Source organism: Qipengyuania sp. NPDC077563 (assembly GCF_044901345.1).
Classification (GTDB): domain Bacteria; phylum Pseudomonadota; class Alphaproteobacteria; order Sphingomonadales; family Sphingomonadaceae; genus Qipengyuania; species Qipengyuania aestuarii.
In genome coordinates, this window is record NZ_JBJDPC010000004.1 from 57101 (window position 1) to 160686 (window position 103586).

Annotated in this window: 129 protein-coding genes, 1 tRNA gene, 1 pseudogene and 1 riboswitch (2 of these 132 running past the window's edge); of the genes and pseudogenes, 71 read left to right on the forward strand and 60 right to left on the reverse strand. The window is 62.2% G+C overall.

What is annotated here, in order from left to right; translation table 11 throughout:
- Both ftsH and ACI2I1_RS14600 read left to right on the forward strand, forming a co-directional pair.
- Window positions 1–94, forward strand: partial view of an ATP-dependent zinc metalloprotease FtsH gene (gene ftsH / locus ACI2I1_RS14595; RefSeq protein ID WP_221543422.1) — the 3' portion only. Its footprint begins 1877 nt before the window's first position; 94 of the gene's 1971 nt are visible here — the last part of the coding sequence; its start codon lies off the left edge, out of view; it ends in the stop codon at window positions 92–94.
- A 111-nt stretch (window positions 95–205) separates the two neighbouring features.
- Window positions 206–505 carry a hypothetical protein gene (locus ACI2I1_RS14600; RefSeq protein WP_224812385.1) on the forward strand — a complete coding sequence of 100 codons (300 nt, stop codon included), beginning with the start codon at window positions 206–208 and terminating at the stop codon, window positions 503–505.
- Window position 506: 1 nt separating this feature from the next.
- Here the strand turns inward: ACI2I1_RS14600 and ACI2I1_RS14605 are convergent, their stop codons facing one another.
- Window positions 507–1655 (reverse strand): DUF3667 domain-containing protein, encoded by a 1149-nt coding sequence (locus ACI2I1_RS14605; protein WP_404679714.1) that lies wholly within the window; start codon window positions 1653–1655, stop codon window positions 507–509.
- A 105-nt stretch (window positions 1656–1760) separates the two neighbouring features.
- Between ACI2I1_RS14605 and ACI2I1_RS14610 the strand changes: the two genes are divergently transcribed.
- Entirely contained in the window at window positions 1761–2552 is a 792-nt protein-coding gene (locus ACI2I1_RS14610; protein ID WP_404679715.1) for a sterol desaturase family protein, read from the forward strand.
- A 68-nt stretch (window positions 2553–2620) separates the two neighbouring features.
- A complete protein-coding gene (locus ACI2I1_RS14615) occupies window positions 2621–2854 on the forward strand; it encodes a DUF3072 domain-containing protein (RefSeq protein ID WP_404679716.1) in 234 nt (77 codons plus the stop codon).
- A 67-nt stretch (window positions 2855–2921) separates the two neighbouring features.
- Here the strand turns inward: ACI2I1_RS14615 and rpoZ are convergent, their stop codons facing one another.
- Entirely contained in the window at window positions 2922–3266 is a 345-nt protein-coding gene (gene rpoZ, locus ACI2I1_RS14620; protein WP_221543418.1) for a DNA-directed RNA polymerase subunit omega, read from the reverse strand.
- Window positions 3267–3380: 114 nt separating this feature from the next.
- Here rpoZ and ACI2I1_RS14625 point away from each other — a divergent pair, with 114 nt between their 5' ends.
- Complete coding sequence (locus tag ACI2I1_RS14625) at window positions 3381–4568, forward strand: phosphatidylserine/phosphatidylglycerophosphate/cardiolipin synthase family protein (protein WP_404679717.1); 1188 nt, start codon at window positions 3381–3383, stop codon at window positions 4566–4568.
- Between the two features lie 56 nt (window positions 4569–4624).
- Entirely contained in the window at window positions 4625–5158 is a 534-nt protein-coding gene (locus ACI2I1_RS14630) for a hypothetical protein (RefSeq protein ID WP_404679718.1), read from the forward strand.
- 1 nt (window position 5159) lies between these two features.
- Here ACI2I1_RS14630 and ACI2I1_RS14635 read toward each other — a convergent pair whose 3' ends face one another.
- A complete protein-coding gene (locus ACI2I1_RS14635) occupies window positions 5160–6686 on the reverse strand; it encodes a replicative DNA helicase (protein WP_404679719.1) in 1527 nt (508 codons plus the stop codon).
- 133 nt (window positions 6687–6819) lie between these two features.
- Between ACI2I1_RS14635 and ACI2I1_RS14640 the strand changes: the two genes are divergently transcribed.
- From ACI2I1_RS14640 to ACI2I1_RS14660, 5 genes are all read left to right on the forward strand, one after another.
- Window positions 6820–7323 carry a UPF0262 family protein gene (locus ACI2I1_RS14640; protein WP_221543414.1) on the forward strand — a complete coding sequence of 168 codons (504 nt, stop codon included), beginning with the start codon at window positions 6820–6822 and terminating at the stop codon, window positions 7321–7323.
- A 6-nt stretch (window positions 7324–7329) separates the two neighbouring features.
- Window positions 7330–8034: a glycoside hydrolase family 25 protein gene (locus ACI2I1_RS14645; RefSeq protein WP_404679720.1), complete on the forward strand. Its 705-nt coding sequence runs from the start codon at window positions 7330–7332 to the stop codon at window positions 8032–8034.
- Window positions 8035–8043: 9 nt separating this feature from the next.
- The gene (locus ACI2I1_RS14650) at window positions 8044–8460 is read left to right on the forward strand and encodes a cytidine deaminase (protein ID WP_404679721.1); all 417 of its coding nucleotides are present in this window, start codon (window positions 8044–8046) and stop codon (window positions 8458–8460) included.
- A 61-nt stretch (window positions 8461–8521) separates the two neighbouring features.
- Entirely contained in the window at window positions 8522–8704 is a 183-nt protein-coding gene (locus tag ACI2I1_RS14655) for a hypothetical protein (RefSeq protein WP_221543411.1), read from the forward strand.
- A gap of 80 nt (window positions 8705–8784) precedes the next feature.
- A complete protein-coding gene (locus ACI2I1_RS14660) occupies window positions 8785–9789 on the forward strand; it encodes an LD-carboxypeptidase (protein WP_404679722.1) in 1005 nt (334 codons plus the stop codon).
- Window positions 9790–9793: 4 nt separating this feature from the next.
- Here the strand turns inward: ACI2I1_RS14660 and ACI2I1_RS14665 are convergent, their stop codons facing one another.
- Both ACI2I1_RS14665 and ACI2I1_RS14670 read right to left on the reverse strand, forming a co-directional pair.
- On the reverse strand, window positions 9794–10933 hold the full coding sequence (locus ACI2I1_RS14665; RefSeq protein WP_404679723.1) for a M14-type cytosolic carboxypeptidase: 1140 nt from the start codon (window positions 10931–10933) through the stop codon (window positions 9794–9796).
- The gene (locus tag ACI2I1_RS14670) at window positions 10930–11535 is read right to left on the reverse strand and encodes a DUF4136 domain-containing protein (protein WP_404679724.1); all 606 of its coding nucleotides are present in this window, start codon (window positions 11533–11535) and stop codon (window positions 10930–10932) included. Before ACI2I1_RS14670 ends, ACI2I1_RS14665 begins: the two co-directional genes overlap by 4 nt.
- A 137-nt stretch (window positions 11536–11672) precedes the next feature.
- Here ACI2I1_RS14670 and galE point away from each other — a divergent pair, with 137 nt between their 5' ends.
- From galE to ACI2I1_RS14685, 3 genes are all read left to right on the forward strand, one after another.
- Window positions 11673–12686 (forward strand): UDP-glucose 4-epimerase GalE, encoded by a 1014-nt coding sequence (gene galE, locus ACI2I1_RS14675; RefSeq protein WP_404679725.1) that lies wholly within the window; start codon window positions 11673–11675, stop codon window positions 12684–12686.
- 90 nt (window positions 12687–12776) lie between these two features.
- Window positions 12777–12902, forward strand: a complete 126-nt coding sequence (gene ykgO / locus ACI2I1_RS14680; RefSeq protein ID WP_006833921.1) for a type B 50S ribosomal protein L36 — start codon at window positions 12777–12779, stop codon at window positions 12900–12902.
- A gap of 95 nt (window positions 12903–12997) precedes the next feature.
- Window positions 12998–13612, forward strand: coding sequence for an HAD family hydrolase (locus tag ACI2I1_RS14685; protein WP_404679726.1), 615 nt, complete (start codon window positions 12998–13000; stop codon window positions 13610–13612).
- Between the two features lie 81 nt (window positions 13613–13693).
- Here ACI2I1_RS14685 and ACI2I1_RS14690 read toward each other — a convergent pair whose 3' ends face one another.
- Window positions 13694–14026, reverse strand: coding sequence for a CC_3452 family protein (locus ACI2I1_RS14690; protein WP_404679727.1), 333 nt, complete (start codon window positions 14024–14026; stop codon window positions 13694–13696).
- Between the two features lie 184 nt (window positions 14027–14210).
- On the opposite strand from ACI2I1_RS14690, the gene ACI2I1_RS14695 reads away from it, so the two are divergent.
- From ACI2I1_RS14695 to ACI2I1_RS14705, 3 genes are all read left to right on the forward strand, one after another.
- Window positions 14211–14765, forward strand: coding sequence for a helix-turn-helix domain-containing protein (locus tag ACI2I1_RS14695; RefSeq protein ID WP_221543404.1), 555 nt, complete (start codon window positions 14211–14213; stop codon window positions 14763–14765).
- A gap of 18 nt (window positions 14766–14783) precedes the next feature.
- Complete coding sequence (locus ACI2I1_RS14700; protein ID WP_404679728.1) at window positions 14784–15128, forward strand: hypothetical protein; 345 nt, start codon at window positions 14784–14786, stop codon at window positions 15126–15128.
- 142 nt (window positions 15129–15270) lie between these two features.
- The gene (locus tag ACI2I1_RS14705; RefSeq protein WP_224812369.1) at window positions 15271–15621 is read left to right on the forward strand and encodes a hypothetical protein; all 351 of its coding nucleotides are present in this window, start codon (window positions 15271–15273) and stop codon (window positions 15619–15621) included.
- A gap of 70 nt (window positions 15622–15691) precedes the next feature.
- On the opposite strand, the gene ACI2I1_RS14710 is transcribed toward ACI2I1_RS14705, so the two are convergent.
- Window positions 15692–16120 (reverse strand): MarR family winged helix-turn-helix transcriptional regulator, encoded by a 429-nt coding sequence (locus ACI2I1_RS14710; protein ID WP_404679729.1) that lies wholly within the window; start codon window positions 16118–16120, stop codon window positions 15692–15694.
- 116 nt (window positions 16121–16236) lie between these two features.
- Between ACI2I1_RS14710 and ACI2I1_RS14715 the strand changes: the two genes are divergently transcribed.
- Window positions 16237–16695, forward strand: a complete 459-nt coding sequence (locus tag ACI2I1_RS14715; protein WP_404679730.1) for a hypothetical protein — start codon at window positions 16237–16239, stop codon at window positions 16693–16695.
- 64 nt (window positions 16696–16759) lie between these two features.
- On the opposite strand, the gene ACI2I1_RS14720 is transcribed toward ACI2I1_RS14715, so the two are convergent.
- From ACI2I1_RS14720 to ACI2I1_RS14730, 3 genes are all read right to left on the reverse strand, one after another.
- Window positions 16760–17014, reverse strand: coding sequence for a hypothetical protein (locus ACI2I1_RS14720; protein WP_404679731.1), 255 nt, complete (start codon window positions 17012–17014; stop codon window positions 16760–16762).
- A 79-nt stretch (window positions 17015–17093) separates the two neighbouring features.
- Window positions 17094–17393: a hypothetical protein gene (locus tag ACI2I1_RS14725; protein WP_404679732.1), complete on the reverse strand. Its 300-nt coding sequence runs from the start codon at window positions 17391–17393 to the stop codon at window positions 17094–17096.
- 232 nt (window positions 17394–17625) lie between these two features.
- Window positions 17626–19134: a YifB family Mg chelatase-like AAA ATPase gene (locus tag ACI2I1_RS14730; RefSeq protein ID WP_404679733.1), complete on the reverse strand. Its 1509-nt coding sequence runs from the start codon at window positions 19132–19134 to the stop codon at window positions 17626–17628.
- A gap of 216 nt (window positions 19135–19350) precedes the next feature.
- On the opposite strand from ACI2I1_RS14730, the gene rpmH reads away from it, so the two are divergent.
- The 5 genes from rpmH to yihA all read left to right on the forward strand — a co-directional run bounded on the left by rpmH (window position 19351) and on the right by yihA (window position 22696).
- Window positions 19351–19485: a 50S ribosomal protein L34 gene (rpmH, locus tag ACI2I1_RS14735; protein WP_067468613.1), complete on the forward strand. Its 135-nt coding sequence runs from the start codon at window positions 19351–19353 to the stop codon at window positions 19483–19485.
- 91 nt (window positions 19486–19576) lie between these two features.
- Window positions 19577–19960, forward strand: a complete 384-nt coding sequence (gene rnpA / locus ACI2I1_RS14740; protein ID WP_404679734.1) for a ribonuclease P protein component — start codon at window positions 19577–19579, stop codon at window positions 19958–19960.
- Window positions 19957–20166 (forward strand): membrane protein insertion efficiency factor YidD, encoded by a 210-nt coding sequence (gene yidD / locus ACI2I1_RS14745; protein WP_221543345.1) that lies wholly within the window; start codon window positions 19957–19959, stop codon window positions 20164–20166. Before rnpA ends, yidD begins: the two co-directional genes overlap by 4 nt.
- A gap of 80 nt (window positions 20167–20246) precedes the next feature.
- The gene (gene yidC / locus ACI2I1_RS14750) at window positions 20247–22001 is read left to right on the forward strand and encodes a membrane protein insertase YidC (RefSeq protein ID WP_404679735.1); all 1755 of its coding nucleotides are present in this window, start codon (window positions 20247–20249) and stop codon (window positions 21999–22001) included.
- Window positions 22001–22696, forward strand: coding sequence for a ribosome biogenesis GTP-binding protein YihA/YsxC (yihA, locus tag ACI2I1_RS14755; RefSeq protein ID WP_404679736.1), 696 nt, complete (start codon window positions 22001–22003; stop codon window positions 22694–22696). Before yidC ends, yihA begins: the two co-directional genes overlap by 1 nt.
- A gap of 10 nt (window positions 22697–22706) precedes the next feature.
- On the opposite strand, the gene ACI2I1_RS14760 is transcribed toward yihA, so the two are convergent.
- Window positions 22707–23348: a hypothetical protein gene (locus ACI2I1_RS14760; RefSeq protein WP_404679737.1), complete on the reverse strand. Its 642-nt coding sequence runs from the start codon at window positions 23346–23348 to the stop codon at window positions 22707–22709.
- Window positions 23349–23458: 110 nt separating this feature from the next.
- Complete coding sequence (aroC, locus tag ACI2I1_RS14765) at window positions 23459–24541, reverse strand: chorismate synthase (protein ID WP_404679850.1); 1083 nt, start codon at window positions 24539–24541, stop codon at window positions 23459–23461.
- Between the two features lie 476 nt (window positions 24542–25017).
- Here aroC and ruvA point away from each other — a divergent pair, with 476 nt between their 5' ends.
- Complete coding sequence (ruvA, locus tag ACI2I1_RS14770; protein ID WP_224812361.1) at window positions 25018–25626, forward strand: Holliday junction branch migration protein RuvA; 609 nt, start codon at window positions 25018–25020, stop codon at window positions 25624–25626.
- 97 nt (window positions 25627–25723) lie between these two features.
- Here ruvA and ACI2I1_RS14775 read toward each other — a convergent pair whose 3' ends face one another.
- A complete protein-coding gene (locus tag ACI2I1_RS14775; RefSeq protein ID WP_404679851.1) occupies window positions 25724–26104 on the reverse strand; it encodes a GIY-YIG nuclease family protein in 381 nt (126 codons plus the stop codon).
- Between the two features lie 125 nt (window positions 26105–26229).
- On the opposite strand from ACI2I1_RS14775, the gene ACI2I1_RS14780 reads away from it, so the two are divergent.
- Both ACI2I1_RS14780 and ruvB read left to right on the forward strand, forming a co-directional pair.
- Window positions 26230–26781, forward strand: a complete 552-nt coding sequence (locus ACI2I1_RS14780; protein ID WP_404679738.1) for a DsrE family protein — start codon at window positions 26230–26232, stop codon at window positions 26779–26781.
- Window positions 26781–27809 carry a Holliday junction branch migration DNA helicase RuvB gene (gene ruvB / locus ACI2I1_RS14785; RefSeq protein WP_404679739.1) on the forward strand — a complete coding sequence of 343 codons (1029 nt, stop codon included), beginning with the start codon at window positions 26781–26783 and terminating at the stop codon, window positions 27807–27809. Before ACI2I1_RS14780 ends, ruvB begins: the two co-directional genes overlap by 1 nt.
- 63 nt (window positions 27810–27872) lie before the next feature.
- Here the strand turns inward: ruvB and acnA are convergent, their stop codons facing one another.
- Window positions 27873–30548, reverse strand: a complete 2676-nt coding sequence (gene acnA, locus ACI2I1_RS14790; protein WP_404679740.1) for an aconitate hydratase AcnA — start codon at window positions 30546–30548, stop codon at window positions 27873–27875.
- Between the two features lie 228 nt (window positions 30549–30776).
- Between acnA and ACI2I1_RS14795 the strand changes: the two genes are divergently transcribed.
- A complete protein-coding gene (locus ACI2I1_RS14795; RefSeq protein ID WP_404679741.1) occupies window positions 30777–30935 on the forward strand; it encodes a hypothetical protein in 159 nt (52 codons plus the stop codon).
- Window positions 30936–30942: 7 nt separating this feature from the next.
- Here ACI2I1_RS14795 and ACI2I1_RS14800 read toward each other — a convergent pair whose 3' ends face one another.
- A complete protein-coding gene (locus ACI2I1_RS14800) occupies window positions 30943–31830 on the reverse strand; it encodes a DMT family transporter (RefSeq protein WP_404679742.1) in 888 nt (295 codons plus the stop codon).
- A gap of 145 nt (window positions 31831–31975) precedes the next feature.
- On the opposite strand from ACI2I1_RS14800, the gene ACI2I1_RS14805 reads away from it, so the two are divergent.
- Window positions 31976–33394 carry a L,D-transpeptidase family protein gene (locus tag ACI2I1_RS14805; protein ID WP_404679743.1) on the forward strand — a complete coding sequence of 473 codons (1419 nt, stop codon included), beginning with the start codon at window positions 31976–31978 and terminating at the stop codon, window positions 33392–33394.
- Window positions 33395–33414: 20 nt separating this feature from the next.
- On the opposite strand, the gene ACI2I1_RS14810 is transcribed toward ACI2I1_RS14805, so the two are convergent.
- The 5 genes and pseudogenes from ACI2I1_RS14810 to ACI2I1_RS14830 all read right to left on the reverse strand — a co-directional run bounded on the left by ACI2I1_RS14810 (window position 33415) and on the right by ACI2I1_RS14830 (window position 38200).
- Complete coding sequence (locus ACI2I1_RS14810; protein WP_404679744.1) at window positions 33415–34122, reverse strand: murein L,D-transpeptidase catalytic domain-containing protein; 708 nt, start codon at window positions 34120–34122, stop codon at window positions 33415–33417.
- 4 nt (window positions 34123–34126) lie between these two features.
- Window positions 34127–35037, reverse strand: a pseudogene (locus tag ACI2I1_RS14815) (histone deacetylase).
- A gap of 37 nt (window positions 35038–35074) precedes the next feature.
- Window positions 35075–35620, reverse strand: a complete 546-nt coding sequence (locus ACI2I1_RS14820) for an inorganic diphosphatase (RefSeq protein WP_404679745.1) — start codon at window positions 35618–35620, stop codon at window positions 35075–35077.
- Between the two features lie 58 nt (window positions 35621–35678).
- Window positions 35679–36830, reverse strand: coding sequence for a flavodoxin-dependent (E)-4-hydroxy-3-methylbut-2-enyl-diphosphate synthase (gene ispG, locus ACI2I1_RS14825; protein ID WP_404679746.1), 1152 nt, complete (start codon window positions 36828–36830; stop codon window positions 35679–35681).
- Window positions 36831–36892: 62 nt separating this feature from the next.
- Window positions 36893–38200 (reverse strand): OmpP1/FadL family transporter, encoded by a 1308-nt coding sequence (locus ACI2I1_RS14830; RefSeq protein WP_404679747.1) that lies wholly within the window; start codon window positions 38198–38200, stop codon window positions 36893–36895.
- A gap of 164 nt (window positions 38201–38364) precedes the next feature.
- Between ACI2I1_RS14830 and ACI2I1_RS14835 the strand changes: the two genes are divergently transcribed.
- Window positions 38365–39366, forward strand: a complete 1002-nt coding sequence (locus ACI2I1_RS14835) for a zinc transporter ZntB (RefSeq protein ID WP_404679748.1) — start codon at window positions 38365–38367, stop codon at window positions 39364–39366.
- Between the two features lie 3 nt (window positions 39367–39369).
- Here the strand turns inward: ACI2I1_RS14835 and ACI2I1_RS14840 are convergent, their stop codons facing one another.
- The 3 genes from ACI2I1_RS14840 to ACI2I1_RS14850 form a co-directional block, all read right to left on the reverse strand.
- Window positions 39370–41151 carry a DUF885 domain-containing protein gene (locus ACI2I1_RS14840; protein ID WP_404679749.1) on the reverse strand — a complete coding sequence of 594 codons (1782 nt, stop codon included), beginning with the start codon at window positions 41149–41151 and terminating at the stop codon, window positions 39370–39372.
- Window positions 41152–41296: 145 nt separating this feature from the next.
- On the reverse strand, window positions 41297–42259 hold the full coding sequence (locus tag ACI2I1_RS14845) for an SDR family NAD(P)-dependent oxidoreductase (RefSeq protein ID WP_404679750.1): 963 nt from the start codon (window positions 42257–42259) through the stop codon (window positions 41297–41299).
- 110 nt (window positions 42260–42369) lie between these two features.
- Entirely contained in the window at window positions 42370–43620 is a 1251-nt protein-coding gene (locus ACI2I1_RS14850) for a mechanosensitive ion channel (protein ID WP_404679751.1), read from the reverse strand.
- A gap of 146 nt (window positions 43621–43766) precedes the next feature.
- Here ACI2I1_RS14850 and ACI2I1_RS14855 point away from each other — a divergent pair, with 146 nt between their 5' ends.
- On the forward strand, window positions 43767–44738 hold the full coding sequence (locus ACI2I1_RS14855) for an isoaspartyl peptidase/L-asparaginase family protein (protein ID WP_404679852.1): 972 nt from the start codon (window positions 43767–43769) through the stop codon (window positions 44736–44738).
- Window positions 44739–44902: 164 nt separating this feature from the next.
- On the opposite strand, the gene ACI2I1_RS14860 is transcribed toward ACI2I1_RS14855, so the two are convergent.
- Together ACI2I1_RS14860 and ACI2I1_RS14865 are read right to left on the reverse strand one after the other, a co-directional pair.
- Window positions 44903–46003, reverse strand: coding sequence for an OmpA family protein (locus tag ACI2I1_RS14860; RefSeq protein ID WP_404679853.1), 1101 nt, complete (start codon window positions 46001–46003; stop codon window positions 44903–44905).
- A gap of 106 nt (window positions 46004–46109) precedes the next feature.
- Window positions 46110–47003, reverse strand: a complete 894-nt coding sequence (locus ACI2I1_RS14865) for a prephenate dehydratase (RefSeq protein WP_404679752.1) — start codon at window positions 47001–47003, stop codon at window positions 46110–46112.
- Window positions 47004–47135: 132 nt separating this feature from the next.
- Between ACI2I1_RS14865 and ACI2I1_RS14870 the strand changes: the two genes are divergently transcribed.
- Entirely contained in the window at window positions 47136–47843 is a 708-nt protein-coding gene (locus tag ACI2I1_RS14870) for a c-type cytochrome (RefSeq protein ID WP_404679753.1), read from the forward strand.
- 69 nt (window positions 47844–47912) lie between these two features.
- Here the strand turns inward: ACI2I1_RS14870 and ACI2I1_RS14875 are convergent, their stop codons facing one another.
- The gene (locus tag ACI2I1_RS14875; RefSeq protein WP_221543323.1) at window positions 47913–48575 is read right to left on the reverse strand and encodes an RlmE family RNA methyltransferase; all 663 of its coding nucleotides are present in this window, start codon (window positions 48573–48575) and stop codon (window positions 47913–47915) included.
- A complete protein-coding gene (locus tag ACI2I1_RS14880) occupies window positions 48568–49827 on the reverse strand; it encodes a Ppx/GppA phosphatase family protein (RefSeq protein WP_404679854.1) in 1260 nt (419 codons plus the stop codon). The genes ACI2I1_RS14875 and ACI2I1_RS14880 overlap by 8 nt, the downstream gene beginning before the upstream one ends.
- Window positions 49828–50018: 191 nt before the next feature.
- Here ACI2I1_RS14880 and ACI2I1_RS14885 point away from each other — a divergent pair.
- Window positions 50019–50092: transfer RNA gene (locus ACI2I1_RS14885), tRNA-Gln, on the forward strand.
- 83 nt (window positions 50093–50175) lie between these two features.
- Here the strand turns inward: ACI2I1_RS14885 and ACI2I1_RS14890 are convergent.
- Window positions 50176–50667 (reverse strand): TetR/AcrR family transcriptional regulator, encoded by a 492-nt coding sequence (locus tag ACI2I1_RS14890; protein WP_404679754.1) that lies wholly within the window; start codon window positions 50665–50667, stop codon window positions 50176–50178.
- Window positions 50668–50864: 197 nt separating this feature from the next.
- On the opposite strand from ACI2I1_RS14890, the gene ACI2I1_RS14895 reads away from it, so the two are divergent.
- From ACI2I1_RS14895 to ACI2I1_RS14910, 4 genes are all read left to right on the forward strand, one after another.
- Entirely contained in the window at window positions 50865–51227 is a 363-nt protein-coding gene (locus tag ACI2I1_RS14895; protein WP_404679755.1) for a darcynin family protein, read from the forward strand.
- A gap of 306 nt (window positions 51228–51533) precedes the next feature.
- The gene (locus tag ACI2I1_RS14900) at window positions 51534–51719 is read left to right on the forward strand and encodes a DUF1328 domain-containing protein (protein WP_404679756.1); all 186 of its coding nucleotides are present in this window, start codon (window positions 51534–51536) and stop codon (window positions 51717–51719) included.
- Window positions 51720–51761: 42 nt separating this feature from the next.
- A riboswitch (TPP riboswitch) is annotated at window positions 51762–51870 on the forward strand.
- 34 nt (window positions 51871–51904) lie between these two features.
- The gene (gene thiC / locus ACI2I1_RS14905; RefSeq protein ID WP_404679757.1) at window positions 51905–53821 is read left to right on the forward strand and encodes a phosphomethylpyrimidine synthase ThiC; all 1917 of its coding nucleotides are present in this window, start codon (window positions 51905–51907) and stop codon (window positions 53819–53821) included.
- Between the two features lie 38 nt (window positions 53822–53859).
- Window positions 53860–54213: a hypothetical protein gene (locus ACI2I1_RS14910; protein ID WP_404679758.1), complete on the forward strand. Its 354-nt coding sequence runs from the start codon at window positions 53860–53862 to the stop codon at window positions 54211–54213.
- Between the two features lie 27 nt (window positions 54214–54240).
- On the opposite strand, the gene ACI2I1_RS14915 is transcribed toward ACI2I1_RS14910, so the two are convergent.
- Window positions 54241–56130 (reverse strand): CshA/CshB family fibrillar adhesin-related protein, encoded by a 1890-nt coding sequence (locus ACI2I1_RS14915; protein ID WP_404679759.1) that lies wholly within the window; start codon window positions 56128–56130, stop codon window positions 54241–54243.
- 169 nt (window positions 56131–56299) lie between these two features.
- Between ACI2I1_RS14915 and ACI2I1_RS14920 the strand changes: the two genes are divergently transcribed.
- On the forward strand, window positions 56300–56506 hold the full coding sequence (locus ACI2I1_RS14920) for a hypothetical protein (protein ID WP_404679760.1): 207 nt from the start codon (window positions 56300–56302) through the stop codon (window positions 56504–56506).
- A gap of 26 nt (window positions 56507–56532) precedes the next feature.
- Here the strand turns inward: ACI2I1_RS14920 and ACI2I1_RS14925 are convergent, their stop codons facing one another.
- Window positions 56533–56868 carry an Mpo1-like protein gene (locus ACI2I1_RS14925; protein ID WP_404679761.1) on the reverse strand — a complete coding sequence of 112 codons (336 nt, stop codon included), beginning with the start codon at window positions 56866–56868 and terminating at the stop codon, window positions 56533–56535.
- Window positions 56869–56949: 81 nt separating this feature from the next.
- Here ACI2I1_RS14925 and ACI2I1_RS14930 point away from each other — a divergent pair, with 81 nt between their 5' ends.
- Window positions 56950–57111 carry a hypothetical protein gene (locus ACI2I1_RS14930; protein ID WP_404679762.1) on the forward strand — a complete coding sequence of 54 codons (162 nt, stop codon included), beginning with the start codon at window positions 56950–56952 and terminating at the stop codon, window positions 57109–57111.
- 9 nt (window positions 57112–57120) lie between these two features.
- On the opposite strand, the gene ACI2I1_RS14935 is transcribed toward ACI2I1_RS14930, so the two are convergent.
- From ACI2I1_RS14935 to ACI2I1_RS14950, 4 genes are all read right to left on the reverse strand, one after another.
- The gene (locus ACI2I1_RS14935) at window positions 57121–57363 is read right to left on the reverse strand and encodes a DUF2061 domain-containing protein (protein ID WP_404679855.1); all 243 of its coding nucleotides are present in this window, start codon (window positions 57361–57363) and stop codon (window positions 57121–57123) included.
- Between the two features lie 98 nt (window positions 57364–57461).
- A complete protein-coding gene (locus ACI2I1_RS14940) occupies window positions 57462–57959 on the reverse strand; it encodes a YaiI/YqxD family protein (protein WP_404679763.1) in 498 nt (165 codons plus the stop codon).
- A 50-nt stretch (window positions 57960–58009) separates the two neighbouring features.
- Window positions 58010–58141 (reverse strand): hypothetical protein, encoded by a 132-nt coding sequence (locus ACI2I1_RS14945; RefSeq protein WP_263621188.1) that lies wholly within the window; start codon window positions 58139–58141, stop codon window positions 58010–58012.
- A 299-nt stretch (window positions 58142–58440) separates the two neighbouring features.
- On the reverse strand, window positions 58441–58890 hold the full coding sequence (locus ACI2I1_RS14950) for a pyridoxamine 5'-phosphate oxidase family protein (protein ID WP_404679764.1): 450 nt from the start codon (window positions 58888–58890) through the stop codon (window positions 58441–58443).
- Between the two features lie 631 nt (window positions 58891–59521).
- On the opposite strand from ACI2I1_RS14950, the gene ACI2I1_RS14955 reads away from it, so the two are divergent.
- From ACI2I1_RS14955 to ACI2I1_RS14965, 3 genes are all read left to right on the forward strand, one after another.
- The gene (locus ACI2I1_RS14955; RefSeq protein ID WP_404679765.1) at window positions 59522–59893 is read left to right on the forward strand and encodes a hypothetical protein; all 372 of its coding nucleotides are present in this window, start codon (window positions 59522–59524) and stop codon (window positions 59891–59893) included.
- 403 nt (window positions 59894–60296) lie between these two features.
- Complete coding sequence (locus ACI2I1_RS14960) at window positions 60297–60737, forward strand: YbaY family lipoprotein (RefSeq protein WP_404679766.1); 441 nt, start codon at window positions 60297–60299, stop codon at window positions 60735–60737.
- A 124-nt stretch (window positions 60738–60861) separates the two neighbouring features.
- Complete coding sequence (locus ACI2I1_RS14965) at window positions 60862–61152, forward strand: hypothetical protein (protein WP_221543310.1); 291 nt, start codon at window positions 60862–60864, stop codon at window positions 61150–61152.
- 23 nt (window positions 61153–61175) lie between these two features.
- On the opposite strand, the gene ACI2I1_RS14970 is transcribed toward ACI2I1_RS14965, so the two are convergent.
- The 3 genes from ACI2I1_RS14970 to ACI2I1_RS14980 are packed head-to-tail and all read right to left on the reverse strand — an operon-like array spanning window position 61176 to window position 62524.
- A complete protein-coding gene (locus ACI2I1_RS14970; protein ID WP_404679767.1) occupies window positions 61176–61610 on the reverse strand; it encodes a hypothetical protein in 435 nt (144 codons plus the stop codon).
- Between the two features lie 6 nt (window positions 61611–61616).
- Entirely contained in the window at window positions 61617–61961 is a 345-nt protein-coding gene (locus tag ACI2I1_RS14975; RefSeq protein WP_404679768.1) for a hypothetical protein, read from the reverse strand.
- A gap of 50 nt (window positions 61962–62011) precedes the next feature.
- Window positions 62012–62524, reverse strand: a complete 513-nt coding sequence (locus ACI2I1_RS14980) for a LuxR C-terminal-related transcriptional regulator (RefSeq protein ID WP_404679769.1) — start codon at window positions 62522–62524, stop codon at window positions 62012–62014.
- Between the two features lie 289 nt (window positions 62525–62813).
- On the opposite strand from ACI2I1_RS14980, the gene ACI2I1_RS14985 reads away from it, so the two are divergent.
- Together ACI2I1_RS14985 and ACI2I1_RS14990 are read left to right on the forward strand one after the other, a co-directional pair.
- The gene (locus ACI2I1_RS14985) at window positions 62814–63395 is read left to right on the forward strand and encodes a fasciclin domain-containing protein (RefSeq protein ID WP_221543306.1); all 582 of its coding nucleotides are present in this window, start codon (window positions 62814–62816) and stop codon (window positions 63393–63395) included.
- Between the two features lie 224 nt (window positions 63396–63619).
- Window positions 63620–63964, forward strand: a complete 345-nt coding sequence (locus tag ACI2I1_RS14990) for an HPF/RaiA family ribosome-associated protein (protein ID WP_404679770.1) — start codon at window positions 63620–63622, stop codon at window positions 63962–63964.
- 304 nt (window positions 63965–64268) lie between these two features.
- Here the strand turns inward: ACI2I1_RS14990 and ACI2I1_RS14995 are convergent, their stop codons facing one another.
- Complete coding sequence (locus ACI2I1_RS14995) at window positions 64269–64832, reverse strand: hypothetical protein (RefSeq protein ID WP_404679771.1); 564 nt, start codon at window positions 64830–64832, stop codon at window positions 64269–64271.
- Window positions 64833–64983: 151 nt separating this feature from the next.
- Between ACI2I1_RS14995 and ACI2I1_RS15000 the strand changes: the two genes are divergently transcribed.
- The 3 genes from ACI2I1_RS15000 to ACI2I1_RS15010 all read left to right on the forward strand — a co-directional run bounded on the left by ACI2I1_RS15000 (window position 64984) and on the right by ACI2I1_RS15010 (window position 66991).
- Window positions 64984–65886: a hypothetical protein gene (locus ACI2I1_RS15000; protein WP_404679772.1), complete on the forward strand. Its 903-nt coding sequence runs from the start codon at window positions 64984–64986 to the stop codon at window positions 65884–65886.
- A 193-nt stretch (window positions 65887–66079) separates the two neighbouring features.
- On the forward strand, window positions 66080–66505 hold the full coding sequence (locus tag ACI2I1_RS15005) for a COG3650 family protein (protein ID WP_404679773.1): 426 nt from the start codon (window positions 66080–66082) through the stop codon (window positions 66503–66505).
- Window positions 66506–66538: 33 nt separating this feature from the next.
- The gene (locus ACI2I1_RS15010; protein WP_404679774.1) at window positions 66539–66991 is read left to right on the forward strand and encodes a DUF3429 domain-containing protein; all 453 of its coding nucleotides are present in this window, start codon (window positions 66539–66541) and stop codon (window positions 66989–66991) included.
- A gap of 79 nt (window positions 66992–67070) precedes the next feature.
- Here the strand turns inward: ACI2I1_RS15010 and ACI2I1_RS15015 are convergent, their stop codons facing one another.
- Entirely contained in the window at window positions 67071–68516 is a 1446-nt protein-coding gene (locus ACI2I1_RS15015) for a S41 family peptidase (RefSeq protein WP_404679775.1), read from the reverse strand.
- A gap of 263 nt (window positions 68517–68779) precedes the next feature.
- On the opposite strand from ACI2I1_RS15015, the gene ACI2I1_RS15020 reads away from it, so the two are divergent.
- The gene (locus ACI2I1_RS15020; RefSeq protein ID WP_224812260.1) at window positions 68780–69361 is read left to right on the forward strand and encodes a YbhB/YbcL family Raf kinase inhibitor-like protein; all 582 of its coding nucleotides are present in this window, start codon (window positions 68780–68782) and stop codon (window positions 69359–69361) included.
- 33 nt (window positions 69362–69394) lie between these two features.
- On the forward strand, window positions 69395–69646 hold the full coding sequence (locus ACI2I1_RS15025) for an SWIB/MDM2 domain-containing protein (protein ID WP_221543299.1): 252 nt from the start codon (window positions 69395–69397) through the stop codon (window positions 69644–69646).
- Here the strand turns inward: ACI2I1_RS15025 and ACI2I1_RS15030 are convergent, their stop codons facing one another.
- Window positions 69647–70051 (reverse strand): DoxX family protein, encoded by a 405-nt coding sequence (locus ACI2I1_RS15030; RefSeq protein WP_404679776.1) that lies wholly within the window; start codon window positions 70049–70051, stop codon window positions 69647–69649.
- On the reverse strand, window positions 70048–70338 hold the full coding sequence (locus ACI2I1_RS15035; RefSeq protein WP_224812258.1) for a DUF427 domain-containing protein: 291 nt from the start codon (window positions 70336–70338) through the stop codon (window positions 70048–70050). The genes ACI2I1_RS15030 and ACI2I1_RS15035 overlap by 4 nt, the downstream gene beginning before the upstream one ends.
- A 138-nt stretch (window positions 70339–70476) precedes the next feature.
- On the opposite strand from ACI2I1_RS15035, the gene ACI2I1_RS15040 reads away from it, so the two are divergent.
- Window positions 70477–71694, forward strand: coding sequence for a dipeptidase (locus ACI2I1_RS15040; RefSeq protein ID WP_404679856.1), 1218 nt, complete (start codon window positions 70477–70479; stop codon window positions 71692–71694).
- 88 nt (window positions 71695–71782) lie between these two features.
- Here ACI2I1_RS15040 and ACI2I1_RS15045 read toward each other — a convergent pair whose 3' ends face one another.
- The 10 genes from ACI2I1_RS15045 to ACI2I1_RS15090 all read right to left on the reverse strand — a co-directional run bounded on the left by ACI2I1_RS15045 (window position 71783) and on the right by ACI2I1_RS15090 (window position 79698).
- A complete protein-coding gene (locus ACI2I1_RS15045; RefSeq protein ID WP_404679777.1) occupies window positions 71783–72214 on the reverse strand; it encodes a DUF1810 domain-containing protein in 432 nt (143 codons plus the stop codon).
- The gene (locus ACI2I1_RS15050; RefSeq protein WP_404679778.1) at window positions 72214–72543 is read right to left on the reverse strand and encodes a DUF3140 domain-containing protein; all 330 of its coding nucleotides are present in this window, start codon (window positions 72541–72543) and stop codon (window positions 72214–72216) included. The genes ACI2I1_RS15045 and ACI2I1_RS15050 overlap by 1 nt, the downstream gene beginning before the upstream one ends.
- Complete coding sequence (locus ACI2I1_RS15055) at window positions 72543–72734, reverse strand: DUF3008 family protein (protein WP_221543294.1); 192 nt, start codon at window positions 72732–72734, stop codon at window positions 72543–72545. Before ACI2I1_RS15055 ends, ACI2I1_RS15050 begins: the two co-directional genes overlap by 1 nt.
- Window positions 72734–72961 (reverse strand): DUF2945 domain-containing protein, encoded by a 228-nt coding sequence (locus tag ACI2I1_RS15060; RefSeq protein ID WP_221543293.1) that lies wholly within the window; start codon window positions 72959–72961, stop codon window positions 72734–72736. The genes ACI2I1_RS15055 and ACI2I1_RS15060 overlap by 1 nt, the downstream gene beginning before the upstream one ends.
- Before the next feature lie 23 nt (window positions 72962–72984).
- Complete coding sequence (locus ACI2I1_RS15065) at window positions 72985–73311, reverse strand: hypothetical protein (RefSeq protein WP_404679779.1); 327 nt, start codon at window positions 73309–73311, stop codon at window positions 72985–72987.
- Between the two features lie 75 nt (window positions 73312–73386).
- Window positions 73387–74211 (reverse strand): 2,3,4,5-tetrahydropyridine-2,6-dicarboxylate N-succinyltransferase, encoded by an 825-nt coding sequence (gene dapD, locus ACI2I1_RS15070; RefSeq protein ID WP_404679780.1) that lies wholly within the window; start codon window positions 74209–74211, stop codon window positions 73387–73389.
- A 48-nt stretch (window positions 74212–74259) separates the two neighbouring features.
- Complete coding sequence (locus tag ACI2I1_RS15075; protein ID WP_404679781.1) at window positions 74260–75330, reverse strand: phosphotransferase family protein; 1071 nt, start codon at window positions 75328–75330, stop codon at window positions 74260–74262.
- A gap of 223 nt (window positions 75331–75553) precedes the next feature.
- Window positions 75554–76642, reverse strand: coding sequence for a Zn-dependent alcohol dehydrogenase (locus ACI2I1_RS15080; RefSeq protein WP_404679782.1), 1089 nt, complete (start codon window positions 76640–76642; stop codon window positions 75554–75556).
- Between the two features lie 131 nt (window positions 76643–76773).
- Window positions 76774–78120 (reverse strand): acyl-CoA dehydrogenase family protein, encoded by a 1347-nt coding sequence (locus ACI2I1_RS15085; protein ID WP_221543289.1) that lies wholly within the window; start codon window positions 78118–78120, stop codon window positions 76774–76776.
- 87 nt (window positions 78121–78207) lie between these two features.
- Window positions 78208–79698 (reverse strand): MFS transporter, encoded by a 1491-nt coding sequence (locus tag ACI2I1_RS15090; RefSeq protein WP_404679783.1) that lies wholly within the window; start codon window positions 79696–79698, stop codon window positions 78208–78210.
- Between the two features lie 164 nt (window positions 79699–79862).
- Here ACI2I1_RS15090 and ACI2I1_RS15095 point away from each other — a divergent pair, with 164 nt between their 5' ends.
- Genes ACI2I1_RS15095 through ACI2I1_RS15105 form a run of 3 tightly spaced genes read left to right on the forward strand, consistent with a single transcriptional unit; the run spans window position 79863 to window position 83005 of the window.
- On the forward strand, window positions 79863–81044 hold the full coding sequence (locus tag ACI2I1_RS15095) for an acyl-CoA dehydrogenase family protein (protein ID WP_224812250.1): 1182 nt from the start codon (window positions 79863–79865) through the stop codon (window positions 81042–81044).
- A gap of 3 nt (window positions 81045–81047) precedes the next feature.
- Window positions 81048–82187, forward strand: a complete 1140-nt coding sequence (locus ACI2I1_RS15100) for an acyl-CoA dehydrogenase family protein (RefSeq protein ID WP_404679784.1) — start codon at window positions 81048–81050, stop codon at window positions 82185–82187.
- A gap of 14 nt (window positions 82188–82201) precedes the next feature.
- Entirely contained in the window at window positions 82202–83005 is an 804-nt protein-coding gene (locus ACI2I1_RS15105) for an SDR family NAD(P)-dependent oxidoreductase (RefSeq protein WP_404679785.1), read from the forward strand.
- 227 nt (window positions 83006–83232) lie between these two features.
- On the opposite strand, the gene ACI2I1_RS15110 is transcribed toward ACI2I1_RS15105, so the two are convergent.
- Genes ACI2I1_RS15110 through ACI2I1_RS15125 form a run of 4 tightly spaced genes read right to left on the reverse strand, consistent with a single transcriptional unit; the run spans window position 83233 to window position 85718 of the window.
- Entirely contained in the window at window positions 83233–84033 is an 801-nt protein-coding gene (locus ACI2I1_RS15110) for a DUF4019 domain-containing protein (RefSeq protein ID WP_404679786.1), read from the reverse strand.
- A 3-nt stretch (window positions 84034–84036) separates the two neighbouring features.
- Window positions 84037–84687, reverse strand: a complete 651-nt coding sequence (gene gmk, locus ACI2I1_RS15115) for a guanylate kinase (protein WP_221543283.1) — start codon at window positions 84685–84687, stop codon at window positions 84037–84039.
- A 52-nt stretch (window positions 84688–84739) separates the two neighbouring features.
- Window positions 84740–85177, reverse strand: coding sequence for a hypothetical protein (locus tag ACI2I1_RS15120; RefSeq protein WP_224812245.1), 438 nt, complete (start codon window positions 85175–85177; stop codon window positions 84740–84742).
- A 40-nt stretch (window positions 85178–85217) separates the two neighbouring features.
- Window positions 85218–85718 (reverse strand): SspB family protein, encoded by a 501-nt coding sequence (locus ACI2I1_RS15125; protein ID WP_221543281.1) that lies wholly within the window; start codon window positions 85716–85718, stop codon window positions 85218–85220.
- Between the two features lie 113 nt (window positions 85719–85831).
- On the opposite strand from ACI2I1_RS15125, the gene hisB reads away from it, so the two are divergent.
- The 16 genes from hisB to ACI2I1_RS15205 all read left to right on the forward strand — a co-directional run bounded on the left by hisB (window position 85832) and on the right by ACI2I1_RS15205 (window position 96348).
- On the forward strand, window positions 85832–86425 hold the full coding sequence (hisB, locus tag ACI2I1_RS15130; protein WP_404679787.1) for an imidazoleglycerol-phosphate dehydratase HisB: 594 nt from the start codon (window positions 85832–85834) through the stop codon (window positions 86423–86425).
- A 5-nt stretch (window positions 86426–86430) separates the two neighbouring features.
- Complete coding sequence (locus tag ACI2I1_RS15135; protein WP_404679788.1) at window positions 86431–86718, forward strand: YciI family protein; 288 nt, start codon at window positions 86431–86433, stop codon at window positions 86716–86718.
- Window positions 86718–87344, forward strand: coding sequence for an imidazole glycerol phosphate synthase subunit HisH (hisH, locus tag ACI2I1_RS15140; RefSeq protein ID WP_221543279.1), 627 nt, complete (start codon window positions 86718–86720; stop codon window positions 87342–87344). Before ACI2I1_RS15135 ends, hisH begins: the two co-directional genes overlap by 1 nt.
- A gap of 37 nt (window positions 87345–87381) precedes the next feature.
- Window positions 87382–88110, forward strand: a complete 729-nt coding sequence (gene hisA, locus ACI2I1_RS15145) for a 1-(5-phosphoribosyl)-5-[(5-phosphoribosylamino)methylideneamino]imidazole-4-carboxamide isomerase (RefSeq protein ID WP_404679789.1) — start codon at window positions 87382–87384, stop codon at window positions 88108–88110.
- A 10-nt stretch (window positions 88111–88120) separates the two neighbouring features.
- Complete coding sequence (gene hisF / locus ACI2I1_RS15150; RefSeq protein WP_221543277.1) at window positions 88121–88894, forward strand: imidazole glycerol phosphate synthase subunit HisF; 774 nt, start codon at window positions 88121–88123, stop codon at window positions 88892–88894.
- 19 nt (window positions 88895–88913) lie between these two features.
- Complete coding sequence (locus ACI2I1_RS15155) at window positions 88914–89228, forward strand: phosphoribosyl-ATP diphosphatase (protein WP_404679790.1); 315 nt, start codon at window positions 88914–88916, stop codon at window positions 89226–89228.
- Window positions 89228–89608, forward strand: a complete 381-nt coding sequence (locus ACI2I1_RS15160; protein WP_221543275.1) for a histidine triad nucleotide-binding protein — start codon at window positions 89228–89230, stop codon at window positions 89606–89608. The genes ACI2I1_RS15155 and ACI2I1_RS15160 overlap by 1 nt, the downstream gene beginning before the upstream one ends.
- Before the next feature lie 58 nt (window positions 89609–89666).
- Window positions 89667–90134 (forward strand): YbgC/FadM family acyl-CoA thioesterase, encoded by a 468-nt coding sequence (locus ACI2I1_RS15165; protein ID WP_404679791.1) that lies wholly within the window; start codon window positions 89667–89669, stop codon window positions 90132–90134.
- Window positions 90134–90832, forward strand: a complete 699-nt coding sequence (gene tolQ / locus ACI2I1_RS15170; RefSeq protein WP_404679792.1) for a protein TolQ — start codon at window positions 90134–90136, stop codon at window positions 90830–90832. Before ACI2I1_RS15165 ends, tolQ begins: the two co-directional genes overlap by 1 nt.
- Window position 90833: 1 nt before the next feature.
- A complete protein-coding gene (locus ACI2I1_RS15175) occupies window positions 90834–91313 on the forward strand; it encodes an ExbD/TolR family protein (protein ID WP_404679793.1) in 480 nt (159 codons plus the stop codon).
- Between the two features lie 9 nt (window positions 91314–91322).
- Window positions 91323–92132, forward strand: a complete 810-nt coding sequence (locus tag ACI2I1_RS15180; protein WP_404679794.1) for an energy transducer TonB — start codon at window positions 91323–91325, stop codon at window positions 92130–92132.
- Window positions 92129–93511: a Tol-Pal system beta propeller repeat protein TolB gene (tolB, locus tag ACI2I1_RS15185; RefSeq protein WP_404679795.1), complete on the forward strand. Its 1383-nt coding sequence runs from the start codon at window positions 92129–92131 to the stop codon at window positions 93509–93511. The genes ACI2I1_RS15180 and tolB overlap by 4 nt, the downstream gene beginning before the upstream one ends.
- 79 nt (window positions 93512–93590) lie before the next feature.
- On the forward strand, window positions 93591–94103 hold the full coding sequence (gene pal, locus ACI2I1_RS15190) for a peptidoglycan-associated lipoprotein Pal (RefSeq protein ID WP_221543269.1): 513 nt from the start codon (window positions 93591–93593) through the stop codon (window positions 94101–94103).
- 159 nt (window positions 94104–94262) lie between these two features.
- Window positions 94263–94796, forward strand: a complete 534-nt coding sequence (locus tag ACI2I1_RS15195) for a J domain-containing protein (RefSeq protein WP_224812231.1) — start codon at window positions 94263–94265, stop codon at window positions 94794–94796.
- Between the two features lie 90 nt (window positions 94797–94886).
- The gene (locus ACI2I1_RS15200; RefSeq protein ID WP_404679796.1) at window positions 94887–95162 is read left to right on the forward strand and encodes a PilZ domain-containing protein; all 276 of its coding nucleotides are present in this window, start codon (window positions 94887–94889) and stop codon (window positions 95160–95162) included.
- Between the two features lie 196 nt (window positions 95163–95358).
- Window positions 95359–96348, forward strand: coding sequence for an energy transducer TonB (locus tag ACI2I1_RS15205; protein WP_404679797.1), 990 nt, complete (start codon window positions 95359–95361; stop codon window positions 96346–96348).
- A gap of 6 nt (window positions 96349–96354) precedes the next feature.
- On the opposite strand, the gene ACI2I1_RS15210 is transcribed toward ACI2I1_RS15205, so the two are convergent.
- The 5 genes from ACI2I1_RS15210 to pdeM all read right to left on the reverse strand — a co-directional run bounded on the left by ACI2I1_RS15210 (window position 96355) and on the right by pdeM (window position 100835).
- Entirely contained in the window at window positions 96355–97152 is a 798-nt protein-coding gene (locus ACI2I1_RS15210; RefSeq protein ID WP_404679798.1) for a RimK family alpha-L-glutamate ligase, read from the reverse strand.
- Between the two features lie 92 nt (window positions 97153–97244).
- Window positions 97245–98552, reverse strand: coding sequence for a cystathionine gamma-synthase family protein (locus ACI2I1_RS15215; protein WP_221543265.1), 1308 nt, complete (start codon window positions 98550–98552; stop codon window positions 97245–97247).
- A gap of 244 nt (window positions 98553–98796) precedes the next feature.
- The gene (locus ACI2I1_RS15220) at window positions 98797–99432 is read right to left on the reverse strand and encodes a hypothetical protein (RefSeq protein ID WP_404679799.1); all 636 of its coding nucleotides are present in this window, start codon (window positions 99430–99432) and stop codon (window positions 98797–98799) included.
- A gap of 29 nt (window positions 99433–99461) precedes the next feature.
- Entirely contained in the window at window positions 99462–99980 is a 519-nt protein-coding gene (infC, locus tag ACI2I1_RS15225) for a translation initiation factor IF-3 (protein WP_221543263.1), read from the reverse strand.
- A 150-nt stretch (window positions 99981–100130) separates the two neighbouring features.
- Window positions 100131–100835 carry a ligase-associated DNA damage response endonuclease PdeM gene (gene pdeM / locus ACI2I1_RS15230; protein WP_404679800.1) on the reverse strand — a complete coding sequence of 235 codons (705 nt, stop codon included), beginning with the start codon at window positions 100833–100835 and terminating at the stop codon, window positions 100131–100133.
- 45 nt (window positions 100836–100880) lie between these two features.
- Between pdeM and hemF the strand changes: the two genes are divergently transcribed.
- The 3 genes in view from hemF to ACI2I1_RS15245 are tightly spaced (at most 41 nt apart) and all read left to right on the forward strand, a layout consistent with a single transcriptional unit that may run on beyond the window.
- Window positions 100881–101738: an oxygen-dependent coproporphyrinogen oxidase gene (hemF, locus tag ACI2I1_RS15235; protein ID WP_404679801.1), complete on the forward strand. Its 858-nt coding sequence runs from the start codon at window positions 100881–100883 to the stop codon at window positions 101736–101738.
- A 41-nt stretch (window positions 101739–101779) separates the two neighbouring features.
- Complete coding sequence (locus ACI2I1_RS15240; RefSeq protein WP_221543260.1) at window positions 101780–103108, forward strand: TrkH family potassium uptake protein; 1329 nt, start codon at window positions 101780–101782, stop codon at window positions 103106–103108.
- Window positions 103098–103586, forward strand: the 5' portion of a protein-coding gene (locus ACI2I1_RS15245; protein ID WP_404679802.1) for a potassium channel family protein. Its footprint extends 207 nt past the window's final position; 489 of the gene's 696 nt are visible here — the first part of the coding sequence; it begins with the start codon at window positions 103098–103100; the stop codon falls past the right edge of the window. The genes ACI2I1_RS15240 and ACI2I1_RS15245 overlap by 11 nt, the downstream gene beginning before the upstream one ends.

The following is a 103586-nucleotide window of genomic DNA, read 5'->3' on the forward strand; positions in this document are numbered from 1 at the left end:
GCCGGTATCGGTTTCCCAGCCTGGCGGAAGCACGGTTCCCAAGGCCGGAAAGAAGTTCGGCGGCACAGGCGAAGGGGCTCCCGCAGGAGCCTGAACGCCAGCGCTGAAGAAATCAGGGCGCCGCACGGGAAACCGTCGGCGCCCTTTTTGCGTTGTCCACCCATACCCAGAGGCGCCGAACGCGCCACTTCATGAGGATACGACTATGAAACGCCTGATTGCCACTGCACTTGCCGCTGCCACGCTGACCGGCCTTGCTGCCTGTTCCGAACAGACTCAGGCCGATGCGTCCAAGACGGCGGAACTTGCCGGTGACGATATCGAGGCCAATGCTGCCGTAGTCGGAGAGGTGATCGAAGACGGCACGAAAAAGGCTGCCGGCGCAGTCAGCGAGGGGGCCGCCAATCTCGAGCGCAATATCGAGGAAGGCGACAAGGAAACCCCCGGCCCGGCACCCATTTTGGGCGACGAGCTGAACCGTGATCAGGCAGACGCTGAGAATTAAATCAGAACGCGCCGATTACCAGCAACAGGTTCAGGAACAGGATGGCCACGATGTTGATGAAGATCAGCAAAACGGCAAGCCGCCAGAATGCGGAGAAACGCGAAAGCGAATAAGCGCCGCGTAACTGCTTGTAGATGTGAATAGGCGGAACGAAGGTAAACAGGGTCGCCCGGATCCATCCGGGCGCACCTGCCTTTATCAGCAACGACAGCACGATGAAGAACAGCGACATGAAGGCGATCGAATAGGTCACGAAGATCGCGTGGTCGTAGGCGCGATAGCCCGGCTTCCATAGAAACAGCAACCACACGAACGGTATCGAGATAGGGATCAGCAACCAGCTGAATTTGTAGCCGTTGGCCTGCAGCTTGTAGAGCATCAGGCCGGGATTACTGTTCCATTTCTCGATCACCTTGTCGATGAAGGCGATGTCTGTCTTGATGTCGGTGACGCTGGTGTTCACTTTCACGATGTCGCGTTCACGCAGATCGTGAAATTCGGCGAGGTTGCGCTCGGTCGTGGCGAGTTCATCTTCGAGTTCGGCCCGCTCTTCCTCGGCGGAAGCTATGTCATCCTCCAATCCGGCAAGTTCCGCCTCGCTGGCCGTCGACCTTTCCTCGGTAAGTTCTGCCAGTTCCGCAGATGTCTCCGACAACCTGATCCGAATGTCGTCGCGATCGCTCGCCATCCTCTCCTCGATCTCACCAAAGGTGTTGGCGATGCTCGCATCTGTCATAATATTCGTCGGGGCCGTAAGTCCTACCACTTGGAACACCGCGAACATGAGGAAGACCGTGAAGAGGAACAGCGCCATGGGCGATACGAACCGCGCCCGTTCGCCTTCGATATAGCGCCGCGTAAGCTCCCCGGGTTTGAGCGCGAGCTTGGGTAGCGTCTTCCAAGTCTTGCCTTCGAAATGCAGCGCGCCATGGAGGAGATCGTGCATGAATGCGCCGATCGTGCGGTGGAGATGCGCTTTCTGGCCGCAGCTGTGGCAGTGCGAACCGATCAGCTCGGTACCGCAATTGAGACAGGCTCCTTCGGCGAAATGTCCGTCTTCAAGATGTTCGTCGCGTGTCCGGTCGTCGATCGCCTTGGCGAAAAGTCCGCCTTCCACTGCCGTGCCCAACGCATCACCAAAATCGCTCATCGAGACCCCCTTGCGACTTGAATGCCCTTAATGGAACTGCCGCTCAAGACCAATTGTTCTGCTTATCTCTTGCAGTTCCATTCGCGGCTTGCGAATAATAAGGTGATGGATACCATCGGTCCTTCCGCAGAATTTGTCGGCTTTGGCGTTGTTGCCGCAGTCTTCGGCCTTTTCGCGCTGATCGAATTCGTGTCGCCGAAGCGCACGCCGTTGCGGGGACGGCGCTGGGTAACCAATCTTCTGCTGTTCGGGATCGATACGCTGTTGGTCCGCCTGGCGGTGCCACTGTTGATGGTGGGCACGGCCGCACTGGCGGCAGAAAGGGGATGGGGTCTTTTCAACTGGGTAACTCTTCCGCCCTGGGCCGGTGTCATCGCCGCGATCGTCGCACTCGATCTGGCGCTCTATCTTCAGCACTGGGCAACCCACCGGGTGCCGCTCCTCTGGCGCCTGCACAAGGTCCATCATGCGGACCCGTCGTTCGACATCACCACCGCAGCCCGCTTTCACCCGCTGGAAATCGGGTTCAGCATGCTGTTCAAGATGGCGGTCGTCGCAGCGCTCGGCCTACCGGTGTTCGGGGTGTTCCTGTTCGAAGTGGTGTTCAACATCGCGACGCTCTTCACCCACGCCAATTTCTCGCTCCCCAGGGGCGTGGAGCGCCCTTTCCGAGCATTGCTCGTCACGCCCGACATGCACAGGATCCACCACTCGTCCTTCCGCCGCGAGACCGACAGCAATTACGGGACGCTACTGTCAGGCTGGGACAGGGTCTTCGGCACCTATGTCGGCGATGCTGCCAAAGGGCAGGACGGGATCGAGATCGGGCTGAAGGCCTATCAGGACGAACGCCCCCATCGTCTGGGCTGGAGCCTGCTGCTGCCGTTCAGGGATTAGGACGCCTCGGCCTGATCGAGGAACATAAATAGAACACGAACGTTGGTTTGGCAAAGGAGACATGCATCATGACTGCTACCATGCCGAACGAATACCCCAAGTCCGATCCCGTATCGAATGCCGAAAAAGATCCCGAGAACTGGGCTACCGGGGATGAGCGTATGACCGGCGCGCAGGCCAGCTACCTCAAGACCCTGTCGGAAGAGGCCGGCGATCCCGAAGCCTATGACCCCGAACTGACCAAGGCCGAAGCGTCCCAGCGTATCGACCAGCTACAGGCGAAGACCGGCCGGGGCCAGTGAAGCACCCGCAACGAAAAAGGCCGCCCCATCGGGAGCGGCCTTTTTCTTGACTGCAATGCTGTAGAGATCAGCCCTCGTAATCGGACCCGATCGAGGTCGAGCGGGCCGGCGCGGATGCCGTGATCCGCAGAGCTTCGGCCGACTGGCTGAGCGAGCCGACTTCATCCATCTCGTCATCGTCATCCGGCAGGATTTTCTGCAGATTGGTGACGGCTGCTTCCTGCAGGTCCTTCGGCTTCACCGTCTGCTCGGCGATCTCGCGCAAGGCAACGACCGGATTCTTGTCACGGTCGCGTTCGAGAGTGATCTCCGCACCGCCGGAAATCTCGCGTGCCCGCTGGGCAGCCAGCAGGACGAGATCGAAACGGTTGGGGACCTTGTCTACACAATCTTCGACGGTAACGCGCGCCATGGGCACTCCGATGCAATTAAATTCGAGAATCTCGGAAAGCGCGTCAGATACGGATCGAGGGCGATCAAGTCAAGGATTTGCGCCATGTGCCGGGCACGCTAAGGCTTGCAGTACATGGCAGATACAGCAACCGCAGCCCAGACCACGCACTTTCGCGACCCGCCGCCGTTCGAGGTGCGCGCGCAGGGGCAGTCCCTCACTTTCTATCCTGCGGGAAAAGATCGCCGTCAGGCGCTGATGGATCTGGTCCGCTCGGCCAGGACGACGCTCGACGTCTGCTTCTACATCTTTGCCGAAGACAGTGTCTCCGTGGAGTTGAGAGACGCCCTTTGCGACGCAGCGAAACGGGGCGTGAAAGTGACGCTGATCATCGACCGCTTCGGCGCATCGGCCAGCGATGAATTCCTCCAGCCTTTCGTCGAAAGCGGCGGTACATATCTGTGCTTCAGCCCGCGCTGGTCGATGCGCTACCTCATCCGCAATCATCAGAAGATGGTCATCGCGGACAATGAACGCGCCATGTTCGGCGGCTTCAACATCGAAGACGATTATTTCGCGCCGCCGGAGAGAAACGGCTGGAACGACATCGGCATCCGCATCGAAGGCGACGCGGTCCAGGGCCTGAGCGACTGGTTCGGCCGTCTGCACGACTGGACGGACGATGACGACGCCCATTTCAGGGAGATCAAGAAGACCGTCAGCGACTGGGAATGGACATCGCAGGATGGCCATGCCCGCTGGCTGGTCGGCGGGCCGACCCGGGGCCTATCTACCTGGGCGCGGTGCGTGACGCAGGATTTGAAGGAGGGCGAGAAGCTCGACATCTTCATGGCCTACTTCTCACCCCCCTATACGCTGCTCAAACGGATCGCGCGCGTGGCGAAGAAGGGACAGACACGGTTGCTGATGGCCGCCAAGAGCGACAATGGCGCGACGATCGGCGCGACCCGTTCGCTCTATTCTTATTTGCTCAAGCGCGGCGCGAAGATCTGGGAATTCTCTCCGTGCAAGCTCCACACCAAGCTACTCGTCCTCGATGACGCGGTTTACGTGGGCAGTGCCAATTTCGACATGCGCAGTCTCTATCTCAATCTGGAGATCATGCTGCGGATCGAGGATAGGGCACTTGCCGAACGGATGCGCGACTTTGTGACCCGGCATATCGAGGCTTCGGAGCATATTACGCCTGAACTGCATAAGAAGCGTGCAACCATCTGGAACAGGATCCGCTGGTGGGCCGGCTGGGTGCTCGTCTCGGTGATCGATTATACTGTCGCGCGGCGAACCAATCTGGGCTTCTGATACCGACAAGGAACATTCGCCCCATCAAAGGCGTAGGCTGCGAAAAGGAGATTTCGATGAGGACCGCCATTCTTGTTGCTGCACTCCTGGGCGTGAGCGCCTGTGCAGAGCCGATCGAAGACCGCGAACCAGCGGATACCGAACCGTTGGCTCCGGCTACAAATGTTCCGGCGATAACGCCAAGGGTCGCGCTGGTGCCCGGCGTGATTGACGATAATCTGCGACGCGAACGCAATCTCATGGGCGAACTGGGCTGTGTCTTCCGCCGCGGTCAGGAAACCCTGTTCGCGGCCGTCGCCAATTCGGCAAATATCGAAAGCGCAGAAGGGCTTGTCGTCATTGATGGGCAGCCCATCGAAGTCGAGATGGACGGGTCCGGCGGATACAACTCGCTCCAGTCCGCCGCCAGCTTCACCGGGGACAATGGCATCGAAGTCGAGATTGCCGTTTCCGAAGAAGCCGAAATCCGCGAAACGCCCGCCCCGGCAACCGGGCCCGCGCCGATGGAGGCGACTATGACGTTATCGCGCGATGGGCAACAGGTCTCCGTGGAAGGCCGCTACGAATGCGGACCGCAGGCGGACGCCTGATTTACTCGTAATCATCCTCGTATCCGCCGCGCATTTCGGGCGAGGTGAACTTGGTGAACTCGCTCTGGAACAGCAGCGGGACATTGCCGGTCGAGCCATGACGCTGCTTGGCCACGATCAGGGTCGCGCGGTTGACCAGCTCGAGATGGCGGGCCTCCCAATCCGCATATTTCATGCGGACTTCCTCGCTGCTGGTTTCGTCCGGCGTGTCGGGTTTCAGGGCGTTGTGATAATATTCGCCGCGGAAGATGAACCAGACCATGTCGGCGTCCTGCTCGATCGAGCCGGATTCGCGCAGGTCGGAAAGCTGCGGGCGCTTGTCCTCGCGCTGTTCCACGGCACGGCTTAGCTGTGACAGCGCGATGACCGGAACATGGAGTTCCTTGGCCAGGGTCTTGAGACCGCGGCTGATTTCCGAGATTTCGTTGACGCGGTTGTCGTTTGCGCGGCCCGAGCCCTGTAGCAGTTGAAGATAGTCGACGATGACCAGCCCGATGTCATGGCGGCGCTTCAACCGCCGCGCACGGGTGCGCAGTGCGCCGATGGTGAGGCCGGGCGTGTCGTCGATATAGAGTGGTAGTTCGTTCAATTCCTGGCTGGCGAAAGAAAGCCGCTGGAACTCCTCCTTGCTCAAGCGGCCCGAACGCAGCTTTTCCGAGGAAATTTCCGCCGTTTCGGCCAAGATACGCGTGGCCAGCTGGTCCGCGCTCATTTCCAGGCTGAAGAAGGCAGTCGCCGCGCCAGGGCTCTCGCCGGTTTCGATGCCGAGCTTGTGATCGTCCATTAGCCGGCGCGCCGCGTTGAAGGCGATGTTGGTCGCCAGCGAGGTCTTGCCCATGCCGGGACGCCCGGCGAGGATGATGAGGTCGGAATTGTGGAGGCCGCTGGTCTTGTCGTTGACCGTTTCGAGGCCCGTCGTCTTGCCTGAAAACTTGCCGCCGGAATTGATCGCGGCTTCGACCATCTTCAGCGCGCCCAGCGCGGCCGTGCGGAAGTCCTGCGCCTCGCTGCCGGTCGTCGCCCCTTCGGCGACCTTGTAGAGATCGGCTTCGGCCTTGCTGATCTGGTCCATCGGCGCGACTTCTTCCGATGTGTCGAGCGCGCTTTCGACCAGATTGCGGCCCACGGTGACTAGTTCGCGCAGCAGTGCGAGATCGTAGATCTGTTCGGCCAGCTTGCCCGTCGCGAGCAAGCCCTGCCCATCGGCGGTCAGCTGGGCGAGATAGGTCACGCCGCCCAGTTGCTTCAGCGCTTCGTCGCTTTCGAAATACGGCTTCAGCGTAACCGGCGTGGCGACCGAATTGCGGTCGATCAGCTTGTGGACCCGGTCGTAGATGCGCTGGTGGACCGGTTCGTAGAAATGATGCGGCTGCAGCGGCGTATTGAGTTCCTGCACCACCTGATTGTCGATCAGCACTGCGCCCAGAAAGGCGGCTTCGGCCTCCACATTGCTGGGCAGGGTCTGGCCCTGTTTCTGATTTTCTGAAGTCGAATCAGTCGCTGGGAAGAGAAGGTCAATGTCGGCCATGGCGGGGTTATGGAGCAAATTGGCTGGCGATTGAACCGCCGCCGAAAGGCCCGATGCGGACAGCCCTGTGGAAGGATCAGCCAAAGTTCGACCTTGCCCCGCTTGACCGCAGTTGCGAAAGCAGGCTGGCATCATGAGCGATTCAACCACCCCTGCCGGCGACCAGCGTATCGCGAAGATCGACCTCGACGAGGAAACGATCATCTGGCGCAATGCCGATATCGAGCAGGAGCGGCGCATCGCCATCTTCGATCTTATCGAGGAAAACAGCTTCAAGCCCGTGCGCGCTGCCGAGCGGGGGGCGACCGGGCCTTATCACCTGACACTGGCGGTGCGCGATGGGCGTCTGCTTATGACGATCGCCGATGCGGACGACCAGCTGGTGGAAGAACTCCTCCTGGGCCTGGCCCGGTTTCGCCGTCCGATCCGCGAATATTTCGCCATCTGCGACAGCTATTATCAGGCGATCCGCAAGGCCACGGCGGGAGAGATCGAGACGATCGACATGGCGCGGCGCGGCGTCCACAACCGAGCGGCCGAACTTCTGCTGGAGCGGCTGGAAGGGAAGGTCGAGACCGATTTCGCCACGGCTCGCCGCCTGTTTACGCTTATCTGCGTTCTGCACATCAAGGGCTGACCGGACATGGCGAAGCGCAAGACGGGCCGGATCGGCCTCCTGTTCAAGCTGCTCCTCGTCCTCGCGCTGATCGGCGCTGGCGCGTGGTTGTATCTGCAGCACGAGCGCAGCGGCTGGCGCCCCACCGACGAGGAATATCCCGACCAGGGCGCCTTGGTCGGCGAGGATGACGGCGCAGTCGATTTCAAAGTGCTGAAAGGGCTCGGCGCCAGCTTCGTCTATCTCGAAGCCAGTCGCGGGGCGCGCGGCAAGGATGCCAATTTCTCCCGTAATCTGGGCGCAGCGCGCGAAGCGGGGCTGCAGGTGGGCGCGGTCCATCTGTTCGATCCTTGCGAAACCGCCGACGGGCAATCCGCCAATTACGTGACCATCGTCCCGCGCGATGCGGACCTTTTGCCGCCCACGATCCGTCTGTCGCGGCTGGCCGACGATTGCCCCGAACGGGTTTCGGATGCTGCGGTGCAGAGCGAATTGCTGACTCTCGTCAACCAGATCGAAGCGCATACCGAAGCACCCGTAGTGCTGTCTCCGAGCGAGCGCTTCGAGGATCGCTATCGGCCCGCCCGGAGGCTGGAGCGGTCGCTGTGGCTGGACGGGGATGGGGAAGAGCCGGTCTATGCCGGCAGGCCGTGGACGGTCTGGACCGCAAATTCCGTCTATGCGAGCCCTGCGGCCGAGAAGCCCTTGCGCTGGCTGGTCGTGCGCCCATAGAGGCGGTCCATGACTGAAGACGATCTGATCGCAGCCGCCCGCGAGGCCGCCGAAAATTCCTATTCGCCCTATTCGGATTTCGCCGTGGGCAGCGCGCTGCTTTTTGCGGATGGCCGCGTGGTGACCGGCACCAATATCGAGAATGCGAGCTATGGCCTCGCGCTGTGTGCCGAAACGGTGGCGATCTCGAAGGCCATGGCCGATGGCGTGCGCGGCGGGCTGGAAGCGGTGGCCGTGACCGGACCGCTGGACAAGGGGGGCGGTGCGCCGATCACGCCATGTGGCCGTTGCCGGCAGGTACTGAATGAACTGGCGCAGCTTGGCGGGACCGATCCGCTCATCCTGTGCGTCGGTGCGGAGGAAACGCGGCGGGTGAAGCTCAGCGAATTGCTCCCCCACGCGTTCGGCCCGGCGAGCCTGGACTAACGGCTCTTTTACCATCCACGTTTAGGATGGCGGCAGCGCATCGGGCGCCGGGAGATACACCATGAAATTCGTCCATCTTGAATCGCGCGGCGGCAATTACATGGTTGTCGCCAGCAACGTCGCCTGGCTCCGGATCGGGGAGAACGGGCAGACGTTGGTCGGGATCGTCGGCGGCCAGCCCTTGCTGGTGACCGGAACTCCCGAAAGCGTGGCGGCCAAGCTCATGGCGGACACCGGCGCCTAGGATTTCGCCTTTCCTTCTCAGCGCTCCAGTACAGCTCATCGCGCTGGCTCTTATAGCCTTGCCTCGCTAGGGACCTGCGTATGATCGACAGGCGAACCGCCCTAGGGACCTTGGCAGGCGTGCCGCTGGCTTTGGGCTTTCCGGCGCAAGCAGCCGCGCGGGACCGGAAACGGGCGCGCCGGATTAGACTGGGCGATACGGTGGGTCTCGTCGCCCCGGCCAGCGCGGTTTCGCCGGACGCGATTGCCGCCAGCCAGCACATGATCCGCGGCATGGGCCTCACTCCCAAGCTGGGCGCAAATGCGGCGCGCACCGACGGCTATCTCGCCGGCACCGATGCGCAGCGCGCTGCCGATCTCAACGCCATGTTCGCCGATGACCGGGTCGCGGCCATCTTCGCCATTCGCGGGGGCTGGGGCGCGGCGCGGCTGCTGGAAATGCTCGATTGGGATATGATCCGCCGCAATCCGAAGCTGGTCATCGGCTATAGCGACATCACTTCGCTTCACCTTGCTATCGCCGCGCGGACCGGTTTCCCCACTATCCACGCGCCCAATGCGAGCAATTCCTGGCCGAAAGCCAGCTGGGAAAGCCTGTGGCGGCTGGCCTTTACCGGTGAAACGCCGGTGCTTGGTATGGGTGAGGGGGGACCATCAGGCCGCACTATCACACCGGGGCGGGCGAGAGGCCGGCTCTTGGGCGGCAATCTGACGGTACTGTCCACGCTGATGGGAACGCCGTGGGTGCCGGATTTCGGCGGCGCCATCCTGTTCCTGGAAGACGTCAACGAAGCGGAATACCGCATCGACCGGATGCTCCAGCAGCTGGAGCTGGCAGGGATTTTGGGAAAACTATCAGGAGTGGTCTTCGGGCGGTGCCGCGCCTGCGCCACTGCTGAACCCGACTATGCCGGCCTGACCTTGGACGAGGTCCTTGACCGGCATCTGAAACCGCTCGGTATTCCCGCATTCGCGGGGGCCAATATCGGCCACCACCGGGGGCAGTTGAGCCTGCCCCACGGCGGTGAAGTGGAAATCGATGCTCAGGAGCGCACGATCACGCTCCTGAAACCGATCGTGGGCTGACGGCTCAGACGCCTTCGTTTTCCAGCCATTCGACCAGCGATGCCAGACAGTCGCGCGCCAGCATCTTGCAGCGCTCGGGGCTCCAGCCCTGTTCCGGCTCGGGATCGGCCTTGTTGTCCTTATAGGGCATTTCGAGCGTCATCGAGGTCGCGCCGAACCGCTCTGCCACCTGATTGGTGCTCATCGACAGATTGGCCTTGCCCGGGGAAGACTTCACATAGCCTAGTTCGGTCTGGAAATCGGTGGTCCGGCGATTGAGGATGCGTTCGAAGCTGTAATAGCGTTCACCCTGCTCGTCGGTCCAAGACGGGATGCCTTCGAAACCAGCCAGGAAGCTCACGGGAATGGCCTCATCGGCATGGACGTCCATCGCGAAGTCGACGCCGGTCTTGTCCATGTGGTTGCGGATCGCCAGCACTTCGGGGCTGCGTTCGGCGCTGGGGTTTTCCCATTCGCGGTTGAGATTGGCGCCCGCCGCGTTCACGCGCAGATTGCCGCGCTTTGAACCGTCGGGATTGCAGTTCGGCACGATGTGCAGACGACATTTCTGGCGCAGGCGGCGCCCGACGCTGTCGGCGGGATCGGTCAGCACTTCGAGCGCGCCTTCCATCCACCATTCGGCTTGCGTTTCACCGGGATGCTGACGGGCATAGAGCCACACGTTGAAGCTGCCGTCGCCCATTTCGAGGCAGTCGAGCGGCTGCCCGTCGAGCGTGGTGCCGAGATGCACGTGGTCCACGCCTTCCGAGGCTGCCGCTTCGGCGACGAGATCGAAATGCCGTTCCATCGAATAGGGCGCGAAATAGGCGAAATAGGCGATGTCGCTGGCGGGCGTATAGCGGATGGTCAGCGTGCCGCCTTCTTCGTCCTTGTCATAGGAGGATGCGGCGCGGCCCCAGTAATCGCGATCTTCCGACACGCAGGCATCGTAATCGGGCCAGCCGTCGGGATAGGCGCTGTCGGAAAGCTGGGTGATCTTGAGCACCAGTTCGCGCCCCTTCGCGCCGGAGACGCGGAAGTTGAACCACTGCTTGAATTCGCTGTTCGTATCCAGCGGAATGGCCAGCCGCGCGGTTGCGCCGTCCACCGAAAGGACGTCGATATTACCACTGTCAAACGCGGAATCGATCCGGATATCGCTCACTCGGAAACCTCTACTTTAATTGTCTCGCCATTATTGCCGGGAAATTCTCTGAACAGCGCGGCGGCGAGTGTCTGTGCGTTGGCCTTGCTTTGCGCAAGGGGTGAATTGTCCGCCACACGGAATTCGGCGCGGCCCTCCCACAGGGCCTCGCCGCTTGCCGCATCGCGGATAGTGACTGCCACTTCGGTGCCGACCTTGTCGCGCGCCCCGCCACCCAGATTGATGCCGAGGCCGAGCCCCACGCCCGAGCCGTAGGAGCCGGTGCTTCCGCCAACTCCGACACTGACCGGGGAACGGCGCCCTTCGGCGGTCATCACATAACGATCGACCGAAACCGAGGCCACCTGTCCGGCGCTGGCACGCGCGCTTTCGGAATAGCCGAGCGATCGCAATTCAGCGGCGATCGCCGATTTATACGGCATTAGTGCAAGGCTGTCGGCATCCTGGCCGGGAGCGCTTTCGATGAAGATGGTTCCCTGGCCCAGCGCCGCAGCGCGTTCGGGCGCAACGAAACGGGTTACTTCGACCGGGCCGGGCGCAGTGGCGCAGGCGGAAAGCGATAGGGCGGCGAAACCGGCAAGCAGGAGGGCTGTGTTCTTCATGATACGACCTTTCAGGCGGGGCAGAACGGGGGGGGTGTCAGGGAGGTAACGCCCCAGCAGCCCCGATGCTCCTGCCTCCATCCGCACAGCCCCTTAGTCGATTGCCCTTACCAAATGGTATGCTAGTCCAGCGCCCCATGAGCGATGCGAGAAAAGTGCCGGTGCTGGTCACCGGAGGGGCAGGGTATATCGGCAGCCATGCGGTGCTGGCGCTGAAAGACGCAGGCTGGGAGGTGGCCGTTATCGACAATCTGTCGACCGGGTTCGAATTTGCCATTCCCGACGGCGTACCGCTTTACCGCGGCGATATCGCTGATGCCGAATTGCTGGCGCGCATATTCGCCGAGCAGGGCACGAAAGCGATCATGCATTTTGCCGGATCGATCATCGTGCCCGAATCGGTGGAGCAGCCGCTCCGCTATTACGAGAACAATACGGTGAAGAGCCGTGCGCTGATCGAGGCTGCTGTCGCGGGCGGTGTCGATCATTTCATCTTCTCTTCCACGGCAGCAACCTACGGCGTGCCCGAAACTTCGCCGGTGGCCGAGGATTCGCCCAAGAGCCCGATCAATCCCTACGGATGGTCTAAGCTGATGACCGAGCAGATGCTGGCCGATGCCGCAGCAGCGCACGGCTTCAACTTCTGCGCCTTGCGTTATTTCAACGTTGCCGGCGCCGACCCCGAAGCGCGCAGCGGGCAATCGACCGCCGGGGCCACCCACCTGATCAAGGTCGCCTGCGAGGCGGCAACCGGCAAGCGCGACAGCGTGGCCGTCTTCGGCACCGATTACGACACGCCCGACGGGACCGGTGTGCGCGACTATATCCACGTCAGCGATCTGGCGAATGCGCATGTGCTGGCGCTGGAAGCGCTGATCGAGCAGCCGCAGCGTTCGCTCACCATGAACTGCGGCTATGGCAGGGGCTTCTCTGTCCTCGAAGTACTCAACGCGGTGGACCGCGTGACCAATGCCACGATCGAGCGGCGGATGGAGCCGCGCCGGGCGGGCGACCCGGCCGAACTGGTTTCCGATCCGGGCCGCATCCGCGCCACCCTGCCGTGGCGGCCGCAGCATGACGATCTTGGCACGATCATCGAACATGCCCTGCAATGGGAGCGCCGGCTGTCCGAAATTCGGGGAAGTGCTTGACCAGAATCACCCGCGTGGCTATCGGGCGCGCTTGAATTCGGCGCACCGGACCCTACTTCCGGTGCGTATTTATTTGATCAGAGAGAACCGATGAAGATCCGCAACAGCCTCAAGTCGCTCAAGAGCCGTCACCGTGATTGCCGCGTGATCCGTCGTCGCGGCCGCACCTATGTCATTAACAAGACCAACCGTCGCTTCAAGGCTCGCCAGGGCTAAGCTTCGGCTTCGCGGGACCTGTCCCGCAATTGTCTAACGATCGGCCCGGCTCCCGATGGGAGTGCGGGCCGAACGCATTTGGGAAGGATAAAGGCATGCGGCACGATCCGGTCGATGCGGTGGTCTTCGATGTAGGGCGGGTGCTCTATCACTGGGACATGCGCCATCTCTACGAAAAGATGACGAGCGATTCCGAGCGGCTTGAAACCATTCTGGGCGAAGTCGTGACCGAGGAATGGCATTTTCTTCATGATGCCGGCCGGCCGCTGTCCGAAATGGTGCTGGAGCGGATCGCGCTCTTCCCCGATTACACGGCCGAAATCCGCGCCTATGCCACGCGCTTCAACGAAACCATTCCGGGGCCCGTAGAAGGCAGCCACGAATTGGTGGATCGGCTGCATGCGCGTAATGTACCGCTGTTCGCGATTACCAATTTCGCCGCGGAATTCTGGGCCGGCTTCCGCCCTCGGCACAGGATTTTCGACCGGTTCGGGGAAATCGTGGTCTCGGGCGTCGAGCGGATCGCCAAGCCGGACCCGGCGATTTTCGCGCTATCGGCAGAGCGCTTCGGCCATGCACCCGAGCGCATGCTCTTCATCGACGACAATGCGGCCAATATCGAATCGGCCGCGAATTGCGGATGGCAGGTGCACCACTTCACCGGTGCCGACGAACTGGAGGCAGATCTCGTCGACCGGGGCCTGGTCTAGCGCCGACGCAAAAAAGGCCCCGGTCCGGAAACCGGGGCCGGTGCCTCCCCCGATGGAGTGGGAGGCGGGATTTCGGGAAAATCAGCGGTTGCAGCGGCTCAGCTTGTCCGCATCCAGAGCCTCGCCTTCGGTGGTGAAGGCAACGATTTCGCCCAGGTCGCGCTTCAGCTCGCGGCACATGCGTGCGGGGCGCGAAGTGCCCTTGGCTGCCACGCAGCTCGTGCCCTTGCAGGTCCAGGCCACGCCGCCCGCTATGACCGTTTCCTTTTCTGCGGGCGCGGCCAGCTGCACCTGATAATAGGCACCGTCGCGGGCCTGGGCGGGGGCTGCAGTGCCGATCGCACCCAGCGCGCCTGCTGCGCACAGGGCAGCGGCCATGAAGGCGCCGGGTTGGATGGAGCGGGAAATAATCATGATGCAGAAGCCTTTCGCTTGGTCGAATATGCGCAGCGTCGAGCGACGCTGGAATAAAGGTTGCTAATCGCAACGGGTGGCAACGCGCCCTATTTCGATCAGTTGTGATTCGCAACTAACTTCGCAAAGCATTTGGCAACACGCCGTTTTCGGGTAGATAGGTTTCTCAAGAAGGACTTAATTTATGCCCGACATCCGCGAACCCTTGCGCGAGCTGACCGAATGCGGTTTGCCGCAGGCGCTCGAAGTCATGGGCGAACGCTGGAGCTTCATGATCCTGCGCGCCAGCTTCAACGGCCTCCACCATTTCGAGGAATTCCTCAGCGAGCTGGGGATCGCCCGCAATATCCTGTCCAACCGGCTCGCCAAGCTGGTCGAGCATGGCATCCTGAAACGGGATCCGTGCCCCGACGATCGCCGCAAGATCGAATATCGGCTGACTGAAAAGGGGCTGGACCTCCTCCCCGCGATGATCGCGCTGCGGCAATGGGGTCAGAAATACGGTGAGCAGGTGGTAGAAAATCCCGTGCTGGTCGACGAGCGCGACCGGCTGCCGATCGGTCCGACCTCGATCCTCAGCCACGATGGCCGCATTCTCGGCCCGCAGGACCTCCATCTGGTGGAGCGGGCCAACCTCGGCCTTCGTGCCGATGGCACTACCTCGACGCCCGGGCCGGGGCTGGACCGCGGCGCAGTGGTCGACATCGAGACGCTTCGCAAAAGGCGTGATGCGGCCTGAGCGGCCCCTGATCTGCCCGTGACCGGCACGCCGGAAACCACCCCCGACGGCCGTTACATCATCGTGCGCGGACGGCTGTGGCGCACCAGCAATCCGGCGCTTTCCGAAGGCCAGCGCGAATCGCTCGTGAAGCGGCTCATGGATGCGCGCCGCGCCGTCGCGGCGGCGAGGCGCGTAAACGACCCTGCGGCGGAGAAGCTGGCGCGCGGCAAGGTGCATGCGGCCAAGGTGGAACTGGGCGAAAGGGGGCCCGTCTGGTGGTCCGACGGCGCGCCCGATTACAATCGCCATCTGCTAAAGAATACGCCCTATGCCGATGCGGCGCAGGCCGCGGGCCCGGCAGACGGCGATTCCCGTCCTTAAGGCCGATGGTTAACGCATTCTTGAAAAAGTGACGTCAAATCCGGCTCTGACGGTGTGACGTCATCGTTAAAAACATCGAAACACCTTGCTGCCATACCCTGTCGAGAATCGGGGCACATGCCTGCTTGAGCCGGATAAAAACGTGATCGAAATCGAAGTTCAGAACGAAACGCACCAGACGCAATTCCGTATCAAGTCGCTGACCGTGCCACGCATCGGCGAAGGTCTTCGCCTGAAGGAACCCGACGGCACCTGGGCGAGCTACGACGTGCTCGACGTCTGGTACCAGCAGGCCGATTACGGCGAAGTCTGGGTCCCCTATCTCCATGTGAAGACGACGCCTGCAGACGGCGGAGTGTCCATGGCACCGGCACCGACCACCCAGGAAATGCCCAACCAGGCGATGCCCATCGCCGATTTCCTAGCCAAGTTCGAAGGCGACCACGAGCACGAGACGGTGAAGCTCAACCTGGATTTGGGTGAAGAGGGCTGAGGCCAACACGAATTATCCGCTGACACCCCAGTCGGCCAGGCTTCGAATATGACTGGGGCGTAAAACAGCGTCAGTCTGCCGCCGAAGTTTCGAGTTTCGTCCGTAGCGCGGTCAGCACACGTCGTGTCGCCTGAAGGTCCTCGACAGCGAAATCCTGCGCCAATGCTTCCAAGCGCGGACCATAGAGACCGATTGCGGCATCGTATGTCTCCTGTCCCTTGGACGTCAGAACAACGAGTTGAGCCCGCTTGTGATGCGGGTTTGGCTCGAACGAAACCAGTCCGTCCTTCTCCAAGTCGTTCACGATCCGCTGAACATTCTGGCGGTTCGCCCCCAGATCCCGGGCCAGCCATGCCACGGGCTGCGCCCGATCGGCCTGTACGATCGCCCCGAGAATCTGCCACCGCGCACTGGTCAGGCCGAGCGGCGAAACGATCCGGTCGCCCCAGGCGAGCGTCGCGTTGTTGGCCCGAAACATGGCAAGGATAACGTCAGTCAACGTTTCTGCTTTCGATCGCGGATATTCAGTGGGCATATGACACCTTCCATTTATATTGACATCATCATGTCAAATATGCTTCATAGCGACACTACCGCAATGAAGGACATGTGGACATGAAAAAGCTGGTTCATCCCATTGCGGGCGCAATCGCGCTGCTGACGATCGCAAGCTTCTGGCTCTCGACACTCATCAGCGAACTGTCCGGCTCGACGGAGGCGGTGGTGGCCGTCAAAACAGCAATTCCGTGGGGTTTCCTGCTATTGATACCCGCTCTTGCAGCTGTAGGCGGAACCGGGTTTTCACTGACCGGAGGGCGGGCCAAAGGGCTGGCCGCTCCCAAGCTGAAGCGCATGCCTGTGATCGCAGGCAACGGATTACTCATTCTGGTCCCCTCAGCCTTGTTCCTCGCATGGAAGGCTGGTGCCGGGGAATTCGATGCTGCGTTCTACGGGGTGCAGGCGATCGAGCTGGTAGCGGGCGCGGCAAACCTGGTGCTTCTTGGCCTCAACATGCGAGACGGGCTGAGAATGACTGGCAGGCTGAGGGTTCGTCCTCGAAGCGCGCAACGGTGAGGGCGGCCCGCGCCACAGGAGGTGCTACCCCGGGCGGTGTTCTGCACTGGTCAACGGCGGACCGTTATTCCGCTGCCCGTTTGCGCACTGCCAAACCGTTTTGCCGCGGCTGCATCGTCAAGTAGCTCGGCGCGCAGGAAGGCGATGAGAAGGTCCACCGCCTCATCGTAATGGGGCTGTCCGCCATAGACGAATTATGCGACGCGCCGTCGACGACGAGAAGCGTCCGCTCGCCCGCCGGCAGACACTCGAAATAGGTGACGTGGCTTTGCGGGTCGAGGGCGAACGGTTCCACCGTATCCGCGGTACCCGTAATCATCAGCGTGGAACCGCCACCGTCTCCTGCGCCCGAAAAAAATGGGGCGGAAAGGTCCGCCCCACCTCAAAAAACCGCTCAATCAGTCGCTCGAAGGAACACAAGCTGTGGGATGAAGATTACAAATGTCTGGGAAGTCAATGCCTCCACCGCCGGCGCCACCGCCACCGGCTCCATTCCCGCCATGGGGTATGCCCTCACAATAACGCTCGACGAAGAGGCCAAATGCATCAGAATACGCAACAGATCCGAGCGGACCAAAAAGTTTCGCATATTCGCGCGCACTCGCTTGGCATTGTGCGTATTCCGCGTTGGTAGCTGAAGACGGGGCAGAAAGCGCGAAAGCAAAGCCAGCAGCTATAAAGAAAAAAGACTTTTTCATTAAGCATTCTCCTCAAACTAGATGATTCTAGGAATGAAAAGTCACACAAATATCGTTATAGCGCAAATAGATTTATAAAAGCTGCATTTCACCCAGGAAAAGGAATTAATGATCCGAAGCAAAATATCTATTCACTACTAGATTCGAACTAAAGGAAAATACTTACAATCAGGCTTCGAAAAATTTACGCAAATTTTTGTGTCGTCTTGCTGTCGATGCATTTCTATCTGCCTCACGCCCGCGGCGGTTGCCTGCGATAACTCAGCGCTTCGGCTACATGGATGCGGCTCACCGTTTCCGCGCCTGCCAGATCGGCGATCGTGCGGGCCACTCTCAGCATGCGGGTATAGCCGCGCGCCGATAGTCGCATGGCGGTGGCAGCCTGCATGAGCAGTTCGCGGCCCTTGTCGTCAGGGCCAGCGAATTCCTCCAGCGCGTCGCCCTGCAATTCGGCATTGGTGCGCGCGCCGCTGGTCTGGGCGCGGGCGGTCTGGACCGCGCGGGCGCGGGAGACGCGGGCGGCGACTTCGGCGCTGCCTTCGGCGGGCGGGGGCAGGGCCAGATCTGCAGCGCTTACCGCATCGACATCGACGTGGAGGTCGATCCGGTCGAGCAGAGGACCGGATACCTTGCTCTGATAATCGGCAGCGCATCGGGGCGCGCGGCTGCAGGCCAGCGCGGGATCGCTCAGATGGCCGCAGCGGCACGGGTTCATCGCCGCGACGAGCTGGACATTGGCGGGGAAGGTCACATGCGCGTTGGCCCGCGCGACATCGACCGTGTTCGTCTCCAGCGGCTGGCGTAGCGAATCGAGTACGGCGCGCTGGAATTCGGGCAGTTCGTCGAGGAACAGGACGCCCAGGTGCGCCAGGCTGACCTCGCCCGGCTTCACTTTCAGCCCGCCGCCGGTCAACGCCGCCATGCTGGCCGAATGATGCGGCGCGCGAAACGGGCGGGCGCGGCTGATCCGCCCGTCTTCGAGCAGGCCAGCGACCGATTGCACCATGCTCACCTCCAGCGCCTCGGGCGGGTACAGCGGCGGCAGGATGCCGGGCAGGCAGCTGGCGAGCAGCGACTTGCCCGAGCCCGGCGGGCCGATCATCAGCAAATTGTGACCGCCGGCCGCCGCGATTTCCAGCGCGCGCTTGGCGGTTTCCTGCCCCTTCACCTGTTTCAGGTCGGGCGCCTTGCCGGGCTCCTCGACCAGGCCCTGCTCGGGTTGGGGCAGCTGGGCGGTGCCATTGAGATGGTTGAGCAGGCTGGCCAGATCGGGCGCGGCGAGGACGGGCACGTCGCTCGCCCATTTCGCCTCGGACCCTTGGGCGGCGGGGCAGATCAGGCCCTTTTCCGCCTCGCTCGCATGGAGCGCTGCGAGCAGGACCCCGGGCGAGGGTTGGACCCGCGCATCCAATGCCAGTTCGCCCACCACGATCCAGTCGGCCAGCTGCTCGCCATCGGTAATGCCCATCGCGGCCAGCACGGCCAGCGCGATGGGGAGATCGTAATGTGATCCTTCCTTGGGCAGATCGGCCGGCGAGAGGTTGATGGTGATTCGCTTGGGCGGCAGCGCCAGCCCCATGGAAGACAGCGCGGCGCGCACGCGTTCCTTGCTTTCGCCCACGGCCTTGTCGGCCAGGCCGACGATGTTGAAATTGGGCAGGCCGGGCGCCAGGGAGCATTGCACCTCGACGGCGCGCGCTTCCAGCCCCAGATAGGCCACCGTCCGGACCAGTGCGACCACGTGTCTGATACCCCCTCGTATGGTGCGTGTCTGGCAAGCGGCAGGCAGCTTGTCGAGTGGCGAGCGCATCCGATGCGGCGTAAAGCGGCAAGAGGCTTGACCTTCGGCCCCCATTTCCTTAAGCGCCCCTCCACAAGAGCGGTCGCCCTTGCGGCGGCCCTTTTTCTGTCGGAGCGATTCGCCCGGCGTCTATGTGATTTAACGAAGGATCATCCGATGAAGCGGACTTTCCAGCCCTCGAACCTCGTGCGCGCCCGTCGCCACGGTTTCTTCGCCCGCAAGGCTACTCCGGGCGGCCGCAAGGTTCTCCGTGCCCGCCGTTCGCGCGGCCGCAAGAACCTCTGCGCCTAAGTGACTGACCGGCCGCGCCTCGTGCGTGGCCTGCCAGGCTGAGCGAACCTGCGGGCTCCCTTCGGGGGGCCCGTTCGCGTATCTGACATCCATGCACCCGAGTCTGTCCGTCATCCGCAAGCGGAGCGATTTCCTCGCCGCCAATCGCGGCCTGAGGAATGCCCGGCCCGGATTCGTCCTGCTTACCCGCCCGAACGACGGGCAGGGCAGGCGCTACGGGATCACCGTGACCAAGAAGATCGGCAATGCGGTGGTGCGCAACCGGATGAAGCGCCGCTTTCGCGAATTGCTGTGGGCCGCGCTGCCCGGCGGCGGGCTGCCCGATCACGATCACGTGCTGATCGGCCGCGAAGGCGGGGTGGAGCGCGATTTCGCCCGGTTGGCGGAGGAGCTGGACGCCGCCCTCTCGCGCGCTGCCGAGGGCAAGGGCGACCGGGGGCGGGGCCCGCGCCAAAAGCGATCGCGGCGGGCGTGAAGTATCCGCTGATCTGGATCGCCCGCGCGTGGCAATTGGGGCCGAGCAAGATTTTGCCGCCCACCTGCCGCTTTTCCCCCTCGTGCAGCCAGTACGCAATCGAGGCGCTGCAGAAATACGGGGCAATCAGGGGTGGATGGCTGGCCTTCAAGCGGCTATTGCGCTGCCAACCCTGGGGGGGCTGCGGCCACGATCCGGTGCCCTGAAGTACAAAGCCGGGGCCGCTGTCTTGACGTAGCAATACACCCTGCCCATCTGACGAATACAACTGCCAACGGGATCGACCTTGGAAAATTCACGCAATTTCGTGCTTGTGCTCACTCTCTCGCTGGCCGTGCTGATCGGCTGGCAGTGGGCGATGGATCACTTCTACCCCCAGCCGGACGAAGTTCCGGTGACGGCGGAGAAGGTCGATACTCCGGCAGAGCAGGCGGCGGTCAAGCACACCCGCACTGGGGGGCTGACCGATCCCGCGGCCATCGCGCAGGAAGAGGCCGATCTCGAGACCGCGCTCGCCACGCCCGAGCGGGTGAAGATCGATTCGGACCGCGTGGCCGGTTCGATCGCGCTTCAGGGCGCCATGGTCGACGACATCGTGCTCAAGGATTACGACGCCAGCACCGATGACGAGAGCGGCCCGGTGCGCCTGTTCTCGCCGCGCGGCACACCGGCGCAGCAATATTCGCAGTTCGGCTTCCTCGTGAACGGCCAGAAGGTCTCCGACGATGCGCTGTGGACCGCCGATGGCGGCGTGTTGTCGCAGGACAATCCGGTCACGCTGACGCATCAGACCGGCGACGGGGTGGAACTGCAGCTCGTCTACTCGATCGACGACAATTACATGATCACCGTCGACCAGCGCGTGGCCAACCGCAGCGGCGCGCCCGTGGTGGTCCAGCCCTATGGCCTGGTCGGCCGCACCAGCGATACCGCCAGCGAAAGCCTGTGGATCGCCCATTCGGGCCCGATCGGCACCTTCAGCGGCAGCGCCAATTACGACTACGATTACGACGACGTCGAAGAGGCCGGCCGGGTCAGCCCCGAAGGCACGACCAACTGGGTCGGTTTCACCGATATCTACTGGCTCGCGGCGATGGTCCCCGATGCCGGTGCCGCGCCCGAAGCCACTTTCCGTTCGCTCGGCGGCAATACCTACCGCGCCGACATGATCTACGATCCGGTGACCGTGCCCGCCGGCCGCGCCTATACCACCACCTCGCGCCTGTTCGCCGGGGCCAAGGAAAGCGGCGTGCTAGATGCCTATCAGGACGCGGGCATCCCGCAGTTCGGCCTGGCGATCAGCTGGGGCTGGTTCCGCTGGTTCGAAAAGCCGTTCCTGTGGCTGCTCACCCATATCTTCGAAATCGTCGGCAATTTCGGCGTGGCGATCATGATCCTCACCCTGCTGGTGCGCGGCCTGATGTTCCCGATCGCGCAGAAGGGCTTCGCCTCGATGGCTTCGATGAAGGCCATCCAGCCCAAGATGAAGGCGCTGCAGGAACGCCACAAGGACGACCGCGTCAAGCAGCAGCAGGAAATGCAGAAGCTGTTCAAGCAGGAAGGCGTCAATCCGCTTTCCGGCTGTCTGCCGATGCTGCTGCAGATCCCGATCTTCTTCGCGCTCTACAAGGTGCTGGTGCTCGCGATCGAGATGCGCCACCGTGAATTCCTCTGGATCAAGGATCTCTCCGCGCCCGATCCGGCGACCATCCTCAACGCCTTCGGCCTGCTTCCGTTCACGCCGCCCAGCTTCCTGGCCATCGGCATCCTGGCGCTGCTGCTCGGCTTCACCATGTGGCTGACCTTCAGGCTCAACCCGCAGACCGATCCGGTCCAGGCGCAGGTCTTCAACATCATGCCCTGGATTCTGATGTTCATCATGGCGCCGTTCGCCGCCGGCCTGCTGCTTTACTGGGTCACCTCCAACGTGCTGACGCTCGCCCAGCAGAAATATCTCTACTCCAAGCATCCGCAGCTGCGCGCCGCGGCGGAGCAGGAGAAGGCCGAGAAGGCCGCTGCTGCCGCCAAGGCGAAAGGCTGATGACCGACCACGAACACCAGCCCGACCAGCAACAGGCCGAGCGGGACAAGGCAGAGCAGGCTGAACAGGCCGCGCTCGAACGGCGGGCGAACAAGCTGTTCTCGGGCCGGGTGGACTTCCTCCTCTCGGCGCCGCAGCTCAAGTTCCTGCCCGAACCGACCGTGCCCGAGATTGCCTTCGCGGGCCGGTCGAACGTCGGCAAGAGCTCGCTGCTCAACGCGCTGACCGGGCGCAAGGCGATCGCGCGGGCCTCGGTCACGCCGGGCCGCACGCAGGAACTCAACTTCTTCGAAGTCGGCGCGCCTACGCTGTTCCGCCTCGTCGACATGCCCGGCTATGGTTTTGCCAAAGCGCCGGTCAAAGTGGTCGAGAAGTGGAAGGGCCTGGTGAAGACCTATCTGAGGGGTCGGCAGGTGCTGGTGCGCAATCTGGTGCTGGTCGACAGCCGCCACGGGCTGAAGGATGTCGATCGCGACATGATGAAGATGCTCGATGAAGCGGCCGTGGGCTACCGGATCGTGCTGACCAAGGCGGACAAGATCAAGGCGAGCGAACTCGCCAAGACCGTCGCCGCGGTCGAGGCCGAAGCGAAGAAGCATGTCGCCGCCTTCCCCGAGATCCACGTGACCTCGGCCGAAAAGGGCATGGGCATTCCCGAACTGCGCGCCGCCGTGCTGCGCGATACCGGCGTCTGACGGCTAACGCCTACCTGATCCTGAAATCCAGCAGTTCGAAGCGCGCCGGGCCCGTCGCATAGACGCCGTGTCCGCGCCCGCCGGTCGAACCGAAGACCAGGCCGATCTTGTCGGCGTTGGCCAAGGCGTCGCGGAATTCGCGTGGCCTGTCGTTGGCCTTGATCCCGCCAACCACCGCGCCCCAACGAGGATCGTCGAGCCTGACGGTCATTTCATGCACGCCCGGCGCGATGTTCTGGACGGTGGGCGAGGGTGCGTACCAGCGATACATCGCATAGCGTCCCTTCGCGGTCCAATTGTCGCCAGCGCGCTGGAAATAAAGCGAAACCGTCGCTGGCCGGTCCGGAAATTGCTGCGGCACGAACCGGGTGCCGCGCCGGGCATCGACCCGGTAGCGCACCCTTATCTCGCGTGCGCCATCCAGCGATCCGGGATCGAAGCTCACATAATGGACATGGCCATCGCGCTTGCTGTTCGACGGGAATTCGAAGCTCCAGCCCTGCGAAGTGGGCTGCGGGCGCAGCGGCATGTTCACCGAATAGCTCTTGCCGCGAATGATCGGCCCGATTTCCCACTGATGGGCAGGCGGTCCGGCACCGATGGCGGTGGCTGCGGCGGCAAGGCTGATGGCAAGGGCAGGAAGGATTTTCATGGAAGGCATCCTACCACGCAAGGCTTTGCGCTGGCTGAACGCGGCGGTTGGCCAAGTGTAAGCTAACGCCTGCCGCTCAGCCGCACTTTACCCGCTCTTCACCCGCCCATCTATCCGCATTGCGCGCGGTGCAGCAGCTTGTGATCGGCCAGCACCAGCGCCATCATCGCTTCGACCACGGGCGTGCCGCGAATGCCCACGCAGGGATCGTGGCGGCCCTTGGTCCGCACTTGCGTGGCGGCGCCCTGCCGGTCGATGCTGGGCACCGGCGTCAGGATCGAACTGGTCGGCTTGAAGGCCACGCGGCAGACCACCGGCTGGCCGGTGGATATGCCGCCCGCGATCCCGCCCGCGTGATTGGCGGCAAAGTGCGGCCCGTCTTCGCCCGGCGTCATGGCGTCGGCATTCTGTTCGCCGGTGAGGCGCGCGGCATCGAAACCGTCGCCGATCTCCACGCCCTTGACCGCATTGATGCTCATCATGCCGGCCGCCAGATCGCTGTCGAGCTTGGCATAGAGCGGAGCGCCCCATCCGGCGGGCACACCGCTTGCCACGCATTCGACCACCGCGCCGAGCGAGGATCCCGCCTTGCGCGCATCGTCCACCAACGCTTCCCAGCGCTTCGCGGCCTCGGCATCGGGGCACCAGAAGGGGTTGCCGGAGATCTGGTCGCGGTCGAAATTGGCCGGATCGATCCGGTCGCCGCCGATTTCGGAGACATAAGCGAGGATGTCGACCTCGCCCACGATCCGCCGCGCCACCGCGCCGGCCGCCACGCGCATGGCGGTTTCGCGCGCGCTGCTGCGCCCGCCGCCGCGATAATCGCGAAAGCCGTATTTCGCGTCATAGGCATAATCGGCATGGCCGGGACGATAGGTGTTGGCGATCTCCGAATAATCCTTCGATCGCTGGTCGGTATTCTCGATCAGCAGGCTGATCGGCGTGCCGGTGGTGCGCTGCTGCCCGTCGGGTGCTTCGAACACGCCTGACAGGATGCGTACGGCATCGGGTTCCTTGCGCTGGGTCGTGAACTTGTTCTGCCCCGGTTTGCGCGCATCGAGGAAAGGCTGGATGTCGGTTTCGGTCAGCGCAATGCCCGGCGGGCACCCGTCGACCACCGCGCCGATGGCGGGGCCGTGGCTTTCGCCCCAGGTGGTGAAGCGCAGGGTCCGTCCGAATGTGTTCCAGCTCATGGTGCCGTCATATCGCGCATCAGCCGCCTGTCGAGCAAGCATGCCTTTCCTACAGCCCTGCTGAATTGGTATTGGTGCGGGATGGCGGCAGTCTGAAAGGGGCGGGCGGGGTGACACTTCGAGACGCAAAGGGTGACAGCATGCAGGGCGCGGGGGTGACAGCTTGCCTTGCGGAAAGTGACAGATCGGCGGGGCAAGGGTGACAGTCTGGCGCGGGAAGGTGACAGGGCGGGGGCGAAAGGTGACGGATCGGCGCGCAAGGGTGACAGTTTCGCCAGCCAGGGTGACGGATCGCGGCTTTTTGCCCTGGACCGTGCTCCACCTGCTCCATCCTGCCGCGCGAATCGCGGGAGAAACGGCGCGAGAGGGTGGACCCGCGGCGCGGACTGCGGCAGGAACAAAACGCGCCCACGCAGCGATGGCGCAGAGAGAAACCCGCGCTCAAGCAGCGAAGCGATAGCGCAGAGAGAAACACCATGATTGCGAAGCTCAAAGGCCTGCTTGATGAAACCGGCGTGGACTGGGCGGTGATCGATGTCTCGGGCGTCGGCTATCTCGTCCATTGCTCGGCCCGCACGCTCAGCCAGCTGGGCGAAAAGGGCGAAGCCTGCACCGTCTATACCGATCTACAGGTTTCGGAGAACGACATGCGCCTGCTCGGCTTTGCCGACGGTGCGGAGCGCGACTGGTTCCGCCTGCTCACGCAGGTTCAGGGCGTGGGCAGCAAGGTCGCGCTGGCGATCCTCTCGGCGCTTTCGACCGCGGAGGTGCAGCAGGCCTGCTCCAATGGCGATGCCGCCACCGTCGCGCGCGCGCAGGGCGTCGGGCCGAAACTGGCCAGCCGCATCGTCAATGAACTGAAGGACAAGGCCGGTGCGCTGCCGGGCGGGGGAGGCATGGCGGGCGGCGCGGGCGTCGCCATGCCCGCAGGCGGGGCCAGCGCCGATGCGGTAAGCGCGCTCGAAAACCTGGGCTTCAAACCTGCCGTCGCCGCGCGCGCGGTGGCAGCAGCACAAAGCGAACTGGGCGAAGGCGCGGCCGAGGGCGACCTGATCCGCGTCGCGCTGAAGAGGGCGGCGGGGTGATGGCATGAGCATGCGGACACGGCCGACCGGCGCGGCGGGGGCGCAGGACTTGGAACGGGGGACCAGGCCCTACACCGGCCGTCATCCTGAACTCGTTTCAGGATCCATCTGTCCGCAAGGGCGACACAACCGGCGCAAAGCCCAGTGGCACCGCCAGGTCATCCCAATGCGGATTGTCCCGCTCGATAAGGTTGACCTTCCATTGACGATGCCAGTTCTTCAGCTGCTTCTCTCGCAGGATGGCCTGCTCCATGCTGCTGAACATCTCGAAGCGGACGAGACGGTAGACCTTGTAGCGCGCGGTAAAACCGCCGGTGATGCCATCACGATGCTGGTGCAGGCGCCGGATCAGGTCGGCTGTGACGCCGATATAAAGCGTGCCTCGCGGCTTGCTGGCAAGGATGTAGACGCAAGGGTTGCGCTCGGTCGGCATGCGCCGGTGATTGCCGCGCAATGGATGCTGAAACAAGTTCAGCATGACGGTAGAGAGGTGATGGGCCCACTCACCCGCCCGGAGCATCGCTTCGCAAGTCCCGGGCTTGGCGTGCGAAGCGACTGCAAATGGCAGGCAAGCCGGACGGTCGCGCTATGAGGAATGATACGATGATCCGATGCCTCTCCTTGGCTGCGCTGTTGCTAGCCTGCCCCGCCTTTGGGCAGGAGGCGGACTGGCAGACCGGTCCGGTGTTCGAGGGCTTCGGCCCGCATGCCTCGGTGGCGGGGGTGGAACCCTTCGCTGCCGACACGGCATTCGCGCACAGCTTCGATGTCGCGAAGGCTGCCGAAGACGGCGCGCGCAACCGCGGCTTCGAAAGCGCGGCGCGGTTCATCAACATGCATGTCGCTGCCGGCGTGCCGGAAGAGAACATCCGCGTGGCCGTGGTGGTGCACGGGCCTGCCGTGCTCGACCTGCTGAACGACGGCGGGTGGTCGGCGCGCCAGCTGGCTACTGCGGAGGGATCGCTGGACAATCCCTCGGGCCCGATGGTCCGCGCCATGCTCGATCACGGGGTACGGTTCATCGTCTGCGGCCAGAGCGCCGCCGCGCAGGGTGTCACTCCCGACCAGCTGATCGAGGGCGTTGAGATGGACCTCTCCGCCATGACTGCCCACGCCCGGCTCCAGCAGGCGGGCTATACGGTGAACCCGTTCTGATGACCGATGTGAACATCCCCCTCCATTCGCCCGGCCGCCAGCCCGAAGATCCGGATGCGGCGCTGCGGCCCAAGAGCCTGGCGGAGTTCGTCGGCCAGAAGGCCGCGCGCGAGAACCTGCGCGTCTTCGTCGAAGCCGCCAAGGGGCGCGGCGAGGCGATGGATCACGTGCTGTTCTTCGGCCCTCCCGGCCTCGGCAAGACCACGCTGGCGCAGATCGTCTCCAACGAACTGGGCGTGGGCTTCCGCGCCACCAGCGGGCCGGTGATCGCCAAGGCGGGCGATCTGGCCGCGCTGCTCACCAATCTCGAGCCCAACGACGTGCTCTTCATCGACGAGATCCACCGGCTCAATCCGGTGGTCGAGGAAGTGCTCTATCCGGCGATGGAGGACCGCGCGCTCGATATCATCATCGGCGAAGGGCCCTCGGCGCGCAGCGTGCGGATCGATTTGCCGCCCTTTACGCTGGTCGGTGCGACCACGCGGCAGGGGCTGCTCACCACGCCACTGCGTGACCGGTTCGGCATTCCGGTGCGACTCAACTTCTACACCGAGGACGAGCTGCTCAAGGTCGTCACCCGCGGAGCGGGGCTGCTGGGCATGGGGATCGACGAAGGCGGCGCGCGCGAGATTGCCCGCCGCTCGCGCGGCACACCCCGCGTGGCAGGCCGCCTGATGCGCCGCGTGCGCGATTTCGCCAGCGTGCTGGGCGAGCCGGTGGTCACGACGCGGGTCGCCGACGAAGCGCTGACCCGGCTCGAAGTCGACAGCCTCGGTCTCGATGCGATGGACCGGCGCTATCTCACCATGATCGCGACGCCATACAAGGGCGGGCCGGTGGGTGTGGAAACGCTTGCTGCCGGGCTGTCCGAGCCGCGCGATACGGTGGAGGAGGTGATCGAGCCCTATCTGATCCAGCTCGGCCTCATCGCCCGCACGGCGCGGGGACGCATGCTCAACGATGGGGGCTGGGATCACCTCGGCCTCGCACCGCCCAGCAAGCCGCAGGGCGACATGTTCAACAAATAGCGCGCCAGTGAAAAGGGGCGGCTCCTTGCGGAACCGCCCCCTTCGAACTGGTGTCGCCTGGCCTCAGGCCGCTGCGAGCTTGCGCAACACGTAGTGGAGGATGCCGCCGTTGCGGTAATACTCCATCTCGTTCGCCGTATCGATGCGGCACAGCGCGGTGAAGGTGGCCTTGCTGCCGTCTTCATGCGTCACTTCGACTTCGACGTCCTGGCCCGGGGTCAGGTCGGCGAGGCCCTTGATCGTGAAGGTGTCGTCCGCGCCCAAGCCCAGGCTCTGGCGGGTGTCGCCATCCTTGAACTGCAGCGGGAGCACGCCCATGCCGATGAGGTTCGAACGGTGAATACGCTCGTAGCTTTCGACGATGACCGCTCGCACGCCCAGCAGGATCGTGCCCTTGGCCGCCCAGTCGCGGCTGGAGCCGGTGCCGTATTCCTTGCCCGCAACGACCACCAGCGGGGTGCCGTCTTCCTTGTGCTTCATCGCCGCGTCGTAGATCGGCATCTGCTCACCCTTGTAGGTGGTGATGCCGCCTTCGACGCCCGGGACCATCTCGTTCTTGATGCGGATGTTGGCGAAGGTGCCGCGCATCATCACTTCATGGTTGCCGCGTCGCGAGCCGTAGGAGTTGAAGTCCGCCTTCGAGACCTGATGGTTCTTCAGGTATTCGCCTGCCGGGCTGTCTTCCTTGATCGAGCCAGCGGGGCTGATGTGGTCGGTCGTGGTGGAATCGCCGAGGATCGCCAGCGGCTTTGCATCGGTGATGTCGGTGACCGGTGCCGGTTCCATCGACATGCCTTCGAAGAAAGGCGGGCTCGCGACATAGGTGCTGGTCGGGTTCCAGCGATAGGTGTCGGAGGCTTCGACCTTGATCGCCTGCCAATGCTCGTCGCCCTTGTAGACGTCACCATAACGGCTTTCGAACATCTGCCGGTCGATATTGGCGGCGCGATGCTGAGCGATCTCCTCGTTCGTCGGCCACACGTCGGCAAGCATGACGTCATTGCCGTGCTGGTCCTGACCAAGCGGGGTCTCTGTGATGTCCTTCGTCACCGTGCCGAGGATCGAATAGGCGACCACGAGCGGCGGGCTGGCGAGGAAGTTGGCGCGCACGTCTGGCGACACGCGGCCTTCGAAATTGCGGTTGCCCGACAGGACCGAGGCGGCGACGATGTCATTGCCGTTGATGGCCTTGCTGATCGGCGGAGCGAGCGGACCCGAATTGCCGATGCAGGTCGTGCAGCCATAACCGACAAGGTCGAAGCCCATGGCGTTGAGATCGTCCTGAAGGCCCGACTTCACGAGGTAGTCGGTGACGACCTGCGATCCGGGAGCGAGGCTGGTCTTCACCCATGGCTTTGGCTTCAGGCCCTTCTCATGCGCCTTCTTGGCGACGAGACCGGCAGCGATCAACACATCGGGATTGGACGTGTTGGTGCAGCTGGTGATGGCCGCGATCACGACGTCGCCATCACCCACATCGTGATGGGTGTCTTCGACGTCCACGCGCAGCGGCTGGTCCTTGCCGTAGATCGACTTGAGGTCGGTGTTAAACAGTTCGTCCACCTGCGGCAGCGCCACGCGGTCCTGCGGACGCTTCGGGCCTGCAAGGCTGGGCACGACCTTGGAAAGGTCGAGATCGAGCGTCTTGGTGAAGACCGGCTCGTTCTCGGGCGTGAACCACATGCCCTGTTCTTTCGAATAGGCTTCGACCAGCGCGATGGTTTCTTCATCACGGCCGGTGAGGCGCATGTATTCGAGCGTCTTGTCGTCAATGCCGAAGAAGCCGCAGGTCGCGCCGTATTCCGGCGCCATGTTGGCGATGGTCGCACGGTCGGCGAGGGTGAGGTTGGCTACGCCTTCGCCGTAGAATTCGACGAAGCGGCCGACCACGCCGACTTCGCGCAGCATCTGGACGCAGGTCAGTACGAGGTCGGTTGCTGTCACGCCCTCGGCCATCGCGCCGGTCAGCTTGAAGCCGACGACTTCGGGGATGAGCATGGAGATCGGCTGGCCGAGCATGGCGGCTTCGGCTTCGATACCGCCGACGCCCCAGCCCAATACGCCCAGGCCGTTGATCATGGTGGTGTGGCTGTCAGTGCCGACGCAGGTATCGGGATAGGCGATCGCATTGCCGTCGGGATCTTCGCTGTTCCACACACCCTTGCCGATGTATTCCAGATTGACCTGATGGCAGATGCCGGTGCCCGGGGGCACGGCGGAGAAATTCTCGAAGCTCTTCGAGCCCCATTTCAGGAAGTCGTAACGCTCCGCATTGCGGGCGTACTCAAGCTCGACGTTCTTTTCGAAGGCCTTCGGGTGACCGAATTCGTCGACCATGACCGAGTGGTCGATGACCAGGTTGACAGGAACTTGCGGGTTGATCTTCGAAGTATCGCCGCCGAGCTTCCCGATGGCATCGCGCATGGCAGCAAGATCGACCACGCAGGGCACACCGGTGAAGTCCTGAAGCAGCACGCGGGCGGGGCGATACTGGATTTCCTTGCCGGTGACCGGGTTCTTCTGCCAGTCGGCAATCGCCTGCGCATCGTCGGTGGAAACGGTGAAGCCACCGTCTTCGAAGCGAAGCATGTTTTCCAGCAGGACCTTCAGGCTGAACGGCAGCTTCGACACGTCGCCGATCTTTTCGGCCGCCTTGTCGAAGGAATAGTAAGCATAGTCCTTACCGTTCACGGTGAGAGTTGAGCGCGTTGCGAGACTGTCCTGGCCGACCTGGGTCATGCGGGCAAATTCCTTTCTTTCTGAAGCCGTCACACCACCAATGGGCAAGGCGGCAGAATGTGCCGCGCCTGTGCGCTGTGGCGGGCAAAAAATCAAGGGTATCACCGGTGCTCATCGGGCCGGCAGGGAACCCAAACCAGTCGCAACTCATTGATAGGGCAAATGACGGGCCGCTGCGCAGCGCAAGAAATAACAGCGAAAAGCGCCGCCCGATGAGGAGTTTGAACTATGAAGACCGTTAAACACACGAACGCGAAATCACGCCAGACAGTTCGCCTTGCCGTGATGACGGCTGCTTTGGGAGTCGCCGGCATGTTCACCGCCGCCGCTACGTTTGCCGCCGATAATGCACCTGCAGATCAGATCGAATTGGCTCAGCACCGCTAAGAGCCAATCACAGCGCGCTCTGTTCAGGGCGCTTGCGGCGGGCTGCGATCCAGCATCCGGCAACGATAAGCGCGGCGCCTACTATTGTTGCTCCGCGTACCTGTTCGCCGAAATAGAGCCAGCCAAACAGCGAGGCCCACAGAAAACCGGTGTATTCGATCGGTACCAGCCGCTGGGTCTCCGACCGGGCATAGGCCCATGTAAGAAACAGCAGGGCAGTGACCGCCAGGAAAGCACCAGCGAAAAGTTCGCCCCACACGGGAGCGGGAGGCATCACTAGAAGAAACGGCGCGCCGGCGAGCAATGTGAGCGCAGCTACGCCATTCTGAAAGGTACCGGCTTCCTCTGGCGACGACACCAAAGCCTGTTGCCTTTGCAGTATGAGGTTCCACGCGAAGAGAAGCGCCGAGATGGTGACGAGCGTAAGTCCGACCAAGGAATCTTCGTTCAGTCTTTCTCGTCCGATGCGCCCTCCTACAATCACGATCACCCCTCCCAAGCCCAATAAGGCGCCAAGGATTGCCCGTCGTTCTATTTTTTCGCTCAAGATAAGGGCGGCCAGATACAGCGTGATGAGCGGGGCTATAAAGCTGACTGCAATTGCCTCGGCCAGGGGCAGGCGGACCAATGCGCCGAAAAAGGTCCAGCCCATGAAAGCGACGACAATCCCGCGCATGATGTGGACCTTCAGGACGGATCTCGTCGGCATTTTTCGCGTTCGCCACCACCAGATCGGTGCGATCAGGAGGAAGCCGATCATGCAGCGCAGAAGATAGGCGCTGTAAGCGCCAATCGCGATGCTCGCGCTTTTCATCACTGCATCCATTGCCGAAAACAGTGCAATCCCGACGATAGTGGCTACTACCGGCTTGAGGCTGTCGTCATTTACGCTCATCGTCGCTGGCATAGTGCGCCCTGCCGCAGGTGCAACTTGGTTCAGCGGTGGGTAAGCCGGGATCGCGGATTGTTTCAGGCAGTTAGCAGTACATAGCGCGTGGAAAAGCAGTATATATTGCCACAGCGCAAAATTGGTGGGCCAAATGACACGATTTAGAATTTCGACCGGAACAGCGATTGCCGCAGTTCTCCTCGCAACCGCCGCACAGGCTCAGCAGGCAGAGCCGGAAAGTTTGCTGCCGGCAGCGACGCAAGCCGCGCAGTCCGATGCAACCACTCCGCGGCAGCAGGATAAAAGTACACAGACTGTGAGCGAGGCCTTCGGAGACATCCGCATGGCCAGCGGCGAAGTGGTGCAGGAAATTCCCTCGCTCGAGGGTGTGTGGACAAAGGCACAGGCCGAAAAGCTGCTCGCCTTCATTCCGACAGTTGCTGCTGAAGGTCTCAACTCATCCGATTATCGCGCCGACGCCCTTCGTACCGCGATTTCCGCCGGTGAAGGTGAAGCGCTCAATAAGCTGGCGAGCGAGACCTTCGTCTGGCTAGTCGAAGATTTGCGCGATGGCCGTACGCCCATGGAAGCGCGTCGCCAGTGGTTCGTCGTCGATCCGGATGCGGATCGCATGCCGACGTGGAAGCTGCTGGAAGATGCGCTCGCGAGCGGCGATATCGCCGGTACGCTTGCCTCGCTCAATCCGCTGCATCCCGATTACGCCGCACTGCGCGACGAACTTGCCGCGACCAAGGACGCCAAGCGCGTCAAGCTGATCCGTGCGAACATGGACCGGTGGCGCTGGCTGCCACAGGATCTGGGCAAGCAGTATCTTGTTACCAATGTGCCGGAATACATGCTGCGCCTGACGGTCAATGGCCGGATCATCAAAAGCTACCGCACCGTGGTCGGCAAACCCGGCCGCACCGCTACGCCGCAGCTGGCGGAGATGGTCGAAGCCGTGATCTACAATCCCACCTGGACGGTTCCGCAGTCCATCGTGAAGGGCGAAGGCCTTGGCGCGAAGGTACTCGGCAATCCGGGCTGGGCGCGAAATGCTGGCTACAAGGCAACCAAGGGAGAGAACGGCTGGGTCACCGTGGTCCAGCAGCCTGGGCCGCAGAATGCGCTTGGTCTGATGAAGCTCGACATGCCGAACGAGCATGCCATTTTCCTCCACGACACTCCGAGCCGCCATCTGTTCGTGAATGAGAACCGTGCGCTGAGCCATGGCTGTATCCGCGTGCAGGGCGCACGCGAACTTGCAATGACCATGTCCATGCTCGGCAATGCCAACAGTCGTGAAGATATTCCGGCCATTCAGCAGGAAGTCTCGGAAATCACGACGAGCGGCGAATATACCCGTTACGAAATGAAGAAGCAGTGGCCGGTCTATCTCACCTACTTCACCATGGCGACTGACGTGAACGGCGAAATGAAGACGTTCAAGGATATTTACGACCGCGATGCTCCGGTACTCGCAGCACTCGACGCCCCCCGCGTGTCCGACCGTGCACGCGAGACGAGCGAGGAAGCCGTCGAGATCGTCGACGACATGCAGATCACCTGAGAAAAGCGGTGACCCCGGCCTTAATAAACGCCGGGGTTCGTCCGTTCGAAAGTATTGCCGCTGTCGTTGCGTAGCAATTCGGTCTGCGTGACGGGCGGCGGTACGCGGCGACCGTCATCGGTCAGGCCCAGGCTTTCGGCATAGAGCAGGCGTCCGCCGCTAAGCTTCAGGAGCACATAATCGAACTGGTCGGGGCCCAGCGCAAAGCACCCATTTGACCTGCCCAGCCTGCCCCACCTGTCGACATGCTCCGGACGGGCATATTCCGCCTGATGCATCACGATGGCGCGGGGCAGTGCCTTGTCATTGGTGGGATCGAGCCCGTCGAGCCTGATCGAGGTGCCATACCGCCCTGTGTACCAGCTGCGCGTCATATAGGCGCCGCGGCTGGTCGCCTCGCTGCCCTCGATGTTCGAATAGCGCTTGAGCCAGCCATCATGCTGGCTGTCCGAGCCGGTGCCATGGCTGACATGGAAGCTTTGTACCCGCTCGTTCTCCAGATCGACGAAATGGAAGCGCCGCTGCGAGGAATGAAGGCCAAAATCGGCAATTCCGACAATATCCTTCTTCCACAGCACATCACCCACCCGCGTCAGCTGGTCGCGCGCGATGGCGAAAAGCTGCGCATCGCGGCTGGCGGTCGGATTGATCTGAGCGCTTACCCGGCCCGGCAGCGTGAGCGCTGCACCGGCGGCAAGTGAGCCCTTGAGAAGTTCGCGGCGGTTCATGGTGTCATCCTATAACATCGCGCAGACTAGCGGAAGCTGAACGAGCGAACTCGGCGTTCGCCCTGGCGCAGGCGATCATCGATCTGGCGTGTCGTTCGCCGACTTCGCGCGGGTCGGGGCCATATCCCCCTCCGAGCGAGCTCGCGACAGGCACGCCGCGCGAGCGCACCGCGCGGATCACGTAGCTGTCGCGGCGAACCAGCCCCTCACTAGTCAGCGCCAGGCGCCCCAGCTTGTCATCGCCATGGACGTCCACGCCGGCTTGGTAGAGCACGAAGTCGGGTTCGAATTGCTCGATCGTGCGGGGTAGGTGGCGGTCGAGCGCCTCGAGATAACTATCGTCATCCGTCCCGTCCGACAGCGGCACGTCGAGGCTGGATCGTGCCTTGCGGACCGGGAAATTCTTCTCGGCATGGAGCGAGAGGGTGAAGATGTCGTCACGCCCTGCCGTAAGGCTGGCGGTACCATCGCCCTGGTGGACATCGAGATCGATAATCAGGATGCGGCTGGCGTCCCCTTCCGCGATCAGGCGGTTGGACGCGACGGCAAGATCGTTGAACACGCAATAACCCGCGCCGGTATCGTAAAGCGCATGATGGCTTCCCGCGGCGCTGTTGCCGGCATAGCCATGCCGTCGAGCCAGCTGTGCTGCCAGCCATGTTCCGCCATTGGTATGGGCCACACGCTGCGCAATATGCGGAGTGACGGGAAAGCCGATGCGGCGCTCCTCTCGCGCGGGACGGTGGAAGCGAACACCTGCTCCACATAGTCGGGGCAGTGCACAGCCTCGAGCCAGCGGCGCGGCATGGCCGGCGGGGCGTGTTCGGTGATCGGATAGCCGCTCTCGCGCAGGGCGGCCATGACTGCCATGTATTTGTCGAAGCGGAACGTCCCCCGTGTTGGCGCGGGAGCCATGTAATCAACGTGGTGTACGACGTGGAGCAAGATGTACCTAGCCGTTCCTATCCTGCTTCGCCGCAATAGCCGTCTCGGCCAACTCGGCAGCGTCTTCTTCATTGCCCGGCTCAAGTATTTCGACCTTGCGATTGATCAGGCGGTTGTAGACTTCGAAGAACACGCCGAGTTCCCACAGCATGGTTGGGCGCAGCTGGTCGAGCCGTTCAATTTCGCCGAATGTCTGCGATAGCGGAGGCACCCCGACCAACCGGTCGTTACGGACCATCTCGCCATTTTCCTCCTGCTCCATCCGCAGGACCGCGACCGGGCGGATGTCGACCAGCGTGCCCGATGGGAGCGGCCCGCCCGTAAGCACCATGACGTCCAGCGCATCACCGTCCGGGGCCATGGTTGCAGGTATGAAGCCGAAATTGGCCGGAAAGGTCAGTCCCTGGGGCAATTCGATGGCCCAGCGGAAGATACCGAGTTTCTTGTCCAGATCGATCTTGTGCGTATTGCCCTTGGGACATTCGATGAAGGCGTGGAGCAGACCGTTGTCAGCGCGGGCCGGCAAGCGGGCAAGGTGTTCGGCATCGATCATGAAAGGCTGCTCCGCATGTCTGTAACCAACTTACGGAGCACCTGCCGAGGCGTTCCGCCTATTCGGCTGCCTCGGCCTCTTTGGGGGCGTGCGGATCGAAGGCGACCGCTTCCCCGGCTTCGATCGCGGCGGCTTTTTCTTCGACCAGCTTCACGATATGGTCGAGCATGTCGTCGCTCTCGATATGGTGGTTCTTCACGCCCGAGAGGTAGACCATGTGCTTGCCCGAACCGCCGCCGGTCAGACCGATATCGGTCTCGCGCGCTTCGCCCGGGCCATTGACCACGCAGCCCAGGACCGAAAGGCTCATCGGTGTCTTGATGTGCTCCAGGCGCTTTTCCAGCGTTTCCACAGTTCGGATTACGTCGAAGCCCTGACGCGAACAGCTGGGGCAGGACACGACGCGCACGCCGCGCGTCCTCAGGCCCAGCGCCTTCAGCATTTCGAAGCCGACCTTCACTTCCTGCTCCGGCTCGGCGGAAAGCGAGACCCGAATGGTGTCGCCGATACCGGCCCAGAGCAGGCTCCCGATGCCGATGCTGGATTTGACCGTGCCGCCGATCAGGCCGCCTGCTTCGGTGATGCCGAGATGCAGGGGACAATCCACCGCGTCGGCCAAGCCATGATAGGCGGCAACGGCGAGGAATACGTCGCTGGCTTTTACCGCCACCTTGTATTCGTGAAAATCGTGGTCCTGCAGCAGTTTTATATGATCGAGCGCGCTTTCGATCAGCGCTTCGGGGCAAGGCTCGCCATATTTCTCAAGCAGATCCTTCTCCAGGCTGCCGGCGTTCACCCCGATGCGGATGGCGCAGCCATTGGCCTTGGCCGCACGGACCACTTCGGCAACGCGTTTGCTGTCACCGATGTTGCCCGGGTTGATGCGCAGACATGCCGCGCCCTTGTCGGCAGCTTCAAGCGCGCGTTTGTAATGGAAATGGATGTCGGCCACGATGGGCACATTGGCCGCCCGCGTGATCTGGTCGAAATGCGCGGTCGATTCCTCGGTCGGGCAGGAAACGCGGATGATGTCGGCACCGACATCTTCGCAGCGACGGATTTGGTCGATCGTCGCGCCGACATCTTCGGTCGGCGTATTGGTCATGGTCTGGACGCTGATGGGCGCATCGCCGCCGACAGGCACGCTGCCGACCATGATCTGGCGGGACTGGCGGCGCTCGATCGTGCGCCAAGGTCGAATGGAAGACATGGACCCCGATATAGAGCGGGGAATGTGAAGGGGCAATGACGCCCCTTCACGAGAGTTGGCTATCAGAAGTTGGCGGCCAGCGAGAATGCCAGCACATCGGCATTGCCGCGGCTGTCGGACCGGATCGTGGCATCCACGGCTGCGGGCGTGCCCTGGAAGAAGCCGTCGGTGCGATCGAGAGGCTCGCTCTTCACGAAGACGTGCGCATAGGCCAGGCTGGCGGAGATCGTTTCGTTGAGATCGTAGGTACCGCCGACCGAAAGCCAGGTGCGGTCGCCATCGGGAACGCGCGTGGTACGGAATTCGTCGGTGATCGGCGATTCGTCGAACATCGTGCCGGCGCGCAGGGTGAAGCGCTCGGTGAAGTCATATTCAGCGCCAATGGCCATCGAATAAGTGTCGCGATAGTTCTGTTCGCTCACCTGGGTGGGGGCACCTTCGGGGACCACGCGGATCTCGTCGAAATTGCTCCAGTTGTACCAGCGCCAGGTGCCGTAAACGCGATACGGAGTATCGGTACCGAACATGACGCTGACGGTGGCGATATCCGGAGTCGAAAGCGGCGCCGTGGCATCGGTCAGGACGTTATTGCCGGCCAGCGGACCGGTGAGACCGGACAGGTCGAATTCGCCTTCTAGCGTGTGGTCGACGGACGAACGATAGTGTGCGCCGAGACGAACCGGGTCGAAAGTTGCGGTGATGCCGGCGTTCCAGCCTACCGAAATGTCATCGCCCTGAATATTGAGCGCAGCATCGGCGTCCGCCGGATTAAGGTTCGGCACTGCATTGGCGAGTTCGACATCGACATATTGGACGTCGACACCGGCGCCGATCGAAATGTTGTCCGACAGCTTGAATGCTGCGCTGGGCTGCACGTTTACAGTGAATACGTCGGACTTGAGCGAATCGTAACGACCGAAGAAATCTTCATCGTAATCGACCACGACGCCGAACGGGCTGTTCACGCCAAGGCCGAGCCAGAGGCGGTCGGTGACCTGGGCGGTGGCGTAGAAGGAGGGGATGACCAGCGGCTGTGCAAAAGGATTGCCGCCGTCGCTGCCGGTGACAGGAATGGCAACGGGCACGCCGGGAACGGTGCGGGTGGTACCCGTGTTGGACTGGCGCGCATCGACGAACAGCGCCTGAGCATTCGCTTCGACGGTGATGCCTTCGAGTTCCGTCATCCCGGCGGGATTGAAGAATACGGTGGCTGCGCTGTCGGCAGCGGCAGCATCGCCAGAATAGGCGCGACCGGCTTCCTTGGTCGACTGTTCCTGAATGTAGAAACCGCCAGCAGATGCCGGTGCGGAAAGGGCAAGTCCGACGCCGAGGGCGAGAGCGGACGTGGCGAATTTGATCGAGTTATTCATCGAATTATCCAACATGACTTCGGAAGCGTCGGCCCGGATACTTGAACCGTTCGACGCGGGGGCGGCGCGTTAGGGCAAGGTCAAGGGCAGGGCAAGCGCGTTTCTTCGAGTTGCATGGACGAAGCCGCTGGCAAAGCCGGGCGCCTTGTTGCATCAACCGGCGCATGAGCGAGCCGACCGACGACACTGAAACCCATACGCCTCTCCTCTTCGGGCGCGTGCTCGATGGGCAGGGCGGGGCGCGGCCTATCGCGTGGGAAGAAGCACAGAACTGGCAGCCTGCCGCACCGGGAGAGGTGCTGTGGGTGCATCTGTGCCGCAATCGCCCCGGGGTACAGCAGTGGCTGGAGAACGAACTGCATGTGCCCGAACCGACTGCGGAACTACTCACCAGCGATCAGACGCGGCCGCGTGCTTTTGTAGAAGGCGAGACCCTGGTCGGGACCTTGCGCGGGATCAATTTCAATCCCGGGGCAGAGCCAGAGGACATGATTTCCATGCAGCTGTGGTGCGACGGGAACCGCTTGGTGACGCTGCGCCGACATCCGCTGCAAACGCCGCGCGAAATCGTCGCCATGCTCGACCGCGGCATTGGGCCCCCGGATGCCGGTGCGACGATCACCCTGCTTGCCGAATTGCTGATCACGCGGATGAGCCAGGCGATCGTAGATATGAACCAGGTGCTCGACGATCTGGAGGATGACGATCCGGACGAACATGCCGAGGAAATGCTGAAACGCATTTCCACGATCCGGCGCAACTGCCTGGGGCTGAAGCGTCACATGGCCCCCCAGCACGAGGCGCTGGAACAGATCAGCCGCGATGCCCCTTACTGGTTCGAGGACCACGATCGCCGCGAAATCGCCGAGAGCATTGCACGGCTGCGCCGCTATCTCGACGACATCGATATCAGCAAGGAAAGCGCCGTCGTGCTGCAGGACGAATTGCGCGCCCGCAGCCTCGCCAGCAGCGAGCATGCGACCTACATGCTCACCATTGTGGCGGGGATATTCCTGCCGCTCAGTTTCCTGACCGGCCTTCTCGGCATAAATGTCGGCGGCATGCCGGGGATGGACGATCCCGATGCCTTCTGGGGCGTCGTCGCACTGTGCGGATTTCTCTTCATCGCGCTGATTGTGGTCTTCCGACGCCTCAGATGGCTGTAATCGTCAGCTGCCGCTGCGCTGCGCTGGGATGAACTCTTCGCGCACCGCCTTGGCAATCAGTTCGAGCGGAATGATTCCCTGGCTCAGCAGGAAATCGTTGAACGCCTTTTCGTCGAAGTCCTCGCCCAGCGCCAGCTCGGTCTCCACCCGCAGGCCGATCAGCTTGCGATAGCCGTAGTAATAGGATCCGGCCTGCCCCGGCATGCGGAACTGGTAACGGTCGAGTTCCTGCTTGGTCATCCCAGGTGAGAACAAGGCTTCTTCGCGCAGCACGCGTTCGGCTTCCTCGCGCGTCATCAGGCCGAGATTCAGTGCCGGATCGAGGAAGGCGCGGGCAGCACGCAGCAGGCGGAACTGCTGCGCGATGAACTGGCCTTCGATCGGTTCGTGCGGCATCATTTCCGCTTCCGCATAAAGCGCCCAGCCTTCCACGTTCACACTGTTGAAGGCGTAGAGCATGCGGGCAAGCGAGACCCCGTTCTCGACCAGCGCGGCGAATTGCATCTCATGGCCGGGCCGCGCCTCATGTGCGCTCAGCGTCCAGCTGGCGGCAGGGAAATTGAAATCGTCATAGGCATCCTCTGCACTGGCAGTCGGATTGCCGACCGTGAGCACGAAGGTGCCCTGTTCGCCGGTATTCCCGATCAGGCGCGGCGGGCGCATGTGCGGGGCCGGCTGGGCAGCGCTTTCGGCGACCGAGGCGACGCGCATCTGCAATTCGGTATCGGGCAGCGAGACGATATCGTTCTCGCGCACCTTGGCCTCCAGTTCGCGGTTCACACCGCGATAGAATTCCTCGATCTCGTCGTTGGGGATCGTCTGCTGCTTCAATCGCGTCATGACGGAAGCCATGTCGGTTTCCGGCCAACCGTTCTTTTCCGCGATCTGCGGGGCGAGCGCTTCCATCTGGGCGCGGATCTCATAGAAGCCCCGGCGGGCCTGGCTCATCGCCTCGCGCGGATCCATGTCGATGCCGACATTGCGCAGGTTGAGGGCATAAAGCTCCTCCGGCAAACGGGCTTCGTCACGCGCGGCGGGCAGCACCACGTCGCGGGTCCATTCGCCGTAATCGGCAAACTGGCGGTCCATCGCATCAAGGGCTTCCTCGGCGCCGTCGATGTCGTATTTCTCGAACAGTTCGCGGATGCCGGCGGCAAAGGTCGGGATCTTGCCGATCGATTCCTCGACCTCCACCCGGTAGGGGCCGATCTTGCCGTCACCGCGGCTCGCCTCGAAGCGTGCCTTGGCAAGTTCGGTATAGGGCTCGTAGCCATCGGCTACACCGGTATAGCGATTGAGCAATTGCACGGCCGATGCCCGGCGGTTCTCGGCGGTCTGGTCCGACAGCATGGAGCCGATCGAATAGAAGATGCTTTGCGGCAGCTCGTTCCATTCGAGCATCATGCGCTCATTCAGTTCGGACGAGAGGATCGACCGGTCGAGGCTGTCGATCAGGATGGCAAGGTCCTGCTTGACGAAGGTGTTGCTCTCGCTCGCCATGGCGGCGGCGAATTCCGCGCGCAGCGCCTTGGCGCCCGCAATGTACCGCTTGGTGCTGTCGGGCGAATAATCGAAGGTCATGCCGTCATATTGTTCATAACCGGACGAGCTTGCGCCTTCGGGATAAAACCCGGCTTCGAATTCGATCAGCTTTTCGGTGTAGGCGTTGCTCGTTTCGATCCAGTCGGCACTGGCGGCATCGGTGGAGGCGTTTTGCGCCATGGCGGTGCCGGCAGGAAGGATGGTCGCGGTAGCGAGCGCAATGGCAGCGGCGAAGGTCTTCATGGGCATGGTTCCCCTTGTATCCCGGATATGATGCGGATGGCTTATTGTCTTTTGCAGCCTGTCTGCGCCCGCCAAGGGCCGCTGGCAAGCAGCCACCCGATCAACGGTCGATCAGGCCGGACGAGTGCTGGCGCCGCGGCGGGACTCAATAGTCAAAGGTCTGGCCGACCATCTTTTCGCTCAGCTGCCACAATCGTTCGGCCTTGTCCTCGTCCACCGCATAGCTGCGCACACCGCCGCCGGTGTCGTGATCGTCCTGCTCGGCCACATGGCAGTCTTCGCAATAGAGGCCGCCGCGCCCCTCCAGTTCGGGAGTAGTGGCGACCCAGCATGTCGTCGCCGCGCCTTGAGGGATGGACTTGAAAGGCTCGGGTTTTTCTCCGCGTGCTTCTGCCGACTTGCGGATTCTCTCCATCAGGTCGGCCATCTCCTCCTCGCTCATATGGCGCCCGAGATTGGTGTTTATGCCGCCAGGGTGCAGCGCATAGGCATGGATGCCCTTCGCTGCGAGCCGCCGCTCGAGCCCCACAGCAAACAGCACATTGGCGGTCTTCGACTGCCCGTAGCTTACCCATTTGTCGTACTCGCGATTCTCGAAATTGGGATCGTCGAAATCGACCGGCGCGATATGGTGGCCGCGGCTGGAAAGGTTGACGATCCGCTGGCGCTCGCCAGCCTCGACCAGCGGCATCAGCAGATTGGTCAGCAGGAAATGGCCGATGTGATTGGTGCCGAACTGTATTTCGAAACCGTCGGTTGTTTTCGCCTCGTCGCAGGCCATGACCCCGGCATTGTTGATCAGCAGGTCGATCTTCGCAAAGCGATCGTTCGCCTCTCCCGCAGCCTTTCGAATGCTGTCGAGCGAGGCGAGATCGCAGACGAGGGTCTCCACCTTCGTGCCTGTTTCCTCGGCAATGGCATCGGCGGCTGCGGCGAGCTTGGTTGCATCGCGGCCGGACAGGATCACATGCGCGCCGCGTGCAGCCATGGCGCGGGCGGTTTCGCGGCCGAGACCAGAATACCCTCCGGTGACGAATGCCGTGCGCCCCTTGAGATCGATATCGGCAAGAACTTCATCTGCCGTGCTCGAAAAACCGAAATTGCTCATTGCGTATGCTCCTCTTTCCCGGAGGGCGGTACCACATGAGAAAGGGGGCGCGAGAGTTTTCGTCCCGCGCCCCCGGACACCCTCTCTCCTTGGTGTCTTGTCAGCCTCGGTTACGCGCCCGGCGGCAAGGGATCGTCGCTCGTCGGAGCGGCGGCCTTGCGGCGCTTGGGCTTGGGTGCAGGCTTCGCCGTGCTGCCGCCCAGATCGCTGTCCATCTGGTCGAGCTTGCGCGCCGCCCAGTCACGGCCGCCCAGGCCGAAGGCCAGCGCGCCGGCCACCGAAATGCCCGCAATGATGATGGTCAGCACATTGCCGGGAATCATCCCGCCGATGCCGGTGAACTGCAGGCCCATGAAGACGAATAGGATGATCGTCGCCCATCGCACGATGGTGGCGGCTGTTCCAGCCTCGCCTTCACCCGAAATGAGCCGGGCGAGAAGGTTGGCGATGAAGAAGCCGAAGGCGATAACCACCGCGCCGAAGATCACGCGGCCACCCAGTTCCAGTACCTGGTCGAGGATACGTGTCAGTTCGGGGAAGCCGAGCAAACGCGTTGCAGCGATGGCGAAGAACAGGATGATCGCCACCTGCACCACGCGGGCGATGATGATGGAGGCGCGTGTGCCTTCCGCCATCATCCCGCTTTCCGCCAGCGCCCGGTCGACGCCGAGGCCCGGCAGCACTTCCTTGAGCACCTGAACCACGAACTTGCTGATGAGGTAGCCGATGCCGAGCAGGATCGCAGCGGCGATAATGTTCGGAATGGCATTGAAGATCAGCGTCAGCATGCCGCTGGCCGGGCCGGAAATGCTTTCGATATTGAGCGCTTCCAGAGCCATGATCGACACGAAAATCACGATGATCGCGTAAACGATCGTGGCGATTGTCCTGCTGATGGCGGTATTGCCGGTCACGCTGTCGACCCCGCCGCGATTGGCCCATTTGTCGAAGTCGACCGTCTGCAGCGTGGTGATGATCAGATCGCGCACGATGCGCGCCACCATCATGCCGATGAAGAAGATCAGGCCCGCACCGACAAGGTTCGGAATAAAGGCGACGAAGTTCTCCAGCAGGCTGTCGACCGGTCCGGCAACCGCGCCGAGGCCGAGGACCTGCAGGATGACCAGAAGGCCGAAAAGCCAGATCAGCAAGCCCACGATCTTGCCGAGCGATTCCCCCAGCGACGAGCCATTGCCCGTGCCCCGCTGGAAGAACGAGATATTGTCGACCAGCTTGGCGAAGGCCCATTTCGCGGCCTTGGCGGCCAGCCAGGTGATGGCCAGAACGATCAGGGCCAGCCCGATCTTTTCGAGCACCTCCAACGCGATCTGTTCGTCGAACCGATAATTTCCGATACGCATGAAACCTCTCTCCCCTTTGGGTTTCTGTATTACGGAGGGCTAACACGGGCGCGGCGATTATCCAAAGGCCTTTATCGTATTGAGCGGGAAGGCTTGCGTGCTATCGCTTCGGAATGAGAGGATTTTTGACTACGCTCGCCCCCGGTATGGCGCTTGCCATTGCCGGATTTGCCGCCCCTTCTTTTGCGCAGGACGATGCGCCGCGCTGGTCGCTCGCCATCCACGGCGGGGCGGGCACTATCGCGCGCGAAAACATGACGGCCGAAGAAGACGCTGCCTATCGCGCCTCGCTGCAAGCCGCGCTCGACGCGGGGGCCAGGGTGCTTGCCGAAGGGGGCGAGGCGCTGGACGCCGTCGAGGCGGTGATCCTGCTGCTGGAGGAAGACCCGCGCTTCAATGCCGGGCGCGGGGCGGTTTACACCTGGGAGGGCGGGCATGAGCTCGATGCCTCGATCATGGACGGGCGCGATCGCGATGCGGGCGCGGTGGCGGGAGTTACCACCATTCGTCATCCGATCCTCCTCGCGCGCAAGGTGATGACCGACAGCCCGCATGTGATGCTGGCGGGAGAAGGGGCGGAAGAATTTGCCGCCGAACAGGGCATCGAATTCGTCCCGCCCGAATTCTTCGACACCGACGCTCGCCGCCAGTCGTTGGAGCGGATGAAGGCGGAACAACTCTCTGCCATCGATGTCGATGTGAAGTTCGGGACCGTGGGCGCCGTGGCGCTGGATACGCAGGGCAATCTTGCCGCCGGCACCTCGACCGGCGGGATGACCGGCAAGCGCTGGAGCCGCATCGGCGATGCCCCGGTTATCGGCGCGGGCACCTATGCCGACAACCGCGCCTGCGCTGTCTCGGCCACCGGCTGGGGCGAATATTTCATCCGCGTCGGCGTGGCGCGGACGATCTGTGCGCGCATGCAGATGGCCGGCGAAAGCGCGCAAATGGCTAGTGATGCAGTGATGGACGATGTTAAAGCATTGGGCGGCGATGGCGGCGTGATCGTCGTCTCACCGGCGGGCGATGCCATCTTCAGCTTCAACACCGCAGGCATGTACCGCGGCCGCGCGACCAGCGGCGGAACGAGCGAAGTCGCAATCTACGGCGAAGAATAGCGTCGTTTTTGCGGGGTGGATTTGGGAAGCGCCATATAAAACCGCTTTCAAGCAACGCAGCGGTTGAGCATCTAGATTACCCTCAAGCAGCGAAGCGGTAGGGCAACAAAAAAGGGACCGGATCGCTCCGGCCCCTTCTCGGTGCTCCGCTTGCGCAGAGAGGGTTACATGCCCGAACCCGGGCCGTAGGTGACTTCAACGCGGCGGTTCTGCAGTTCGCGCACGCCGTCGGCGGTGGGGACGCGCAACTGCGTCTCGCCGAAGGCCTCGCTAGAAATGCGGGTACCGGGAATGCCGCGCCCCGTAAGGTATTCGCGGACCGAGGCGTTGCGCCGTTCGGCGAGGCCGATGTTGTACTGCGCCGAGCCGGACGTGTCGGTATGCCCTTCCAGCATGACCGAGGCCATGCCGCAATTGGCATAGGCCGAGACGGCATTGTCGAGGATCGTCGCCGCTTCGGGCGTGATATCCGATTTGTCCCAGTTGAAGAACACGATGTAGGGGCCCTGCTGGCATACCGGTGCGGGCGGCGGCGGAGTGGCCGGCGGTGGCGGTGGCGGCGGTACCGGGGTTGGCGGGGGCGGCGGGGCGACCGGCGCTGCAGGCCGCCCGAAGTTGAACGCGAGCGTGCCGAGGATCGAGTGCGAAGACCAGTCGGTCTGCGCGCTCGGCGTGGCGAAGGATCCGCCGATGCGGTATTCCGGCACGTTGAAGAAGCGATAACGCAGGCCGACGTCGATGCTGTCCGTCAGCGGGGCGCGCAATCCGGCCAGCGCCTGCCAGGCGAACTTCCAGTCGTCGCCATTGACGAGATTGTCGTCATTGCCGGTGCCGACCAGCGAAATCGCCTGGTCGACATAGACCGACCCTGCACCGCCGCCGATGAACGCCTGGATGCCGTCGTCACTGCCGAGGTCGAGCAGTGCATTGCCCATGACGCTGGCCGCCGAGGATTTGCCGAGCGGGTTCTCGACCGCAACGTCGCTGGCGAGCGCCGTCAGCTGGTCGTGACCATATTCGCGGTAGCTGCCTTCGATCTCAATGCGGAAGGCGCCGTAATCGTAACCAAGGACGATCCCGCCGTCGAAGCCGGTATCTTCTTCCAGCGTGACATCGGCCGATCCGTCGGAGAAGTCCTCGAAATCGAAGTCCTGGGCGAGCGACGGCCCGAAGCCCAGTTCGACATAGGCGGTGTTGTCGCGGGCGAGGGCCGCCGACGAAAGAGCGGTCGAGCACAGTGCCAGACCCAGTGCCAGTTTGCGCATGGTTTTCCCCATTTTTGCTGTTTTGACCGACAGCACATGGCAGCGCAGCATGACACTTCGTGTCAGCCGGGCCGAAAACTGTCACAAAACTGACGCGGGCTGAGGGTCAGCCGCGCTTCCGTGCCTGCGCATAGCTGCCCAGCAGGCGTACGCCGTTGGTCTGGAATTCCAGCTCCTCCAGCGCGGCGTCCACGCGCGGATCTCCCGGGGCACCCTCGATATCGGCATAGAAGCGCGTGGCGGCGAAGCTGGCGCCTTTCTGGTAACTTTCCAGCTTGGTCATGTTGACGCCATTGGTGGCGAAGCACCCCAGCGCCTTGTAGAGCGCGGCGGGCACGTTCTTCACTTCGAAGATGAAGGTCGTCATCGCCTGCTGCGCCTCGATTGCGGCGGGATCGCGCGGCTCCTTCGCCAGCACCACGAAGCGCGTGGTATTGTCGGCGGCATCTTCCACCGCGTCCTCGATGATCCGCAGGCCGTAGAGTTCCGCCGCCATGGGCGGTGCCAGCGCGCAGAACCGGGGATCCTGCATTTCGGCGACATAGGCAGCGGCACCCGCGGTATCGGCATGCGCCAGCGCGACAATACCGTTGCGTTGCAGATATTCGCGAGACTGGCCGAGCGCTTGCGGGTGGCTGTAAGCGGCTTCGAACGGGCCCGGTCCGGTGGCCATCAGCGTGTGGGTGATGCGCATGAAATGTTCGGCCACGATCGACAGCCCGCTTTCCGGCAGCAGGAAGTGGATATCCGACACCCGGCCATGCTGGCTGTTTTCGATGGGGATCATCGCGCAGCCCGCGCGGCCCTGTTTCACCGCGTCCAGCGCATCCTCAAACCCCAGATAGGGCAGCGGCAGGCATTCGGGATCGAACTGCATCGTAGCCTGATGCGAGTTGGAACCGGGCGCACCGCCGAAGGCGACCGCGCGTTGCGGATCGGCGGCGGCGGCCTGTCGCATGGTGTCGACCATGTCGACGGCGGGTTTGGCGAAGGTACGCATGGCGGGGCGTGTTAGCGCCCATTTCGCCTTGCGCAACCACTAAGACAGTCGCGGCACTTGCGCGAGCGCGCCCGTCGCACTAGAGCGGCGCGCAACCATCAGACCACACGGATTCTCGCAGGCTTTCACGCAATGGACGATCGTTTCAACACCGCTTCCGGCTGGGTTCTCTTCTCAGGCATCGTCGCGCTCGGCGCTTCCATCGCTTCGGGCATGTATTTCCACGCCGACGGACATGAAGAATTCGAAGACGGCGAATGGGGCTTCTTCGTCGAAGGTGCGGAAGAAGAGGGCGGCGCCGATGCCGGTCCCGATCTCGGTACGCTGCTTGCCAGCGCCGATGCGGCTGCCGGTGAAAAGGTCTTCGCCAAGTGCAGCGCATGCCACACCATCAATCAGGGCGGCGCCGACGGTATCGGTCCCAACCTCTATGGCGTGATGGGCAAGCCGGTCGGCAAGCACGCGGCAGGCTTCGCCTATTCCAGCGCGCTGTCCGAACATGGCGGCGAATGGACTTGGGAAAACATGAACGAATGGCTCACCAGCCCGCGCGCGTTCGCCAGCGGCACCAAGATGAGCTTCGCCGGTCTGTCCAAGCCGGAAGACCGCGCCAATGTAATGGAATACATCGCCTCGATGGGCGGCGCTCCGGCCAAGCCGGAACCGGCTGCTCCCGAGCCTGAAGAAGGCGAAGCGGCAGATGCGCCCGGCGCAGGTCCGGGTGCGGTCGAAGGCACTCCGGCCGATCCGGCACAGGCTGCCGGTGCAATGGGCGGCGATCAGCCGGTCGCTTCGGAAAATGCCGGCGGCGACAATGCAGGGGCGACCAAGGTCGACTGATCCTTGCCGATATTCTATTGAAAAGCCCCGCCTCGCGCGGGGTTTTTTGTGCCTGCTGGCCGCGCGTTTTCAGTCGCCCTTGAAGCCCTGGGCGATGACATACCATTCGCTGGAGCCCTTGCGGCTGGCTGGCGGCTTGGCATGCTTCACTGTCTTGAAGTGCTTCTTGAGCAGGTCGAGCAGGTCCTTGTCGGTCCCGCCCGCCAGCACCTTGGCCAGGAATGTCCCGCCCTTTTCCAGATTCTCCACCGCGAACCAGGCGCCCGCTTCGACCAGCCCCATGGTGCGCAAATGATCGGTCTGCTTGTGGCCGACCGTATTCGCGGCCATATCGCTCATCACAAGATCGGCCTTTCCGCCCAGCGCTTCTTCCAGCACACGCGGCGCGTCCTCGTCCATGAAGTCCATCTGGAAGATCTCGACGCCCTCAATCGGCTCCACTTCGAGCAGGTCGATGCCCACCACTTGCGCCTTGGGCACGACCTTGCGCGCCACCTGCGCCCAGCCGCCCGGCGCAATGCCGAGATCGACGATCCGCTTCGAGCCCTTCAGGATGCCGAATTTCTCGTCCATCTCGATCAGCTTGTAGGCCGCGCGGCTGCGATAGCCGTCGGCCTTGGCCTGCTTGACGTACGGATCGTTCAGCTGCCGCTGCAGCCAGCGGGTCGAGGATTCCGAGCGCTTCTTTGCGGTGCGGACGCGCGTATCCTTGTCCTTGCCCGATCTAGACATCCTGTTCTCTCATTCTTTGAAGTGCGGCGCGGCTGCTTTCGCCCGTGGCATCGGCGGCCATCAGGCTGCGCAGGATGCCTTCGCGGATTCCGCGATCGGCCACGCCCAGTGTCTCGGACGGCCAGATGTCGAGAATGCTCTCGAGAATAGCGCAGCCCGCCACCACCAGATTCGCCCGGTCGTCCCCGATGCAGGGCAATTGCCGCCGATCCGCGCCGCTCATATGCGACAGGCGCACCGAAATATCCCGCATCGCGACCGAGGGGAGAATCAGGCCATCCACCGCCTGCCGGTCGTATTGCGGCAATTCCAGGTGCAGGCTCGCGAGCGTGGTGACCGTGCCGCTGGTCCCGAGCAGCCGGATCGGATGCTGTCCCTTGGCAAATTCACGCACCCGCTCCGCAAAGGGACGGAAACTGTCGAGCACGGTCTTGCGCATGCGACGATAGCGATCGAGCCTGAGGTCCGTGGTGTCGTCCGATCCGCCCACCGTATCGGTCAGCGAGACGACGCCCCAGGGCACGCTCATCCAGTCGAGAATGCGCGGCACCGCGCCGCTCGGTTCCACAAGCACCAGCTCGGTGGAGCCGCCGCCGATGTCGAAAATAACGGCTGGCCCGGCGCCGTCCTCCAGCAGGATATGGCAGCCCAGCACCGCGAGGCGCGCTTCTTCCTGGGCGGAAATGATGTCGAGCGCGATGCCGGTTTCCTCGCGCACGCGCTCGATGAATTCGGCCCCATTGGACGCCCGGCGGCAGGCTTCGGTGGCGACCGATCGGGCAAGATGGACATGGCGCCTGCGCAGCTTTTCCGCGCACACATGCAGTGCGGCCAAGGTGCGTTCCATCGCCTCGTCTGACAGGCGGCCGCTGGCGGCCAGCCCTTCGCCAAGCCGGACCACCCGGCTGAAAGCGTCGATGACGGTGAAGTTCTCGCCCGAGGGGCGGGCGATCAGCAGGCGGCAGTTGTTGGTGCCCAGATCCAGCGCGGCATAGGCCTGGTTGCGGCCGCGCGGCATGGGCGTTGATTGTGCCTGAGCCTGGGCAGGACCCTGATTGCGGGCCTGAGCATGAGCCTGCTTGCCGGAAGGTTCCCCGCGCGCCTTGGGCTCGCGCGGTGCCTGCCCGTTCTTGCGCGGGCGCTTGTTGGGCCGGGAGGGGCGTTTGTAGCGGAAATCGGCTACCTTGCCGGACGTGCCGCCCCTTGTCTTTCCTTGGCCCCGTTTGATGTCCGGCGGATTAGTGTCCGCCATGGGGGTATCTTTCATTATTCCTCCCGCGCGAAGAATTAAGCGCGGGGACCTGAGAGCGATGCTAGCGGGTCCCTCGCCAAGGGGCAAGCACCGTCCTCAGCGATGGGGTTGACCTTGTGCGCGCACGAAACTAGATGCGCGGCCTCTCTTGCGGAGACAGCGCGATTCTCAGCGTCGCACCGCATGGCTGATGCCCCGTCGTCTAATGGTAAGACTACGGACTCTGACTCCGTCAATTGAGGTTCGAATCCTCACGGGGCATCCATTACTGTCAGGCTTCAAGCAGGAAGGACGGAGACGGAGATATTCCCTACGCCCGCTGATTCCGGACGGAAGCCATAAGCAGCTTCAAGCGGACATCGAGAGGTAACCGAGCACAGCTCGGCGAACCCGCGCCGCAAGCTCTTCCTGATTGCTTTCACCTCGCTCACCGGCGGCATCGATCATTCCCCGCATGATCGATGCGACATCGCCCGTGGCAGCCGCCATGTCGGGCTGCTGGGGAAAGTCCGGGCGAGCAAGAATTTCAGCAACGATGGTCGTGAACCTTAATCGTACCAGTTGGGTCCCGGCATCCAAGGGCAGGCGCGCTTCCTCGAAATCGAGTAGCCGCGCCAGTCGAGGGCGTCGGAGCTGGTGCCGCACGGCGGCGTGGATCACGGCAAAGAGCGCTTCGTGCCCTGCAGCCATCAGACAAGCGGCTTCGGCGTCTTCGACAAGGCGGCCTGTTTCACGGGCGATCAGCGCGCCGAGCAGCGCATCCTTGTCAGGGAAATACTGGTACAAGGTGCCGATACTGACCCCGGCCACGTCGGCGACGGCGTTGGTGGTGAATCCCATGTCCCTGCTCCTCCAGAATGCGAGCAGACGCTTCCACGATCGCGTCTACCGTATGCCGTGCGCGCGCCTGTTTCGGCTGTTTGCGGGGGCGCGCACGCTGATCGGCGGTCTGTCCTGTCATCGAAACCAATGCGCGTAGAATATATGAGCAGATGCTCGCATCTTAGCGACGTCAATCAACAGCGCAAGGATGCATCATGGATATTCAGCCCACCCAGTTCGAACCCGCACTCACCACGTTCTTCATGGTCAAGACCTCGCCGGAATGGCTGGGTTTCTCTTTCGAGACGCGCCTGTCCCATGCGCGCGAGACGTTTCAGCCTATCCTCGACGAGTTCAGGGGGCGCGTTCGGTTGAACTGGTATGATGTCGAGTTCTACACGGCCAAGATCAGCGATATCTGGATGATCGAATCGAAGGACCATCACAGCTACCAGCTCTTCTGCGAAAAACTGCGCGAGACACCCTTTTGGGATCGCTTCTTTCTGGTGCAGGACATCTTCCCCGGGGAGCTGAACGCCTGGGCGAAAAATTACGAAGTCGACGCATTGCGATCTTAACGGCCGTGGCAGCGTAAGCCTCGCTCCAAGACCGCACTCGGCAACACGCCGTGGATTGGGATCGGACGATGGCTGATTTCCGTCAGTGCTCGAGCCGCTCTTGCAGCGTGTTTAGGAGCCAGCCACCGGCAGGACCCGATGTGTGGTCCCGCCGGTGTGCTGTATATATGCCAAGCCCTTCCTACGGCGTCTCGATGCAGAGGTTTCAAGAGCAATCGACGCGGTGCTCATTGAGGTCCGAATCCTCACGGGCATCCTTCTCCGCAATCGCTGGACGCAGTGCTTTCGCACGCTTACCGTGCGCCGATGATCAAGCTTGCTCTTCTGTGCCTCGTCATTGCCGAGGTCGCCGCCATTCTCGGGTTTGGCGGTCTTGCGGGGACGATGGTCGATGTCGCCATTGTCCTGGCCGTGATCGCGGCGGTCCTGTTCGTCGTCTTCCTTTTGCTCGGCATCTTTGCAGGCAAGAAGGCGAAGGATATGCTCGACTAGCCCTCGTTCCGCTTTACGCGCTCCGGCGCTTGCCCTACACATCGTGCATCCCCGGGGAGCGCGCTTGCGCTGAGAGGGGCGCGTAGCACCGCCCGACCCGTCGAACCTGAACCGATTAGCATCGGCGGAGGGAGTGGAGCGGCGCGATAATTCCGCTCTTCCTCCGCCTTTTGGAGAGAGCACGCATGGCCGACATCAACAGCAAATTCGACATCGGCGTCACCACCGGTCCGATCCGCGGCAGCCGCAAGGTCCATATCGGGGCGAAGTCCGGCAGCGGCGTGCGCGTCGCCATGCGCGAGATCGACCTCGAGGGCGGCGAATTGCCAGTGCGGGTCTACGACACCAGCGGCCCCTATACCGATCCCGCCGCCACGATCGACATCAACAAGGGTCTTCCCCAGCTGCGCCGCGAATGGATCATGGCGCGCGGCGATGTCGAGGAATATGACGCGCGTGAGGTGAAGCCCGAGGATAACGGCCAGCTCGGCCCCGATCGCAGCGGCGGCGTCCCGGCCTATCCCAATGTCGTGCAGCGCCCGCTGCGCGCCAAGGCGGGCAAGAACGTCAGCCAGATGCATTATGCGCGCCGCGGCATCATTACACCCGAGATGGAATATGTCGCCGAGCGCGAAAACCTCGGCCGTGAAATGCTGCGCGAGGAAGCCGCGCGGCTGGAAGCGCGCAACGATGGCCAGCCGTGGGGCGCCAGCTTGCCCGATTACGTGACGCCCGAATTCGTGCGTGACGAGGTGGCCCGCGGCCGCGCGATCATTCCCAACAACATCAACCACCCCGAAAGCGAGCCGATGGCGATCGGGCGCAACTTCCTGGTCAAGATCAACGCCAATATCGGCAACTCCGCCGTCGCCAGCGATGTCGCCAACGAGGTCGACAAGATGGTCTGGTCGATCCGCTGGGGCGCGGACACCGTCATGGACCTCAGCACGGGCCGGAACATCCATGACACGCGCGAATGGATCATCCGCAATTCGCCCGTCCCCATCGGCACCGTCCCGATTTACCAGGCGCTGGAAAAGGTCGGCGGCATTGCCGAGGATCTGACGTGGGAAATCTTCCGCGACACGCTGATCGAGCAGGCCGAACAGGGCGTCGACTATTTCACCATCCATGCGGGCGTGCGCCTGCCCTATGTCCCCATGACCGCCAAGCGCGTCACCGGCATCGTCAGCCGCGGCGGCTCGATCATGGCGAAATGGTGCCTCGCGCATCACAAGGAGAGCTTCCTCTACGAGCGCTTCGACGAGATCACCGAGATCATGAAGGCCTATGACATCGCCTATTCGCTGGGTGATGGCCTGCGCCCCGGCTCCATCGCCGACGCCAATGACGAGGCCCAGTTCGCCGAGCTCTACACTTTGGGCGAGCTGACCAAGCGCGCCTGGGAGCAGGACGTGCAGGTCATGATCGAAGGCCCCGGCCACGTGCCGATGCACAAGATCAAGGAGAATATGGACAAGCAGCTGGAAGCCTGCGGCGAAGCGCCCTTCTACACGCTCGGCCCGCTCGTCACCGATATCGCGCCCGGCTATGACCACATCACCAGCGGCATCGGCGCGGCGCAGATCGGCTGGTATGGCACCGCGATGCTCTGCTACGTCACGCCCAAGGAACATCTCGGCCTGCCCGACCGCGACGATGTGAAAGTGGGCGTGGTGACTTACAAGCTCGCCGCCCACGCGGCCGACCTCGCCAAGGGCCACCCCGCCGCCAAGGTCCGCGACGATGCGCTGTCGAAAGCCCGCTTCGAATTCCGCTGGCGCGACCAGTTCAACCTCAGCCTCGATCCCGACACGGCCGAGCAGTATCACGACCAGACGCTGCCCGCAGAAGGCGCCAAGACCGCCCATTTCTGCTCCATGTGCGGACCGAAGTTCTGCTCGATGAAGATCACGCAGGAAGTGCGCGACTTTGCCGCCAAGCAAAACTCGGACAGCTATCTCGCCACCGAGAACATCAAGCGCGAAACCTCCGCCAAAGAGGCCGAGGAAGCACGCGAGGGCATGGAGGAAATGAGCCGCGTCTACGAAGCCACCGGGCGCGAACTGTACATCGGGCAGGGCGACCGCGAGCATGACTGAGCAAGGGCAGGCCGCGGCGCCGCCCGCCGGGAGATGACATGACGCAGGGCGCGGATACCGAGGAGATCCTGGACGATCCGCTGGCAGAGGACCGCCGCGAGCGCCGCCGCCTGCCGGTGATCGGCCTGTGGCTCACCGCGCTCTATGTCGTCGGACTGGTGATCTACCTCGCGGTGCAGGGCCAGAACCCGGCGGACCTGCGGCTGAACGAGCTGGGCGACTTCCTGGGCGGCGTCTCCAGCCCGCTCGCCTTCCTGTGGCTGGTCCTCGGCTTCTTCCAGCAAAGCCGCGAGATCCGCCTGAGCAACAAGGCGCTCCACCTGCAGGCACGCGAGATGCGCCGCAGCGTGGACGAACACCGGCGGATCGCGGGCGGGAAGCAGGGGGAGTGAGGCCCAGTAGGCGAGGCCCGCCGTTCCCTATTCGATTACGGCGCGGTACTGCAGAGTGAAGCTGGGATGGGCCACACCGTTCGACGCGCGTAGCGATCCTGTCGGTGAAAAGCGGATGCGCGCTACCGCAGGGTCGCTGGGCGAGGCAGGCGCGTAGGTAAAGCCGGGACCGGTGGTCTGGTTTGAAAAGGTCACGTTGCTGCTTGGGTTGAAGGCAAGCCCGCTGGCCGTTGCACCGTCGGTGAAGACGGCAGGGAACGCCGTGTAATAGGCAAGATCGGTATCGGGCGTGTCGATCAGCCGCAACGTGCCGGCATCGCTTGCGGCATCGCCCGTATTCGTCACCCTGATCGTGTATTCGACGATCGCTCCGGGAATGGCCTTTGGGAAGGCGGTTTGGGTGGGATCGGATACAACCCGCGAAGTCTTGTCGACCGACAGGATGGCCCGCGGCGAGTTGCGCGTATTGGTGATCGTGCAGGCGATCACATCGCCCAGCCGGGGAACCAACAGGCCGGTCGCGCCGCCCGCAGGAAGAACGGTGGGCGAACTCGAATTGCGATTGCTGCATGCCAGAGTGGGCGAATAACGTTCCAGCGTCGTCGATCCGCTAGCCACCTCGGTCAGACGGTAGGTCGCACCGGCTATGGCGGCCAGCCTGCCGGTCGTGGAGGGCGTAGCGGTAGTACCGGTGCCGGTCGTGACAAACGCGGCGATCTCGGAATTTGCATCCTGATTACGCACGTTCAATCTGAACTGATCGGTGGCGAAGATGCGGCCAGGTGACGCAATGACCGTGCGTAGCTCGAGCTTCGGATTCGGGGTATTGGTAAACACGCAGTCCACGAAATCGCCAAACTGGAGCTTGCCGAAATCGTAACGGTTGGTGACGGTATCGCGCGGCAGGATCGTGGTCGAGCCGGTGTTGATATTGGTGCAGGTCAGCGTTGCGCGATAGTCCGCCAGTGTACTCGAACTGCCGCTCACCATTTCCTCGCGCAGCACCAGCGGGACACCGGAGGTGGAGGAGAATACGGCGGCAGGGAACGGCCCGCGATCGGTGCCTTCCGTCTGTCCAGAAGCGTAAACGACCGATCCCGTGCTGGATTCGATGAGAAAGCGGAACTGGTCGTTATCGACGATCCGGGTGCCCTCGATCTGTTTGCTTAGGGTGATGGAGGCAAAGCGGATTGCCAGCATCACTCCTTGCAGCCCGCTACCCTGCATGGTCACGGTAACCGAAGTGGGATTGAGCGAGCTGACGATATAGGCACCGACATTTCCGGTTCGCCCACCTCCTGCCGAACGGAAGGTCGTGGTGCCGAGGCCCGTGGCCGTTGGATATTGCGTCCCGCTGATGGGGGCCACTCGGTCGAGCAGCTGCCAGGATGCGCCGTTGGTGGTGTATTGCTGCGTTTCGTTATTGTCGGTCGATTCGGCATCGGCGACGACGAATGCATATTGGTTCGCCTGGCTCACCCCTGCCGGCGGGATCACGGTAATGTTGGTAAAGGTAAGCGTTGTCTGGGATCCGTTGATATTCTGGTACAGGATCGGTCGTCCCGGAATGTCCAGAAAGCTGCTGTTGCCGACTGCGGCACCGGCCCAGCTAGGCGCGGCTACGCTCCTCAGATAGGCTGAACCGCTGGTAGGGCTGTTCGTGACGCGCAGGCGGAAAGTCAGGCGCGATCCGTCGGGCAGGTTGTAGCTCAGGCTTTGTCCGCCGGTGCTGCGCGCCTGCGTATCGCTGTACGTACTCATGTTGAGCCAGCAATAGGTTTGCCACGATGACGGGGCTGCCCCTCGCGCTCCGGCCCGAGAGCAATCTTGCGCATATGCTTCTTGTGCGCTGATTCCCAAGAAAAGAGCACAAAGAATGGCGGCCATACGAGCGAAATGCGAAACGGCACGAAGCATCACTAGTTTTCAACCAGCCTGTTATGTTGACGCTATGGTAAGTGATAGTCCTTAACCAACGGTAACGGTCTCCTCGCTGCACGACTTTTTTACGCGCGGCTGCTCGCTCGTGTTCTACCCGGGAACACCCCGGAATCCCCGCCCGTTAGTCTCCCGAAGGAGGCCGACAATGGCACGCAATACAGGTGACGACCACAGGATCGGCTCGGTCGAGGATCGCAGTCAGGTGAAGAACACCGCTACGGGCAAATGGACCAAGCGCAATCGCGAGGAAGGTTCGGCCGAGGCCGGGCAGTTCATGGATGTCAAAGCGGATGGCGAGCCGTTCAAGGGCGTCGCGAAGGAACGCGACGGGCGGCGTAGCGACGAAGACTGAGCGCGGCGGCGCAGGGTAGGGCGAGCCTAGCGCACCCCGGCCTTGCGCAATTCCTCGCCCAGCCTGCCGGTCAGCCACAGCCACCACATCCTGAAATCGGCGCCCAGGCTCCACAGCGGATAGGTGAAGGTTGCCGGGCGGTTCTTCTCGACCGTGAAATGCGCCAGCCAGGCGACGAAATAACCCGCCACCGGCATCGCCAGCAGCCACCACCAATGGCCCGCCAGCACGGCATAGACCGCGATCAGCACCACCAGCGTCGTGCCGACATAATGCAGCGCGCGCGTGCGCGGCTTGGAATGTTCGCGCAGATAGAAGGGCCAGAATTCGGCGAAAGTGCAATAACGGGCAGGCTCGGTCATGCCCGCCATGCTGCGCCTGTCGCGCCGCCGATGCAAGCATCGCTACTGGCCAGCGGCGCGCGATGCGCCCATAGGGCGCGCATGGCCGATCTCTATCTCAAAAATCTGGAATCCGAACGCCGCCGGCTGTGGGCGACCTGCCGCCTCAAGGGGCTGAAAAAGGATACCCCGGAACGGCGCCGCATTGCCGATATCGACGAGGCGATCGCCGCGCATAAGGCCAAGTCGGCCAAACCCGGCTGAACGCCGCCGTCACATCGGCTGCGAGCGTCCTTCCGTTCCGTGCCGGTGCAGCACGACATCGAGCAGCGCGGGGCGTTCCTTCTTCTGCCATGCGCGTTCGTGGAAGAAGAACACCACCGCGTTCACCAGCGGCTCTACCAGAGCGATACCGCCCGCCAGCGCCAGCGAGCCGGTAAAGGCGTAAGCGACCGAGAAGCCCACGATCAGGTGGAGCGCAAGGAAGGTGAGGGTCTTGAGATAATCGCGGTGCATGACAGTGTAATACATCAGACACCCAATCGTATCCTGCGATTAAAACTACTGACATTAATCGGATTTGGCGAATTGTGTTGGAGAGGCCGTGCGGTGCGCTACCGCATCTTCACCAGCACCCTGTCGAGCGCCTGCAGGAAGTTCGACCGGTCCGCCTTGCTGAAGGGCGGCGGACCGCCGCCGGCTGCGCCAAGGGGGCCGTCCATCCCCGCGCGCAAATCTTCCATGATCGCGCGGGTGGCGATGGCGCTGCCGATGCTGGCGGCGTCGAAGCTCTTGCCGTCGTGGCGCAGCACCGTCGCGCCAGCCTTCAGGCATCGTTCGGCCAGCAATATGTCGGCGGTGATGACCACCGCGTGCGGCCCTGCGTTCTCCGCAATCCAGTCGTCCGCCGCGTCGAAGCCGTCGCCCACCACCACGCGCTTTATCCGCGCGTTGACGGGCACGCGGAAAGCGCTGTTGCTCACCACGCGGACCTGCGCCCGGTAGCGTTCGGCGACGCGGTAGATTTCTTCCTTCACCGGACAGGCGTCTGCATCCACGAGGATGGTCGGCGCATTGTCTGCGGGCGGGGTGTCGGATGGGGGCGGGGGCATCGACAGCGCCTTAGCACCTGATCCCCCGCACGTGTAACCGGGTTTCCGGCCTAGCTGTTCTTCATGTTCTCGAGGCCCTTGATGGCCCCGGGCTTCTGCGAGGGCTGCGAAGCGTTGGTTTTCACCTTTTCCTTCTTCGGCTTGCGGGCTTCGCGGCTCTTCTTCTGCTGGCCTTTGGCCATGGTCTTTTCCAATCGGGGCGGAATGCCCCGCCGGGCAGCCTAGACCCTTTCGGCCAATACCCTGCATCAATTCGGTGGGGAGGGGGGATTCGCCTCTACTGCCGCCATCGCGTGGAGGGCGTGAGTATTCAGCATCAGCAGCAAAGTCCGTCATCCCCGCGAAGGCGGGGATCCAGCTGGCCTTGGCGCTTCCTCGCTCTGGATCCCCGCCTGCGCGGGGATGACGAAGGGGTGGGCGGGGCTGCCGAGGGCAGGGAGCCCTAAGAAAACAGGTGCAGCCTCCGCCGCCCCCCATAACCTCACTTGATATCGAAATCGGCCTCTTCCTCGCCGTCCCAATAGGCGCAGCGGGTGGCGTGGACGTGGATCATCGCCACGCCCTCGGTGTCGGCGCCGTCCTTGAACCAGCGGTCGAGATCCTTGGTCCAGTGTTCTTCGAACTTGCTCTTGTCCTTCACGATCTCCGCCTTGCCTTCCAGCGCGATGAAGATGCCCGGTGCGCCCTTGGGGCCGGGGCTGCCCTGCAGCGAAAGGCCGACCTTGGGGTCTTTCTCGATATCCTTCACCATCAGGCAATCTTCCCAGGTGAAGTAATAGCTGTCGCCATCGTAATCGACCTGGCGGTTGTTGCTCATCGGGCGGTGGCCGATCTGGCCGTCCTTCGTGTGCGTGGCCAGCATCACGAAATCGATGTCCTTCATCTTTTCGGCGATATGGGCGAGATGTTCTTTGGGGGACTTGTCGGCCATCGAATAAACTCCTGCGTTCGGTTCAGATGACCAGCGTTCCGCAGTGAAAGCGGTTCCGCGTAAAAAAGGCTATCTCAAAGGTCGCAAAGCTTGGCGCGTCCTGCTTGATGAAAAGGCGCTCGCCCGGTTGTTGCGGCCTTAATACTCGCGAAAGTCGAGGTGGTGACGTGAGTCCGCCACCACCGTGACTTTTTCTACATAAATGAACTTAAACTTCCTCTTTGCAGAGCCGCGAGCCGTTGCAGTCGCTGCCTTTCCAGCGAGGGGGGTTCCATCCATTTGGGGTTCCGGATGGAGGTGCGCGGTTTTCACGTTCCCACTGACGGCAAATTTCTTCTATTTCTTCAGCAGGCATGTTCTGAGGATATTGATACAATGGGCAAATAGGTCGGACAGACGAAACTCTCTCCAGCGCTGGGGGCACGACATCTATTTGGCCGCTGCCTCCCAAAAATATAGCAGCTGCCGAAATTGCAAATAAAAGCATTGATACCCTCCAAAATGTGTAACTAATGAGAGGTTGCATGCTTACAAAATATTGTAAATGACGTATTTTTACTTATATTATTTTTTAAGTCAAATTTACAAAAGATGCTTTCCTACACGGTGCGAGACGTGCTTATCCTGCCGGATGACACAGACACCGCCTCCGCACACACACCGCCCCGTTCCCGAAGCCTCGCAGCCGCGCAGTTCGCCCTCTCAGCGTCCGCGGCCCAACAATAGCCGCTGGACCGGGGCCAAGGCCTCCACTTTCATCAAGATGCTCGCGCGCAGCGGCAAGGTGACCTCCTGCGCGCTGGCGGTGGGGATGAGCCGCCAGTCGGCCTATCGCCTGCGCGCCCGTTCGCCCAATTTCGCGCATTACTGGGATATCGCCATGGGCGAGGCGAAGCGGCGGCGCGCATCTTCGCGCAAGGGCAAGCCGCGCGTCCACCCGCTGCTTTCGCGCGTGCCACTGTCCGAGATGGATCTGGCTGACATTCCGGCGCCGGGAGAGTGACAGTGGTGCGCGCAAAAGGTGACAGCCGGGCACGCGGAAAGGTGACGGTTCGCGGCGGGAAAGGTGACGGCGCGGAGGAAAGGGTGACACTTGGTCCGCAAAGGGTGACACCGGGCCGCGCAAGGTTACGCTTTTGCCGGGGCAGGGTGACACAATGGCGGTTTTCGCCCTGGAGCGTGCTCCACATGCTCCATCCTGTCCAAAACTGCTGCGCTTCACCTGGCGTTCAAAGTCGAACTGTCTAAGAGGCGCGGCCCGGTACAGTGCCGGGCGCGTAAAAGGACCCGGCTATAGTGCACCATCAGCCAAACGCTTCGCCCTCAGCGGCACTCTATTCGTCACGAATACACGCCCGTTTCGTGTTTATCGGGAACGGCCCCGCCCAGGCACCGTTGGGCCGGCCATGAAGAAAATCGCACCTTTCGCCGCAATGACGGCATTCGCCCTGGCCGCCTGTGCCACCACCCCCACCACCACTCCCGCCCCCGGCGCGGACGGAATGGTAAGTGTGACCGGAGAGGCGACCTATCGCCAGCGGATCGCGCTTCCTGAAGATGCCGTCGTCACCGTGCGGATCGAGGATGTGTCGCGCGCCGATGCCGCCGCCACGGTGCTGGGCGAACAGACCTATGCCACCAGCGGGCGCCAGGTGCCGCTGCCGTTCACGGTCAATGTCTATCGCGCGAAGCTGGAAGATGCCGCGCGCACCAATGCCCGCGTCACGATCGCCGACGGCGATGGCCGCCTGTTGTGGACTACGGACAGCACCCACGCCGTGGTCCCGGTGGCGGGGCAGGACGAAATCGATATGGGTACCTTGGTCCTCGCCCAAGCGGCAGGATAAGGGACCTGTCCCGGTCCGGTCGCAGCGAAGCCCCGAGTGCTGCGACCGGGCTGGGGCCGAAAGGCGGTTGCGATCGTTTGTGCAGTGCAGCATAGTGCCGCTGCATATCTCAGGAGCTTCCCCAATGACCCGACATGATACCGCCGCATGGACGCGGCTTGCCTTCGATAGCTGGGCGCTGTCGGTCGATGCGGCTTCCGTCGTATGGCTGCGCAGCCTGCGCATGATGGCGGGCGGAAAGCTGGCCGAGCGCGAGGCGGAGCGCATGGTGACGGAGAAGGTGATGGCGAACCTGCTGCTGTGGCCGTTTCTGCTGCAGGGCGGGCCGTGCCAGTCGGCGCAGGAACTCTCGAGCCGAACCCTGCGCCATTACAGCGGCCCGGTCCAGGCCAACCGCCGCCGCCTCTCTCGCTAAGAGGTGGGAAAGGAGGAGGGGAGCTAGCTCTCCGCCCCGACCCGGTTGACCACGCCGGCGCGCCGGTCGATCAGCAGGCCGATCGTCATCGCGAACAATGCGGGAAGGGACCAGAAGCCGCTCAATCGCCAGGGGATCATCTGCCACTCGTTCTGGATCGCGAGCGCGCACAGCGTGAAGAACAGGCTCACCGCGTGAAACCCGGCGAACCACAGCGGCCAGTAGCGATCCGATACCAGCGCATAGCGGCCGATGGCGATAAGAAGCGCCACGTCGATCACCGATACCGCCATAAGCGCAGCTGTCGTGCCCAGGAAGCTATAGGAGACTGCCGAAAGCACCGCTGCCAGGACAATCGCGGCAATCGCGCGCCGATCGTGCCGATCCCCTGCCTGCCATCCGACAGCCCATGCACCGATGAGGACGAGCCAGAAGGCAAGCAGGTAGATACTGGGCATCGTGGCTTAGGCTTCCAGTCCGTTCGGCTCGGCAATATGCTGCGCCGATGGCTTGTATTCCGGCGGGCAGCCAAAGCCAACCGTCTGCAGATTAGACGCCTTGCGGATCTTGAGCAGCTCCCTCGTTGCGCCGCCGAGGTCATGCCGCGTGGCGATGATCTTGGCCAGCCCTTCGCCGGCATTGGTCAGGGCGCCCTGAGCCGTCGTCGCAGGAAGATTGGCCGCTCGGCTGACTTCGACGATGCTGGCGCAAAGCTGGGCAAGAGACGTCACGGCCCGATCTACGGCTTCGAGCGACTTCTGCGTGTCGTCGGCGACGACCTGCCCAGCGGATTGTTCGATATTGTGCATGGAGTGTTCCTTTCTGACAGCGCCCTGTTGAGCGCGCCGCTCTGAAAAGGTCACGGCACTCCGCCCGATGCCAGCTCGGAAACACCCAAAATGGTGAGAACCACCATGCAGCTCGCCATGATGGAAATAATCGCGATGCGGACCATCCATCGTAAACGCTGGCGCGGGTACGCTGAATTGGCTCTACCGCCAAGCACGGGGAAAATAGCGGCCGAGGTTCGGTTGGCCGATTGGGAGACCTTCCCAACACCAATCGCGTTTGCGAGGTTGCCATGCTTTTTGTCAGCCTCAGCCGACGGTCGCGCCAAGCCACCCCCTTGTTTTTCACCCGGATGGTCGAGCCCCAGCTCCTGTAGCCGCGTCACCGCTGCCATTCGATTGTTGACCTGCAGAATATCGATGGCGGCTGCGATATGCTGATCGACTGTTCTGGGCGATATCCCCAGCTCGCGAGCGATCTGCTTCGAAGTCAGGCCGTTTCTGACCAGCTTCATGCAGTCCATCTGGCGGCGCGTTAAAGTGAAATCAGGCGGTGCCAGATTTTGTGAGGCATTATCCTCCATATCGGACCATTATACTTCGTTGAGGTAGGTTTCCTGCCCAACATGACGGTTAACGCGGTTCGCTGGCAACTGAAAAAAGAGAAGCCCTGTCTACAAACAAGTGCGCCTTACTTGTCAGAGGGCATCGCTCGCGAGAGCGCCGTCATTGCGATTGCCATATTCCCGCCTTTTTCGGAACATGCGCCAAACCTAATGGTTGGGTGGGTGGGGCACGAGGATGATAAGTCTTAGCGCTCGCACCTGTGCCGAACGCCTATTCTGGCTTTACGAATCAAAGGGGATTTCACTCATGAACAAGATCACTATCGCTCTTGCATCCGCCGCTTCGCTCGCAATCGCTGCCTGCGCCGAAGATACCGCCGAGCCTACTGCGGATGATACCGTTGCCATGAACGATCAGATGGCCAACGATACTACAGATACCGGCACAATCGTCGAGGTTGCGCAAGGCAATCCCGACTTTTCGACCCTGGTAAGCGCGGTGACTTCCGCGAACCTCGGCGAAACCCTTTCGGGTGAAGGACCCTATACCGTCTTCGCACCGACCAATGCCGCCTTCGACAAGGTGCCTCAGGCTACTCGTGACGAACTCATGAGCGAAGCCGGCCAAGAAGATCTGACCAACATTCTCACCTATCACGTGATTGAAGGTGAAACGAACGCGCAGGCTCTCACGCAGGCTATCGAAGCTGCGGGCGAAGAAGGATACAAGCTGACCACTGTCAACGGTGCCGAACTCACCGCAATGATGGACGGCGGCAATGTCGTACTGATGGACGCGGCGGGTAATCGCGCGACGGTTACATCAACAGATGTCGATGCTTCAAATGGCGTAATCCATGTGATCGACACGGTGCTTATGCCCTCGTAATTTAACAATAAATTCTTGAGGCAAGGGCGACCCCGCGGGGTCGCCCTTTCTTTTTGTCGCGCCTTCTTTCGAATGAAGGCCAATGTTCAGTTTCCTAGGATCCGGAAGGTAGCGAACGCGGTGGCTCAGGCTGACCAGGCGCCTCTGGTATCAGCCGGAGAGAGGGAAACTGCCCATACGCCGGCGCGTTGGATATACACGAGCAAAATAGAGGAGAATTTGCCATGCAGATCCAGTTCAATTCCGACAGTTCGGTGATGGGGACGGAGAATGTAGCCGAGCGGATCGAAGCGGCGGTGCGGCAAAAACTTTCGCGCTTCGAAAATCGTCTTACGCGGCTCGAGGTTCACGTTCGTGATGAAAACGGTCCCAAAGGCGGTGCTGACGACAAGGCATGCACGATTGAGGCACGCCCCAGCGGTGGCAAGCCGATCGGCGTGACAGAACATGCTTCCAGCGTGGATGACGCCGCGCGGCGTGCAGCTGGGACTTTAGCCCAACGCCTCGAACGTCATTTCGGCAAGAGCGAACGGCACGGTCATGATCCGCGCCCAGAAAAGGAGATGTAAGCAACTTCCGGCGGAATGCTTCCAAGCATTCGCCGCAAATTTCGAAGAATGCCGCCAGCTTCCATTCTTGGTCTAGCTGGCGGCCCATTTATCACATGATCGCCTTGTCTGGTTTTCAGGGAAATAATCTTCTTTCGCGCCAATCTGAGTGGCGGCTACAGCAGCATGCTGGTGCCCAATTTGCTGACCCTGTTGACTGCGTAACGGGGTATTCCGGATCTACCCCTTTTTAAGGGTCGAATGGCAGCAAAAGGGGAGGATTTTCCTACGGTGCCGGACAGGGCAGAAAAGTCCTCTACGGTAATCAATCGCGCAGCGCGAGTACTCCAGCCACATTGATCGTCTTCGCGTTTCCAGCTGAGCTCGGCCCATTGCGCGTATCAAGTTCTGCAGGTTCGGCAAGTGCCATGGGAGCTTCGGCGCGCGTCATCATCCGGGTGGGTTCTTGATGCTCATCTCCAAACTCGCTGCGTTCGGCCCGTGCACCGGTGAACGCGAGCAACCTTTCTTCGTGAGCAATGCGCTCGGGGCTGGCCGTACGATAGAAGTCATACTCATCGTCAGTAGCTACCAACTCACGATCGTCCCGGTCTTGCCACCACATTTTGCCGCCGCGATCGCGCAATCTGCCGTGGAGGGCCAGTTCTGCCACTTCGATAGTGCCATTTTCGGTTTCGAGCGGGTAATGATTGGGCGGGCTGTCTTTTCGGGCGAGGGCCGCGTTTGAGGTCGAAACTACGGCCGATTGAGGCACGCTGTCTGCGTGGGTTCTGGTAAGGATCGGGCTTTCGCCGATGGTCGCGCCGCTGACAGCTCCTGCCATTGCGATCACTGCCACTGCACCCAGCATTTGGGGGGTAAACCTCATTTGCACACTCCGAGAATTCTGTCTTGCTGGTCAAACGCTCACGCTATGTGCGGTGTTCCCGCGCGGCTTCCGCCTACGCATGGCAGTTAATGGGATGGTCAGAATTTGATGGCATCCCTTCGGCGAACCCGAGCCAACGGATCCTAATGTAATGCATGAAATACAGACGCAATTCGCCACTCAGGAAGGTGAAGAAGAGTGGATGGCCGTGATGCACGAGTATTTCCACCGGGGTGAACTGCTAAACGCACAGCAGTATCTCGAGATGCAACTGCAGAGTCTGGGTACCGAACTTGCAACCCGCTGTCTGATAGATGATCCCGACCGCGTTTCGATCAGCGGCTGGGAAGAATTACAGGAAGCGATCGAACTTGCGGAGGGCGACGCTATTACGGGCGTCACCCTGGCGATTGCCAATGAGGCGGATCGGGCCTTCGAAAAGGGGCAGGTTCACCACCCCTACATGATGCTGGGACTTTATAGCGACGATCCCTTCGCCTTCAGCCAGGCTGACGAGGCGAAGCTGGTCGAAGAGGCCCTCGCCGAAGACGGGCCTGCCTGGGCGGGCTTCGATGAAGACATCGAGGTTTTTCTCGAATGCGACGGATTGTCCGCCATCAATACGGCGCTGGTGCACCATAAGGAACGCCACTTCTTTCGGGATAATGCTCCGCAGGAAGCACCCGCCCGCTATGTTGAATATGTTCTGGCGTGCTGGTGGCGGGCGCTTCTTTTCCATCGGGCGGTGGAGAAGATATGCCGAGAAAAACCGCTGCCGAACCAAGTCCCAGTGCTGGCCGGCATGGTCGATATGAAGCCCGATGCAGTATCGGTGCACGGTCTCGTCGAAGGGCAGCGGCCCGCGCCTCAAGTCGTGGAAGAAGAACCTCAAACGGCCGAATTGCTGCCGGCCAGCATGATCACGCGGCGCGAAGTCGAAGAGATGAAAGAGCCGCCTTCCGGTGCGGACCTGCGTAAACGGATCGCGCAGAATGAGCCGGAGCCCGAGCCCGAAAAGAAAGGCTTGGTAGCAAGATTGTTCGGTCGCAACTGAACATCAATATCGTTTTGGCAGATGCGGTCGCGTGTAACTCCCACGGCCCATGTCGCTCGTTTCTGCGGCAGGCGATTGCTTATCGATCGTGTTTCGCGTTAAGCAGCCCGAACCATCTGGCTTTGGCCAGATGGCCGCGTGTGCCCTTGATTTTCGCATTCGCTCACAGATCCGCTGAGCTAAGAGACATCGATTGAAATCCATCGCACCTGTCATCGCCATCGTGCTATTGTCGGCCTGCCAGTCGGGTGACGGCACTCCGGGAAGCGGCCCCACGCATGCTTTCGACGCGATCGCCCCGGATGAGACACTCTATTTCACGGGAACCGAACCGTTCTGGAACGGCGCGGTAGCGGCAGGGGCGGCCCGTTATTCCACTCCCGAGAATCAGGACGGGGTCCGGTTCAGCGTTCAGCGGTTTGCGGGGAATAACGGGGTTTCGTTTACCGGAACCTTGAGCGATCGGACCTTCGACTTGATGGTGACTCCTGGACGCTGTTCTGACGGCATGAGCGATCGCCAATATCCCTACACGGCGACGCTCCGGATTGGGGATGAACAGCGAAACGGCTGTGCCTGGACCGACGAGCAAGCCACCGCGATGTCCGAAGATGTCTGAGTCCACGTCCGTTCCCACGAGGCGGCACTGGTGATGCAATCCGTACCTCGCTGGCCGCGATGGCTTGGGTTGCTAGGGCTGGTACCGCAAATCGCCTGTACGCTAATCGCGTTTCTCGCGCCTGCAGCCTGGCGGACACCTGCGCAAGACTGTGCCGCAATCTATGCAACGCTTATCTTTACTTTTCTTGGAGGCACTTGGTGGGGGATCGCGGCTGCAGCGCCCGCTGCCGAACGAAGAGGCGGGCTGGCCTGGGCGTGGATCGCCGCGATTGTGCCAAGCCTCATCGCCGCCGGTGGATTGGTTGCCCATACATTCGACTGGCTCCCGATCGAAGCGCTGCTGCTCATGCTCGGCGCAAGTTTACTCATGGCGCTCGGCGTGGATGCCCGGCTTGCAGCGCTCACTCCGCGCTGGTGGCTCCACCTTCGAGCGCCGCTATCGATCGGCTTGGGCGGCCTCACCCTTGCGATAGCATTTGCGTGAGTGACGCTAGCCGCGCCTAGCTATGCCGCCATGTTTGGAATTGATTTGGGGCCGCTGTCTGTGACGCGGCCCCTCTCTTTTAGAACACCCCTGGATTGTCGCGTTGCAGCGCGTTTGGCCGAGCTGGCTGGATCAGCTTGGATTGGCCCTGACTGACCGAAGCACGGGTCACTTCATTTCCACCCATGATCGGTGTGCAGGTGCGCCCCGCCAAGAAGTCCAGTGCGACTTTGACCGATGCCTCGGCCGGGTCGCCAAGCTGGGTGAAGATATCGTCACCCGCGCGGCAAGTGTTCGGCATCACGCTGGCCAAGCCGCTGAAATATTCGCCCTGGTCGTTTGCATTGACGGTCTTGAAGGTCACTGCGCGCAAGCGATCGTCGCAGGACGATTGGTCGAATGCGAATTGCCCGACGGGTTTGCCAAAGGTGTTCATGCCCACAAGCGCGATGTTGTCTCCCAGATAGGGTATCATGGAATTGGTGATGAGTTCGCTCGCCGATGCAGTGCCTCCACGACCAATGACCGCCAGCTTCATCGCTCGAATTTGTTCGGGCTGGTCATTGAACACATCGGTCGAATTTTCGGACGCCTTGGATGGTCGCAGTAGCGTTTTGGAAAACACCTGCCCTTCCAGGCCATCGGCCATGAGATCGCCCAGCAGTTCCGCGACGGATACGAGGCCGCCGCCATTATAGCGCAGGTCGAGAATGACATTCGTGACCCCTTGCTGGCGAAATTGCGCAAAGGCATCGCGTAGCTGCGGCCCGCCGTTCTGGACGATGAAGGTGCGCAGATTGATGTAACCCGCCTTGCCGCCAGCGCCATCGTCAAGGATTTTGACTCCATACCGATCGGAAATCGGGTCCAGCCCGAATTCCTGCTTGGTCACGGATACGTTGCGTTCGGTTCCATCGACATTCCTGATGCGGAAACTGCGGGCGACCCCCGGATCGCTCGGCCCCAGGGCCTCGGACACCGCTTGCGGCCCTCCGGCTGACATGAGGGAGGCTACGCTGCTCGATCCGATTTGCAGAATTTCGGTGCCGCGATCGAAGCCTGCAGGAAATGCCGGACCGCTTTCGAAGACCTCCGCGAGATAAACGCGATTGTTCGAGACATCGTAGATCAATCGGAAGCCGAACCCTGCGTTCGAGCCGCTGTTGATCAGTTCGTTTTCTTCTTCGATTGAGGTGATGTAGGTGAAGAAGCGGTCCTTGTTCTGCGCCCGTGCGGGGGCAACAAGAGCGTCAAGATAGGATTGCAGGTCGCTGTAATTCGCCTTGTTCACGGACGTGTCGAGCAGGTCGGGGAAGAGATACCATTCCTGCAGGACGGAGAGCGCCCAATCCTGGCGCGCCGACAGCGAGCAGCCATCGGCGCCACCTCCGCCGCCGCCTCCACCCGCGATCGGGCCGGAACCTCCTCCCGAGGAACTCGAATCTCCGCCTCCTCCACAAGCGGCAAGAGCGAGCGCGCAGGAGCTTAACAGAGCAGTCCCCCAAGGCGTGCGACCTGTCTTCATTGCAAATCTCCCCAATTATCTCGTGGCTTACCTGCCAACTCCCACCCATATGAGGCTTGCCTAATTATTCGTTACTCAGCAAGCTCGACTTGAAAGAGGCGGAGAAAATTTCGTGAATCGCTCATTCCGGTGGAAAACCGGGGTGGGCCGGGGCAAAACAGCCATAAATTCTGCGGGTAGGCATGGCCTTTCCCTAAGGTAAGCGCCTAGTCTTCCCAATCGAAACGCGCCTTTGGCGCCAAGCGAGTGACGGAGTTTTTATCTTGAGTACCGGTACCCCCGCATGGGTTCAGCAGGCAATCGGCGCAGACGCCAAGGGCGCTCTTACCATCAGCGAGGTTGCTGACGAGAAGCTGCTGGGCAAGTCGGGCTTCACTCTTACCAGCCCGGCGTTCAAGCATGGCGGCGAACTTGATCCAAGCTTCACGGCGGCTGAAGAGGATGCTGTTGCCCCGCCGCTGGAATGGACTGCGCCGCCTCCGGGGACGCAGGAGCTCGCGCTCATCGTAGAGGATGCGGAGGACGGCAAGATCCACTGGCTCGTCTGGGGGCTCAAGGCCCAGAAGGGCGCTTTGTTCGAAGGCGAGGCGCCGCCACGGACCGGGAAAAATGCCGCTGGCAACTCGGAATGGCTGCTTCCCAATCCGCCGCTGGGTGTGCAGCACAGGTATGTATTCCAGCTCTATGCGCTCGACCTGCCGCTGACGCTGATGCCGGGGGCCGGATATGAGGATTTTCGCAAGAACATCAAAAATCATGTCATGGCTGCAGCGGTCCTTACCGCGCGCTTCGAAGGACATGAAATCGAAGAGCTGGACGCTGAGGACTTCGACCTGGAAGATTGATCAATAATAAAAGCCAAGTGAAAGGAAGCTGAAATGGCAGGAAAGAATAACGCACTCCAGAAGCCGGTGAATCTCTCGCCGCAACTCGAGAATGTGGTTGGCAAAGGTCCGATGACCCGCGCTCAGGTCACTTCGAAGGTCTGGGACCATATCAAGGCGAACAACCTGCAGGATCCGCAGGACAAGCGCATGATCAACCCTGACGACAAGCTGGGTGCAGTCATCGGCAAGGAGCAGATCTCCATGTTCAAGATGACCGGTGCCGTTTCCAAGCACATGTCCTGATTATATGGTGTGGCGGCGCCGCGGCCAGTCCGTGACGCCGCCGACCCATAGGGCCAGCCAGACAAGAACCGGCTGTGCCACCATGCGCGGAAGGTGATAAGCGAGGCCAAGGCCCTTATCCTCGCGCGCCATATCGAGCACGAAGTGCTGGATGTTGGCGGGAAAGACGCAGACCGCGTACAGGGCGAGACCGATCGCCCCCACTTTTCTGATTGTCTGTGACCACGGTTGCGCAAGCGCGACTGCGCCGAGCAGCTCTGCTACGCCGGTCCAGAGCACCACCGCTTCGGGCATCGGCACGAAATCCGGCATGATAACGAGAAACGGACCGGGCTTCACAAGGTGCATGATGCCGGCGAAGGCGTAGAAGACGGCCAGCAGCCAGCGCAGTGCGCGGCGGATCATTCCTCCGTGACTTCCACCCCGTTCCAGAACGCGATCCGGTCCTTGATTTCGGCGGCATCGGGTTTGGGATGGGGATAGTACCAGGCAGCATCCTTATTGATGGCACCGCCGGCATTGATTGAATGATATTGAGCGGTTCCCTTCCATGGGCACTCGCTTGTCCGCTCGCTTGGGACGAGCGCGCTGCGGGCGACAGCGGAAGGCGGGAAGTAATGATTGCCCTCGACAACCACGGTATCGTCACTGCGAGCGATCTCTTCTCCGTTCCAGCGGGCGATCATGGTCATCAGGCAATCCTTTCCAAGAGCGATCTGTTCGCTACAACAGCCCATGAGATGCCATAGGGTTCCGCAGAGGAGATATTCGTGAAGTCCATTCATACGAGCGCGGCCATTGCCGTGCTGTCCTTACTGGCGGCGCCGGCGATGGCGCAGGGCACGCCTGAGGAGACTGCGGCGGCGGCGCTCGATGCGGCGCCGGTATGGGACGGGCATAACGACGTCCCCATCCAGCTGCGCGCCCGCTTCGACAATGTGATCAACGATTTCGACTTCGCCGATACGCTGGTCACGGCCGAGGGCGATCGCAAGGCGATGCACAGCGATCTGGTCCGGCTTGCCCGCGGCAAGGTGGGGGCGCAGTTCTGGTCGGTCTATGTCAGCGCGAGCCTGCCCGAAGCGGAGGCGGTGCAGATGACGCTTGAACAGATCGACGTCACCAAGCGCCTGATCGCTCGCAATCCGCGCGGCCTGGAACTGGCGCTGACTGCCGACGATGTCGAGGCCGCGGTCGCCGAGGGGCGGATCGCCTCGCTGCTCGGCATGGAAGGCGGGCATTCCATCGGCAACAGCCTGGCCGTGCTGCGGCAGATGTACGATCTGGGCGCGCGCTACATGACGCTGACGCATGGCAAGACGCTGGACTGGGCGGACAGCGCCACCGATGCGCCGCGCCATGACGGGCTCAACGCGTTCGGGATGGATGTGGTGCGCGAAATGAACCGCATCGGGATGCTGGTCGATCTGAGCCATGTCAGCGCTCCGGCCATGCGCGATGCGCTCGACGTGGCGCGCGCGCCGGTGATTTTCAGTCACTCGGGCGCGCAGGCTATCAACGGACACGCGCGCAACGTGCCGGACGATGTGCTGGCGCGCCTGCCGCTCAACGGCGGGATCGTCATGGTTGTCGCCCTGCCATCTTACGTGACAGAAGACCTGCGGCAGTATTCCGCCAATCGAGCAGGCGAGGAAGTTCGGCTGAAGGCGCTGTATCCCGGTCAGCCCGACCAGGTCGAGGCGCTGCTGGCGAAGTGGGATGCAGAGAACCGGGCGCCGGTTTCGACCGTGTCGGACATGGCCGATCACATCGATCACATTCGCGAGGTCGCGGGCATCGATCACATCGGCATCGGCGGCGATTACGACGGGATGCCGACGGGGCCGGTCGGGATGGAAGACGTCAGCGGCTATCCCGAACTCTTCGTGGAACTGGCACGGCGGGGGTATTCGCAGGCGGATCTGGAGAAGATTTCGATGCGCAATATGCTGCGGGTTTTAAGGGAAGCGGAAGCCTATGCGGCTAGCCAGACAGGCACGGCAGCGATCGAATATCCGGCCGGAAAGCCGCGCGACGAGGGGGCATGAGATTACGGTGCCGGTTTCGGGACATAAGCTGGCACCACTGATTGGGACTTGGACCCTTTAGCTCCTTGGCTAGCAGCCTACTGCCGACTCACATCCGGTCGATGGTGCGGGGGCAGCGTTCGCCGTCGTAGAAGGCCTCCAGCGCGTCGCTGAAGACTTGGGCATCTTCGTCTTCGCAGGCGGCTTCGAAGAGGGTCATGGAACTGCGGAATTTCAGCGCATCGACTTCGCCAAGGATGTCTTCCGCGCTCATCGTGCCGGCCCATTCGAGCATGGCTTCGGTCGCTTCGAAAAGGCGCGGGCCGAGTTCCTCGTGTTCGCAATAGCTGCGCGCTTCATCGAGATCGGCGAGGGCGTATTTCTGTGCCTTGGCGCTTTTGCCGAGGCCTTCGATCTGGGGGAAGATGAACCACATCCAATGGCTCTTCTTCTCGCCATCGCCGATCTCCTCGAGCGCCTGCTCGTAAGTGCCACCATCCTGCGCCTTGACGAAGTGGGCCAGAGGATCGGAGCCAGCCATTATTTCAAGGGGTCGTGGCCCCAGTTCATGAGGCTGTAGCGCCAGTCGCTGTCCTCAATATCGCCCGACGGCTCCTGCGCCAGATGGCGATGCACATAGCCCACCACCTTTTGCATGTGATCGTATTGACTGTCGGTCAGATCGGCCTTCTTGGTGTTCTTGATCTCGACGATCCGGCGACCCGACTTGTGCCCGGTGCTTTCGCCTGAATCGCTGTCACCGACGGATTTCGATTCCTCGGTATCGAGCCATTCCTCGAGTTCCTTCGGCTGCATGTTCACGCAGTCGTAGAAGTCGGAATAGACCTCGTCCTTCTTGTCCGCGTCCATCAGTCGTCGTCCGCAGTTTCTGGAAGATCCGAACGATCGGTCGAGGCCATCTCGTCCAGCTCTTCCTCGCTCATGCTCTCATACATCTGCTTCGATGCACCCTGCAAATCGCCGACCTTGGTCTCTCCGCGCTTGGCGGAAAGGGCGGCTCCGGCGGCCTGCTGCTGGGCCTTACTCTTCGCCTTGGCCATCAGTTCTGCGCCGACAGTTCGGAACCGCGCTTGAGAACTTCGTCGCCGTCTTCCTGCTTGATCAGATAGGCGGGATTGTCCTCGTCACCGTCCTTGGTTACTTCGCTACCCTGGAGAGTCCGCGTGACCTCGCGCTCGAAGCGGTCCTTGATCTGGCCCTTGCCCTTGCCGTTTCCCCAATCCCATTCGACATATTGGCCGGTCTGGAAACTGTTGGAATTGCTCATGCGAACTCTCCTTATCGCGCAGCTTAGTTCTCGATGACCTGAATACCGTCTTCGGTGGTTTCCTTGTCTTCGGTGGTGCCGACAGTGTCGTAATCATTGTCGGTTTCGCTGGGCACGCCCACGATGCTGTCGGTGCCTTCACCGTCATCCTGCATCGAACGGATTTCGCCGCTCATGGTGGCTTCTTCCTCGACGTCGCCTTGCGTCATCGCGGGGATGATCCACACGATCGACAGAAGGAGCACTGCAAGCACGAGGCCGCCGAGCAGAACCCAGCGGACCACGCCTTCCTTCGAGCCGCCGCTGACCTCTTCTTCGTCGATGTGTACGTGACCGTTATTATTATCCAAGGAAACCTCCCTACGTGTGTCTATCGCAGGGTTTACGCGCCTTGGCGGGGAATGTTCCCCCTTCAGGTCACCGGATCAGTCGCGCAGGAGATCGTTGATACCGGTCTTTTCGCGGGTCTGCGCATCCACCGTCTTGACGATCACCGCGCAGGCGAGGCCGGGGCCGCCATCCTTGCCGGGCAGTGTGCCGGGTACCACCACCGAGAACGGCGGCAGATGGCCGCGGATGACTTCGCCGGTGTCGCGGTAGACGATCTTGGTCGACTGGGTGATGAAGACGCCCATCGACACGACGCAGCCTTCGCCAACGATCACGCCTTCCACGATTTCGCTGCGCGCACCGATGAAGCAATTGTCGCCGATGATGGTCGGATTGGCCTGCATGGGTTCGAGTACGCCGCCGATGCCCGCGCCGGCGGAGATATGGCAGTTCTCGCCGATCTGGGCGCAGGAGCCGATGCTGGCGAAAGTGTCCACCATCGTGCCTTTGCCGACATAGGCGCCGATGTTGACGAAGCTGGGCATCAGCACGCAGCCGGGCGCGATATAGGCGCCTTCGCGGGCCACGGCACCGGGTACGACGCGGAAACCGGCTTCGCGGAACCGGGCATCGTCCCAGCCGGCGAACTTGCTGGGCACCTTGTCGAAGGCGGGATGGCCGGCGCTGCCGCCTTCCATCACGCGGTTATCGTTGAGGCGGAAGGACAGCAGCACGGCTTTCTTCAGCCATTGGTTGACCGTCCAGCCTCCCTTGCCATCGGGTTCGGCGACGCGGCCTTCGCCGCTGTCGAGCAGTTTGAGCGCCGCTTCGACCGCTTCACGCACGTCAGCCGATTGCTGCGTGACGTTGGCGCGGTCTTCCCACGCGGCTTCGATGCGGTTTTCGAGGTCGGCGCTCATTGGTAATCTCCGTTGATTTGCGGAGCGGTCGTTAGCAGGCCCGCCGCGCTAGTCCATCCCCGCCGCCACGGCGAATTCGTAGGCGCGGTCGACCAGCGGGCCGACGCGTTCGCTCATCGCCTTGGCGTGGGCGCTGGACGCAGTGCCGTCGATCACGCGTTTCTTGATGCCCTGGATGATGCCGGCCAGCCGGAAGAGGTTATAGGAGAAATACCAGTCCATCGGCGGGACCGGATAGCCGGTGCGCGCGACATAGCGATCGACCGCTTCGTCCTGCGACGGAATGCCGAGTTCCTCGAGATCGAGGTCCATGATGCCGGCGCGGCCATCGGCGGGATTGTGCCAGTTGAGCATCAGATAGCTGAAGTCGGCGATGGGATCGCCCAGCGTCGACAATTCCCAGTCGAGCACGGCGAGAACCTTGTTCTCGTCCTTGTGGAAGATCAGATTGTCGAGCCGGTAATCGCCATGGACCACGCTGCTTTCGTGCTGCGGCGGGATGGTCTGCGGCAGCCATTCGATCAGCCGTTCCATCTTCTCCATATGCTCGGTTTCGGAGAGCTTGTACTGTTTCGACCAGCGCGCGATCTGGCGGGCGCAATAGTCGGTCGATTTTCCATAGTCGCCGAGGCCGATTTCCTCGGGATTGCGCAAATGGAGATCGGCCATGGTATCGATCATGGCATTGTAGATTTCGCGGCGTTCTTGCGGCGTGCTGCCGGGCAGGGCACCGTTCCACAAAGAGCGCCCGTCAGCGAGCCCCATGACGAAGAACTTGGACCCGATCACGTCGGTATCCTCGCACAGGCCATAGGTCTTGGGCACGGGGAAACCGGTGGGGCCGAGCGCATGCATGGCGGTGTATTCGCGGTCCACCGCATGTGCGCTGGGCAAGAGCTTGCCGAACGGCTGACGGCGCAGGACATAGCTGCCGCCCGGCGTATCGATCCGGTAGGTCGGGTTCGACTGGCCGCCCTTGAACTTGCTGTAGGAAATCGGGCCTTCGAACCCGTCCACATGGTCGGTGAACCACGCGGTCAGCGCGTCCAGGTCCATCTGGTCCTTCTCGGGCACTTCGATCGTGCCGACCATTTCCTTGTCGAAATCGATATCGCTCATGCCGTCCTGTCCCGTGTTCTTATGGCGAGTCGTGTCACACCGACCCACCCCTTTTCAAAAACTCCGCCCCGTGCGGCCCGTCCCGGTTCTGCGCCGGTTATCTGGCCAAATGCCGGGGCCGATTGTCAACTTCCGCAATCCGCCGATTGTGCCCTCGAAAAACCCATCGAGGAAGGAGGTCTAACGCGCCCGTGCCGTGTAGGACAGGCCCGTTTTCGCGCCTTCAATCGAAGACGATCACGCTGCGGGCCGATGTGCCCTGCTTCATCTTTTCGAAGCCTTCGTTGATCTTCTCCAGCGGAATGCGCTCGGCAATGATGGTGTCGAGATCGAGCAGGCCGCGCATGTAGAAATCCACGAGGCGCGGCAGGTCGACCGGGAAACGGTTGTTGCCCATGATCGCGCCCTGCAATTTCTTGCTGGCGAGCAGGTCCATCGCGCCGAGGCCGACCTTGCAATCCAGCGGCATCATGCCGAGGATCGTGGCCGTGCCGCCGCGGCGCAGGATCTTCACCGCCAGATCGGCACTGGCCTGCCGCCCGACCGCCTCGATCGCGTGATGCACGCCGCCGCCGGTGATCTTCATCACCTGTTCGACCGCGTCTTCCGCCATGGCATCCACCGTGTGCGTGGCGCCGAGCGCTGTTGCCAGTTCCCGCTTTTCGGGCAGCGGGTCGATGGCGATGACCTTGCCCGCGCCGGTGATCCTGGCGGCGTTGATCGCGGCCAGGCCGACCCCGCCGCAGCCGATCACGGCCACCGCTTCGCCCGGCACGACCGAGCAGGCGTTGAACACCGCGCCTGCGCCCGTCGTCACCGCGCAGCCGATGATGGCGGCGCGGTCGAGCGGCATTTCTTTATCGATCGCGACACAGGCATGCTCGTGGATCAGCATCTGTTCGCAGAAGGACGACAGATTGAGCATCTGCGCCACCGTCTCGTCGCTGCCTTTGCGCGTGATGCGCGGAGCCTGTGTCTGGTCGCGGCGCACTTCCTTGCTGACGCAGAGCGCCATCTGGCCGGTGACGCAGAATTCGCAGTGGCCGCAGAAGGCGGACAGGCAGGTGACCACGTGATCGCCCCGCTTCACCGTCTTCACCTCGCTGCCGACAGCCTTGACCACGCCCGCCGCCTCGTGCCCCGGAATGGCGGGGAGAGGGTGCGGATAGGCGCCGTCGATGAAGTGGAGATCGGAATGGCACAGGCCGCACGCCTTGGTGTCGATCAGGACTTCGTGCGGGCCGGGTTCGGCCAGTTCGACCTCACCGATGGTGAGGCTTCCCACCTGCTCCAGAATTGCGGCCTTTGCCATATGCCAATCTCCGTTCGCCCCGAGCCTGTCCGAGGGCTGTCCTTTACTTCCCGTGCCGCGCCCGAGGAAAAGGGCAGTGCTTCGACAAGCTCAGCACGAACGGCCTGTGATGTTGCGCCTGGCGCGTGGGCTTAGCGCGTCGCCCCCACGTCGCCGCTGCTCATGCCGGCCGAGGCGCTGCCCGCGCTGGCCGAATGCGCATTGCCGCCGCGCAGGGCATTGGCCGTCTGGCTTTCCTGCGGCGTATGCTTGGCGAATTCCATCCGCGCGATCGAGCGGGCGTGGACTTCGTCGGGACCGTCGGCGAGGCGCAGGGTGCGCTGGTGGGCATAGGCGTTGGCGAGGCCGTAATCGTCCGACACGCCGCCGCCGCCATGCGCCTGGATGGCATCGTCGATGATCTTCAGCGCCATGTTCGGCGCCTGCACCTTGATCATGGCGATTTCCTGCTTCGCGCTCTTGTTGCCGACCTTGTCCATCATGTCGGCCGCCTTGAGGCAGAGCAGGCGGGTCATATCGATGTCGATGCGGGCCCGCGCCACGCGCTCTTCCCAGACCGAATGCTTGTAGATCGGCTTGCCGAAAGCCTCGCGCTCCTGCAGGCGGCGGCACATCTTGGCCAGCGCTTCTTCCGCCACGCCGATGGTGCGCATGCAGTGGTGGATGCGGCCCGGGCCGAGGCGGCCCTGTGCGATCTCGAAGCCGCGGCCTTCGCCCAGCAGCATGTTGGTGACCGGCACGCGCACGTCCGTCAGCTCGACTTCCATGTGGCCGTGCGGCGCATCGTCATAACCGAAGACCGGCAGGTGGCGTAGAACCTTCACGCCCGGCGCGTCCATCGGCATCAGGATCATCGATTGCTGCGCATGGCGCTGCGCTTCGAAATCGGTCTTGCCCATGACGATGGCGACCTTGCAGCGCGGATCGCCCACGCCCGAAGACCACCATTTGCGGCCGTTGATCACATATTCATCGCCGTCGCGTTCGATGCGGGTTTCGATATTGGTCGCATCCGAACTGGCGGTGAAGGGTTCGGTCATGAGGAAGGCCGACCGCACCTTGCCGTTCATCAGCGGTTCGAGCCATTCGTCCTTCTGTTCGCGCGTGCCGTAGCGATGGAAGACTTCCATATTGCCAGTGTCGGGCGCGGAGCAGTTGAAGACTTCGGATGCGAAGCCGATGCGGCCCATTTCCTCGGCGCACAGCGCATATTCGAGATTGGTGAGGCCCGGACCTTCGAATTCGAAGCTCTCGTCCACGTGGTGATGGCTGTCGTTGCGCGGCGGCATGAAAAGGTTCCAGATGCCCTGGTCCTTGGCCTTGGCCTTGAGATCCTCGACCACCTGGATGACCTTCCAGCGTTCGCCCTGCGCATCCTGTTCGCGGTAGGTAGGGACGGCGGGGCGGACATGGTCCTCGATGAAGTTCTTCACCCGGTCGCGCCAGTAGGTTTGCCGTTCGGTGGGTTCGAAATCCATCTCGTTTATCCTCTCTCTCAGTTCCTGTTTCCCGCAAGGCTGGCATAGGAGCGCGCCTTGCGCCAAGCCATTTTTCCAAGCCGGCGGTCAGGGAGCCAGCGCTCCGGCGTCGACATCCCCCCGTGCCGCAGCGTCAATCGCATCCAGCCTTTTTTTCGCCAGCCGTTCCAGCCGCGCTTCATGTTCCGCCCGGCTGATGGGGAATCGGCCCAGCCAGAAGGCAGCGACGATGGCGAGCAGGATCGACGCGGCGGCGTAATAGCCGATCATGTCGGTCAGTACGCCGAATTCGATCTGCGCGGCGCGCGCGCCCTCGGGGAGCTGCGCCGCGGCGATGATTTGGCCGGTGAGGAAGATGCCGAGGCCGGTGGCGCATTTCTGGATCAGCCAGTTGCCCGAATAGAATGCGCCTTCCGCGCGGCGCCCGGTCCTCTCCTCGAACGCCTCCACGATCTCTGCCAGCATGGACGTGGCGGAGATCATCATGACGACGCCGAACATGTTGGCGAACAGCAAGGTGCCGAGAAAGGCCAGCGTCGAGGCCGTGCTGCCCGCCTCGGGCCAGATGCCAAGCGCAAACAGCAGATAGGGGGTGAGGCCCAGCAGAACACTGCAATAGGCGCCGATCGCGGCACTCTTCGCCTTGCCGAAGGCGCGGTGCATGCTGCCGACGATGAAGAACATCAGCAGCACCGACAGGAACAGGGTCACGGCATAGGCCAGAAGGCCGGTCAGCCATTCCGGCCCGCCCGCGAGGATCGGCTGGTCCAGCCGCCACACGAAGACGTTGAGGTAATTGGCAATCGAGAAAGTCATGCCCTGATTGACATAGGCAGCCAGCGCCCCGGCGAAGAAGAACAGGAAGCTGCGCTCCGAGAAGGCGTCGAAGATTTCGGAGAACGCGGCTTTCAAGGAAAACGGCGGCGGGCGCCGGTCGGGCCAGTGGGCGACGAGCCGGTGCTGGCCGAGCGCCGATCCGCCGACCGACAGCAACATCAGCACGGCGCCGAAGATACCGAAGCCGAGATAGCCTTCTTTCTCCAGCAGTCCGTCGGGGCCGGACATGAACACCGTATAGGCCAGCACCATCATCACGATGCCGCCCAGCCACCCCGACAGGAAGCGATAGCGGAACAGCGTGGTGCGCTCGTCATAATCCTGCGTAATTTCGGGCACGAGACTGATGGAGGGTACTTCGCAGGCCGACAGCAGCACGCGCACGCCGATGGCGATCGCCACCAGACCCGCGAAGCTCGGCGCTTCTCCGCCCGGCGGATGCCACAGCAGGGCCCACAAGACCGCCAGCGGTATGGGGGCGACATAGAGCCAGGGCAGGCGCCGCCCCCATTTGGTATATGTCCGGTCGGACAGGTTGCCGATGATGGGATCGATGACCGCATCGACGAACAGCGCGATGAGCAGGGCCAAGCTGACCAGCCGCGCATCCATGCCCAGCACCTGGTTGTAGAAGATCAGCAGGAAAAAGCTGAAGCCGAGGTCCTTCACCCCGAAAGCCACAGCCCCGAAGCCGTGGATGATCTTCAATCGCTGGGAAAGAGGCCCTTGAACGAACGCCATGGCTCACAGCCTTGGCCCCGATTTGCGTCCGCATCAAGCGCTACCTCGGCCCGGCTTCGGGCTGACGCTACGGAATGGCGCTTCACCGTCAATGCCCTTGCAGGACGGCCGCGAATCACCCTAACGTAAACGTCAACTGAGGATAATGGAGAGAGGAGTCGGTTATGTCCGATCTAGAAAGCTTCCGCGCCGAAACGCGCGAATGGCTCGAAGCGAACTGCCCACCTGAAATGCGCGAACCTGTCCGTGACGAAGGCGATGTCTACTGGGGCGGGCGCAATGCCAGCTTCAAGAACGATGCCCAGAAGGCATGGTTCGAAGCCTGCCGCGAAAAGGGCTATACCGTGCCCGAATGGCCCAAGGAATATGGCGGCGCGGGCCTGTCGCCCGCAGAAGGCAAGGTGCTGCGGCAGGAAATGGCCCGCATCAATGCACGCCCGCCGCTTTCCAGCTTCGGCATCTGGATGCTTGGCCCGGCGCTGCTGCACTTCGGTACCGAAGGCCAGAAGCAGCGTTTCCTCAATGAAATCGCCGACGGCAAGATCCGCTGGTGCCAGGGCTATTCGGAACCGGGTTCGGGGTCTGACCTCGTGTCCATGCAGACCTATGGCGAGGACAAGGGCGATCACTGGATCGTCAACGGCCAGAAGATCTGGACCTCCTATGCCGACGAAGCCGACTGGATCTTCTGCCTTGTCCGCACCGACAAGCAGAACAAGTACCAGGGCATCACTTTCATGCTGTTCGACATGGCGGGCGACGGCGTTTCCACCAAACCGATCAAGCTGATTTCGGGCAACAGCCCGTTCTGCGAAACCTTCATGGACGATGTGAAGGTGCCCAAGTCCTATGGCGATGACTGCCCGGCCTATGTCGGCGAGATCAACCGCGGCTGGGACGTGGCGAAATACCTGCTCGGCCACGAACGCGAGATGATTTCGGGCGCGGGGGGCGGCGACCGCACGGCGGCCATCGGTGCGGCGATGAAGCGCAATGCAGGCGAACTCGATCCCGTGCTGCGCGCGGAACTGGCCCAGTTCGACGTGGATGCATTGTCCTATGCCGCCATGGGCGAGAAGTTTCTCGACGAACTCAAGGTCGGCAAGGGCCATCCCGCCCAGCCCAACATGATGAAGTATGTCGGGACCGAGCTGAACAAGCGGCGTCACGAGCTGATGATGGCTGCCGGCGGCAGCCGCGCCCTTGAATGGGAGAGCGAGGAAACGAATGGCGGGAAGGGCGCACGCAGCTGGCTGCGCACCAAGGCCAATTCGATCGAAGGCGGAACGAGCGAAGTCATGCTCAACGTCATTTCCAAACGTATCCTCGACCTGCCGGGAGCCTGATCGATGCCTCTTTACTACGACGACGACCAAGCGATGCTCGCCGAAACAGCCCAGCAGTTCATGGCCGAAGAAGGCGCGATTGCGAAACAGCTGCGTCACTGGCGTGACCGCGATTGCAAAGACGGCTTCGGCCACGGCCTGTGGAAGCAGTTCGCCGAAATGGGCTTCACCGGCATGCTGGTGGGCGAAGACGATGGCGGGCTTGGCATGGGCCATGTCGAGGCCGGGATCGTGCTCGAGAATATCGGGCGCAACCTCACCCCATCGCCCTTCCTGTCCTCATCCGTGCTGGCCGCGACTGCGCTGAAGCACGGCAGCGACGATTTGCGCGGCCGCTGGCTTCCGGGCCTGATCGAGGGCGAGAAGGTCTATACCGTCGCCATCGACGAAGGCGCGAAGCACCGCCCCGAGACCATCGCCTGCAAGGCGGAGAAATCGGGCAATGGCTTCAAGCTCTCGGGCAAGAAGGACTTCGTGGTCTATGGCGCGTCGAGCGAGATGATCGTCGTGGCCGCGCGCACGTCGGGCAGCGACAGCGATGCCGATGGCATCACGCTGTTCGCCGTGCCGCAGGATGCGAGCGGAATGAGCCATGACAGCGTGCGCCTTGTCGACAGTTCGATGGCCAGCCACGTCACGTTCGACGGGGTGGAACTGGATGGCGATGCCGTGATCGGCGAAGTCGATGGCGGGCGCGAGGTCCTGAATGCCATGCTCATGGCGGGCCGCGTGGGCGCTGCTGCCGAAGGTGTGGGCGTGGCGCAGGGGGCGATGGACATGACCGTCGATTACCTCAAGCAGCGCAAGCAGTTCGGTAAATTGATCGGCGAATTCCAGGCGCTTCAGCACCGCGCTGCGCATCTCTACTCCGAAGTCGAGATCGCCCGCGCGGTCACGATCAAGGCGGCGCAGCTGCTCGATGGCGGCAGCGAAAAGGCCGACCTGATGGCATCGGTCGCCAAGGCCAAGGTCGCCAAGGCGGCAGGGCTCGCGGTCAAGGAAGGCGTGCAGATGCATGGCGGCATCGGCATGACCGACGAATATGACATCGGCCTCTACATGAAACGCGACCGGGCGCTGCAGGAATTCCTCGGCGACCAGTATTATCACGCGGGCCGGGTCGCCGAAATAAGCGGCTACTGAGCAGGAGAGACACGATGAATTTGAACGATCTCTTCGGTCTCCAGGGCCGCGTCGCCCTTGTCACCGGCGGCAGCCGTGGCATCGGGCGCATGATCGTAGAAGGCCTGCTCGCGGCAGGGGCGGAACGCGTCTATATCGTCGCGCGCAAGCAGGAACAGGTGGACGAAACCGCCAATGAGCTGGGCGACAAGGTCGTCGGGCTGGTGGGCGATCTCAGCCAGATGGACGGTATCAAGCAGCTGGCGGACGAAATCGCCAGCCGCGAGGACAAGCTCGACATCCTGGTGAACAATGCCGGTGCTGCCTGGGGCGAGCCGTTCGAGGAATTTAGCGAAGCCGGCTGGCACCGGACCATGGACCTCAACGTCAAGACGCCGTTCTTCCTGACCCAGAAGCTGTTCCCGCTGCTGAAGAAGGCCGGCACGAAGGACCGCCCTGCCAAGGTGCTGATGATCGCCAGCATCGACGGGATGAAGACAAATCCCTGGCCGACCTATCCCTACCAGGCATCAAAGGCCGGGCTGATCCATCTGACGCGCCGCATGGCGGCCGAGCTGATCCGCGACAATATCGTCGTCAACGGCATCGGTCCGGGCGCTTTCCCCAGCGCGATGAACCGGGCGGCACGCGACCACGAGGACGCGGTGAAGAAGGGCATCCCCAGCCAGCGCGTCGGGGATACCGAGGATATGGCGGGCGGGGCGATTTACCTGCTCAGCCGCGCAGGGGATTATGTCGTGGGCACAACGCTCGCCATCGACGGCGGCGTGGTGAATGCGAATATGTCGACCAGCTTCGTCGATCCTTCGGGGGAATAGCAGGCCGCCAGCGCCGCGCGAGCGACCGAACAACGAAAGGCTCCGCTGCAAGGCGGGGCCTTTTCATTGGTCGCTGCAATTGCGACCGGGAGAGGCTGGCTCCCAAAGGCACCTTCCTGTCCGGCGCCTTTCTTCTAGCCCTTCAGGATCCCCGGCTGTTATGCGTGAAAGGGCCGCTGACCTCCGCCAGCGACCCTTCCAAAAATCTTATGGTTCGGTGGTGCCGATCAGCGGATGAAGTAGCCGATCACGCCCCACTGGCCGCGCTCTTTGTTCATCACCACGGTTTCGCTTGCCTTCCCTGCAGTAGCGAAGTCAGTGTTGAAGACGATCATCCGGTAGTTACCTTCGGGCATGCCCGGAAGAGTGGTGGATGATTTTACGGAGCTTAGCTGGCGGTCGAGCACTTTGCCCAGCGGCGCGCGCACCGGTTCGGCCTGCGCGGTCCAAGAGTCTGCAGTGACGACAGATTTGAACATCGGCCCGGCTTCGGCCCAGCTCTGGCTGTATTTGCCCGCATCGATAAGCGCGAGCCACTCGCGCGCGGCTTCCTCGGCCACGGCATTCTCGCCCACGGTGTTTTCAAGCTGCTGCTGTTCCGCCTGCATCTGGCCCGTATCGGACCCTTCGGCACTGGCGAAGAAAAGGGCTGCGGCGATGGCTGCTGTTAGCATGACGATACCTCCTATGATCCAGGGGAGAGCGCGTCGTCCCGCTGGGGTTGCTGATGGCATCGGAGTATTGGCGGCGATAGACGCTGCGCCCATCCCCATTTGCTGGGGTGCAAGGTTTTCGGGGGCTGCCTGCGGGCGATTCTGCGGGGGGCTGGTTTCATGCTCCCCCAAGATTCTGGCGGCTTCCCTGCTGCTGGAGACCCCAAGTTTCTTGCGGGCCTCGCGCAGATAGTCGTTGATGGTGTGAACCGAGAGATCGAGCTCTGCAGCGGCGGATTTGGCGGTATGTCCGGCAAGGAGCAGGCGGAGCACGTCGCGCTCGCGGTCGGTCAGCTGATCCACCCCCGCCGCCATGGATCAGCTCATCAATTCGCGGACGAAGGGAATGAGGCCGGTCTGCCGCTGGCGCTTCATCCTTTCGGCATCTAGGATTTCGCGTACCTTGGCGAAGCATTCACCGGCGTCTTCGTTGATCACCACATAGTCATAGGCGTCCCAGTGGCTGATCTCGCTGCGGGCGCGTTCCATGCGGGCGGCGATCACCTCGTCGGTGTCGGTGCCCCGGCCACGCAGGCGCTGCTCCAGTTCGGCGATGCTGGGAGGCAGGATGAACACGCGCACGACGTCCTGCTGGTCCTTCTGGTAAAGCTGCTGTGTGCCCTGCCAGTCGATGTCGAACAGGAAATCCTGCCCTTCCTTCAGCGCATTGCGGATCCGCCCCTTGGGGGTCCCGTAGCGATAGCCGAAGACGGGGGCCCATTCGTAGAAGTCGTCTTCTTCCACCAACCGGTCGAATTCGGCATCGCCGACGAAATAATAATGGACACCGTCGATCTCGCCCGGGCGCGGCGGACGCGTAGTGACGCTGACCGACAGCTTGATGGCCGGATCGGCTTCCAGCAGCATGCGGCTGATGGTCGTCTTCCCGGCCCCGCTGGGGGAGGAAAGGATGAACATCAGCCCGCGCCGTGCAAGCGCGTCGTCGTGGTTCTCTTCGGAATCGGCCATGCCCGCTAGTGGCGCATGGCCCTATGCGGAATCAACCCCGCATAATTCAGTTTCAGACTGCGGTTTCGCCCTTGGACTGTTTCCGCAGCGCCTTTTCACCGCTGCGACGGGATTCCCGGCGAGACTGGCTGCGATCGAAAAGCGTCTTGGCGAACAGGCCCGCACCCACCAGCAGGGCGCCGGGGACCGATTTCGTCGCTACCTTGGTCACCCCATAAGCGGCCAGCGTCTGGACGAGAGAGCGGTTCTCGACCACGTCCTTGGCGAACTTGCTGCCATACTGGCGGCCGAGCAGGGCCTTTTCCAGCGTCTGGCGCGTCAGGCGACCTGCGCTGCGCAGCAGGATGTCATGGATGATGACATTGGTCGACGGGTTCGGGCTGGGGCCGGGAATCGTATTCTTGCCAGACACATCGCTTTTCGTGCCGGCGATCTCATCGCTGACCCGATCGGTGAGGTGGTTCGGCTTTTCCTTGCTTGAAAATCCCATGTGAGCCCCTGTCGTTTGCACGGGGCCATAGGCGCCGTGACTAGTTCTTTCGGCCGAAATCGACCGTGACGACATTCGAGCCGTCTTCCGCCCCTTCAACGGGCGCAGCCTCGGACTGTTCCTCGTCATTGCCCGCCTCGTCCGTCGGAGTGGGGGCCATGTCGGCGACGGTCGCCTGGAACTGGAGGCCGAAATCTACCGCCGGATCGACGAACTGGGTGATTGCCGCATAGGGAATGTCTAGCGCGGCGGGGATCTGGTTGAACGACAGCCCGACCGAGAACCCGTCTTCCCGCACGTTGAGATCCCAGAACTTGTTCTGGAGCACGATGGTCATTTCATCGGGGAAACGCTCGCGCAGATGGACGGGGATCGACACGCCGGGGGCATGCGTCTTGAAAGTGATATAGAAGTGATGCGCGCCGGGCAGTTCGCTGCCGCCCTGTTCGATTTCATTCAGCACCCGGCCGACGACCGCGCGCAGGGCCTCCTGCACGATGGAGTCGTAGGGGATCAGGCTGTCGGGCGTATCTTCGCTCATGTGCGCCTAGGTGGAGCGGGCGGGGGCGCGGGTCAAGCGGTTTAAGCCCACCTTTACCCTGTCGATAGCCGCTATTCCTTGCGCCGCCCGCGCCCGCGCTTATAGGCAGACCCATGCGAACTGGCCGTATCGAACGAAACACCGCCGAAACGAAGATCCTGGTCGAGGTCAATCTCGACGGGACCGGCACATACGAGGTATCCACCGGGATCGGCTTTCTCGATCACATGGTCGAACAGGTGGCGAAGCATTCGCTGATCGACATCACGATGAAGGTCGATGGCGATCTGCATGTCGACCAGCATCATACCACCGAAGACAGCGCGCTGGCGCTCGGGCAGGCCCTTGCGCAGGCATTGGGCGACAAGGGCGGGATCGCGCGCTACGGCAGCGCCTATTCCCCGATGGACGAAACACTGGCGCGCGTGGCGCTGGATATTTCGGGACGCCCCTATTTCGTCTGGCGGGCCGGATTCAGCCAGGAAAAGCTGGGCGAATGGGACACCGAGCTGATCGAACACTGGTTTCATTCGGTGGCGCAGACCTGCGGGCTGACGCTGCATATCGAATTGCTCTACGGCACGAACAATCACCACATTTGCGAATCCATCTACAAGGGCTTCGCCCGCGCCTTGCGCGCCGCAGTCGAGATCGATCCGCGCAAGGGCGGCGCCGTACCCAGCACCAAAGGCCAGCTGGGGGGCTGATCGAAATGTTCGTGTTCTCCCTGAAATATATCGCGCCGCTCGAAGAGGTGGACGCGCTGCTGCCCGATCATGTCGCCTGGCTCAAAGCCCAGCACGAGGCGGGCCACTTCATCGCCTGGGGCCGCAAGGTCCCGCGCGAGGGCGGGCTGATCATGGCGCATGCCCCCACGCGCGAGATGGCCGAGGAACTGGCGGCGTCCGACCCTTTCGTAAAGGGCGGCGCAGCGGAAGTGGAAGTCATCGAATTCAGCCCGAGCTTCGTGGCGCCGGGGCTTGAAGGATTGCAGGGCTGATGGGCGAAGTGGTTGCACTGGTCGATTACGGTGCGGGCAATCTGCATTCGGTGGAAAACGCCCTGCGGCGCGTCGGCGCCGATGTCACCGTCACGGCCGATCCCGACGTCCTGCGCGCTGCCGACCGCATCGTGCTCCCCGGCGTCGGCAGCTTCAGTGCCTGCGCGGCGGGCCTGAGAGCCGAAAAAGGCGTGATCGAGGCCATGAGCGAGCGGGTTCTGGTGGGCGGCGCGCCGTTTCTCGGCATCTGCGTGGGCATGCAACTGCTGGCCACGCGCGGACTGGAGCATGGCGAAACGCCGGGGCTGGACTGGATTTCCGGCGAGGTGCGGCTGATCGAGCCGACCGATCCGACGGTCAAGGTGCCCCATATGGGCTGGAACGACGTGGCGCTGACGCCGCATGCCCGCGACCATGAATTGCTGGAGGAAGGCGAAGCCTATTTCCTCCATTCCTATCACTTCCACGCCGACCAGCCACGCGATGTGCTCGCGATGACCGACCATGGCGGCGGGCTGGTGGCTGCCGTGGGCCGGGACAACATGCTCGGTGTCCAGTTCCACCCGGAAAAGAGCCAGAGCTTCGGACTGCATCTGGTCGAGAGGTTCCTCGAATGGCGGCCATGACCATCCACTTTCCGACGCATATCAACGGACCAGCACAATGATCGTCTTTCCTGCCATCGACCTCAAGGGCGGCCAGGTCGTGCGCCTTGCCGAAGGCGATATGGACCGCGCCACTGTCTATGGTGATAATCCCGCTGCGCAGGCGACGCTATTCGCCGATGCCGGTGCGGAGCATCTTCATGTCGTCGATCTGGATGGCTCCTTCGCCGGATCGGCGCAGAACCGCGAGGCTGTCGAAAGCATCGTCCCCGCCTTTCCGGGCCATGTCCAGCTCGGCGGCGGCATTCGCAAGCGCGAGGACGTGGAGGGCTGGTTCGATGCCGGCGTAGCGCGCATTGTGATGGGTTCGGCAGCCTTGAAGGACCCGGAATTCGTCAAGGACATGGCGCGCGAATTCGAAAACGGCATCGTCGTCGCGGTCGACGCGAAGGACGGCATGGTCGCGACGGAGGGCTGGGCCGAGGTGTCCGATGTCCCCGTGGTCGACCTTGCCCGCCGGTTCGAAGACGCAGGAGTTGCCGCGCTGCTGTTCACCGACATCGGGCGAGATGGATTGCTCAAGGGGGTTAACCTCGAGGCGACCGTCGAACTGGCGCGTCAGGTCGACATTCCCGTGATCGCCAGCGGCGGGGTGAAGGGGCTGGACGACATCCACGTGCTCTCGCTGCATGCGAAAGACGGCATCGAGGGCGTGATTACGGGCCGCGCGCTCTATGACGGGCGGCTGGACCTGGCGGCGGCGCTGGCGATGGCGGCCAGATCATGAGGAAGTTGGCATGACCGTCCGCATCCGAGTCATTCCCTGCCTCGACGTGCGCGATGGGCGCGTGGTGAAGGGGGTCAATTTCGTCGATCTCAAGGATGCGGGCGATCCGGTGGAGCAGGCGCAAGCCTATGACCGCGCCGGGGCGGACGAACTGTGCTTCCTCGACATTTCCGCCAGCCATGAAGGGCGCGGCACGCTGCTCGACATGGTGCAGCGTACGGCGGCGGTGTGCTTCATGCCGCTGACGGTCGGCGGCGGGGTGCGCAGTGTCGAGGATGCGCGCGCGCTGCTGCTGGCAGGGGCGGACAAGGTCGCGGTGAATTCCGCCGCCGTCTCGCGGCCCGAACTGGTGCGCGAAATCGCCGAGAAATTCGGCAGCCAGTGTGTTGTCGCTTCAGTCGATGCGCGCGCACGGACCGAGGGCGAGGGCTTTCGCGGCTGGGAAATCTACACGCATGGGGGCCGTAAGCCGACTGGCATCGATGCGGTGGAGCATGCGCAGCGCCTGGCCGAGCTCGGCGCGGGCGAACTGCTTGTTACCTCCATGGACGGTGACGGGACGAAGCAGGGCTATGATCTCGAACTGACCCGCGCGATTGCCGACAGTGTGTCGGTTCCCGTGATCGCCAGCGGCGGCGTGGGTACGCTCGATCATCTGGTGGAGGGCGTCACTCAGGGGCATGCGAGCGCGGTCCTGGCCGCCTCGATCTTTCATTTCGGACAGCACTCGATCGGCGAGGCACATCGCGCTCTGCGTGCCGCAGGCTTGCCTGCGCGCGGCTGAAGACCGTAGGATGCCGAACATGGATACGTTGACCCGCCTCGAAGCCACTATCGCCAAGCGGCTCACCGCCTCGCCCGATGAAAGCTATGTCGCGAGGCTCAATAGCAAGGGGCTGGCCAAGATTGCCCAGAAAGTGGGCGAAGAGGCCGTCGAAACCGTGATCGCCGCGATGAGCGGGCCGCGCGAGGAACTGGTGTCGGAAAGCGCCGATCTGCTGATGCATCTGGTGGTGCTGCTGCAGAAGAAGGGCGTGGCGCTGGATGAAGTCATGGCCGAACTGGACCGGCGCGAGGGAGTTTCTGGCCTTGACGAAAAAGCGAGCAGGAGTGCCTGATGCCGATCGACGCGACGAAGCCCTACGATGACGAGAATATCTTCGCCAAGATCCTGCGCGGTGAAATTCCTTCGACCAAGGTTTACGAGGACGATTGGGCCTACGCCTTCGAGGACATCAATCCGCAGGCCGAAGTGCACACGCTGGTGATCCCCAAGGGGCGCTATGTCAGCTGGGACGATTTCAGTGCCAAGGCCGGGGCGGAGGAAATTGCCGGTTTCGTGCGCGCCGTTGGAAAGGTGGCGCGGGACAAGGGGCTGGTCGAGCCGGGATACCGGATGATGGCCAATGTCGGCGCGCATGGCGGACAGGAAGTTCCCCATCTGCATGTCCATCTCTTCGGGGGTGAACCGCTCGGCCCGATGATTGCGCGTCGTTAGTCGCGCCCAAGAGTCGCTTCGTCGTTTGCGATTGCGCGCTGTTCGGGCGGTGCGCTAGATGCGGGCGCCTATGGACGTGAGGCCCAACACCCCCGACGGCGTAATCGACGGCGACCGGCATCTCTATGCGGTGCGTACCTATTACGAGGACACCGACCTTTCCGGCATCGTCTATCACGCCAACTATCTGCGCTGGTTCGAACGCGCCCGCTCCGATTTGCTGCGCCGACTGGAGATAGACCAGCGGGCCGCCATCGAGGAAGGCGGCGGCGCTTATGCCGTTTCCGAGATTAACCTCAAATATTTGCGTCCTGCAAAGCTCGACGACGACATTGTCATCGAGACCCGCTGCACGGAATTGAAGGCTGCATCCTGCCGAATGCACCAGACAGCTTCGCGCGGCGACGAATTGCTGGCCGAGGCACATTTGCGCGTCGGCTTCGTTTCACCGGGCGGGCGGCCAATCCGCCAGCCTGCCCCATGGCGCGAAGCTTTCGCGCGTTTTGTCGATACGACTGAGGATTGATGACGACTTTATCCCTAATCGCGATTGCCGCGCCGACCCGGCTCGATCCGGTCCAGCTTTTCCTCGATGCCGATATCGTGGTGCAGGCCGTGATGGCGGGCCTGATCCTTGCCAGCATCTGGGTCTGGACCATCATCATCTCCTTCACGCTGCGCATGAGCCGGATGAAATCCGCCCAGACGCGCTACGAAACCGAATTCTGGCAGGCCGACCAGTTCGACCGCTTCATGAGCGAGCGGGGCAATAAGGACCTTCCTTCCGCCCGCGTCGCGCAAGCGGGCGTGGCCGAATGGCGCCGTTCGACGAAGGGCGAAATCCGTGATCGCGAGGCGCTGCGCAACCGGATCGCCGCAGCCATGGAAAGCCAGGTCGCGCAGGAAGCTGACGAGGTGGCGGAACGGCTCAACTTCCTTGCCACCGTCGGCTCCGTGGCTCCCTTCGTCGGCCTGTTCGGCACGGTCTGGGGCATCATGAACAGCTTTTTCCAGATAGGCGCACAGGAAAGCTCGTCACTGGCAGTCGTCGCCCCCGGTATTTCCGAAGCGCTCTTTGCCACGGCCATCGGCCTGTTCGCCGCCATTCCGGCGGTGATCGCCTATAACCGCTTCAGCCATTCGGTCGAGCGGTTCGAAATCCGCCTGACCCGCTTCTCCGACAAGCTGCACGCCAGCTTCAGCCGCCAGTTGGAGCAGCGCTAACATGGCGATGAGCCTAGCCTCCGGCAAAGGCACCCGTCGCCGGCGCGGACGCGGCGGGCGGCGGCCCATGGCCGAAATCAACGTCACGCCTTTCGTCGACGTCATGCTAGTGCTGCTGATCATATTCATGGTGACGGCGCCGTTGTTGACGGCAGGCGTTCCCATCCAGCTGCCCGACAGCCGGGCCGACGCGCTGCCGCAGGAACAGCAGCAGGTCGCCATCAGCATCGACAGCGATGGCTATGTCTACATCGACGACAATCAGGTTCCGGTCGGCGAATTGCCGCAGGCCCTGGAATCGATTCCGCAGACTGGCGACGGACCGGATGTGACACTGCGCGCCGACCGTGCGCTCGGTTACGGGCGCGTGATGGCTGTGATGGGAGAGCTCAACCGTGCCGGGCTCAATCGCATATCGCTGGTGACCAATGGCGGGCAGGAACGCGCGCTGGTCAACAGCGGTTCAGGAACCGGGGAATAGCCAGCGATCATGGCAGCAGTCGGCATCAGGGGAGAAGAGCGCAGCGGGTTGATCGTGGCCGTTACGCTGCATCTGGTGGTCCTGGCAGGACTGGTGATCCAGGCGCTGCAGGAAACGCCCCCGATTACCAAGCCCGAACGCATGGTGGTCAGCCTGGCAGAAGATGTCGGCCTGGAATCGACAGCACCCGATCCTGTGCCCGAAAGCGCGGCAGCCATCGCCCCAACCCTGTCCGATGTGCCCGCACCCACTCCGGAAATACTTGAAGCACCGAGCGAACCGGTAGTCGAGCGACCTAGGCCCAAGGTCCAGTCCCCCGTGCCAGCCCCTGCGCAAAAGTCTCAGCCACGCCGTGAGAAGCCGCGCGAAACGGCCAAGCCGCAGCCCAAGCCCAAGGCCGCGGAAAAGGGCGGCGGCTCTGCGATCGGCAGTGACTTCCTCGCCGGGGCGGGAGACAGCACCACGACCACTGAGACGCGCACGCCGGCTTCCAAGATCGGGGCGAGCACAAAGGCTTCGCTGGTGCAGTCGATTGCCCGCGACATAAAGCCCCATTGGCAACCGCCCAGCGGGCCCGAAGTCGAACAGATCACGACCTTTCTACGGTTTCGCCTGAATAGCGACGGTAGCCTTTCCGGCAGGCCGACAGTCGTGCGGCAGACCGGGATCAACGATACCAACAGGGCGCAGGCCAGCCGCCATGCCGAGCAGGCGATCCGCGCGGTCCAGCTTGCTGCCCCCTTCAATCTTCCCGAAGAATATTACGAAGCCTGGAAGGTCGTCGGCCCCTTCAGCTTCGATTGGAGACTAGCCCAATGAAAAAGCTCATCATCGCCACCCTCGCGTTCGCGGCCAGCCCGCTTGCAGCGCAGAACCAGGATCTTGGAGAGCCGATCGGCGAAGGCCAGGAGGTAGAGACGATCGAGGAAGAGGAGGGGCTTACCGGCTCGGTCAGCTTCGAAGGCAATCTTGACGATCTCGGCATCGCCATCCCCGCCTTCGCCACTGATCGCAATGCGCCCACTCCTGCGAACGCCAACGGCACCGAAGCGCTGGGTCTCGAACTTGCCCGCGTGATCACGTCCGATCTGCGCAACAACGGGCTGTTCAAGCCGACCGGGCCAGATTCCCTGCCTAAGCCGAGTTTCGCCAACATCACGGCGCCGGTCTGGTCGACTTGGGGAGTGCGCGGGGCGGAAATGCTGGTCCACGGCTATGTCCGCGCGCGGAGCGATGACCGGCTGACCGTCGGCTGCTATCTCTACGATATGGCTCTGCAGCAGCGCCTTGTCGCCGAAGGTTGGGTTGTTGCTCCCGCCGACTGGCGCCGCGCTGCGCATAAGTGCGCCGATCTCGTCTATTCGCGCCTGACCGGGGAAAGCCCGTTCTTCGACAGCCGTATCGCCTATATTGCGGAAACCGGCCCTAAGGATAACCGCACCAAGCGCCTCGCCATCATGGACAGCGATGGTGCGAACCACCGCTTCATCACCACCGGCCGCTCCACTGCGCTGACGCCGCGCTATTCGCCCGATTACAAGAAGCTGGTCTATCTGAGCTATGTCGACGGCAATCCGCGCATTTATGTCTACGACATCGGCACCGGAAAACAGACGCTGGTCACCCAGAGCGAAAATCCGACCTTCGCGCCGCGCTGGAGCCCGGACGGTCGCTGGATCCTCTATTCCATGGCCGTTGGCGGCAATACGGATATCTATCGTGTTTCCGCGCAGGGCGGCCGCAGCGAACGGCTGACCGACACTCCCGGCATCGACATCGGCGGGTCCTATTCGCCCGACGGCAGAAGCATCGTTTTCGAAAGCGACCGTTCGGGCGCGCAGCAGTGCTACGTGATGAATTCCGACGGTGCGAACCAGCGCCGGATCAGCTTTGGCGGCTCGCGCTGCGCGACGCCAGAATGGAGCCCGCGCGGTGACCAGATCGCCTTCACCAATTCCAGCAGCTTCAATGTATCAGTCATGACCCCGTCGGGCGGCAATGTCCGCACGTTGACGCGTGGCTGGCAGGATGAAGCGCCGACCTGGGCGCCCAACGGCCGCATCATCCAGTTCTTCCGCACCGAACGCAACACGGGCAAGACTTCGCTGTGGCAGGTCGACCTGACCGGTGAGAACGAGCGGAGCCTGCCGACCCCGGTCGATGCCTCGGATCCGGCCTGGGGACCGATCCTGCCTTAAGATCATTGGTCTATTCATGGGGACGGTTAAGTCCGGGGCCTAAAAAGAATTCCACCGCTGTTTAAAAGGGGACAGCTTTATGAATACCCGTTTTGCTACTGCAATGATCATGACGTCGGCGCTTGCGCTGGCAGCCTGCCAGAAGAAAGCTCCGGAAGAAATTCCGCCACCGCCGGTCGACAACACTACGCCGACCCCGACGCCAACGACGACAGCGCCCGGCGTGGGCAGCATGGAGCATTTCCTGCAGGCTGTCGGTCAGGCGAACTCCATCGTCTATTTCGACACCGATCAGTACAACATCGACGCAGAAGACAGCGCCAAGCTCCAGCGTCAGGCGCAGTATTTCAACCAGTACCCCAGCGTCACCTTCACCATCGAAGGTCATGCCGACGAGCGCGGTACGCGTGAATACAACCTCGCCCTTGGCGAACGTCGCGCCAATTCGGCCAAGAACTACCTCGTATCGCTCGGTATCCCGGCCTCCCGCATCCGTACGATCAGCTACGGCAAGGAGCGTCCGGTCGCGCTTGGCTCGAACGAATCTGCATGGGCGCAGAACCGCCGCGCAGCTACGGTGACGATCAACTGATCTTTATCGGTTAACCTACATCGAGCCCCGGCCCCAGCGCCGGGGCTTTTTGTTTGGGCGTCTCCCGCGAAAAGGGCCGCCTTTCCTTGCCAATACCGCCAGTATCCCTAAATTGGCGCCTATGCCCGCCTTATCCCATAAAAATGCGCCGCTCCGCTGATGGCGAAAGCACGGCGTTCGAACGACTGGGGCTTCCCCCGCTGGCGTGGTTACGAAGAAAGCCGCGAAGCCGCCACCGTGCGGCTGTGCGATCGCTATGGCTGCGAAGAGCGCGGCGATTGCCCAGCCCCCAAATCGCCCAACAGCCCCGAGCGCTGGTATTTCTGCCAGAAGCATGCGGCGGAATACAATTCCAAGTGGGATTATTTCGAAGGGCTGGACAAGGCGGAGAAGGAAGCGCGCACCAAGAGCGAGCAGGCGGAGAACGCTGGCTATGCCGAAGCGCAGCATTATGGCTGGGGCGGCGCTGGCGATGGCAGCCGTTCGGCCGATGAAATGCGCGCGCTGGAGGTGCTCGAACTGGAATCCGATGCGGATTTCGCGGCAGTCAAAAAGGCGTGGCGGGTCAAGGCCAAAGCCGTGCATCCGGATGTGAAGCCGGGCGACAAGGACGCAGCCGAGGCTTTCCAGAAATACCAACTCGCGTACGAAATTCTGAAATCGGCCGAAGAGCGGCGCGAATGGAAGGGGTGAGCCCCTCCGGCGCCCAGCTTGTATCAACGCGACATTAATCCTTCTTTCGGGGGTCCGGCGATATCAGCCACCGGAAGCTGGGAGGGTGTGATGAAGGCACGCACAAATGTCCGCCGCGGGACCGATATCGTTTTGCATTGCCGAATTCCCGTGGACCGGGCCCAGGCAATTCTTTGCGACATTTCCGACACCGGCTGCCGCATCCAACTGTTCGACGGCTATGTGAACAAGGGCACGACGATCTTCTTCGAGCTCGACGAACAAACCGATCTAGCCGGACAAATCGTTTGGGTTCAGGGCGGCGAAGCAGGGGTGCGTTGCATGCACAAACTCAGTCCTGCAGCGCGAAAGGTGCTGGAAATCTGAGCTTTGCTGATCCGTTTTACGACGCTCGAAAAATCGAGTTGACGGCAATACTAACTATTCTACGCTTCAAGCCTGCTAATCGGGGATCGGCATGGCTTTTACAGCTTATATCTCTTCGCTTTTGTTCACGCTCGTTGCTGCAACTGTCCCTCCGCCAGTAGTTAAAATTCCTCAAAACAATCCAACGGAGATCGCCATGTGGTTTCCTGGCGAAGTGGAATGTGCGAATGGCGCTGCCCCACGGGCTGGGGATATTTTGCGACCGTTCAATACGGTCTTCGGCAATCTGCGGAATGGCGATGACCTCCTGACGCTTGCTTTCGCAATCGACGATGAGGGGCGTCCACATTCGATCGACTGGGCCAGCGGATCCGAGCGGACCTTCGCAGATGCGCCCGCTGCTTTGGCCGGGAGCCGATTTGAGGCTGGCATGCCAGCCGAGGATTGCCGCATAAGTTACCGCGCAAGCACCGCCACGGTCGAGCAAGCGCCCTTTGCCGAGTTGATTTCGCTCAGTATCTCGCCAGATGGCCCAAGGCCGCCGAGAGAGGTGTGGGACCGCGTATATGGTTCGACCGAGTGCGCCAAGGCGCCTCGCCCCCAGCAATTGGTCACGGTGATGCCGGAGTTCGCGAAGCTTCCAGGCAAGCCCGGCGCGCGCGCTTGGACGCTGATCGGGTTCGACATTGGTGAGGATGGTGAAACACGGGCGGTAAAGGTGGTGGCAAGTACTGGCAATGAGACGCTGGATGATGCGGGTCTCACAGCGATCAGCGAATCGCGCTTCGCAAGTGGCACGCCCAAATCCGGCTGCCTTTATCCCTATTGGCGCAATCCTGTGCGGTTGCCTGCGCCAGAGAAACCCCAGTCCGACGGGTCCTGCGAAGGCTTGCCCGACTGGGACTTCCCTCCGGTCCTGCGCTATCCGGAAGCGTTTGAACGGCGGCTGATCGAAGGCTGGGCGCTGGTCCGTTACGATGTCGCTTCGTGGGGAGAAACTGGAAACGTCGAAGTGGTCGATGCTCAGCCGGCCAGCGCTTTCGGTACGGCTGCGGAGATGATGATTAGACGAGCCAAATATGAAGCCGACGGGAAGGGCGCGACTAATTGTACGACGCTGGTATCTTACGTTCTTCCCGACGAAAGGGGCTCGCTGGATCAGTCCGGAGACAGCCAGCCGGATTGATGCTCGTCAAGGGCTTTGCAGACGCCGGGTAACAGCAGCTGCCATCCTCTCTCCCAAGTCACTTGCCTGTTCGGGATAAAGGTAAGGTTCGATGGCTTCCGCTTCCATCACTGCCAGTTCACCCGAAGGCAGCCGGGCCATGTCCACGCGGCAGTAGAGCATATCGTCAAAGGGCAATGCGGCGAATACGGCGCTGGCCTGGGCCAGATCCTCGGGCTGCGGCTCGAACGCATGTTCGATGCCACCATATAGTGACTGGATGCGATATTCACCCTCGGCAGCGCGTTTCAGGACGCCGTGGCTGTATTCGCCATCGATGAAAACGAAGGTATATTCCCCTTCCTCGACCACGCTGGGCAGGAATGGCTGGATCATCGCCGGTTGACCCATGCGCCATCCGGGCTGGGGTAGGGCGTCTTGGCCGAAGCTGTGCTGGCCAAGTCCGCCCGCGCCGATCTGGCGCTTCACGACCACGCGTGTCGCTTCGAAGGCGTCGAGCGCGATGGCGACATCGCTGCTTTTTACCTCGTCGAACCACAAGGTCGGGATAGTGGTCACCCCGGCATCACCGAGTTGCTTCAGGTACCGCTTGTCGCCGTTCCAGCGCACGACTTGTGACGGATTGCATACTCTGATGCCGCGCGCTTCCAGCGCTTCCAGTTTCGCAACGAAGTCGCCGAAGTGATCCTGATAATCCCAAGCCGTCCCGAGCAGCACGAGCGCAATATCGGCAAAGTCCTCCAGCGGGGCCCGCCAGTCGATTTCGACCAGCTTCAGCCCTGCCGCCTCGAAGGCGGGACGCAATGCGCCGACCTCGAGATCGTGTTCAAAGGCATCGCCCCTGCGCGGACCGCCGCCGGGCAGCGTATCCGCGCAGGCCAGAAAACCGATGCGGATCAGACTGCCTCCAGCGCCTGTTCGAAGTCGGCGATGAGGTCGTCGGCATCTTCGATGCCGATCGATATACGCACGAGATTGTCCGATATGCCCAGTTCAGCGCGGCGCCCTTCTGCGACCGACAGGTGGGTCATCGATGCCGGATGGCTTGCCAGCGTTTCCGTCCCGCCGAGGCTGACCGCGAGCTTGGCGATCTTGAGGCTGTCGAGGAAGCGGAAGCATTCCGCCTCGCCGCCCTTCAGCAGCAGTGAGAAGGTAGACCCTGCACCGAGACAGTGGCGGTCATAAATGTCCTGCTGGCGCTTGTCCTTGATCATGCCGAGATAGCCGAGACCTTCGACCTTATCATGCTTCGACAGGAAATCGCACACCTTCGCGGCATTCTCGCCCGCGCGGCTCATGCGCAGTTCGACCGTTTCAAGGCTGCGGCAGAGCATCCAGGCGGTGTTCGGATCGCAGATCCCGCCCATGGTGTTACGCAACATGCGCACCGGGTCCATCCACTTTTTCGCGCCTGCGATGGAGCCGGCGACGAGGTCCGAATGGCCGCCGACATACTTGGTCAGCGAATAGCAGACGATGTCCGCGCCATGTTCCAGCGGGCGCTGCCACAGTGGGCCGAGGAAGGTATTGTCGATGGAGATCGGGCATTCGAGCCCGGCGGCGTCTACGGAGGCGCGCACCGCTTCGATATCTACCAGAGCATTGGTCGGATTGCCCGGACTTTCGAGATAGACCATCGCGACCTTGCCGCCGTTCTCATCTGCCATGTCCTTGGCCTTGGCCAGAACCCCGTCGATTTCCTCGCGCGTGGCACCGGCGGGAAAGTCGACATAATCGATGCCCCAGCGCGACATCCACTTCGCCACGAAGCCTTCGGTAGCAGCGTAGAGCGGTCCAGAATGCACGATTACGTCGCCCTTGCTGGCATAGGCAAGCATCAGCACGCAGATCGCGGTCATGCCGCTGGAGAAGGAAAGCGCGTCTTCCGCCCCGTCCCAGACCGACAGGCGGTCTTCGAGGATTTCCTGGTTGGGCGCGTTGAAACGCGAATAGACGAGGCCGTCCGCGCCGCCCGGACGCTTGCCGGTGATGCCTTCGAAATGGCGCTTGCCATCGGCGGCGCTGGGAAATGCGAAGGTTGAAGTCAGAAAGATCGGCGGCTTAAGGCTACCTTCGGATAGCGTGGGGTCGAAGCCGTGGCCCATCATCAGCGTGCTGGGCTTGAGTTCGCGTCCCGCAATCTTGGTGACTTCGGGCTTTGGAGCCATGCGGGGGCTGGTGGGATCGATATCGTTGTCGCTCATACGCTTGGAGCATCCTTCCTGATGTCTCGCTCCCAGGAAGGCGGGAGCTGATGGTCGGTGCGGGGCACCCGTTCCTAACCTCCGCAGGAACGCATCTCCGCCGCATAGCCGGTATGCGCCAGCCTCTATGTCGGTTCCTCGCTGGTTTCAACTGAGATGAAACCGGCTAGAAAAATGGACCCGGTCGCTCGTGAGGTGAAGAAGTTCGGATAAGGCCAAAAAGCAACCACTCAATAGCTGGAGCTTAGTGGGTCCAGTCCAGTGACAGGCTGTCGACGTGCCAGCGCAATTGCTCAGCAGTGGCCCCTGGAACATCATTGACCCGCTTCAGGATTAGCTCGCCGTCATAATTGACCGGCCGTCCCGATGTATCCGTCGCGGTGATGTTCAGCGGAGCTGTGTAATAGCTCGAGCCGGCTGCGCCTTCCATGCGGCCGTTGTCGACGGCAACGGAAATGTCCGCGAGGTCAGCGAAGTGGCCGGCCCATTGCGTCTTGGGCCACTTCCGCTTGCTCGCATCGTCCAGCATCGCCCAGGCTTGATCGAATTCCTTCAGTTCGATTGCACGGGCAAAGGAAGTGGCGATATTGCGCGCACCTTTTTCAGTCTTTTCGGCTTCGGGAGAAAGTGGGGGCGGCGTGAGATCGGGGTAGCCGTCATTAACACGACTGTTGGGCTGACCGCTGGAAACAGGAGCGGGCGGCGGTGCAGCAGACATTTCGTCCGCCCTGGCGTGCTGATCAGATCGGGGATCTGGCTGCCCATCGACACTGCTGGAATCACAGGCGGCGAGACCTAAACAGCCAAGTGCGATGACGATAGGTGCTTTTGCTTTCATGAAAAGATAATCGGGAAACGATATCAATCGTTCCCCGATCACTATAGTATGCAATGAAAGGCTTTACTTGCCTATTTCGGCGCGAGCACCATCACCATCTGACGGCCTTCGAGACGTGGGAAGCTTTCGACCTTTGCAGTCTCTTCCATATCGTCGCGTACGCGGTTCAATAGATCCATGCCCAACTGCTGGTGCGCCATTTCACGGCCGCGGAAGCGCAGGGTGCACTTCACCTTGTCGCCGTTCTCGATGAACTTGTTCACATTACGCATTTTCACGTCGTAATCGTGATCATCGATGTTGGGACGCATCTTGATCTCTTTGATTTCCTGCGTCTTCTGCGTCTTACGCTGCAGGTTGGCCTTCTTCTGCGCCTCGAAGCGATATTTGCCGACATCGAGGAACTTGCACACCGGCGGGTCCGCATTGGGAGACACTTCGACGAGGTTGAGGCCCAGTTCATTGGCCTGCTCGGTCGCTTCGCGGGTGTACATCACCCCAAGGTTTTCGCCTTCGTGATCGATCACGCGGACCTTGGGGACATTGATCATGTTGTCGTAGCGCGGGCCGCTTTTCACGGGCATTTGCATGCTGCGCCGGGGTGGACGGGCTATGGGGTAATCTCCTTGGTTACTTCTGGATGTACATCTTCGTTCAGAATGCCCCGATGTAGGCACTGTTCCGCAGATTCGCAAAGGGGTTCGGATTCTAAGGCCCGGTTTTGCGCGGCGGCGTGGCTATCACGCAGCGTTCGACCATAGATTGAAGCGGGCCAGCCGACCCTTGGCTGGAACTACTGCGTCGATCGTGTCCGCCGGCTGCAGCGCCCTCAGGATGGCCGGATCGGCAGCGTTCATGCCGCCGGTGTACGCTCCGAATGCGGGCAGGATCATGCGGCCGGAAGGCTTGCCATCGGTGCCTTCATTCGCGCTTACTACGGCGCAGGGACGGCGGATGTGGCGGCGGTGAACTGTCAACTGCAGGCGCGGGTGGTAATGCCCTGATAGCTCGGGACGCGTTTCACCCTTTTGCGCGCGGTGACGAAGGATCGTGCCGCCGATTTCCAGCTCTTCCACCAGCGTTCCGCCGCAGCGAGCCTCCATGTCGGGATCGTGATTGCCAGTGATCCAAACCCAGTCGACTGCCTTGGTCAGCGCTTCGAGCATACCGCAGGCATGAGGTTCGAGCCGGGCGGAACCTTTCGAATCGTGGAAATTGTCACCCAGCGTAATGACACGCCGTGCTCCGGTTTCGCGAATGGCCAGCGCAACGCGTTCCAGCGTCTCGCGGCTGTCGTAGGGCGGGATCATCTGCCCGTGGCCGGCAAAGAAGCTGCCCTTTTCGAGATGCAGGTCGGCGACCAGCAGAGCATGCTCACGCGGCCAGTAGAGCGCGCGACCTTCTGTCAGGAACCATTCCTGGCCTGCGAACGAAAGGGGAACCATGTACCGCTATTGCCGCGTGGGCGCCGCAATGGCAAGGGCTTGTGCATGACCGACTGGACCGAGCAAACCCAAACCGCGCGCACATGGTTCGAAACCCTGCGCGATCGTATCTGCGCAGAGTTCGAGGCGATCGAGCGCGAGGCCGGTAGCGCGGCTGTGTTTCAGTACGACAGCTGGAACCGCGTGGAAGAGGGTAATGAAGATCCAGGCGGCGGCACGCGGGGACTCATGAAGGGTAAAGTCTTCGAAAAGGTCGGCGTTAACGTATCCACCGTGCGCGGCAATTTCGCGCCCGAGTTCGCTGCGTCGATCAACGGTGCAAGCGAAGAGAACCCCGGTTTCACGGCGACCGGCATCAGCCTGGTTGCGCATATGGCAAACCCGCATGTGCCAGCCGTGCATATGAACACCCGCTTCCTCACCACCCAAGCGGCCTGGTTCGGCGGCGGGGCGGATCTCAATCCGCCGCTGCCTTACGAAGAGGATACTGAGGAATTCCACGCCCGCTTCCGGGCGGCCTGCGCGGCCCATAACCCGACCTATTACGACCGCTTCAAGAAATGGGCGGACGATTATTTCTATATTCCCCACCGCGGCGTTCATCGCGGTGTGGGAGGCATCTTCTACGATCACCTGGAGTGCGAGGATGAAGTGGGCTTCGGCCGCAATCTCGCTTTCACGAAGGATGTCGGCGAGGCGTTCCTCGACATTTATCCTAAGCTAGTCCGCCGCCGGATGAAGCAGGAATTCACGCCCGCCGACAAAGCCCAGCAACTCGAATGGCGCGGGCGCTATGCCGAATTCAATCTCGTCTACGATCGGGGAACGCTGTTCGGCCTGAAGACCGGTGGCAATATCGATGCGATTCTGATGAGCCTGCCGCCCGAGGCGACCTGGAGCTGATTGCGCTTTTCGGTGCCGCAACATCGGCGTAGGAGCTCCCGATGCGCGCGTTTAGCGACCCGGTTCGCCTGATTCCTCTTCTCTTCGCTGCGGCAATACTCGTGGGAGCGGGGCTGCTCATGCTGCCTTTCGCCACGGTAGACGGGCGGGGCGCTTCGGGCGTCACGGCCTTCTTCACCTCGACCTCTGCTGTTTCTGTCACCGGCCTCATCGTGGTGGATACAGCAACCTATTGGACAGCTTTCGGCAAGGGAGTGATCCTGCTGCTGTTCCAGGTCGGCGGTTTTGGTATCATGACGGCAGCGACGCTGTTCGGCCTGATGGCGGGACGCGGCTTCGGACTGCGGGAAAGGATCGCAACCAGCGTGGAGCGCAGCCGGCTGGAGGTGGGCGATGCCCGGTCCGTATTGGCTCTCGTCTTCAAGGTCACCCTTACAGTGGAAGGTGTGGTCGCACTGATCCTGACACTGCGCTTCATGCTCGCTTACGACTTCCCCTTCGAGCAAGCCCTGTGGCACGGCGTGTTTCATTCAGTCAGCGCGTTCAACAATGCGGGCTTTTCAAGCTTTTCCGACAGTGTGATGAGCTATCAGAAAGACAGTGTGATCCTGGTACCGATCATGCTTTCGGTCATCATCACCGCGCTCGGTTTCCCGGTGATGCAGGACGTGCGCCACCACGGCTTCTCGTGGCGGGCGTGGACGCTGCATTCGAAGATCACGCTGACAACGACGGTTGCCCTGCTGCTCGTCGGCTTCGTGGCGATTGCGGCGAAGGAATGGACGAACCCCGCTACTCTCGGCCCCATGGGCACCAGCGCAAAGCTGCTCAATGCCGCCTTCCATTCGGTCATGCCGCGCACGGCAGGCTTCAATAGCCTGGATGTCGGCGCTTTCCGCGGAGAGACATTGCTGATGAACTATGTTCTAATGTTTATCGGCGGGGGAAGCGCGGGCACCGCGGGCGGGATCAAGATCACCACTTTTGTTGTCCTGCTGGCGGTTGTGGCGTCCGAAATTGGCGGGCGGCGCGATGCGGAGATATTCGGTCGGCGGCTCGGCTACGGTGTTGAGCGGCAGGCCCTGACGGTGACCGTCGCCGCATCGGTGCTGATCATGCTGGCATCGATGTATATCCTCGCCATTACCCGCTTGCCGATGGAGGACGTTTTGTTCGAGACTATCTCCGCCTTCTCGACCGTCGGCCTGTCCACCGGCATCACCGCCAAGCTGCCGCCCACGGCGCTGGGTGTGCTTGCCTTCCTGATGTTCGTCGGCCGCGTGGGAACCATTACCGTTGCGACGGCCTTGGCACTAGGCGGCGAACCTCGACCGTTCCGTTATCCCGAGGAGGATCCCATTGTCGGCTAAGAAGCGTAATCCCGTCCTGGTTATCGGCCTTGGCCGTTTCGGCGGTTCGGTCGCCCGCACGCTGGAGCGGATGGGGCACGAGGTGCTGGGCGTCGATCATGACGGGACGCGGGTCCAGGAGTATGCGCCGCATTTGACACAGGTCGTCGAGGCTGACTGCACCGATACACGCTGCCTCGACAAGCTCGGGGCGAACAGTTTCGAATCCGTCGTGGTCGGCATTGGCAGCGATATCGAGGCGAGCGTGCTGGCTGTGCTGGCGCTTTCGGATCTCGGTGTGCAGAATATCTGGGCCAAGGCGACCAATGAAAACCACGGCCGCATCCTAGAGCGGACCGGTGCACATCATGTCGTTTTTCCCGAACAGCGCATGGGTGAGCGCGTGGCGCGGATGCTGAATGAGCGCCTGCTCGATTTTATCAGCTTCGGTGACGACTTCGCCATTGCTCGCGTGGCCGCGCCCGAAACCATCGTTGGC

What these genes read in the sequence shown, in the direction of transcription:
- ACI2I1_RS14600 (WP_224812385.1), top strand. Translation starts at nt 206, where the DNA reads ATGAAACGCCTGATTGCCACTGCACTTGCCGCTGCCACGCTGACCGGC.
- ACI2I1_RS15105 (WP_404679785.1), top strand. Translation starts at nt 82,202, where the DNA reads ATGAATTTGAACGATCTCTTCGGTCTCCAGGGCCGCGTCGCCCTTGTC.
- ACI2I1_RS15055 (WP_221543294.1), bottom strand. Translation starts at nt 72,734, where the DNA reads ATGGCCAAGGCGAAGAGTAAGGCCCAGCAGCAGGCCGCCGGAGCCGCC.
- ACI2I1_RS14975 (WP_404679768.1), bottom strand. Translation starts at nt 61,961, where the DNA reads ATGCACAATATCGAACAATCCGCTGGGCAGGTCGTCGCCGACGACACG.
- ACI2I1_RS15060 (WP_221543293.1), bottom strand. Translation starts at nt 72,961, where the DNA reads ATGAGCAATTCCAACAGTTTCCAGACCGGCCAATATGTCGAATGGGAT.
- ACI2I1_RS15095 (WP_224812250.1), top strand. Translation starts at nt 79,863, where the DNA reads ATGTCCGATCTAGAAAGCTTCCGCGCCGAAACGCGCGAATGGCTCGAA.
- ACI2I1_RS15125 (WP_221543281.1), bottom strand. Translation starts at nt 85,718, where the DNA reads ATGAGCGAAGATACGCCCGACAGCCTGATCCCCTACGACTCCATCGTG.
- ACI2I1_RS14915 (WP_404679759.1), bottom strand. Translation starts at nt 56,130, where the DNA reads ATGCTTCGTGCCGTTTCGCATTTCGCTCGTATGGCCGCCATTCTTTGT.
- infC (WP_221543263.1), bottom strand. Translation starts at nt 99,980, where the DNA reads ATGCAAATGCCCGTGAAAAGCGGCCCGCGCTACGACAACATGATCAAT.
- hisB (WP_404679787.1), top strand. Translation starts at nt 85,832, where the DNA reads ATGCGAACTGGCCGTATCGAACGAAACACCGCCGAAACGAAGATCCTG.
- ACI2I1_RS14655 (WP_221543411.1), top strand. Translation starts at nt 8,522, where the DNA reads ATGAAATTCGTCCATCTTGAATCGCGCGGCGGCAATTACATGGTTGTC.
- ACI2I1_RS14860 (WP_404679853.1), bottom strand. Translation starts at nt 46,003, where the DNA reads ATGCGCAAACTGGCACTGGGTCTGGCACTGTGCTCGACCGCTCTTTCG.
- ACI2I1_RS14995 (WP_404679771.1), bottom strand. Translation starts at nt 64,832, where the DNA reads ATGAGGTTTACCCCCCAAATGCTGGGTGCAGTGGCAGTGATCGCAATG.
- ACI2I1_RS14610 (WP_404679715.1), top strand. Translation starts at nt 1,761, where the DNA reads ATGGATACCATCGGTCCTTCCGCAGAATTTGTCGGCTTTGGCGTTGTT.
- ACI2I1_RS14760 (WP_404679737.1), bottom strand. Translation starts at nt 23,348, where the DNA reads ATGAAAATCCTTCCTGCCCTTGCCATCAGCCTTGCCGCCGCAGCCACC.
- hisF (WP_221543277.1), top strand. Translation starts at nt 88,121, where the DNA reads ATGACCGTCCGCATCCGAGTCATTCCCTGCCTCGACGTGCGCGATGGG.
- hisH (WP_221543279.1), top strand. Translation starts at nt 86,718, where the DNA reads ATGGGCGAAGTGGTTGCACTGGTCGATTACGGTGCGGGCAATCTGCAT.
- ACI2I1_RS14635 (WP_404679719.1), bottom strand. Translation starts at nt 6,686, where the DNA reads ATGGCCGACATTGACCTTCTCTTCCCAGCGACTGATTCGACTTCAGAA.
- ACI2I1_RS15000 (WP_404679772.1), top strand. Translation starts at nt 64,984, where the DNA reads ATGCATGAAATACAGACGCAATTCGCCACTCAGGAAGGTGAAGAAGAG.
- ACI2I1_RS15165 (WP_404679791.1), top strand. Translation starts at nt 89,667, where the DNA reads ATGCGGGCGCCTATGGACGTGAGGCCCAACACCCCCGACGGCGTAATC.
- rpmH (WP_067468613.1), top strand. Translation starts at nt 19,351, where the DNA reads ATGAAGCGGACTTTCCAGCCCTCGAACCTCGTGCGCGCCCGTCGCCAC.
- ACI2I1_RS14810 (WP_404679744.1), bottom strand. Translation starts at nt 34,122, where the DNA reads ATGAACCGCCGCGAACTTCTCAAGGGCTCACTTGCCGCCGGTGCAGCG.
- ACI2I1_RS14690 (WP_404679727.1), bottom strand. Translation starts at nt 14,026, where the DNA reads ATGATTATTTCCCGCTCCATCCAACCCGGCGCCTTCATGGCCGCTGCC.
- ACI2I1_RS14955 (WP_404679765.1), top strand. Translation starts at nt 59,522, where the DNA reads ATGACACAGACACCGCCTCCGCACACACACCGCCCCGTTCCCGAAGCC.
- ACI2I1_RS15045 (WP_404679777.1), bottom strand. Translation starts at nt 72,214, where the DNA reads ATGGCTGGCTCCGATCCTCTGGCCCACTTCGTCAAGGCGCAGGATGGT.
- ACI2I1_RS14980 (WP_404679769.1), bottom strand. Translation starts at nt 62,524, where the DNA reads ATGGAGGATAATGCCTCACAAAATCTGGCACCGCCTGATTTCACTTTA.
- ACI2I1_RS14870 (WP_404679753.1), top strand. Translation starts at nt 47,136, where the DNA reads ATGGACGATCGTTTCAACACCGCTTCCGGCTGGGTTCTCTTCTCAGGC.
- ACI2I1_RS14910 (WP_404679758.1), top strand. Translation starts at nt 53,860, where the DNA reads ATGACGCAGGGCGCGGATACCGAGGAGATCCTGGACGATCCGCTGGCA.
- ruvB (WP_404679739.1), top strand. Translation starts at nt 26,781, where the DNA reads ATGACCGATGTGAACATCCCCCTCCATTCGCCCGGCCGCCAGCCCGAA.
- ACI2I1_RS15120 (WP_224812245.1), bottom strand. Translation starts at nt 85,177, where the DNA reads ATGGGATTTTCAAGCAAGGAAAAGCCGAACCACCTCACCGATCGGGTC.
- ACI2I1_RS15110 (WP_404679786.1), bottom strand. Translation starts at nt 84,033, where the DNA reads ATGGCGGCGGGGGTGGATCAGCTGACCGACCGCGAGCGCGACGTGCTC.
- ACI2I1_RS14775 (WP_404679851.1), bottom strand. Translation starts at nt 26,104, where the DNA reads ATGCTGAACTTGTTTCAGCATCCATTGCGCGGCAATCACCGGCGCATG.
- ACI2I1_RS14845 (WP_404679750.1), bottom strand. Translation starts at nt 42,259, where the DNA reads ATGAGCAATTTCGGTTTTTCGAGCACGGCAGATGAAGTTCTTGCCGAT.
- ruvA (WP_224812361.1), top strand. Translation starts at nt 25,018, where the DNA reads ATGATTGCGAAGCTCAAAGGCCTGCTTGATGAAACCGGCGTGGACTGG.
- ACI2I1_RS14780 (WP_404679738.1), top strand. Translation starts at nt 26,230, where the DNA reads ATGATCCGATGCCTCTCCTTGGCTGCGCTGTTGCTAGCCTGCCCCGCC.
- ACI2I1_RS14945 (WP_263621188.1), bottom strand. Translation starts at nt 58,141, where the DNA reads ATGGCCAAAGGCCAGCAGAAGAAGAGCCGCGAAGCCCGCAAGCCGAAG.
- ACI2I1_RS15025 (WP_221543299.1), top strand. Translation starts at nt 69,395, where the DNA reads ATGGCAGGAAAGAATAACGCACTCCAGAAGCCGGTGAATCTCTCGCCG.
- ACI2I1_RS14840 (WP_404679749.1), bottom strand. Translation starts at nt 41,151, where the DNA reads ATGAAGACCTTCGCCGCTGCCATTGCGCTCGCTACCGCGACCATCCTT.
- ACI2I1_RS15090 (WP_404679783.1), bottom strand. Translation starts at nt 79,698, where the DNA reads ATGGCGTTCGTTCAAGGGCCTCTTTCCCAGCGATTGAAGATCATCCAC.
- hisA (WP_404679789.1), top strand. Translation starts at nt 87,382, where the DNA reads ATGATCGTCTTTCCTGCCATCGACCTCAAGGGCGGCCAGGTCGTGCGC.
- ACI2I1_RS15155 (WP_404679790.1), top strand. Translation starts at nt 88,914, where the DNA reads ATGGATACGTTGACCCGCCTCGAAGCCACTATCGCCAAGCGGCTCACC.
- rpoZ (WP_221543418.1), bottom strand. Translation starts at nt 3,266, where the DNA reads ATGGCGCGCGTTACCGTCGAAGATTGTGTAGACAAGGTCCCCAACCGT.
- ACI2I1_RS15035 (WP_224812258.1), bottom strand. Translation starts at nt 70,338, where the DNA reads ATGACCATGATCGCCCGCTGGAACGGAGAAGAGATCGCTCGCAGTGAC.
- ACI2I1_RS14820 (WP_404679745.1), bottom strand. Translation starts at nt 35,620, where the DNA reads ATGATCGATGCCGAACACCTTGCCCGCTTGCCGGCCCGCGCTGACAAC.
- ACI2I1_RS15040 (WP_404679856.1), top strand. Translation starts at nt 70,477, where the DNA reads ATGGCGCAGGGCACGCCTGAGGAGACTGCGGCGGCGGCGCTCGATGCG.
- ACI2I1_RS14965 (WP_221543310.1), top strand. Translation starts at nt 60,862, where the DNA reads ATGACCCGACATGATACCGCCGCATGGACGCGGCTTGCCTTCGATAGC.
- ACI2I1_RS15100 (WP_404679784.1), top strand. Translation starts at nt 81,048, where the DNA reads ATGCCTCTTTACTACGACGACGACCAAGCGATGCTCGCCGAAACAGCC.
- ACI2I1_RS14805 (WP_404679743.1), top strand. Translation starts at nt 31,976, where the DNA reads ATGACACGATTTAGAATTTCGACCGGAACAGCGATTGCCGCAGTTCTC.
- ACI2I1_RS14850 (WP_404679751.1), bottom strand. Translation starts at nt 43,620, where the DNA reads ATGCGTATCGGAAATTATCGGTTCGACGAACAGATCGCGTTGGAGGTG.
- ACI2I1_RS15085 (WP_221543289.1), bottom strand. Translation starts at nt 78,120, where the DNA reads ATGGATTTCGAACCCACCGAACGGCAAACCTACTGGCGCGACCGGGTG.
- ACI2I1_RS14950 (WP_404679764.1), bottom strand. Translation starts at nt 58,890, where the DNA reads ATGGCCGACAAGTCCCCCAAAGAACATCTCGCCCATATCGCCGAAAAG.
- ACI2I1_RS15010 (WP_404679774.1), top strand. Translation starts at nt 66,539, where the DNA reads ATGCAATCCGTACCTCGCTGGCCGCGATGGCTTGGGTTGCTAGGGCTG.
- ACI2I1_RS15080 (WP_404679782.1), bottom strand. Translation starts at nt 76,642, where the DNA reads ATGGCAAAGGCCGCAATTCTGGAGCAGGTGGGAAGCCTCACCATCGGT.
- ACI2I1_RS15015 (WP_404679775.1), bottom strand. Translation starts at nt 68,516, where the DNA reads ATGAAGACAGGTCGCACGCCTTGGGGGACTGCTCTGTTAAGCTCCTGC.
- ACI2I1_RS14880 (WP_404679854.1), bottom strand. Translation starts at nt 49,827, where the DNA reads ATGGCGGACACTAATCCGCCGGACATCAAACGGGGCCAAGGAAAGACA.
- ispG (WP_404679746.1), bottom strand. Translation starts at nt 36,830, where the DNA reads ATGTCTTCCATTCGACCTTGGCGCACGATCGAGCGCCGCCAGTCCCGC.
- ACI2I1_RS14660 (WP_404679722.1), top strand. Translation starts at nt 8,785, where the DNA reads ATGATCGACAGGCGAACCGCCCTAGGGACCTTGGCAGGCGTGCCGCTG.
- ACI2I1_RS14830 (WP_404679747.1), bottom strand. Translation starts at nt 38,200, where the DNA reads ATGAATAACTCGATCAAATTCGCCACGTCCGCTCTCGCCCTCGGCGTC.
- ACI2I1_RS14855 (WP_404679852.1), top strand. Translation starts at nt 43,767, where the DNA reads ATGGCGCTTGCCATTGCCGGATTTGCCGCCCCTTCTTTTGCGCAGGAC.
- ACI2I1_RS15205 (WP_404679797.1), top strand. Translation starts at nt 95,359, where the DNA reads ATGTGGTTTCCTGGCGAAGTGGAATGTGCGAATGGCGCTGCCCCACGG.
- ACI2I1_RS14925 (WP_404679761.1), bottom strand. Translation starts at nt 56,868, where the DNA reads ATGACCGAGCCTGCCCGTTATTGCACTTTCGCCGAATTCTGGCCCTTC.
- ACI2I1_RS14670 (WP_404679724.1), bottom strand. Translation starts at nt 11,535, where the DNA reads ATGAAGAACACAGCCCTCCTGCTTGCCGGTTTCGCCGCCCTATCGCTT.
- yihA (WP_404679736.1), top strand. Translation starts at nt 22,001, where the DNA reads ATGACCGACCACGAACACCAGCCCGACCAGCAACAGGCCGAGCGGGAC.
- gmk (WP_221543283.1), bottom strand. Translation starts at nt 84,687, where the DNA reads ATGGCCGATTCCGAAGAGAACCACGACGACGCGCTTGCACGGCGCGGG.
- ACI2I1_RS14920 (WP_404679760.1), top strand. Translation starts at nt 56,300, where the DNA reads ATGGCACGCAATACAGGTGACGACCACAGGATCGGCTCGGTCGAGGAT.
- ACI2I1_RS14625 (WP_404679717.1), top strand. Translation starts at nt 3,381, where the DNA reads ATGGCAGATACAGCAACCGCAGCCCAGACCACGCACTTTCGCGACCCG.
- ACI2I1_RS14800 (WP_404679742.1), bottom strand. Translation starts at nt 31,830, where the DNA reads ATGAGCGTAAATGACGACAGCCTCAAGCCGGTAGTAGCCACTATCGTC.
- ACI2I1_RS15180 (WP_404679794.1), top strand. Translation starts at nt 91,323, where the DNA reads ATGGCAGCAGTCGGCATCAGGGGAGAAGAGCGCAGCGGGTTGATCGTG.
- ACI2I1_RS14640 (WP_221543414.1), top strand. Translation starts at nt 6,820, where the DNA reads ATGAGCGATTCAACCACCCCTGCCGGCGACCAGCGTATCGCGAAGATC.
- ACI2I1_RS14890 (WP_404679754.1), bottom strand. Translation starts at nt 50,667, where the DNA reads ATGGGATTCACCACCAACGCCGTCGCCGACGTGGCCGGGGTCAGTATC.
- ACI2I1_RS14935 (WP_404679855.1), bottom strand. Translation starts at nt 57,363, where the DNA reads ATGCACCGCGATTATCTCAAGACCCTCACCTTCCTTGCGCTCCACCTG.
- ACI2I1_RS14985 (WP_221543306.1), top strand. Translation starts at nt 62,814, where the DNA reads ATGAACAAGATCACTATCGCTCTTGCATCCGCCGCTTCGCTCGCAATC.
- ACI2I1_RS15160 (WP_221543275.1), top strand. Translation starts at nt 89,228, where the DNA reads ATGCCGATCGACGCGACGAAGCCCTACGATGACGAGAATATCTTCGCC.
- ykgO (WP_006833921.1), top strand. Translation starts at nt 12,777, where the DNA reads ATGAAGATCCGCAACAGCCTCAAGTCGCTCAAGAGCCGTCACCGTGAT.
- ACI2I1_RS14695 (WP_221543404.1), top strand. Translation starts at nt 14,211, where the DNA reads ATGCCCGACATCCGCGAACCCTTGCGCGAGCTGACCGAATGCGGTTTG.
- ACI2I1_RS14650 (WP_404679721.1), top strand. Translation starts at nt 8,044, where the DNA reads ATGACTGAAGACGATCTGATCGCAGCCGCCCGCGAGGCCGCCGAAAAT.
- ACI2I1_RS15195 (WP_224812231.1), top strand. Translation starts at nt 94,263, where the DNA reads ATGGCGAAAGCACGGCGTTCGAACGACTGGGGCTTCCCCCGCTGGCGT.
- ACI2I1_RS14990 (WP_404679770.1), top strand. Translation starts at nt 63,620, where the DNA reads ATGCAGATCCAGTTCAATTCCGACAGTTCGGTGATGGGGACGGAGAAT.
- ACI2I1_RS14685 (WP_404679726.1), top strand. Translation starts at nt 12,998, where the DNA reads ATGCGGCACGATCCGGTCGATGCGGTGGTCTTCGATGTAGGGCGGGTG.
- ACI2I1_RS15240 (WP_221543260.1), top strand. Translation starts at nt 101,780, where the DNA reads ATGCGCGCGTTTAGCGACCCGGTTCGCCTGATTCCTCTTCTCTTCGCT.
- acnA (WP_404679740.1), bottom strand. Translation starts at nt 30,548, where the DNA reads ATGACCCAGGTCGGCCAGGACAGTCTCGCAACGCGCTCAACTCTCACC.
- tolB (WP_404679795.1), top strand. Translation starts at nt 92,129, where the DNA reads ATGAAAAAGCTCATCATCGCCACCCTCGCGTTCGCGGCCAGCCCGCTT.
- pal (WP_221543269.1), top strand. Translation starts at nt 93,591, where the DNA reads ATGAATACCCGTTTTGCTACTGCAATGATCATGACGTCGGCGCTTGCG.
- ACI2I1_RS14895 (WP_404679755.1), top strand. Translation starts at nt 50,865, where the DNA reads ATGGATATTCAGCCCACCCAGTTCGAACCCGCACTCACCACGTTCTTC.
- rnpA (WP_404679734.1), top strand. Translation starts at nt 19,577, where the DNA reads ATGCACCCGAGTCTGTCCGTCATCCGCAAGCGGAGCGATTTCCTCGCC.
- ACI2I1_RS14930 (WP_404679762.1), top strand. Translation starts at nt 56,950, where the DNA reads ATGGCCGATCTCTATCTCAAAAATCTGGAATCCGAACGCCGCCGGCTG.
- dapD (WP_404679780.1), bottom strand. Translation starts at nt 74,211, where the DNA reads ATGAGCGCCGACCTCGAAAACCGCATCGAAGCCGCGTGGGAAGACCGC.
- hemF (WP_404679801.1), top strand. Translation starts at nt 100,881, where the DNA reads ATGACCGACTGGACCGAGCAAACCCAAACCGCGCGCACATGGTTCGAA.
- ACI2I1_RS14900 (WP_404679756.1), top strand. Translation starts at nt 51,534, where the DNA reads ATGATCAAGCTTGCTCTTCTGTGCCTCGTCATTGCCGAGGTCGCCGCC.
- pdeM (WP_404679800.1), bottom strand. Translation starts at nt 100,835, where the DNA reads ATGGTTCCCCTTTCGTTCGCAGGCCAGGAATGGTTCCTGACAGAAGGT.
- ACI2I1_RS14605 (WP_404679714.1), bottom strand. Translation starts at nt 1,655, where the DNA reads ATGAGCGATTTTGGTGATGCGTTGGGCACGGCAGTGGAAGGCGGACTT.
- galE (WP_404679725.1), top strand. Translation starts at nt 11,673, where the DNA reads ATGAGCGATGCGAGAAAAGTGCCGGTGCTGGTCACCGGAGGGGCAGGG.
- ACI2I1_RS14960 (WP_404679766.1), top strand. Translation starts at nt 60,297, where the DNA reads ATGAAGAAAATCGCACCTTTCGCCGCAATGACGGCATTCGCCCTGGCC.
- ACI2I1_RS14875 (WP_221543323.1), bottom strand. Translation starts at nt 48,575, where the DNA reads ATGTCTAGATCGGGCAAGGACAAGGATACGCGCGTCCGCACCGCAAAG.
- ACI2I1_RS14725 (WP_404679732.1), bottom strand. Translation starts at nt 17,393, where the DNA reads ATGAAAAAGTCTTTTTTCTTTATAGCTGCTGGCTTTGCTTTCGCGCTT.
- ACI2I1_RS15050 (WP_404679778.1), bottom strand. Translation starts at nt 72,543, where the DNA reads ATGGACGCGGACAAGAAGGACGAGGTCTATTCCGACTTCTACGACTGC.
- ACI2I1_RS15135 (WP_404679788.1), top strand. Translation starts at nt 86,431, where the DNA reads ATGTTCGTGTTCTCCCTGAAATATATCGCGCCGCTCGAAGAGGTGGAC.
- ACI2I1_RS14715 (WP_404679730.1), top strand. Translation starts at nt 16,237, where the DNA reads ATGAAAAAGCTGGTTCATCCCATTGCGGGCGCAATCGCGCTGCTGACG.
- thiC (WP_404679757.1), top strand. Translation starts at nt 51,905, where the DNA reads ATGGCCGACATCAACAGCAAATTCGACATCGGCGTCACCACCGGTCCG.
- ACI2I1_RS15075 (WP_404679781.1), bottom strand. Translation starts at nt 75,330, where the DNA reads ATGAGCGATATCGATTTCGACAAGGAAATGGTCGGCACGATCGAAGTG.
- ACI2I1_RS15215 (WP_221543265.1), bottom strand. Translation starts at nt 98,552, where the DNA reads ATGAGCGACAACGATATCGATCCCACCAGCCCCCGCATGGCTCCAAAG.
- ACI2I1_RS15175 (WP_404679793.1), top strand. Translation starts at nt 90,834, where the DNA reads ATGGCGATGAGCCTAGCCTCCGGCAAAGGCACCCGTCGCCGGCGCGGA.
- ACI2I1_RS14865 (WP_404679752.1), bottom strand. Translation starts at nt 47,003, where the DNA reads ATGCGTACCTTCGCCAAACCCGCCGTCGACATGGTCGACACCATGCGA.
- tolQ (WP_404679792.1), top strand. Translation starts at nt 90,134, where the DNA reads ATGACGACTTTATCCCTAATCGCGATTGCCGCGCCGACCCGGCTCGAT.
- ACI2I1_RS14630 (WP_404679718.1), top strand. Translation starts at nt 4,625, where the DNA reads ATGAGGACCGCCATTCTTGTTGCTGCACTCCTGGGCGTGAGCGCCTGT.
- ACI2I1_RS14970 (WP_404679767.1), bottom strand. Translation starts at nt 61,610, where the DNA reads ATGCCCAGTATCTACCTGCTTGCCTTCTGGCTCGTCCTCATCGGTGCA.
- ACI2I1_RS15030 (WP_404679776.1), bottom strand. Translation starts at nt 70,051, where the DNA reads ATGATCCGCCGCGCACTGCGCTGGCTGCTGGCCGTCTTCTACGCCTTC.
- ACI2I1_RS14795 (WP_404679741.1), top strand. Translation starts at nt 30,777, where the DNA reads ATGAAGACCGTTAAACACACGAACGCGAAATCACGCCAGACAGTTCGC.
- ACI2I1_RS14835 (WP_404679748.1), top strand. Translation starts at nt 38,365, where the DNA reads ATGAGCGAGCCGACCGACGACACTGAAACCCATACGCCTCTCCTCTTC.
- ACI2I1_RS14940 (WP_404679763.1), bottom strand. Translation starts at nt 57,959, where the DNA reads ATGCCCCCGCCCCCATCCGACACCCCGCCCGCAGACAATGCGCCGACC.
- aroC (WP_404679850.1), bottom strand. Translation starts at nt 24,541, where the DNA reads ATGAGCTGGAACACATTCGGACGGACCCTGCGCTTCACCACCTGGGGC.
- ACI2I1_RS15200 (WP_404679796.1), top strand. Translation starts at nt 94,887, where the DNA reads ATGAAGGCACGCACAAATGTCCGCCGCGGGACCGATATCGTTTTGCAT.
- ACI2I1_RS14720 (WP_404679731.1), bottom strand. Translation starts at nt 17,014, where the DNA reads ATGATTACGGGTACCGCGGATACGGTGGAACCGTTCGCCCTCGACCCG.
- ACI2I1_RS14645 (WP_404679720.1), top strand. Translation starts at nt 7,330, where the DNA reads ATGGCGAAGCGCAAGACGGGCCGGATCGGCCTCCTGTTCAAGCTGCTC.
- ACI2I1_RS14615 (WP_404679716.1), top strand. Translation starts at nt 2,621, where the DNA reads ATGACTGCTACCATGCCGAACGAATACCCCAAGTCCGATCCCGTATCG.